The organism is Bacterioplanoides sp. SCSIO 12839 (assembly GCF_024397975.1).
Lineage (GTDB): Bacteria > Pseudomonadota > Gammaproteobacteria > Pseudomonadales > Oceanobacteraceae > Bacterioplanoides.
The window spans coordinates 3,139,356-3,254,698 of the sequence record NZ_CP073745.1 but is presented as its reverse complement, the minus strand read 5'-3'; the positions used below and the strand labels follow the sequence as shown (position 1 = coordinate 3,254,698).

Annotated in this window: 112 protein-coding genes (2 of these 112 cut by a window edge); 55 read left to right on the top strand and 57 right to left on the bottom strand. The window is 48.3% G+C overall.

The window, feature by feature from the left end; all coding sequences use genetic code 11:
• The 4 genes in view from KFF03_RS14795 to KFF03_RS14780 are tightly spaced (each overlapping or abutting the next) and all read left to right on the top strand, a layout consistent with a single transcriptional unit that may run on beyond the window.
• Positions 1 to 504, top strand: the 3' portion of a protein-coding gene (locus KFF03_RS14795; protein ID WP_255857684.1) for an RNA polymerase sigma factor. The gene continues 186 nt to the left of window position 1, outside the view; 504 of the gene's 690 nt are visible here — the last part of the coding sequence; the start codon falls outside the window, past its left edge; the stop codon is at positions 502 to 504.
• Complete coding sequence (locus KFF03_RS14790; RefSeq protein WP_255857683.1) at positions 482 to 1,084, top strand: hypothetical protein; 603 nt, start codon at positions 482 to 484, stop codon at positions 1,082 to 1,084. Before KFF03_RS14795 ends, KFF03_RS14790 begins: the two co-directional genes overlap by 23 nt.
• Positions 1,081 to 2,352 carry a S8 family serine peptidase gene (locus KFF03_RS14785; RefSeq protein WP_255857682.1) on the top strand — a complete coding sequence of 424 codons (1,272 nt, stop codon included), beginning with the start codon at positions 1,081 to 1,083 and terminating at the stop codon, positions 2,350 to 2,352. The genes KFF03_RS14790 and KFF03_RS14785 overlap by 4 nt, the downstream gene beginning before the upstream one ends.
• Positions 2,342 to 3,046 carry a hypothetical protein gene (locus KFF03_RS14780; protein ID WP_255857681.1) on the top strand — a complete coding sequence of 235 codons (705 nt, stop codon included), beginning with the start codon at positions 2,342 to 2,344 and terminating at the stop codon, positions 3,044 to 3,046. Before KFF03_RS14785 ends, KFF03_RS14780 begins: the two co-directional genes overlap by 11 nt.
• 50 nt (positions 3,047 to 3,096) lie before the next feature.
• Here the strand turns inward: KFF03_RS14780 and KFF03_RS14775 are convergent, their stop codons facing one another.
• Complete coding sequence (locus KFF03_RS14775; RefSeq protein ID WP_255857680.1) at positions 3,097 to 3,999, bottom strand: LysR family transcriptional regulator; 903 nt, start codon at positions 3,997 to 3,999, stop codon at positions 3,097 to 3,099.
• Between the two features lie 149 nt (positions 4,000 to 4,148).
• Here KFF03_RS14775 and KFF03_RS14770 point away from each other — a divergent pair, with 149 nt between their 5' ends.
• Together KFF03_RS14770 and fghA are read left to right on the top strand one after the other, a co-directional pair.
• The gene (locus KFF03_RS14770; protein WP_304941507.1) at positions 4,149 to 5,273 is read left to right on the top strand and encodes an S-(hydroxymethyl)glutathione dehydrogenase/class III alcohol dehydrogenase; all 1,125 of its coding nucleotides are present in this window, start codon (positions 4,149 to 4,151) and stop codon (positions 5,271 to 5,273) included.
• A 42-nt stretch (positions 5,274 to 5,315) separates the two neighbouring features.
• Positions 5,316 to 6,182 carry an S-formylglutathione hydrolase gene (fghA, locus tag KFF03_RS14765; RefSeq protein ID WP_255857679.1) on the top strand — a complete coding sequence of 289 codons (867 nt, stop codon included), beginning with the start codon at positions 5,316 to 5,318 and terminating at the stop codon, positions 6,180 to 6,182.
• A gap of 79 nt (positions 6,183 to 6,261) precedes the next feature.
• Here the strand turns inward: fghA and KFF03_RS14760 are convergent, their stop codons facing one another.
• The 4 genes from KFF03_RS14760 to KFF03_RS14745 form a co-directional block, all read right to left on the bottom strand.
• Entirely contained in the window at positions 6,262 to 6,510 is a 249-nt protein-coding gene (locus KFF03_RS14760) for a YdcH family protein (RefSeq protein ID WP_370647414.1), read from the bottom strand.
• A gap of 121 nt (positions 6,511 to 6,631) precedes the next feature.
• Positions 6,632 to 7,066, bottom strand: a complete 435-nt coding sequence (gene trxC / locus KFF03_RS14755) for a thioredoxin TrxC (RefSeq protein WP_255857678.1) — start codon at positions 7,064 to 7,066, stop codon at positions 6,632 to 6,634.
• A gap of 12 nt (positions 7,067 to 7,078) precedes the next feature.
• Positions 7,079 to 8,923 carry a protein-disulfide reductase DsbD gene (gene dsbD / locus KFF03_RS14750; protein ID WP_255857677.1) on the bottom strand — a complete coding sequence of 615 codons (1,845 nt, stop codon included), beginning with the start codon at positions 8,921 to 8,923 and terminating at the stop codon, positions 7,079 to 7,081.
• A gap of 87 nt (positions 8,924 to 9,010) precedes the next feature.
• On the bottom strand, positions 9,011 to 9,979 hold the full coding sequence (locus KFF03_RS14745; RefSeq protein ID WP_255857676.1) for a polyprenyl synthetase family protein: 969 nt from the start codon (positions 9,977 to 9,979) through the stop codon (positions 9,011 to 9,013).
• Between the two features lie 276 nt (positions 9,980 to 10,255).
• On the opposite strand from KFF03_RS14745, the gene rplU reads away from it, so the two are divergent.
• The 12 genes from rplU to ispH all read left to right on the top strand — a co-directional run bounded on the left by rplU (position 10,256) and on the right by ispH (position 23,302).
• Entirely contained in the window at positions 10,256 to 10,567 is a 312-nt protein-coding gene (gene rplU / locus KFF03_RS14740; protein ID WP_068659635.1) for a 50S ribosomal protein L21, read from the top strand.
• Positions 10,568 to 10,663: 96 nt separating this feature from the next.
• A complete protein-coding gene (rpmA, locus tag KFF03_RS14735; protein WP_255857675.1) occupies positions 10,664 to 10,921 on the top strand; it encodes a 50S ribosomal protein L27 in 258 nt (85 codons plus the stop codon).
• A gap of 103 nt (positions 10,922 to 11,024) precedes the next feature.
• Entirely contained in the window at positions 11,025 to 12,233 is a 1,209-nt protein-coding gene (gene cgtA, locus KFF03_RS14730; RefSeq protein ID WP_255857674.1) for an Obg family GTPase CgtA, read from the top strand.
• 36 nt (positions 12,234 to 12,269) lie between these two features.
• Positions 12,270 to 13,406, top strand: coding sequence for a glutamate 5-kinase (proB, locus tag KFF03_RS14725; RefSeq protein ID WP_255857673.1), 1,137 nt, complete (start codon positions 12,270 to 12,272; stop codon positions 13,404 to 13,406).
• A gap of 267 nt (positions 13,407 to 13,673) precedes the next feature.
• Positions 13,674 to 14,513 carry a 3-deoxy-8-phosphooctulonate synthase gene (kdsA, locus tag KFF03_RS14720; RefSeq protein ID WP_255857672.1) on the top strand — a complete coding sequence of 280 codons (840 nt, stop codon included), beginning with the start codon at positions 13,674 to 13,676 and terminating at the stop codon, positions 14,511 to 14,513.
• Between the two features lie 143 nt (positions 14,514 to 14,656).
• Positions 14,657 to 14,923 carry a 30S ribosomal protein S20 gene (gene rpsT / locus KFF03_RS14715; RefSeq protein ID WP_255857671.1) on the top strand — a complete coding sequence of 89 codons (267 nt, stop codon included), beginning with the start codon at positions 14,657 to 14,659 and terminating at the stop codon, positions 14,921 to 14,923.
• Positions 14,924 to 15,133: 210 nt separating this feature from the next.
• The gene (gene murJ / locus KFF03_RS14710; protein ID WP_255857670.1) at positions 15,134 to 16,711 is read left to right on the top strand and encodes a murein biosynthesis integral membrane protein MurJ; all 1,578 of its coding nucleotides are present in this window, start codon (positions 15,134 to 15,136) and stop codon (positions 16,709 to 16,711) included.
• A 211-nt stretch (positions 16,712 to 16,922) separates the two neighbouring features.
• Positions 16,923 to 17,894: a bifunctional riboflavin kinase/FAD synthetase gene (gene ribF / locus KFF03_RS14705; RefSeq protein WP_255857669.1), complete on the top strand. Its 972-nt coding sequence runs from the start codon at positions 16,923 to 16,925 to the stop codon at positions 17,892 to 17,894.
• A gap of 74 nt (positions 17,895 to 17,968) precedes the next feature.
• Positions 17,969 to 20,932, top strand: coding sequence for an isoleucine--tRNA ligase (gene ileS / locus KFF03_RS14700; protein ID WP_255857668.1), 2,964 nt, complete (start codon positions 17,969 to 17,971; stop codon positions 20,930 to 20,932).
• 15 nt (positions 20,933 to 20,947) lie between these two features.
• Complete coding sequence (gene lspA / locus KFF03_RS14695; RefSeq protein WP_255860935.1) at positions 20,948 to 21,448, top strand: signal peptidase II; 501 nt, start codon at positions 20,948 to 20,950, stop codon at positions 21,446 to 21,448.
• A 464-nt stretch (positions 21,449 to 21,912) separates the two neighbouring features.
• Positions 21,913 to 22,353 (top strand): peptidylprolyl isomerase, encoded by a 441-nt coding sequence (locus KFF03_RS14690; RefSeq protein ID WP_255857667.1) that lies wholly within the window; start codon positions 21,913 to 21,915, stop codon positions 22,351 to 22,353.
• Between the two features lies 1 nt (position 22,354).
• A complete protein-coding gene (gene ispH / locus KFF03_RS14685) occupies positions 22,355 to 23,302 on the top strand; it encodes a 4-hydroxy-3-methylbut-2-enyl diphosphate reductase (protein ID WP_255857666.1) in 948 nt (315 codons plus the stop codon).
• Here the strand turns inward: ispH and KFF03_RS14680 are convergent.
• The 10 genes from KFF03_RS14680 to KFF03_RS14630 form a co-directional block, all read right to left on the bottom strand.
• Entirely contained in the window at positions 23,299 to 23,706 is a 408-nt protein-coding gene (locus KFF03_RS14680) for a type IV pilin protein (protein ID WP_255857665.1), read from the bottom strand. The genes ispH and KFF03_RS14680 overlap by 4 nt on opposite strands.
• Positions 23,707 to 23,724: 18 nt before the next feature.
• Positions 23,725 to 24,579 carry a PilW family protein gene (locus KFF03_RS14675; protein ID WP_255857664.1) on the bottom strand — a complete coding sequence of 285 codons (855 nt, stop codon included), beginning with the start codon at positions 24,577 to 24,579 and terminating at the stop codon, positions 23,725 to 23,727.
• Positions 24,576 to 25,154, bottom strand: coding sequence for a type IV pilus modification protein PilV (gene pilV, locus KFF03_RS14670; RefSeq protein ID WP_255857663.1), 579 nt, complete (start codon positions 25,152 to 25,154; stop codon positions 24,576 to 24,578). Before pilV ends, KFF03_RS14675 begins: the two co-directional genes overlap by 4 nt.
• Positions 25,145 to 25,648 (bottom strand): GspH/FimT family pseudopilin, encoded by a 504-nt coding sequence (locus KFF03_RS14665; RefSeq protein ID WP_304941506.1) that lies wholly within the window; start codon positions 25,646 to 25,648, stop codon positions 25,145 to 25,147. The genes pilV and KFF03_RS14665 overlap by 10 nt, the downstream gene beginning before the upstream one ends.
• Positions 25,638 to 29,105, bottom strand: coding sequence for a PilC/PilY family type IV pilus protein (locus KFF03_RS14655; RefSeq protein WP_255857662.1), 3,468 nt, complete (start codon positions 29,103 to 29,105; stop codon positions 25,638 to 25,640). The genes KFF03_RS14665 and KFF03_RS14655 overlap by 11 nt, the downstream gene beginning before the upstream one ends.
• 17 nt (positions 29,106 to 29,122) lie before the next feature.
• Complete coding sequence (locus KFF03_RS14650; protein WP_255857661.1) at positions 29,123 to 29,491, bottom strand: hypothetical protein; 369 nt, start codon at positions 29,489 to 29,491, stop codon at positions 29,123 to 29,125.
• Between the two features lie 15 nt (positions 29,492 to 29,506).
• Positions 29,507 to 30,037, bottom strand: a complete 531-nt coding sequence (locus KFF03_RS14645) for a hypothetical protein (RefSeq protein ID WP_255857660.1) — start codon at positions 30,035 to 30,037, stop codon at positions 29,507 to 29,509.
• A 102-nt stretch (positions 30,038 to 30,139) separates the two neighbouring features.
• Positions 30,140 to 30,691, bottom strand: coding sequence for a GspH/FimT family pseudopilin (locus KFF03_RS14640; RefSeq protein WP_255857659.1), 552 nt, complete (start codon positions 30,689 to 30,691; stop codon positions 30,140 to 30,142).
• 77 nt (positions 30,692 to 30,768) lie between these two features.
• A complete protein-coding gene (locus KFF03_RS14635) occupies positions 30,769 to 32,124 on the bottom strand; it encodes a sigma-54 dependent transcriptional regulator (protein WP_255857658.1) in 1,356 nt (451 codons plus the stop codon).
• A gap of 20 nt (positions 32,125 to 32,144) precedes the next feature.
• A complete protein-coding gene (locus tag KFF03_RS14630) occupies positions 32,145 to 33,680 on the bottom strand; it encodes a PAS domain-containing sensor histidine kinase (RefSeq protein ID WP_255857657.1) in 1,536 nt (511 codons plus the stop codon).
• A 96-nt stretch (positions 33,681 to 33,776) separates the two neighbouring features.
• Here KFF03_RS14630 and KFF03_RS14625 point away from each other — a divergent pair, with 96 nt between their 5' ends.
• Positions 33,777 to 35,411, top strand: a complete 1,635-nt coding sequence (locus tag KFF03_RS14625) for an NAD+ synthase (protein ID WP_255857656.1) — start codon at positions 33,777 to 33,779, stop codon at positions 35,409 to 35,411.
• Positions 35,412 to 35,485: 74 nt separating this feature from the next.
• Here the strand turns inward: KFF03_RS14625 and KFF03_RS14620 are convergent, their stop codons facing one another.
• Together KFF03_RS14620 and KFF03_RS14615 are read right to left on the bottom strand one after the other, a co-directional pair.
• Positions 35,486 to 35,716, bottom strand: coding sequence for a DUF2798 domain-containing protein (locus KFF03_RS14620; protein ID WP_255857655.1), 231 nt, complete (start codon positions 35,714 to 35,716; stop codon positions 35,486 to 35,488).
• Between the two features lie 35 nt (positions 35,717 to 35,751).
• Positions 35,752 to 36,636, bottom strand: coding sequence for an outer membrane protein assembly factor BamD (locus KFF03_RS14615; protein WP_255857654.1), 885 nt, complete (start codon positions 36,634 to 36,636; stop codon positions 35,752 to 35,754).
• Between the two features lie 137 nt (positions 36,637 to 36,773).
• On the opposite strand from KFF03_RS14615, the gene rluD reads away from it, so the two are divergent.
• Both rluD and pgeF read left to right on the top strand, forming a co-directional pair.
• Positions 36,774 to 37,742 carry a 23S rRNA pseudouridine(1911/1915/1917) synthase RluD gene (gene rluD / locus KFF03_RS14610; protein WP_255857653.1) on the top strand — a complete coding sequence of 323 codons (969 nt, stop codon included), beginning with the start codon at positions 36,774 to 36,776 and terminating at the stop codon, positions 37,740 to 37,742.
• Positions 37,729 to 38,475 carry a peptidoglycan editing factor PgeF gene (gene pgeF, locus KFF03_RS14605; protein ID WP_255857652.1) on the top strand — a complete coding sequence of 249 codons (747 nt, stop codon included), beginning with the start codon at positions 37,729 to 37,731 and terminating at the stop codon, positions 38,473 to 38,475. The genes rluD and pgeF overlap by 14 nt, the downstream gene beginning before the upstream one ends.
• A gap of 1 nt (position 38,476) precedes the next feature.
• Here pgeF and KFF03_RS14600 read toward each other — a convergent pair whose 3' ends face one another.
• Positions 38,477 to 38,935: a DUF4124 domain-containing protein gene (locus tag KFF03_RS14600; RefSeq protein ID WP_255857651.1), complete on the bottom strand. Its 459-nt coding sequence runs from the start codon at positions 38,933 to 38,935 to the stop codon at positions 38,477 to 38,479.
• A gap of 370 nt (positions 38,936 to 39,305) precedes the next feature.
• On the opposite strand from KFF03_RS14600, the gene KFF03_RS14595 reads away from it, so the two are divergent.
• Complete coding sequence (locus KFF03_RS14595) at positions 39,306 to 41,030, top strand: acetolactate synthase 3 large subunit (RefSeq protein ID WP_255857650.1); 1,725 nt, start codon at positions 39,306 to 39,308, stop codon at positions 41,028 to 41,030.
• Between the two features lies 1 nt (position 41,031).
• A complete protein-coding gene (ilvN, locus tag KFF03_RS14590) occupies positions 41,032 to 41,523 on the top strand; it encodes an acetolactate synthase small subunit (RefSeq protein WP_255857649.1) in 492 nt (163 codons plus the stop codon).
• A 91-nt stretch (positions 41,524 to 41,614) separates the two neighbouring features.
• Here ilvN and KFF03_RS14585 read toward each other — a convergent pair whose 3' ends face one another.
• A complete protein-coding gene (locus tag KFF03_RS14585) occupies positions 41,615 to 41,851 on the bottom strand; it encodes a hypothetical protein (RefSeq protein WP_255857648.1) in 237 nt (78 codons plus the stop codon).
• A 187-nt stretch (positions 41,852 to 42,038) separates the two neighbouring features.
• Entirely contained in the window at positions 42,039 to 42,680 is a 642-nt protein-coding gene (coq7, locus tag KFF03_RS14580) for a 2-polyprenyl-3-methyl-6-methoxy-1,4-benzoquinone monooxygenase (protein ID WP_255857647.1), read from the bottom strand.
• A 110-nt stretch (positions 42,681 to 42,790) separates the two neighbouring features.
• Between coq7 and KFF03_RS14575 the strand changes: the two genes are divergently transcribed.
• The gene (locus KFF03_RS14575; protein WP_255857646.1) at positions 42,791 to 44,266 is read left to right on the top strand and encodes an AAA family ATPase; all 1,476 of its coding nucleotides are present in this window, start codon (positions 42,791 to 42,793) and stop codon (positions 44,264 to 44,266) included.
• Between the two features lie 21 nt (positions 44,267 to 44,287).
• Here KFF03_RS14575 and KFF03_RS14570 read toward each other — a convergent pair whose 3' ends face one another.
• The 9 genes from KFF03_RS14570 to KFF03_RS14530 all read right to left on the bottom strand — a co-directional run bounded on the left by KFF03_RS14570 (position 44,288) and on the right by KFF03_RS14530 (position 55,923).
• The gene (locus tag KFF03_RS14570; protein ID WP_255857645.1) at positions 44,288 to 46,516 is read right to left on the bottom strand and encodes a 7TM-DISM domain-containing protein; all 2,229 of its coding nucleotides are present in this window, start codon (positions 46,514 to 46,516) and stop codon (positions 44,288 to 44,290) included.
• Positions 46,517 to 46,768: 252 nt separating this feature from the next.
• Positions 46,769 to 48,055, bottom strand: coding sequence for a phosphoribosylamine--glycine ligase (purD, locus tag KFF03_RS14565; protein ID WP_255857644.1), 1,287 nt, complete (start codon positions 48,053 to 48,055; stop codon positions 46,769 to 46,771).
• Between the two features lie 292 nt (positions 48,056 to 48,347).
• The gene (gene purH, locus KFF03_RS14560; RefSeq protein ID WP_255857643.1) at positions 48,348 to 49,979 is read right to left on the bottom strand and encodes a bifunctional phosphoribosylaminoimidazolecarboxamide formyltransferase/IMP cyclohydrolase; all 1,632 of its coding nucleotides are present in this window, start codon (positions 49,977 to 49,979) and stop codon (positions 48,348 to 48,350) included.
• A 70-nt stretch (positions 49,980 to 50,049) separates the two neighbouring features.
• On the bottom strand, positions 50,050 to 50,361 hold the full coding sequence (gene fis / locus KFF03_RS14555; protein ID WP_255857642.1) for a DNA-binding transcriptional regulator Fis: 312 nt from the start codon (positions 50,359 to 50,361) through the stop codon (positions 50,050 to 50,052).
• A complete protein-coding gene (gene dusB / locus KFF03_RS14550; protein WP_255857641.1) occupies positions 50,358 to 51,344 on the bottom strand; it encodes a tRNA dihydrouridine synthase DusB in 987 nt (328 codons plus the stop codon). Before dusB ends, fis begins: the two co-directional genes overlap by 4 nt.
• Positions 51,345 to 51,471: 127 nt before the next feature.
• On the bottom strand, positions 51,472 to 52,782 hold the full coding sequence (locus tag KFF03_RS14545; protein ID WP_255857640.1) for a DUF3426 domain-containing protein: 1,311 nt from the start codon (positions 52,780 to 52,782) through the stop codon (positions 51,472 to 51,474).
• 36 nt (positions 52,783 to 52,818) lie between these two features.
• Entirely contained in the window at positions 52,819 to 53,721 is a 903-nt protein-coding gene (gene prmA, locus KFF03_RS14540; protein WP_255857639.1) for a 50S ribosomal protein L11 methyltransferase, read from the bottom strand.
• A gap of 8 nt (positions 53,722 to 53,729) precedes the next feature.
• Positions 53,730 to 54,185, bottom strand: a complete 456-nt coding sequence (aroQ, locus tag KFF03_RS14535; RefSeq protein WP_255857638.1) for a type II 3-dehydroquinate dehydratase — start codon at positions 54,183 to 54,185, stop codon at positions 53,730 to 53,732.
• Positions 54,186 to 54,306: 121 nt separating this feature from the next.
• Complete coding sequence (locus tag KFF03_RS14530) at positions 54,307 to 55,923, bottom strand: diguanylate cyclase (protein ID WP_255857637.1); 1,617 nt, start codon at positions 55,921 to 55,923, stop codon at positions 54,307 to 54,309.
• Between the two features lie 185 nt (positions 55,924 to 56,108).
• Between KFF03_RS14530 and KFF03_RS14525 the strand changes: the two genes are divergently transcribed.
• The 3 genes from KFF03_RS14525 (at position 56,109) to KFF03_RS14515 (ending at position 59,330) form a co-directional block, all read left to right on the top strand.
• Positions 56,109 to 56,780: a transglutaminase-like cysteine peptidase gene (locus KFF03_RS14525; RefSeq protein ID WP_255857636.1), complete on the top strand. Its 672-nt coding sequence runs from the start codon at positions 56,109 to 56,111 to the stop codon at positions 56,778 to 56,780.
• A 12-nt stretch (positions 56,781 to 56,792) separates the two neighbouring features.
• Complete coding sequence (locus tag KFF03_RS14520; RefSeq protein WP_255857635.1) at positions 56,793 to 58,808, top strand: EAL domain-containing protein; 2,016 nt, start codon at positions 56,793 to 56,795, stop codon at positions 58,806 to 58,808.
• 99 nt (positions 58,809 to 58,907) lie between these two features.
• Positions 58,908 to 59,330: a copper chaperone PCu(A)C gene (locus KFF03_RS14515; protein ID WP_255857634.1), complete on the top strand. Its 423-nt coding sequence runs from the start codon at positions 58,908 to 58,910 to the stop codon at positions 59,328 to 59,330.
• A gap of 76 nt (positions 59,331 to 59,406) precedes the next feature.
• Here KFF03_RS14515 and KFF03_RS14510 read toward each other — a convergent pair whose 3' ends face one another.
• The 10 genes from KFF03_RS14510 to KFF03_RS14460 all read right to left on the bottom strand — a co-directional run bounded on the left by KFF03_RS14510 (position 59,407) and on the right by KFF03_RS14460 (position 69,672).
• On the bottom strand, positions 59,407 to 61,053 hold the full coding sequence (locus KFF03_RS14510; RefSeq protein WP_255857633.1) for an NAD(P)/FAD-dependent oxidoreductase: 1,647 nt from the start codon (positions 61,051 to 61,053) through the stop codon (positions 59,407 to 59,409).
• 92 nt (positions 61,054 to 61,145) lie between these two features.
• Positions 61,146 to 61,334, bottom strand: coding sequence for a DNA gyrase inhibitor YacG (gene yacG / locus KFF03_RS14505; protein ID WP_255857632.1), 189 nt, complete (start codon positions 61,332 to 61,334; stop codon positions 61,146 to 61,148).
• A 25-nt stretch (positions 61,335 to 61,359) separates the two neighbouring features.
• The gene (gene coaE, locus KFF03_RS14500; RefSeq protein ID WP_255857631.1) at positions 61,360 to 61,965 is read right to left on the bottom strand and encodes a dephospho-CoA kinase; all 606 of its coding nucleotides are present in this window, start codon (positions 61,963 to 61,965) and stop codon (positions 61,360 to 61,362) included.
• Between the two features lie 15 nt (positions 61,966 to 61,980).
• A complete protein-coding gene (locus KFF03_RS14495) occupies positions 61,981 to 62,877 on the bottom strand; it encodes an A24 family peptidase (protein WP_255857630.1) in 897 nt (298 codons plus the stop codon).
• Positions 62,878 to 64,104 carry a type II secretion system F family protein gene (locus KFF03_RS14490; RefSeq protein ID WP_255857629.1) on the bottom strand — a complete coding sequence of 409 codons (1,227 nt, stop codon included), beginning with the start codon at positions 64,102 to 64,104 and terminating at the stop codon, positions 62,878 to 62,880.
• 40 nt (positions 64,105 to 64,144) lie between these two features.
• Positions 64,145 to 65,842, bottom strand: a complete 1,698-nt coding sequence (gene pilB, locus KFF03_RS14485; RefSeq protein WP_255857628.1) for a type IV-A pilus assembly ATPase PilB — start codon at positions 65,840 to 65,842, stop codon at positions 64,145 to 64,147.
• A 109-nt stretch (positions 65,843 to 65,951) separates the two neighbouring features.
• Positions 65,952 to 66,410: a prepilin-type N-terminal cleavage/methylation domain-containing protein gene (locus KFF03_RS14480; protein ID WP_304941505.1), complete on the bottom strand. Its 459-nt coding sequence runs from the start codon at positions 66,408 to 66,410 to the stop codon at positions 65,952 to 65,954.
• A 226-nt stretch (positions 66,411 to 66,636) separates the two neighbouring features.
• A complete protein-coding gene (locus KFF03_RS14470) occupies positions 66,637 to 67,302 on the bottom strand; it encodes a hypothetical protein (RefSeq protein WP_255857627.1) in 666 nt (221 codons plus the stop codon).
• Between the two features lie 17 nt (positions 67,303 to 67,319).
• Entirely contained in the window at positions 67,320 to 68,168 is an 849-nt protein-coding gene (gene nadC / locus KFF03_RS14465; RefSeq protein ID WP_255857626.1) for a carboxylating nicotinate-nucleotide diphosphorylase, read from the bottom strand.
• Between the two features lie 136 nt (positions 68,169 to 68,304).
• Positions 68,305 to 69,672 carry a sodium:alanine symporter family protein gene (locus tag KFF03_RS14460; protein WP_255857625.1) on the bottom strand — a complete coding sequence of 456 codons (1,368 nt, stop codon included), beginning with the start codon at positions 69,670 to 69,672 and terminating at the stop codon, positions 68,305 to 68,307.
• Positions 69,673 to 69,876: 204 nt separating this feature from the next.
• Here KFF03_RS14460 and ampD point away from each other — a divergent pair, with 204 nt between their 5' ends.
• Together ampD and ampE are read left to right on the top strand one after the other, a co-directional pair.
• Positions 69,877 to 70,416 carry a 1,6-anhydro-N-acetylmuramyl-L-alanine amidase AmpD gene (gene ampD, locus KFF03_RS14455; protein ID WP_255857624.1) on the top strand — a complete coding sequence of 180 codons (540 nt, stop codon included), beginning with the start codon at positions 69,877 to 69,879 and terminating at the stop codon, positions 70,414 to 70,416.
• Positions 70,413 to 71,288, top strand: a complete 876-nt coding sequence (gene ampE / locus KFF03_RS14450; RefSeq protein WP_255857623.1) for a regulatory signaling modulator protein AmpE — start codon at positions 70,413 to 70,415, stop codon at positions 71,286 to 71,288. The genes ampD and ampE overlap by 4 nt, the downstream gene beginning before the upstream one ends.
• Before the next feature lie 162 nt (positions 71,289 to 71,450).
• Here ampE and KFF03_RS14445 read toward each other — a convergent pair whose 3' ends face one another.
• Together KFF03_RS14445 and KFF03_RS14440 are read right to left on the bottom strand one after the other, a co-directional pair.
• Positions 71,451 to 72,428 (bottom strand): ROK family protein, encoded by a 978-nt coding sequence (locus KFF03_RS14445; RefSeq protein ID WP_255857622.1) that lies wholly within the window; start codon positions 72,426 to 72,428, stop codon positions 71,451 to 71,453.
• A gap of 92 nt (positions 72,429 to 72,520) precedes the next feature.
• Positions 72,521 to 72,853, bottom strand: a complete 333-nt coding sequence (locus KFF03_RS14440; protein WP_255857621.1) for a PilZ domain-containing protein — start codon at positions 72,851 to 72,853, stop codon at positions 72,521 to 72,523.
• Between the two features lie 56 nt (positions 72,854 to 72,909).
• Between KFF03_RS14440 and cobU the strand changes: the two genes are divergently transcribed.
• From cobU to KFF03_RS14420, 4 genes are read left to right on the top strand one after another with little or no spacing between them, the layout of a single operon-like run.
• Positions 72,910 to 73,485, top strand: a complete 576-nt coding sequence (gene cobU, locus KFF03_RS14435) for a bifunctional adenosylcobinamide kinase/adenosylcobinamide-phosphate guanylyltransferase (protein ID WP_255857620.1) — start codon at positions 72,910 to 72,912, stop codon at positions 73,483 to 73,485.
• 44 nt (positions 73,486 to 73,529) lie between these two features.
• Positions 73,530 to 74,615 carry a nicotinate-nucleotide--dimethylbenzimidazole phosphoribosyltransferase gene (gene cobT / locus KFF03_RS14430; RefSeq protein ID WP_255857619.1) on the top strand — a complete coding sequence of 362 codons (1,086 nt, stop codon included), beginning with the start codon at positions 73,530 to 73,532 and terminating at the stop codon, positions 74,613 to 74,615.
• Between the two features lie 10 nt (positions 74,616 to 74,625).
• Positions 74,626 to 75,288 (top strand): histidine phosphatase family protein, encoded by a 663-nt coding sequence (locus KFF03_RS14425; RefSeq protein ID WP_255857618.1) that lies wholly within the window; start codon positions 74,626 to 74,628, stop codon positions 75,286 to 75,288.
• Entirely contained in the window at positions 75,285 to 76,067 is a 783-nt protein-coding gene (locus KFF03_RS14420) for an adenosylcobinamide-GDP ribazoletransferase (RefSeq protein WP_255857617.1), read from the top strand. The genes KFF03_RS14425 and KFF03_RS14420 overlap by 4 nt, the downstream gene beginning before the upstream one ends.
• A 16-nt stretch (positions 76,068 to 76,083) precedes the next feature.
• On the opposite strand, the gene KFF03_RS14415 is transcribed toward KFF03_RS14420, so the two are convergent.
• Together KFF03_RS14415 and KFF03_RS14410 are read right to left on the bottom strand one after the other, a co-directional pair.
• Entirely contained in the window at positions 76,084 to 76,482 is a 399-nt protein-coding gene (locus tag KFF03_RS14415; RefSeq protein ID WP_255857616.1) for a globin, read from the bottom strand.
• 99 nt (positions 76,483 to 76,581) lie between these two features.
• Complete coding sequence (locus tag KFF03_RS14410) at positions 76,582 to 78,099, bottom strand: cobyric acid synthase (protein ID WP_255857615.1); 1,518 nt, start codon at positions 78,097 to 78,099, stop codon at positions 76,582 to 76,584.
• 80 nt (positions 78,100 to 78,179) lie between these two features.
• Here KFF03_RS14410 and cbiB point away from each other — a divergent pair, with 80 nt between their 5' ends.
• The 5 genes from cbiB to KFF03_RS14385 all read left to right on the top strand — a co-directional run bounded on the left by cbiB (position 78,180) and on the right by KFF03_RS14385 (position 82,502).
• Positions 78,180 to 79,193, top strand: coding sequence for an adenosylcobinamide-phosphate synthase CbiB (gene cbiB, locus KFF03_RS14405; RefSeq protein ID WP_255857614.1), 1,014 nt, complete (start codon positions 78,180 to 78,182; stop codon positions 79,191 to 79,193).
• Positions 79,193 to 80,269 carry an aminotransferase class I/II-fold pyridoxal phosphate-dependent enzyme gene (locus KFF03_RS14400; RefSeq protein ID WP_255857613.1) on the top strand — a complete coding sequence of 359 codons (1,077 nt, stop codon included), beginning with the start codon at positions 79,193 to 79,195 and terminating at the stop codon, positions 80,267 to 80,269. The genes cbiB and KFF03_RS14400 overlap by 1 nt, the downstream gene beginning before the upstream one ends.
• A gap of 221 nt (positions 80,270 to 80,490) precedes the next feature.
• Positions 80,491 to 81,387 carry a cobalamin-binding protein gene (locus KFF03_RS14395; RefSeq protein ID WP_255857612.1) on the top strand — a complete coding sequence of 299 codons (897 nt, stop codon included), beginning with the start codon at positions 80,491 to 80,493 and terminating at the stop codon, positions 81,385 to 81,387.
• A 109-nt stretch (positions 81,388 to 81,496) separates the two neighbouring features.
• Positions 81,497 to 82,000, top strand: a complete 504-nt coding sequence (locus KFF03_RS14390; RefSeq protein ID WP_255857611.1) for a response regulator — start codon at positions 81,497 to 81,499, stop codon at positions 81,998 to 82,000.
• A 91-nt stretch (positions 82,001 to 82,091) separates the two neighbouring features.
• Complete coding sequence (locus KFF03_RS14385; protein ID WP_255857610.1) at positions 82,092 to 82,502, top strand: hypothetical protein; 411 nt, start codon at positions 82,092 to 82,094, stop codon at positions 82,500 to 82,502.
• Positions 82,503 to 82,520: 18 nt separating this feature from the next.
• On the opposite strand, the gene KFF03_RS14380 is transcribed toward KFF03_RS14385, so the two are convergent.
• Positions 82,521 to 82,916, bottom strand: a complete 396-nt coding sequence (locus KFF03_RS14380; RefSeq protein WP_255857609.1) for a thiol-disulfide oxidoreductase DCC family protein — start codon at positions 82,914 to 82,916, stop codon at positions 82,521 to 82,523.
• A 221-nt stretch (positions 82,917 to 83,137) separates the two neighbouring features.
• On the opposite strand from KFF03_RS14380, the gene KFF03_RS14375 reads away from it, so the two are divergent.
• The 7 genes from KFF03_RS14375 to KFF03_RS14345 are packed head-to-tail and all read left to right on the top strand — an operon-like array spanning position 83,138 to position 90,847.
• Complete coding sequence (locus tag KFF03_RS14375; protein ID WP_255857608.1) at positions 83,138 to 84,550, top strand: V-type ATP synthase subunit B; 1,413 nt, start codon at positions 83,138 to 83,140, stop codon at positions 84,548 to 84,550.
• Positions 84,550 to 85,191 carry a V-type ATP synthase subunit D gene (locus KFF03_RS14370; RefSeq protein ID WP_255857607.1) on the top strand — a complete coding sequence of 214 codons (642 nt, stop codon included), beginning with the start codon at positions 84,550 to 84,552 and terminating at the stop codon, positions 85,189 to 85,191. Before KFF03_RS14375 ends, KFF03_RS14370 begins: the two co-directional genes overlap by 1 nt.
• A complete protein-coding gene (locus tag KFF03_RS14365) occupies positions 85,188 to 87,029 on the top strand; it encodes a V-type ATP synthase subunit I (protein ID WP_255857606.1) in 1,842 nt (613 codons plus the stop codon). The genes KFF03_RS14370 and KFF03_RS14365 overlap by 4 nt, the downstream gene beginning before the upstream one ends.
• Positions 87,022 to 87,471, top strand: coding sequence for an ATP synthase subunit C (locus tag KFF03_RS14360; RefSeq protein WP_255857605.1), 450 nt, complete (start codon positions 87,022 to 87,024; stop codon positions 87,469 to 87,471). Before KFF03_RS14365 ends, KFF03_RS14360 begins: the two co-directional genes overlap by 8 nt.
• 54 nt (positions 87,472 to 87,525) lie before the next feature.
• A complete protein-coding gene (locus KFF03_RS14355; RefSeq protein ID WP_255857604.1) occupies positions 87,526 to 88,221 on the top strand; it encodes a hypothetical protein in 696 nt (231 codons plus the stop codon).
• Positions 88,221 to 88,991: a hypothetical protein gene (locus KFF03_RS14350; protein ID WP_255857603.1), complete on the top strand. Its 771-nt coding sequence runs from the start codon at positions 88,221 to 88,223 to the stop codon at positions 88,989 to 88,991. Before KFF03_RS14355 ends, KFF03_RS14350 begins: the two co-directional genes overlap by 1 nt.
• Complete coding sequence (locus KFF03_RS14345) at positions 88,991 to 90,847, top strand: V-type ATP synthase subunit A (RefSeq protein ID WP_255857602.1); 1,857 nt, start codon at positions 88,991 to 88,993, stop codon at positions 90,845 to 90,847. The genes KFF03_RS14350 and KFF03_RS14345 overlap by 1 nt, the downstream gene beginning before the upstream one ends.
• A gap of 512 nt (positions 90,848 to 91,359) precedes the next feature.
• On the opposite strand, the gene KFF03_RS14340 is transcribed toward KFF03_RS14345, so the two are convergent.
• The 4 genes from KFF03_RS14340 to KFF03_RS14325 are packed head-to-tail and all read right to left on the bottom strand — an operon-like array spanning position 91,360 to position 93,290.
• Entirely contained in the window at positions 91,360 to 91,617 is a 258-nt protein-coding gene (locus KFF03_RS14340; protein ID WP_255857601.1) for a hypothetical protein, read from the bottom strand.
• A gap of 50 nt (positions 91,618 to 91,667) precedes the next feature.
• The gene (locus KFF03_RS14335) at positions 91,668 to 92,072 is read right to left on the bottom strand and encodes a hypothetical protein (protein WP_255857600.1); all 405 of its coding nucleotides are present in this window, start codon (positions 92,070 to 92,072) and stop codon (positions 91,668 to 91,670) included.
• Positions 92,073 to 92,083: 11 nt separating this feature from the next.
• Positions 92,084 to 92,800: a hypothetical protein gene (locus KFF03_RS14330; RefSeq protein WP_255857599.1), complete on the bottom strand. Its 717-nt coding sequence runs from the start codon at positions 92,798 to 92,800 to the stop codon at positions 92,084 to 92,086.
• The gene (locus KFF03_RS14325) at positions 92,790 to 93,290 is read right to left on the bottom strand and encodes a hypothetical protein (RefSeq protein WP_255857598.1); all 501 of its coding nucleotides are present in this window, start codon (positions 93,288 to 93,290) and stop codon (positions 92,790 to 92,792) included. Before KFF03_RS14325 ends, KFF03_RS14330 begins: the two co-directional genes overlap by 11 nt.
• A gap of 394 nt (positions 93,291 to 93,684) precedes the next feature.
• Here KFF03_RS14325 and KFF03_RS14320 point away from each other — a divergent pair, with 394 nt between their 5' ends.
• Positions 93,685 to 94,059: a carboxymuconolactone decarboxylase family protein gene (locus KFF03_RS14320; protein WP_255857597.1), complete on the top strand. Its 375-nt coding sequence runs from the start codon at positions 93,685 to 93,687 to the stop codon at positions 94,057 to 94,059.
• A gap of 29 nt (positions 94,060 to 94,088) precedes the next feature.
• Here KFF03_RS14320 and KFF03_RS14315 read toward each other — a convergent pair whose 3' ends face one another.
• Positions 94,089 to 95,225 carry an ABC transporter substrate-binding protein gene (locus tag KFF03_RS14315; protein ID WP_255857596.1) on the bottom strand — a complete coding sequence of 379 codons (1,137 nt, stop codon included), beginning with the start codon at positions 95,223 to 95,225 and terminating at the stop codon, positions 94,089 to 94,091.
• 215 nt (positions 95,226 to 95,440) lie between these two features.
• On the opposite strand from KFF03_RS14315, the gene KFF03_RS14310 reads away from it, so the two are divergent.
• Both KFF03_RS14310 and KFF03_RS14305 read left to right on the top strand, forming a co-directional pair.
• Positions 95,441 to 96,187, top strand: a complete 747-nt coding sequence (locus KFF03_RS14310) for a response regulator (RefSeq protein ID WP_255857595.1) — start codon at positions 95,441 to 95,443, stop codon at positions 96,185 to 96,187.
• Positions 96,180 to 98,093 carry a histidine kinase dimerization/phosphoacceptor domain -containing protein gene (locus tag KFF03_RS14305; RefSeq protein WP_255857594.1) on the top strand — a complete coding sequence of 638 codons (1,914 nt, stop codon included), beginning with the start codon at positions 96,180 to 96,182 and terminating at the stop codon, positions 98,091 to 98,093. Before KFF03_RS14310 ends, KFF03_RS14305 begins: the two co-directional genes overlap by 8 nt.
• 39 nt (positions 98,094 to 98,132) lie before the next feature.
• Here the strand turns inward: KFF03_RS14305 and KFF03_RS14300 are convergent, their stop codons facing one another.
• From KFF03_RS14300 to KFF03_RS14290, 3 genes are all read right to left on the bottom strand, one after another.
• Complete coding sequence (locus KFF03_RS14300) at positions 98,133 to 100,490, bottom strand: TonB-dependent receptor (RefSeq protein WP_255857593.1); 2,358 nt, start codon at positions 100,488 to 100,490, stop codon at positions 98,133 to 98,135.
• A 172-nt stretch (positions 100,491 to 100,662) separates the two neighbouring features.
• Positions 100,663 to 100,965, bottom strand: coding sequence for a hypothetical protein (locus tag KFF03_RS14295; protein ID WP_255857592.1), 303 nt, complete (start codon positions 100,963 to 100,965; stop codon positions 100,663 to 100,665).
• A gap of 124 nt (positions 100,966 to 101,089) precedes the next feature.
• Complete coding sequence (locus KFF03_RS14290) at positions 101,090 to 102,583, bottom strand: aldehyde dehydrogenase (protein ID WP_255857591.1); 1,494 nt, start codon at positions 102,581 to 102,583, stop codon at positions 101,090 to 101,092.
• Between the two features lie 79 nt (positions 102,584 to 102,662).
• On the opposite strand from KFF03_RS14290, the gene KFF03_RS14285 reads away from it, so the two are divergent.
• Both KFF03_RS14285 and KFF03_RS14280 read left to right on the top strand, forming a co-directional pair.
• Positions 102,663 to 103,307 (top strand): glutathione S-transferase family protein, encoded by a 645-nt coding sequence (locus KFF03_RS14285; protein WP_255857590.1) that lies wholly within the window; start codon positions 102,663 to 102,665, stop codon positions 103,305 to 103,307.
• Positions 103,308 to 103,418: 111 nt separating this feature from the next.
• Positions 103,419 to 104,738 carry a hypothetical protein gene (locus KFF03_RS14280; RefSeq protein ID WP_255857589.1) on the top strand — a complete coding sequence of 440 codons (1,320 nt, stop codon included), beginning with the start codon at positions 103,419 to 103,421 and terminating at the stop codon, positions 104,736 to 104,738.
• A gap of 12 nt (positions 104,739 to 104,750) precedes the next feature.
• On the opposite strand, the gene KFF03_RS14275 is transcribed toward KFF03_RS14280, so the two are convergent.
• Positions 104,751 to 105,644, bottom strand: a complete 894-nt coding sequence (locus tag KFF03_RS14275) for a LysR family transcriptional regulator (protein ID WP_255857588.1) — start codon at positions 105,642 to 105,644, stop codon at positions 104,751 to 104,753.
• A 97-nt stretch (positions 105,645 to 105,741) separates the two neighbouring features.
• Here KFF03_RS14275 and KFF03_RS14270 point away from each other — a divergent pair, with 97 nt between their 5' ends.
• Positions 105,742 to 107,082, top strand: a complete 1,341-nt coding sequence (locus KFF03_RS14270) for an aldehyde dehydrogenase (RefSeq protein ID WP_255857587.1) — start codon at positions 105,742 to 105,744, stop codon at positions 107,080 to 107,082.
• 24 nt (positions 107,083 to 107,106) lie between these two features.
• Positions 107,107 to 107,874, top strand: coding sequence for an oxidoreductase (locus KFF03_RS14265; RefSeq protein ID WP_255857586.1), 768 nt, complete (start codon positions 107,107 to 107,109; stop codon positions 107,872 to 107,874).
• 37 nt (positions 107,875 to 107,911) lie between these two features.
• Here KFF03_RS14265 and KFF03_RS14260 read toward each other — a convergent pair whose 3' ends face one another.
• From KFF03_RS14260 to KFF03_RS14250, 3 genes are all read right to left on the bottom strand, one after another.
• Entirely contained in the window at positions 107,912 to 109,453 is a 1,542-nt protein-coding gene (locus KFF03_RS14260; protein WP_255857585.1) for an NAD(P)/FAD-dependent oxidoreductase, read from the bottom strand.
• Positions 109,454 to 109,711: 258 nt separating this feature from the next.
• Positions 109,712 to 111,280 carry a hypothetical protein gene (locus KFF03_RS14255; RefSeq protein ID WP_255857584.1) on the bottom strand — a complete coding sequence of 523 codons (1,569 nt, stop codon included), beginning with the start codon at positions 111,278 to 111,280 and terminating at the stop codon, positions 109,712 to 109,714.
• A 182-nt stretch (positions 111,281 to 111,462) separates the two neighbouring features.
• Positions 111,463 to 112,335: a LysR family transcriptional regulator gene (locus KFF03_RS14250; protein WP_255857583.1), complete on the bottom strand. Its 873-nt coding sequence runs from the start codon at positions 112,333 to 112,335 to the stop codon at positions 111,463 to 111,465.
• A gap of 115 nt (positions 112,336 to 112,450) precedes the next feature.
• Here KFF03_RS14250 and maoP point away from each other — a divergent pair, with 115 nt between their 5' ends.
• From maoP to KFF03_RS14235, 3 genes are read left to right on the top strand one after another with little or no spacing between them, the layout of a single operon-like run.
• Positions 112,451 to 112,738: a DUF413 domain-containing protein gene (maoP, locus tag KFF03_RS14245; protein WP_255857582.1), complete on the top strand. Its 288-nt coding sequence runs from the start codon at positions 112,451 to 112,453 to the stop codon at positions 112,736 to 112,738.
• Between the two features lie 22 nt (positions 112,739 to 112,760).
• Positions 112,761 to 113,666, top strand: a complete 906-nt coding sequence (gene rimK, locus KFF03_RS14240) for a 30S ribosomal protein S6--L-glutamate ligase (RefSeq protein ID WP_255857581.1) — start codon at positions 112,761 to 112,763, stop codon at positions 113,664 to 113,666.
• A 2-nt stretch (positions 113,667 to 113,668) separates the two neighbouring features.
• A complete protein-coding gene (locus KFF03_RS14235) occupies positions 113,669 to 114,106 on the top strand; it encodes a RimK/LysX family protein (RefSeq protein WP_255857580.1) in 438 nt (145 codons plus the stop codon).
• Between the two features lie 44 nt (positions 114,107 to 114,150).
• On the opposite strand, the gene katG is transcribed toward KFF03_RS14235, so the two are convergent.
• Positions 114,151 to 115,343, bottom strand: partial view of a catalase/peroxidase HPI gene (gene katG / locus KFF03_RS14230; RefSeq protein WP_255857579.1) — the 3' portion only. The gene runs 1,006 nt beyond the window's last position; the window shows 1,193 of its 2,199 coding nt (coding positions 1,007-2,199); its start codon lies beyond the right edge, outside the window — the gene reads right to left on this strand; its stop codon occupies positions 114,151 to 114,153.

Genomic DNA, 115,343 nt, shown 5'->3' with positions numbered 1-115,343 from the left:
CAACGTTATCAGACCCGGTTATTGCCTTTTTTGCAGCGTATGACGCCGGATCGGTCGCTGACAGAAGAAGTGTATAACGATGTCATGATGACCGTTTGGGATAAAGCCGACTCTTTTCGCGGCCAGTCACGGGTATCCAGCTGGGTGTTTTCGATTGCTTATCGTGCCTGTTTAAGACGTTTAAAACGGCATCAGGTCTATCAGAAATTAAAAGACTTCCTCAGCTTTTCAGCAGAGCAACAAGAAGAGCTGGCGCATAACGAAGCATCACAACTGGAATCCGGAGACTTAGTGGCCAAAGCGTTAAAAACGTTACCCGATAAACAACGTATCGTTGTTGAACTGGCTTATTTTGAAGGCTATTCCGTGGCTGAAATTGCCGAGATTGCCGATTGTCCGGTTAACAGCGTAAAAACCCGTTTATTTCATGCCAGAAAAAAACTGGGGCAGTATTTAACCACACAGCAGGGGGCTTCCGATTATGCCGACACCATCTCCCTATGACATGATCAGTGATTATCTGAACGGCCACTTAAATGCTGAAGATCAGGCCTGGTTTGAAGCTCAGTTACAGCAGGACAAAACGTTAAATACCTTGCTGCTGCAAGAGCAGAAAATGCGCGGTCATGTGCCATCGACAGAACCTTTGGTGCAGCCGGATTTTGCCAGATTTGAGCAGCAGCTGGATAAACGTGAGCGCAGCACCTGGTTAAAACCAGCACTGCCGCTGGTAACGACCTGCTGTTTATTAATGGCTTTTTTTTTGCCGGACTTTTTACACAACACATCGCCTATTTCTTCGGCACCAACTTCTTCAGCGCCGACTTCGAGCGGGGAGTACATTACCCTGTCGCAGCCGCAACAGTACGAGGCTGATACCGTGCGTTTAATTGCGGCCAATCAGGCAGTACTGGAGCAGCTGATTGCTGAATATCAATTGCAGGTGATTAGCGATTATCCGGGGACCTCTGTCGTGGATGTTAGTGCGACACCAATCGCGTTAACGTTGCTGGACCAGGTACAGGCAGACCCGCGTATTATTCAGGCTAAACATTTAGCGCGTCAGCAGCAGGCTAACCCATGAAACCGTTACGGCGTTGGACAACCTACATGATGCTGGCAGGGCTGAGCCTGATGATGAGTGCCTGCAGCAGCATGACGACCACAGAAAAAGCGGCCATTCCGACGGATGTAAAACCACTGCTGGTGGTGATTAAAGATTCGCGTGGAGAACAAAAACGTCATGCCATTCCTGGCCCTGGGTATCAGCCAACCATGGCGTACCAGAATGATCCGGCACTGGCACGCCTGACCGCAAAAATAGCGCGCCATTATCAGCTGACGGTATTTCAGCAATGGCCGATTCGCTCGTTACGACTGCATTGTTTTTTAATTGCACCACCGCAAGCAGCAACGCTGGAAAAATTAGAAAACGATCCAGACGTTTTATGGGTACAACCCTTTAATGAGTACAGCGTACAAAGCAGCAAAAAATACCCACAGTACGATGAAATAAAACGTTACTTTGATCATTCACATCAGGAAGTGGCCGATGTCAGCGTGGCCGTGATTGATACCGGATTGGATCGTGAACACCCGGCATTACAGGGCAGTGAACTGAGTTATTTTGACTTTGTGGGTGAGCGCAGCGATATGCCATCGCATCAGGAAAAACACGGACTGGCGGTCACTGGCCTGATGGCGGCCCAACCTGCTGATCCAACAAATAATCAGTCCGGGGCAGTTACAGGCTTAGTCACTGGGCTGATTTACCAGGCCGACTTTTATCATTTGCGCGGCTGCTGGCAGGTGTCGGGTGGTGGTGGTCGTTGTAATACATTAACGCTGGCATTGGCACTGGATAAAGCGGCGGAATTACAGCCGGATATTCTGAATCTCAGTTTAACCGGCCCGGAAGATCGGGTGCTTACCGCGTTAAGCCAACATTTACAGCAACAGGGCACCCTGATTATCTCAGCGTATGATGAACATCGCGCTGCACAGCAGCGATTCCCTGCTCCCGGAGATGGGGTGCTGTATATTTCGGGTGTTTCAACCAAGCTGTCGGAGTTACCTCAACGGCATCCCAGTATTATCAGAGCGCCTATGTCGGCTCTGAGTCTGGCTCCGGATCAGGGCTACGATGTTATCAGCGGCCATTCCATCGCCACGCCACATATCAGTGCCGTGGCTGCGCGCGTTATGAGCTTGCATCCGGAATTAAATCGTAATCAGGTGGTCAAAAAAATACGGCACTGGTCAGGAAAATATTTTTCTGAGCAAGAGCAACCACCACCGCAGCAGCAACCGCACAAAACATTAACGCATAAAAGGTACAGCGATGAGGAATAGCCATCCTGTCGTTTTATTAGTCATTATTAGCCTGTTTTTATCCAGCCAGTCATCAGCGACTGAGCTGGATTTTAGTCGTTTAAGCCTGGGCGCTCAGTGGCAGAAAAATCGCCTGTATTATGGTCAGACTGAAACCCAGGGTAACCCCTCTCTGAATCTGTATTCACGTTATGAGTTATCGCGTTACGCTTATGTTGGCGGTGATTTTAATGAAGCACAAGCCGATGGTCAGCGGCAGCGCCATCGCAACGTGAATGGCTTTCTGGCGGCGGATTATCCGATTCTGGATGGGCGCCTTTATGTCGGTGGCAGTATTAAACAACGCTGGTTTTTAGGCGCAGGGCAGAATTGGAATTACCATGAATGGGGTGCACAGCTCTGGCACCCAACGGGTGTGGTATTGCGGGCGGAATATGCGCCTGATTTTTACCACCTGAGCACATCGGCACTGTTATTACACACTGGCATCACTCGTGCATTTAACGACCAATGGTACTGGCAGGCACAGGCCAATCGCTTTTCTTCACCAGAATCGGATAAAGCCTTCTTTTATCAGGCCGGAGTGGGGTTTAACCATGGCCGCTGGAATATTGAGGCAGGTTTTTATTATGCCCCGCAGCCCGGTGCGTCTGTACCGGGTGGGCGTATAGAACCGTCGCAAATATTACTGCAAACGAGCTGGGCGGTTTTTTAGGGAATTATAATGTTGGAGATTTTAATCTTAATTCGATATTGATTTTCTTCTCATGGCGATGCAGCCTCCAGCCGCTCTGTCAGGAAATCCAGCAATAAACTGGTTTTGGTGGAAGACCAGCGGCTGGCTGGGTATAAGCCCCAGATACCTTCCTCTTTAGGTTGCAGGTGTTCGAGCAATGTCACCAGTCTGCCAGCGGCAATATGATGGCTGACGTACTCAGCCGGTAATTGCGCAATACCAATGCCTTTTAATACCGAGTCCACTAACGAAATACCGCTGTTGCAGCGCAAACTTCCAGAGACAGTAATGTTTCTTTCCTGAGTGATTGAACCGGTATGTTCGGTAAAGCGCCAATGACTAACGGAGCCAACCAAACAATTGTGGTGTTTTAATTCCGACAGAGTATTCGGCTGGCCCATACGATTGATATAAGCCGGTGAGGCGCATGTATAAATCTGGCGGCTGGATAGTCGCCGTGCTCGCAAGCGGCTGTCTTGTAATTGCCCGAGGCGGATCGCCAAATCAAAGCCAGCGTCGGTGATATCCAGTTTAGTATTCGACAGCTCCACTTCTAACGACATTTGTGGGTACAGCAGCAGGAAGTCGTTGAGTAACGGCATCAATACACGTTCGCCATAGGTAATGGGAGCGGTTAAACGCAGTTTGCCTTTGGGCTGGGTTTGTTGCTCCAACAGCTCGTGTTCGGCCGATTCAAAGCCTTCGAGTAACCGTTGGCAGGTCTGATAGTAGTGCTTACCAGTATCGGTTACCGTGACTTTGCGAGTGGTGCGATGCAGCAACTGAAGCCCGAGCCGTTGCTCTAATGCATTTACCTGGCGGCTGACTTGTGCGGTGGATATCTGCAAACGTTCGGCTGCGGCGGTAAAGCTGCCGGATTCCACCACGGCGACAAATTCGGCAATGCCTGCCCATTGTGGAATTGGTGTCATCAGACATCTCCAGCGTCTTAATTATTACCGTAGTGTAATAGTGATTATCAAATCTGGCTATTATCACTTTGGGGTCGCTAATATAGGATGTTTCTATTGGTACAGAGTTGAACTGTGTGCTTGAGAATACAACGAATAAGGAAAATACGATGAGTGCAGAAACCATTACCTGTAAAGCCGCTGTTGCCTGGGCAGCAGGCGAGCCGCTGAAAATCGAAAATGTGCAAGTGGCTCCGCCAAAAGCTGGCGAAGTGCGTATCAAAATTAAGGCTACTGGTGTGTGTCATACCGATGCCTTTACGTTATCGGGTGAAGACCCTGAAGGGATTTTTCCAGCCATTCTGGGCCATGAAGGCGGCGGTATTGTGGAATCGGTAGGCGAAGGTGTGACCAGTGTTGCCGTGGGCGACCATGTGATTCCGCTGTACACCCCAGAATGTGGCGAGTGTAAGTTCTGTACTTCAGGCAAAACCAACCTGTGTCAGCAAATTCGTGAAACTCAGGGCAAAGGTCTGATGCCGGATGGTACCAGCCGTTTCTCCATCGATGGTGAACCAATTTTCCATTACATGGGTTGCTCGACTTTCTCGGAATACACGGTACTGCCTGAAATTGCGTTAGCCAAAGTTAACCCAGAAGCGCCGTTAGAAGAAGTGTGCTTGCTGGGCTGTGGTGTGACCACGGGTATGGGCGCGGTAATGAATACCGCCAAAGTACAGGAAGGTGACACGGTTGCTATTTTTGGTATGGGCGGCATTGGTTTAAGTGCAGTGATTGGCGCCACCATGGCCAAAGCCTCACGCATCATCGCCATTGATATTAACGAATCCAAATTTGAGCTGGCCAAGAAGCTGGGTGCAACCGATTGTATTAACCCGAAAAACTTCGACAAGCCAATTCAGGAAGTGATTGTTGAAATGACCGACGGCGGGGTGGATTTCTCATTCGAGTGTATCGGCAATGTCAACGTGATGCGTTCTGCGCTGGAATGTTGCCATAAAGGCTGGGGCGAATCAGTAATTATTGGTGTTGCCGGTGCAGGTCAGGAAATTTCAACGCGTCCGTTCCAGTTAGTGACTGGTCGTGTATGGCGCGGTACTGCCTTTGGTGGTGTTAAAGGCCGCAGCGAGCTGCCAGATTATGTTGAAAAATATCTGGCCGGTGAGTTTAAGTTAAACGACTTTATTACTCACACCATGGAGCTGGAAAAAATTAATGAAGCATTTGATCTGATGCATGAAGGGAAGAGCATTCGCTCTGTTATTCACTATTAAAAACTCACGTTTTTAAGATGCTAAATTAAAAAGGGAATAACGATGTCTCTCGAATTAATTGCTCAAAATAAAAGTTTTGGTGGTTGGCATAAACAATATTCGCATGTGGCTGAGACTACCCAGTGCAAAATGCGTTTTGCGATTTTTCTGCCACCACAAGCGGCCACTGATAAAGTGCCAGTGTTGTATTGGTTGTCGGGCTTAACCTGTACCGACGAAAACTTTATGCAAAAAGCCGGTGCGCAAAAAATGGCCGCCGAACTCGGTATTGCGATTGTTGCACCGGATACCAGCCCGCGTGGTGATGAAGGGTGTGATGTTCATGGAAATGCAATTGCTAATGATGAAAATTACGACCTGGGTCAGGGTGCCGGTTTTTATCTGAATGCCACGCAATCGCCCTGGGCGCCGCACTACAATATGTACGATTATATTGTGCAGGAATTGCCAAAGCTGATTGAAGCGAATTTTCCGGTATCGGATAAAAAAGCGATTTCTGGTCATTCCATGGGTGGACATGGTGCGTTAACTATTGGTCTGAAAAACCCGAACAGCTATCGCTCTGTTTCGGCTTTCAGCCCGATTGTGAATCCGCTGGATTGCCCCTGGGGGCAAAAAGCATTCAGTGCCTATTTGGGGAATAACAAAGCAGACTGGCTCGATTATGATGCCTGTGCCTTGATGCAGAAAAGTCAGGAAAATCAGCATCTTGAAATATTAATCGATCAGGGCCTGGGAGATAACTTCCTGGCAGAGCAGCTGAAAACCGACAACCTGAAAAAAGTCGTAGCTGAGGTGGATTATCCGGCAACCATTCGTATGCAGGAAGGTTACGACCATAGCTATTATTTTATTGCGTCCTTTATTGAAGAGCATTTAGCGTTTCATGCGAAACACTTAACGGCCTAAAATTGCGACAGAAATGAAAAGCCTCTGATAATTTCTTATCAGAGGCTTTGTTTGTTACGTTTTCTGCGCACTGGTCTGATCAGGCTTCGGCAACCAGCTGCTTCAGCATGCCGTACAGCTCGTCTTTTAAATGCAGACGACGTAGCTTCAACTCTTCCAGTCGTTCATCCGAAGCGGCTTCGACTTGCTCTTCAATTTTACGAACTTCGCGGTCAACGTCATGGTACTCATCAAACAGACGGGCGAAGTGGCGGTCCTTCATTTTCAGCTCACGAATTTGTGGGCCCATGTCTGGGAATTCGTGATGAAGATCGTGGTGTTCAATCATAATTTGCCTCCTGTAAACAACACATTCAGAGTACCGTGTTGTTTACGAGGCTTATTGATACAAATCAGGTCTGCGCAAAGGTGGCGTGAACTCCCGCCAATATTTGATGCAAATCAAGTCATCAACGGGCTTTAATCAGTGCCTGATTGATCCATTGTTTTAATTGCGGGGCTGGCAGTGCTCCGGCCAGACGGTCTATCTCTTTGCCTTGCTGAAACACAATCAGAGTTGGTATGGAGCGAATACCAAACTGGGCACTGATTTGTTGTGCCTGTTCGGTATTCACTTTGGCAAAGCGGGCACTGAACTTCATATCGCTCGCTACTTCTTTAAAGATAGGTGCCATCATCTGGCAGGGGCCACACCAACTGGCCCAGAAGTCGACCACAACCGGCATGTCGTTTTTCTGCAGGAAACGAGCAAAATCACTGTCTGTTAAGTCCATCGGGAAGCCATTAAATAAATCGTGCTTACAGCGGCCACACTGCCCTTGCTCGTTGGTACGTTCAGCAGGAATGCGATTAACGGCTCCGCATGACGGGCAGGTGGTGTGCATTATCAAACTCTCTTAGCCGGGAAAATGACGGCTGACTTTTTCCACAAAGGCGGCTTTTTTAATTTCACCAATAATGCGGGCATCGACAACTTCACTGCCATCGTTAAAGAACAGCAGTGACGGTGGGCCAAACACATCATGATCCTGCATAAAGGCGACATGATCTTCGCTTGAGTCGGTGACATCCAGTTTGACCCAGTTAATATGGCTGAACTGCTTTTGTACGTCGGTCTGGGAGAAAATTTCGGCATCCATTACTTTGCAGCTGATGCACCAGTCAGCGTATAAGTCGACCATCACCGGACGTGGGCTGTTAGCAATAATGCTTTTCAGCTCAGCGACTGAGGTTGTTTTACGAAAAGCACTTTCAGAGGATGCTGTCGCTGTTTCAGCTGTGTTGGAAGCCGCTTTTACTGCCAAAGGCTTTAAAGGGTCCGACTGGCCTTGCAGAACACCCACAAAAGCAATTGCGCCATACAGGAAGAATACCCAGGCGATACCTTTGACGATGCGTTGTTTGCCAGACGCAGCAGGTTCGAATGCACCTAATACTACGCCGTATACCAGTGCCAGTAACGCCCATAACAACAGCGACACCTGAGCCGGCAGGAAGCGTGATAATAACCAGATGGCAACACCTAACAGCAGGATGCCGAAGAAAGCTTTGATCTGATCCATCCAACCGCCAGCTTTTGGCAGCATTGATGCACCTGTGGTACCGAGCACAATTAACGGTGCGCCCATACCCAATCCAAGAGCCAATAGTGCGCTACCGCCCAACCAGGCATCGCCGGTTGTGCTGAGATAAACCAGGGCACCGGCTAATGGCGCCGATACGCAAGGAGAAACCACCAGTGCGGACAATACACCCATAATAAAGACACTGAACCATTGGCCGCCTTGTTGTTTCTGGTTCAATTCGTTTAAGCGGTTGCGCAGACCAGATGGCAGCTGCAATTCGTATAAGCCGAACATCGCCAGTGCCAGTGCGACGAATAAAACGGAGAAAACGGTAAGCACCCATGGGGTTTGCATCCATGCCTGGATATTGGCCCCTGCGCCTAATAAGCCGACAGTTAAACCGGCCGCCGCATAGGTGAGCGCCATACCTAATACGTATATGCTCGACAGGGCAAAGCCCTTGGCAGGAGAGGTGTTGTTCTGACCCAGCACTACAGTGGTCAGAATTGGCACCATGGGTAACACACATGGGGTGAAGGTCAGGCCAATACCTAATAAAAAGAACAAGCCAACAACAGCGCCCCATGAGCGGTTAGCGAACCAATCATCTTCGCTGGTTGCCGCTGCAGTCTTGCTTTCAGTTGAAGCTTGCGGAGGTGTGGCGACATTGCCTGCGATTGGCTGTGAGTTGGCTGGAACGGGTTGATAGTCCAGTTTCAGTCGTTGTGGTGGATAGCATAAGCCCGCGTCGGCACAACCCTGATGGTTCAGCTTGTAGGCACCTTCTTGCAGGCCTGTTAAATCAAAGCTGACTTCAAGTTCATGATAAAACGCCGTGACTAAGCCAAAGGCTTCGTCCTGCTTTTCTTTACCTTGCTGAGAGTAATAATCCGGGAAGAGTTTATTGTCGCCTTGTTTGATATACAGGCGACTTTTATAAAGATAGTAACCGTCAGCGGTATCAAAACGCACATTCAGGCGATTGCCTTCGGTTTCAGTGGTTAACGGGAATGCCTGGTCAACAGGCAGAAATTGTGGCTCATCGTTGCCAACGATTTCATCGAGAATACTCGCCTGAGCAGGGGTAAGATTTAATAGCAGCAGGAAAAAAGCAGCTATTACCGGATATAAGCTCAGTCTGCGTTGAGGCGCAGCAGGCACAATAATATTCTTCAAAGTAACACGTCCTCATGGTCAGATACGGACGCTGTCAGCCTGCTTATTCTGATTTTAATTAAGCGAGGTCGCCAGCGAGCGGGCTCATCAGGTGTTGCGTTTCACGGCTAACAAAGCGAGCGCCTGTAACGCTGCTTTGGCATCAGAATCCGGTAAAAGTTTCAGATGTTGTTGTGCTCTGTCGGCACATTCATCGGCTTTCTGGCGGGTATAATCCAGCGAGCCATTATCACGAACGATGCGTAATACGTCGTCCATATTGTCGAGGCCACCTTTACGGATTGCCTGACGAATCAGTTTGGCGTCAGCCTCAGGGGCATTGGCCATGGCGTGAATCAGCGGCAGTGTTGGTTTGCCTTCTGCCAGATCATCACCAACATTTTTCCCCAGCGTTTCAGCATCACCTTCATAGTCCAGTACGTCATCAATGAGCTGGAAGGCCATACCAAGTTCTTTGCCATATTCTTTTAATGCAACCGCTGTGTTTTGTTCAAGCTTCAGTAAGCGGGCGGTTGAGTGTGTTGAGGCTTCAAATAACATGGCGGTTTTGCCATGAATCACATCCATATAACGCGCTTCATCAACATCCGGGTTTTTCACGTTGGTCAGCTGCAGTACTTCGCCTTCGGCAATGACGCTGGTGGCGTTGGATAAGATATCCATCACTTCCAGCGACTTCAGTTCTACCATCATCTGGAAGGCACGGCTGTATAAAAAGTCGCCGACCAGAACGCTGGGAGCATTTCCCCATTTTGCATTGGCGGTAGGGTTGCCGCGGCGCATATCCGACGTATCCACTACATCATCGTGCAGCAAGGTGGCGGTGTGAAGGAACTCGATCACAGTCGCCAGTTTTATGGCGTCATCATCGCAGCGGTTGAAGGCTTTTGCTGTCATTAACACCAGTAGTGGGCGGATACGCTTACCGCCACTGGATACAATATAATCGGCAATCTTTTCAACCAGCGGAATGCGTGAGGAAAGTTGCTCATGAATCAGCGAGTCAACGGCCTGGAATTCGTCTTTGATGACGGCGAGGATGTCTTGAATTTGCATGGTGGTGTAAGCCGCGTGCCCTGAACTGCTGAATGGATCGTTAACGTGGCCGCAAATGCTATGTAGCCGGGAGGGGTCTGTCAAGAATTACGACGCTGGTTGGCTTGCTTTCGATTTCAGCCTGGGGTATAGTCTCGCGCCCCGAAATTCTGCTCTCTGCTGATATGGAAACCAGAGTGTTGCCAATAGATGTAGAAAATGACTGACAGGCAGTCTAAGTAAGAAGCGGTGTTTAAGCCGGGTATTTAAATAGCGCAAATTAGCGGAGATCGTACTATGTACGCAGTAGTGGTAACTGGCGGTAAGCAATACCGTGTTGAAGAAGGCCAGACTCTGAAAGTAGAGAAGCTGGAAGTTGAAACTGGTTCAGCAGTTGAACTGGAAAAAGTATTATTGATCGGCAACGGCGACGACGTAAAAATCGGTCAGCCAGTTGTTGAAGGCGCAAAAGTAACTGCTGAAGTCGTTGCTCACGGTCGTCACAAGAAAGTGAAGATCATGAAGTTCAAGCGTCGTAAGCACCACATGAAGCAAATGGGCCACCGTCAGTGGTTCACTGAGCTGAAAATCACCAGCATCGCTGGCTAATAACTGTAGACAATTTAATTTTCCGAGGCCCGGTGTTGATGTGCCACATCGACCGCTTCCGCAGAGTAGCAGCGGCTTCATTGAAGGAGAGATATTATGGCTCACAAAAAGGCTGGTGGTAGTACCCGTAACGGTCGCGATTCCGAAAGTAAACGCTTAGGCGTAAAACTGTTCGGTGGTCAGGCCGCTAAAGCAGGTAACATCTTAGTTCGTCAGCGTGGCACTAAATTCCACGCGGGTGAAAACGTTCGTATCGGTCGTGACCACACTCTGTTCGCAACTGCTGAAGGTTCAGTTAAGTTCGAAGTTAAAGGTCCTAAGAATCGTAAAACTGTTAGCGTTATTCCTGCTTAATTAAGCGTTTAACGACAACAGATAAAATTGCCCTGGCAGCTAATGATTAGTGTCGGGGCATTTTTGTTTATAAAACCCTATCTATCTTCGTTCGAGGTACGTGATGAAATTTGTCGATGAAGCTCCAATTGTCGTTGAGGCAGGCAAAGGCGGTAATGGCTGTATGAGCTTTCGTCGGGAAAAATACATCCCGAAAGGTGGCCCGGACGGTGGTGATGGCGGCGATGGTGGTTCCATTATTCTGGAAGCCGATGATGCCGTTAACACCCTGATTGATTACCGTTATACCCGTCGCTACCGTGCGCCAAATGGCGGCAATGGCACCAGCCGTAACTGTACCGGAGCGAAGGGTGAAGATCTGATTCTGAAGGTGCCTGTCGGTACCACAGCGATTGATGTTGATACCGGCGAAACGCTGGGTGACTTAACCGAAGATGGCGAGCGCCTGATGGTAGCCCGTGGTGGTTACCATGGTTTGGGCAATACCCGTTATAAGTCGTCGACTAATCAGGCCCCACGTCAGACTAAGCCGGGTCAGCCGGGCGAATCCCGTAACCTCAAGTTAGAGCTGAAGGTGCTGGCGGATGTCGGTCTGTTGGGTTTGCCAAATGCCGGTAAGTCAACCTTTATTCGTGCTGTGTCTGCGGCTAAGCCAAAAGTGGCCGACTATCCGTTCACTACTCTGGTGCCAAACCTGGGAGTGGTGAAAATTGAAGATCACCGTTCTTTTGTTGTTGCCGATATTCCGGGTCTGATCGAAGGCGCCTCTGAAGGTGCTGGTTTAGGTACGCGCTTTCTGAAGCACCTGGTACGTACTCAACTGTTATTGCACATTGTTGATATGGCGCCGTTTGATGAGTCTGATCCGGCTGAGCGTGTGATGGCAATCAGTCAGGAGTTGGAGCAATTCTCACCAGGTCTGGCGCACCGTGATCGCTGGTTGGTGTTAAATAAGCTGGATATGGTTGATGCCGATGAGCGTCGGGCGCGTGTTGATGCCGTGCTTGAAAAGCTGGATTGGCAAGGACCAGTATTCGAAATTTCGGCACTGCAGCGTGAAGGCACCTTTAAACTGAGCTGCGCCATTATGGATTATATGGAAGAGCGTCGTCAGCGAGCTCAGGACGATGAAGAGTTTGCCGAGCAATTGTTGGCCGAGCGTGAGATGGTTGAGCAGGAAGCGCGTGAGCACGTTGAGATGCTGGAAGAACGTCGTCGATTAGAGCGTATGGCCCGTAAAGCGATTCAGTCTGAAGACGACGACGATGATGACGACGATTATGATGTTGAAGTGGTTTATACCAACGAATAAGCCTCGAGCCTAAGTTCATAAGTAACGAATAAGTCGATGAGCACTGAACTGACAAATCAACGGAAGAAATTAGCTCAGCAAAAACGCTGGGTGATTAAAATTGGTAGTGCCTTGCTAACGAATGATGGGCAAGGTCTGAATCGTGATGGCATGGCCAGTTGGGTGGAGCAAATTGCCCGCTTGCTGGAGTTGGGCCACGAGGTGGTGCTGGTTTCTTCAGGCTCGGTGGCTGAGGGTATGACGCGCTTGGGGTGGAAGACTCGCCCGGATAATGTACATCAGTTACAGGCGGCTGCTGCGGTTGGGCAGATGGGGTTGGTGCAGGCATATGAAACTTCCTTTGCTCGTTTTGAAAAATCCACCGCACAAATTCTGCTGACTCACGATGATCTCAGTGATCGCACTCGCTACCTGAATGCTCGCAGTACGTTAAAAACCCTGCTTGAGTTGGGTGTGGTTCCCATCGTTAACGAGAACGATACGGTTGTAACCGATGAAATCTGTTTTGGTGATAACGACACGCTAGGTGCGCTGGTTGCCAACTTAGTTGAAGCCGATGTATTAGTGATTCTGACCGATCAGGATGGTTTATTTACGGCTGATCCACGTTCTAATCCCGATGCTGAAATTATTCATCAGGGTCAGGCCTCTGATGAACGTTTTGCTGCAATGGCTGGCGGCGGTGGTGCGTTAGGTCGTGGTGGTATGGTGACCAAAGTGCGCGCCGCAACATTGGCGGCACGTTCTGGTGCGGATACGGTGATTGTTGGTGGTCGTATCGACAATGTTATTTCCCGTCTATACGATGGCGAGTTGCTGGGTAGCTTGTTGTTGGCTGATAAGGAGCCGGTTGCTGCACGTAAGCAGTGGATTGCCGGGCATCTGCAAACTCATGGTGAGTTGGTGTTGGATGCTGGTGCGATCAAGGCACTTCGTGAGCGCGGTCGCAGCTTATTGCCGATTGGGGTAATTGCGGCGAATGGTCGTTTTGAGCGCGGCCAGGTGGTTGCCTGTAAAGATGAGCAGGGCAGGCTGGTTGCGAAAGGGCTGGTTAATTATAGCCGCTCAGAAGCATTAAAAATTTTGAAGACGCCAAGTGTAAAGCTTGAAGAAGCGCTTGGTTTTGTGACAGCACCAGAAATGATTCATCGCGATAATTTAGTGGTTATCTAGCGGCGATAAACAAATAAAGAGATCTACAGGATTGTTTTTCAAAAACAGCAACAGGATGTTGCGTGCCCATCGCAGGCACATGGATGTGCCTTACGATGGGTGTGGCTGAAAAATAATGCTGTGGAATCTCGCAGTTTTAACGTTAAAAATACACTGCAGTTATCACCGTTCAACACGCCGTAAATACATCCCTGTAGGCTCGGCTGCTGCTCCCTGCAGCAGACGGTTGAACAGCAATAACTCCAGTATATTTCTCAGGAGAGCGAAATGATCGAGCAAGTAAATGTTGCTGGTATTGAAGTAAGCAACGACAAACCATTCGTATTGTTTGGTGGTATGAATGTACTGGAAAGCCGTGACCTGGCCATGGCGATTTGTGAGCACTACGTCAAAGTGACTGAAAAGCTCGGCATTCCTTATGTATTTAAGGCGTCTTTCGACAAGGCGAACCGTTCTTCTATTAATTCTTACCGTGGCCCGGGTATGGAGGAAGGTCTGAAGATCTTTGAAGAGATTAAATCGACTTTCAACGTGCCAATCATTACCGACGTTCATGAGCCATTCCAGGCGGCTCCGGTTGCAGAAGTGGTTGATGTGATTCAGCTACCAGCTTTCCTGGCGCGTCAGACCGATCTGGTGGTGGCTATGGCTGAAACCGGTGCTGCGATTAACGTGAAGAAGCCGCAGTTCCTGGCGCCACACGAAATGCGTCATATCATCAAAAAGTTCGCAGAAGCGGGCAATGAAAAAGTGATGTTGTGTGAGCGTGGTTCCAGCTTTGGTTATAACAACCTGGTGGTTGATATGCTGGGCATGGATGATATGAAGAAGCAGGCGCCGGTTATCTTTGATGCCACACACGCGCTGCAACGCCCGGGTGGCCGTGCGGATTCCGCGGATGGCCGTCGTGCTCAGGCATTTGAGCTGGCACGTTCCGGTATGGCATTAGGCTTGGCAGGCTTGTTCCTGGAGGCACATCCAAATCCGGCTGAAGCGAAATGTGACGGTCCTTGTGCGCTGCCGCTTGATAAGCTGGAGCCGTACCTGGCGCAAATGAAAGCCGTTGATGAGCTGGTGAAGTCGTTCGAGCCAGTGATTATCGACTAACTGATTGTGGTTAACTCTTAGTTGAGCATTAGATGTTCACTAAGAGTTGACACCCGAGGGGGATATCAGGATAATTCCGGCCCTCTTATATGGGGCGCCTTGATAGCCCTTTGACTTGAACAACCAATTTTGAGGAGCCGACTGTGGCAAATTCCGCTGGTTCTCGTAAACGCGCCCGTCAGGCTATCAAACGTCGCGCGCGCACTGTTGCACTGCGTTCTATGGTTCGCACTTACATCAAGAAAGTACAAGCTGCTGTTGCTTCTGGCGACTATGAGCAAGCTCAAGCTGCTTTCACTAAGTCTCAGCCTTACATCGACAAGATGGTTAACAAAGGTATCATGCACAAGAATACTGCTGCACGTACCAAGAGCCGTCTGAACGCTAAGGTATTCGCACTGAAAGGCTAATAGCTTATCAGTTCGACGAAAAAACCCGCAGTTGCGGGTTTTTTTATGCCTGTTTGAAAGGTTTGTTGTGGCTTCAGTTCTGGTTGTTTTTCAGTCGCCGCGCCGAAGTGCTATCCCTGGCCCTGCCCCGCTAGCGCGACATCCTGTCGCTGCTTTGAAAAAACCGGAGTCAGAGCCTTAAAAATCAAAGGCCAAAGCAACGGAAGAGTTATGGAAGATAAAACACCGCCAAAAAAGAGTCGGGAGAAGAGCAGTGACGGCAGCCTGCTGAGGTCTTCTTCCATCGTCAGTGTGATGACACTGCTCAGCCGTGTGCTGGGTTTGGTGCGAGACGTGATGGTGGCTCAGTACTTTGGTGCTCGGGCAGATGCCTTCTTTGTTGCATTTAAAATCCCTAACTTTTTCCGTCGCTTATTTGCCGAAGGGGCGTTTTCCGTTGCCTTCGTTCCGGTGTTAACCGAATACAAAACCCAGCGTGGCCTGATTGAAGTAAAGTTGCTGATCGCTCGGGTATCGGGTGTGCTGGGAATGGCTTTATTGGGCATCACGGCGCTGGCATTGCTGGGGGCAGACTATCTTCCCTGGGTCTTTGCTCCGGGCTTTCGTGAAGATCCGGAAAAATTCGCCCTAACCGCAGACCTGCTGCGCATCACCTTTCCGTATTTGCTATTTATCTCACTAACCGCGTTTGCCAGTAGTGTGCTGAATGCTTATGGACGGTTCGCTGTACCGGCTTTTACGCCAGTGCTGTTGAATTTATGTCTGATCTTCTCCGTTGTGGTAATGACGGAGTGGTTTGTTGAACCGCTGTTTGCACTGGCCTGGGGGGTGTTTATGGCTGGAGCGGTTCAGTTGCTGTTCCAGCTCCCCTTTATTGCTCAACTAGGTTTGCTGGTTCGACCGCAGTATCAGCCGAAAGATGAAGGCGTTCGTCGCATTGGTAAGCTGATGATTCCGGCATTGTTTGGCGTATCTGTGAGTCAGATAAACCTGCTGTTAGATACTTTGTTGGCCTCTTTCCTGGAGAGTGGCAGTGTCAGTTGGCTGTATTACTCCGATCGTCTGAACAACCTGCCGTTGGGTATTTTTGCTATTGCCATTGGTGTGGTGATTCTCCCGGCGCTTTCTCAAAAGCATGCCGCTGAGAAGGGGCAAGAGTTTGCCAAAACGCTGGATTGGGCGATCCGTATGGTGTTTTTGCTGGCATTGCCCGCCGCACTGGCGCTGGTAACGCTGGCTACACCGCTGATGGCAACTATTTTCTACCACGGTGAAATCACGGCTTACGATGTTGGCAAGATGACCCTGAGTTTGCAGGCGTACGGTTCTGGCTTGTTGGCCTTTATGATGATTAAGGTGCTGGCGCCGGGTTATTACGCCCGCCAGGATACTAAGACGCCGGTGAAAATTGGCATTCAGGCGATGGCGGTGAATATGGTGCTGAATCTGGCGTTGGTATTCCCGCTGCAGCACGTTGGTCTGGCGTTGGCGACATCGCTGTCGGCGTATTTTAATGCCTATATGTTGTATCGCGGTTTGCGAAAGCAGGGTGTTTATGCCGCTCAGCCGGGTTGGTTATCGTTTGTTGCCAAGGCCGCTATTGCCAATGTGGCGTTGTTTGTTGTGATGTTCTGGCTGATGGGCAACCCTCAGCAATGGCTGGAGTGGAGCACACTGGAACGCAGCGGTTGGATGGCTCTGATTGTGACTGCCGGGGTGTTTGTTTATTTCGCTATTTTGATTGTTGCAGGCCTTCGCCCTCGTCATCTGAAAGGTCAGCTTTTCTAACAAGAGGAAAGCAATCACATAGTATTTTCAGCCGCCGGATCGAACGGCACATCCCTGTGCCGGCGATCCTAACGCGACATCCTGTCGCTGCTATGAAAATCTATCTGACTTCTTTCCTTTAATTGACCAAAATCTGGCCATAAAACTGCTGTCACCTGGGCGGCTGGTTGGCTATAATCCGGCCTTTTCGTTTTTTCGTGGGTTTGCTCAGATGCGTGTTTTACGCGGCCTTCATACCATTACTGCTGATTTCCCCGGTTGTGTTGCTACCATCGGGAACTTTGATGGTGTGCATCTGGGTCATCAGGGCATTCTTAAGTCGTTAAAAGAAGTGGCTGAGCTAAAAGGCGTTCCCACTTTGGTGATGATGTTTGAGCCGCAACCCAAAGAGTTTTTTGCTCCGAATGCCGCGCCTGCACGTTTAGCCAATGTGCGGGAGAAGTTTCAGGATCTGAAAGAATACGGTGTCGACTATGTCTTGTGTCTGCCGTTTAACCAGAATCTGCGCTCGATGTCGGCAGATGACTTTGTGCAGAAAATTCTGGTCGATGCCTTAAAAATACAACACTTGATTGTCGGTGATGACTTCCGCTTTGGTTGTGATCGCAGTGGCGATTACCAGCTTCTGCAGCAAGCGGGCGTCAAGTCAGGCTTCAGCGTTCAGGATACCCCGACGCTGGAGTTGGATGGCGAACGTGTTAGCAGTACTCGCGTACGCTCTGAATTATCCAGTAATAATCTGTCTCGTGTTGCTCGTCTGTTGGGGAAAAGTTATCGCATGAGTGGTCGGGTCGCTTTTGGTCGCCAGTTAGGGCGTACCATTGATACCCCAACGGCGAATGTGATGGTGAAACGTCAGAAGCTACCTTTGAATGGCGTCTACGCTGTGCGTGTATTGCTGGATGATCAGCAAGCGGAGCGTGGTGCAAACGAATATTTTGCCGTGGCTAATGTGGGTGTAAAACCGACCATTTCCGGTACCCCTGAGCCATCGTTAGAAGTGCATCTGTTTGGTTTTAAAGGTGATCTGTATTACCAGCACCTGACGGTGGAGTTTCTACACAAGATCCGCGATGAACAGAAGTTTGATGGCCTGGATGCACTGAAAGATGCCATCGAAAATGATAAACGTGCAGCCAAACAATATTTTGCCGCATTGCCGAATTCGTTCCGCAGTGCCTGAACCTGTTTTAACAACCTATTTTCTGAAGTTGCCGCCATTAGGCGCTTCAATTTATTAAGTGAAGTGACCCTGCTATGAACGACCGCTCCAAAAAAGAGACCGTGGAAAGCCAATACAAGTCAACTTTGAACCTGCCCGATACGGATTTTCCGATGCGTGGTAACCTGGCGAAGCGTGAGCCTGAAATGCTGGCGCGCTGGGAAGAGATTGGCCTGTATCAGAAAATTCGTGAAGCACGTGCAGGTCGCGATAAGTTTATTCTGCATGATGGCCCTCCGTATGCGAACGGTAAGATTCACATTGGTCACGCGGTTAACAAGGTTCTGAAAGACGTCATCATCAAGTCTCAGACCTTAAGCGGTAAAGATGCGCCATACATCCCAGGCTGGGACTGCCATGGTCTGCCAATCGAGCTGAAGGTCGAAGAGAAAGTTGGCAAAGTTGGTGCTGCCAATGCTGATGGAAAAGTTGTCACCGCCAGCGAATTCCGTAGCCACTGTCGTGAATATGCAGCTGAGCAGGTAGACGGCCAGCGTCAGGACTTTAAACGTCTCATGGTCTTAGGTGATTGGGAAAACCCATACCTGACCATGGACTTCAAATTCGAAGCCAACATCATCCGCACTCTGGGTGCCATCATTGATAAAGGCCACCTGCACAAAGGCTTTAAGCCGGTTAACTGGTGTAGCGATTGTGGTTCTGCTTTGGCCGAAGCGGAAGTGGAATACGAAGATAAGCAGTCCATCTCCATTGATGTGAAATTTGCTTTCCCGGATAGCGCGGCGATTTTGTCGGCCTTTGGTGCGGATGCGTCTCACGCTGACAAAACCGTAAGCATTGTGATCTGGACCACCACGCCATGGACCATCCCGGCAAACGAAGCGGTATCGGTTCACCCAACGCTTGAATACTCGCTTGTATTACTGCAAGAAGCGAATGAAATTCTGCTGCTGGCGGCAGACCTGGTCGAAGATGCGATGCAGCGTTATGGCATCGAAGCTTACGAGGTACTGGCAACCGCTAAAGGCGCGGCGTTTGGTCAGTTAGCTGAGCAAGATGCTGCACCATTCAGCGTTAAGCATCCGTTTATGCCAGGTAAAGAAGTGCCTGGTGTTTCAGGTGAAGAGAAAGATGGTTCAGCCGACAAGTTCGTGCCAATCATCACTGGCGATCATGTAACGGCTGATTCTGGTACAGGCTCAGTTCACACCGCACCTATGCACGGTGTTGACGATTACAACGTGGCGAACGCGTTTGGTGTGACCGCTGAGCAAATGCTGGTTGATAACAACGGTAACTTTATTGCGACACCAGCACTGGATGCATTGGAACTGAGTGGTTTAAGTACGGCTGATAAAGGGGTTTTCCGGGTATTAGGTCTGCTGGCAGAAAAAGGTGCGTTGCTGAAAAAAGCCAAGATCACCCATAGTTATCCACACTGCTGGCGTCATAAAACGCCGATCATCTTCCGTGCCACGCCGCAGTGGTTTATCAGCATGAATCAGGCAGGCTTGCTGGATACCGCGATGCATGAGGTGGATAACACCATCGAATGGCGTCCGGGTTGGGGTAAGGCCCGTATCGAAGGCATGATGACCGATCGCCCGGACTGGTGTATCTCGCGTCAGCGTACCTGGGGCGTGCCGATTGCGCTGTTCGTGCATAAAGACACCAGCGAATTACACCCGAACAGCGCTGAGCTGATTGAAAAAGTGGCTCTGAAGGTTGAAGAGAAGGGCATTGATGCCTGGTTCGATCTGGAAGCAGAAGAGTTGTTAGGTGCTGACGCCGCCGACTACGTCAAAGTGACCGATACGTTGGATGTTTGGTTTGACTCCGGTGTGACTCACACTGCGGTATGTAAAGAACGCGATCAGCTGCAATTCCCAGCGGATCTGTATCTGGAAGGCTCCGACCAACACCGTGGCTGGTTCCAAAGCTCATTGTTAACGTCAGTCGCCGCACACGGTCAGGCGCCGTATAAAACGGTTCTGACTCATGGTTTCACCGTGGATGCGAATGGCCGCAAGATGTCTAAGTCGCTGGGCAACACGGTTGAGCCGCAAGCTGTGATGAACAAGCTGGGCGGTGACATCCTGCGCTGGTGGGTAGCGGATACTGACTACAGTGGTGAGATGACGGTTTCGGATGAAATCCTGAAGCGTAACGCCGATGCTTATCGTCGTGTGCGTAACACCTGTCGTTTCCTGCTGGCCAACATTAATGGCTTTAACGCTTCAACTGATATGGTAGATGGCAAAGACCTGCTGCCGCTGGATGCCTGGATGGTGAACTACACCAAGGCATTGCAGGAAAAAGTAATTGCCTACTATCACGATTACGACCTGAAAGGCTTGACCAAAGCACTGATGAACTTCTGTGTGACTGAGCTGGGTGGTTTCTACTTGGATGTGATCAAAGACCGTCAGTACACCTGTAAAGCGGATGGCCTGGCACGTCGTAGTGCTCAGACCGCACTGTTCCACGTACTGGAAGCCATGGCTCGTTGGATTGCGCCAATTTTGTCGTTCACCGCAGAAGAGATCTGGGAATGTCTGGCTGCCGCAGGTTCTGAACGTGAAGAATCGGTAATGCTGAGCGAGTGGTACACCAATTTCCCTGCAACATCTGTGGGTGAATTTGATGACAGCTTCTGGAAAGATATCCTGGCCGCCAAAGCCGCAGTAAACGGTGTGTTAGAAAAAGCACGTGCTGATAAAACCATTGGTGCCAGTTTAAGTGCCGAAGTCGAACTGTTTGCTTCGGAAGGCATCAAAGCGCAACTGGATAAACTGGGTAACGAACTGCGTTTCGTACTGATTACCTCTGGTGCTGTTGTGTCTGATTTTGCTGCGGATGCCGGTGAAGAAACGGAACTGGAAGGGTTGCGCGTTGCTGTAAAAGCTTCTGAAAAAGAGAAGTGTGAGCGCTGCTGGCACCATAGTGATGATGTAGGCAATAACGAACAACATCCAACGTTGTGTGGCCGTTGTGTTGAAAACGTAGAGGGTGACGGCGAAGTTCGTCACTACGCGTAATAGAGGCTACTGATGATGTCTAAACAAGGTTCAGCAATCATCTGGTTATGGTTGGCGGCTCTGGTATTTGTACTGGATATCGCCACCAAGCAAATCGCCGAAGCTTTCCTTAATTACGGCGAGCCTGTGTATTTGTTACCGGTTCTGGATTTCACTCTGTTGTATAACAAGGGTGCAGCATTCAGCTTCCTGGCGAATGAAGGTGGCTGGCAGCGCTGGTTCTTCACCGCGATTTCGCTGGTAGTCAGTATTGTGTTGATTGTTTGGTTGAAGAAATTACCGCGTACTCAGCTCTGGTTGCCAATTGCCCTGGCGCTGATTTTAGGCGGTGCATTGGGCAATTTGTTTGATCGTGTGCTGTTTGGTCATGTGATCGACTTTATTTCTGTGCACTGGGAGAAGTCATATTTCCCGGCCTTTAATATTGCCGATTCAGCCATTACCGTCGGTGCCATTATGATGGCGATTGATATATTTTTAGAAGGCAAGCGGGAAGCTCAGCAGAAAGCTTCCTGATTTTTCGATATCACAGGAAGTAACCGGTGCATAGTTTTTCAGCCGCCGGATCGGACGGCACATCCATGTGCCGGCGATTCTACCGCAACATCATGTTGCTGCTTTGAAAAACCATCCACCGCTTACTTTCTCTAGGGCCTGTTAACACTATTTAGATCTTTGCTGCTGGCAGTCAGTTTGTTCATGAGCAAGGCATGAGGAGCGCCGTTTAACGAGTTAAATAAGCAACGAATAACACAGCTCAGGGAAAAACTGACGCCAGCCCTTCGGGTTATGGCTGAAAATCCTTCACTCTGTGTTGCTCATCATTCATTTAACTCGTTAAACATCATTCTTCGCGCCTTGATTGAAAGATTTTCAGTCATAACAGCGTGATCGAAATAGTGTTAACAGGCCCTGGCAAAAATTCAAAACCGTATTTTTAAACAGCCGATCGCTGTTAAACCTCAAAGGTACCAAAAACTATGTCTGTAGCGACTATTCATAACGGTAGCAAAATCACCATGCACTTCGCGCTGAAATTGGCAGAAGATCAGGTGGTGGATTCCACGTTTGAAAGCGAGCCTGCGACTTTTGTGCTGGGCGATGGAAATTTATTACCCGGTTTTGAAGAATATTTGGTGGGCTTAACCACAGGCGACAAAAAACTGTTTGAAGTGCCACCTGAAAAAGCCTTTGGCCAACCAAATCCGCAAAATCTGCAAGAGATCAAACGCAAAGATTTTCCGGTTGATATGCCGGTTGCACCCGGTTTAATGGTGTCGTTTGCCGATGCTCAGAGTCAGGAGTTACCCGGCGTCATTGATAAAATCGAAGGTGACTGGGTAACGGTTGATTTTAACCACCCGTTAGCCGGTAAAACCCTGATTTTTGAAGTGCAGATTCTGGAAGTGACGGAGGCCTGACGTGCAAATTAAACTCGCTAACCCTCGTGGTTTCTGTGCCGGTGTTGATCGTGCTATCGATATTGTGAATCGTGCGCTGGATTTATTTGAACCACCGATTTATGTTCGCCACGAAGTCGTTCATAACAAATTTGTTGTGAATGGACTCCGTGAGCGCGGTGCTATTTTTGTTGATGAACTGGACGAAGTACCTGACGATAATATTGTGATTTTTTCAGCGCACGGTGTATCTCAGGCGGTGCGTAAAAACGCCGCAGACCGGGGTTTAAAAGTTTTTGATGCTACTTGTCCGCTAGTGACCAAAGTTCATCTGGAAGTTGCCCGTTATAGTGCCGATGGCAGCGAATGTATTCTGATTGGCCATAAGGGTCATCCGGAAGTTGAAGGCACCATGGGGCAGTACGACTACTCCAATGGCGGCAATATTTACTTGGTAGAAGATGAGGCTGATGTAACTGCACTGGAAGTTCACAATCCAGAAAAACTCTATTTCGTTACTCAAACCACCTTATCCATGGATGATACCGCTGTGGTTATTGATGCTTTACGGGCGAAGTTTGAGCATATTGAAGGCCCCCGTAAAGACGATATCTGTTACGCCACCCAAAACCGTCAGGATGCAGTTAAACAACTCGCAGCCGATTGTGATTTATTACTGGTAGTCGGCTCGCCTAACAGTTCCAATTCTAATCGTTTACGTGAACTCGGAGAGCGCATGGGGGCCAAAGCCCACCTGATTGATAGCGCTGATGAAATTTCTGCTGATTGGTTAATGGGTGTCAAGGCCGTTGGCATTACTGCTGGTGCATCAGCACCGGAAGTGCTGGTAAAGCAGGTGGTGGATAAACTGGTGAGCTTAGGTGGCGAAGCCCCGCAAGAGCTGCAGGGCCAGGAAGAAAATGTCGTATTTTCGCTACCGAAAGAGCTACGAATGGTGGATGTGGGTTAATTCCATTTATAAGTAGAGCCGCCTAACTTTCTCTCTTTTTTACCGCGAGAGTCCATAATCAAATTACCATCAAGGGCTTGTGTGTCTTGTGCTGTAGCGACCAATTCAACACATTGGGTTAATGGTGCAGACCCACAGGCTTGTGCGCTGATAACGTAGCGCTCTTGTTCAGTTGTTAATGTTGTTGTTGAATAACCCAAGTCTTTCAGATCAGTTGCGTAAGTAACATTGTCAGCATAATAACGCTCCTGTGCTTCCATAATACGGGCCATTGGTACAATGGCATCTGCTCTGTCTGACCTGCGAACATAATTGCTGTACTGAGGAATAGCAATTGATGCGACAATGCTGATGATTGCGACTGCAACCATTAGTTCAACTAGTGTAAAGCCACGTAACTTCATCAGTTTCTTCTCTTGGGTTTATATATTATCAACAAGGTTGTTCAAGCCATTTAACGATACAGTTGATGTTTGAATATAGCGTGATATCCGATCATTAAATTGATAAGGTTCTGAATCTAATAAAATATAGCCTCTGTTTGCCTGGTCCAATGTTGAATCGTTAAAAGAGCGCGTGAGTATTGAAATCCGGGCTGACCTAACAAAATTTTGCCAGCCAGGGATTGCAACCATTTCGTCAGCACTGACATAACGAACAGTCATGACAGCACCAGTCGACTCATCTTCGCCAAAGACACCATAGAGCACGTGCATTGCTAATATACCACTGGCGATTGTTTGCACTGAAGAAATGTTAATGCCTGTCGCGTCATTATAAGTTGCACACTTCAATACATCGTTATAGCCATCACCATTCTCGATATCACTTTCTACCCAGTACAGGTCAACCAGGTTGGTTCCATCAGCAACTGTCAAAGCTGCACCGGAGCAGTCCTGATTATTTCTTCCTGTACCATCTGAATTATACGTCCATCGAACCGCTAAGCGGTCACCACTGTCATCATCATCAGAATTAAAGGTGCAATCAGCTCCCGGGTCACCCGGAGTAACATTGATAGCACAAGTATCGGCAAAAGGAGAAGTGTTGCTTGCTTCCAGAGAAAAGTTAAAACCTGCCCTACGAGCTTCTGCATGTAAAAAACTTAAGACAAAGCGCCCCGTTTCTTGTGCTTCAGCCAAACCATCAGACGTTGTTGCTGAACGAGTGCTGGTGATCATAATATTCATCACAAAATAAGAGACAACGACACCCAAAGCGCTGGCAATCATTAATTCAACTAGTGAAAAACCACTTTGTTTATTGAAATTGGTCATCGATAAACCACCGTTGTTAACTCCGCCCGGGATGCACTTCCCAGAGCGTCTGTTGCATAAATTGTTTGATCAGCGTTGTTTTTACCACTGGTTCTTGAATCCCAGCTTAAAGTTATCTCAATACGTTGGTCAGCGTTATTATCATTAATAATGAGTTGCGGGTTGGCAATGAAATTTGCGGAAGAAGAGCGAATGGTCCCTGTTGAAGTTGTTGCCGGAGTGCCACAGGCGACTTCCCATAAGTCGGATATCGCCAATTGCTGAGCTGAACAGGTTTGAGCCGTTTGCCGACTGTTGCCATTGTGAAAGGCGACACAAATTCTTGCGGGTGCTGCACAGTCAACGGCTGTATTGTTAGTGTGGTAATTTCCTTCAGGGTTTGCCCGAATACGGTTGATCAAATCCTGCGTGATCCATACAGCCTGAGAACGATTTCCAGTATCTAAAGTCGCACGATTGGCCTGCATTTGGAGAGTTGCTAAACCAACCAAACCAACCACAGTGATAGTAAGAGTGACCATGACTTCAATTAAGCTGAAGCCAGAGGATTTATTTCCTCGATCAATTATGAGCATGTTGATGTCACCACTATTACTTGGCCAATATTATTGATTGAAAGAGTATACTCTCTATTCCCTGTACACCCTGCAACGTCTATTTTGATGCTATCAGATGTTGAAGACCGTCCTCGTCGGTCAAATATAAGCGGATTTGTTAGAGTATAACCTGATGAAATTGTACCAGTCTCTGCAATTGGAGAGTTGGTAGAGCCTCGTGTCAGAATAACAGTTGTATCCTGTAAAATTTCCCAGCCATTATCCCAATTGTTTGCTAATGGCCTCAGTGTGACGTTCTCTGAAGATGAAATTGCTTGATTACGTGCGTAAACAATATCTTGTTGTAGTTCTCTAAGTAATGACGAAGCTTGTTTATTCAGCGTAAATGTCTTCATTGCTGGAACAGCGGTAGACATCAGGATTGCAGCAATAGCAATCACTATCATCAGTTCTATCAGGGTAAAACCCTGATAGAACCTTTTGGGATGTGTGAACATAAAATCAGACTTCATGCCAGTAGTGTTTCTTAATGCCTGCGCAAACACCAGTACCGATGCTTTCGCTACCAATTAATAAGGTTTTTTGCCCTGGGCACTCTGCACCATCACCTTCGGGGCCAGTACCGTTACCACCTGAGCTTGGCGGGAATACCAGAACCGGGTCTGGTGGAATACCGTTTGTTTTTAAGTCTGCTGTTTCGTCAATGGTGAGGTTGTCTAAAGAGAACCCGCCATTGTTTCCGCCGCCGCCACTTCCATCACCGCTTCCATCGCCGCTTCCATCGCTACCATCACCACTTCCACTGCTTGCGGCGGCTAAATTGATGGTATACAGCTTGCCTTGTCCAGCACTACCAGAACAGGACAGGCTCGAAGACGTAGATGTTGTTGGCTTGTACGTGGTGAAGAAAATTTTAAAGTCACTGGTTAATGAGTTACTTAAAACTTTTTCACCGCTGCCAGGAAGGTCGAAGAATAAGCCATTATATTTTTTCTCATCCGGTTCACTATTCCAGCTGCTATAGTCCCCTAAATCAGACTTAGACAGAGTTTTATAGGACGTTAATAGGTTTTTCAGATCAGTTTCGGTTTCAGTTGTCATTTTATCGAAGAGCACATAGTAGTGATCTTCATTCAAAATATTTAATGGGTGAGCGCGATAGCCTGAGCCAATGCCTACAATATAAATTCCTTCTCCTGACTCTGAAGTGACATAAGACACATCCGGGGAGTTGAAGAAACGCGTATTGCCTGCAACTGTACCATCGTTCAGATCCGCCAGAACAGTACCCACCTGATTGCCATCAGAAAGCAAGTCAATTCTCCAGATGCGGCCACCCACGTCTGCAGCGTATAAAATATCAACGTTTTTATCGCCATTATTATCAACAGGAGTAATGTCGCTCACAATTGAGCTGGTCATTTCTGTGAGGCGAAGGTCAGCATTAGCATTTGGAGAAGCTTTCCATAATAGTCGACCAGTGAGTGCATCAACAATAAAGATGGCGTTACCCTGATCATGAGTTATGCGTGTGCTGCTAACAGTATCATTATTATCTTCGTCTCCGTCGTAGCCACCACCAAAGACCAGTACTTTGATCGAATCTTCATTGCTGCTGACACCAATCGCAGCGGGATTCACATTGATTGGTGTCATCTCCGACCATGTCTGTCCCAGTTCTTCAAAGCCCTGAATACCGCCATCAATCTGCCACATGAGTTCAGGTGCATCTCTATCCGATACATCCAGCGCATAATAGCTGCGTCCACCTCGACGCATACCAACATAGATATAAGCCTTATCATTACTATCAATGACAAGACGCGTATCGTTGTCACCAGACTCAACTAACAGAGTCGATATCGGGCCATCTAAGCCGTAAACTTTACCCAGTGTGCTTGTATTGTTTCTGTATTCAAGAATGTTTGGCAACAGTTCTCTCGGAATAAAGGCAAATCGCTCTTTAGGGTCATTGATATTAGAGTCGATGGCATGCAGGTAACCCGAGTTAGTACCGAAGAAAATCGTGCTATCTAAAATACCAGTAGACGCATTGGCACCATAATGAATCACAGCTGGTTTGCTGTGCAAAGGGTCTTCTATTGCTCTTCGGGAGGTTATGCCTCCATTACTATCGAATTCTAATCCTGCACCCCAAAGTACCAGATTGTTGAAATCAACATCACTTATGCTGTCTGCATTGAAGAGTGATTTTGTAAAGTTGCTGTTAATTGTTGGGTTGGAACCACTGCCACTGCTTATGAATTTATCATTGATAGCGCCACTGGAATTGCTTAAATGAGTAATTACATTGCGACTGGCAGTTAAGCGTCGTGCTGCCCCCCCTTTAGAAACAGTTTTTCCATCGGGAGCATCTTCTGCTTCGGTCCAGAAGCTGGTTGCGGTTTCATCAAAAAAACCAGTTGTGCTGTTTACCGCCGGTTCTGTGTCATTGATGCCGTAAATTTTACCGTCACTGCCGAGTCGGTAACGTTTTAAGTTACCTTCCCAACCGATGGAATTACTTGGGGAGAATAGTGTGAAATATAACTCACTGGAATTCTCCAAGCGATTCAAAGCGTTTACTGCGACTGAAGGGGCGGTAAAATTGGCTGATTTAGTTTGGATTTTTGCGAAGGTGTTAACTAATGCTTCACGAAGCTCGTCATAGCCCGTGCCTTTTTCAACACGAATATAGGTTCCCCCACCTGCCGTAGCTGTATTATTAAGTCTGGTATCAATGACATCGCCTTGGCTTACAAATCCACCAATAGTATAGGTGGTTACATTTTGCTTACCTTCATCGCTTGAATTGTCGTCCAGATTAATACGACTATCATCAATGATATCCTGAGTTTGTGCATAAAGCGCCAGCTCCTCCATACAGCTGTCATCTAAAATATTGTTTGTACCATTCGGGTCTGTAGAACAATTTTTAGTAATATAAGATTTGTCAGAATCAATATCCTTAACAAAATTTCTTATTCTGACATCACTATCTGCATCATAAGATGATTCGCCATCAGTAAAAATAATCACATGATTACTTTGGCAGGTATCATTGATTGGTGTTATGTAATTTCCAGAATTGTCATAGGTATCGTGATGACTTAAATAAAAATAATTGTCATTTGAGATCGCCGAGCAGTTGTTAACGGTTTTGATAAATTCTGTTTCTATAGTTTCAAGTTCTGGTTCGAGGCAAACATCTTTGTTTTCCACTTGTGCTGGTCGAATGTAACATCTGTTTGCTCCACCCCACCATGGACGGAAATAAGATATGTAGTCGTCTCGGGTACTACAAGCAGTGCTTGAGAGGCCTGTCACGTAACAACGGCCATAGTAGTCTCGCTGGCCATTACATACTTCAATAACATCATACCTCAAGCAATTTCCTGTTGGTTGAGATAGTGTTTCTTTAACAAGTTTATCTTCTGATTTACACGCAATAGAACCATACTTTTTACCGTATTTTACTGGTTCGCCACTCAGGTAGCGTAATGTTTCATCATAGGTTTCAACCAATGGCGTCCAAGCGTTGGCGGGTAGTTCCTCGATCGCATTAATTAGGGTGTTTTTATGGGTCGCATTGTCAATAGGCCGCAAAGGAATTTGAATAAAACCACCGTGGTCCAGGTTGGTTGTTCTGGTTTTGGATGAATCTGTATAAACTGACCTATTGCTAACGGGGCTCGAAGAGCTTCTGGTGTTATCAAATCTAGATAAACCAATATTTACATTTTCCAAACCAGTCAGGATGGATATGGCTGCTTCTTGTGAAACTTTTATTCTTGATGCTGTATTACCATTCTGATCAACTGCATCATTGCTCCCCATACTGCCTGAAGTATCAAAAATAAACATAACATTGGGATTGCCCACGCCTGTTGTATTACCAGTGTAAATTTCAACATCATCAGCTTTAACAAAAACCGAGAATGAAAGTAAAAATAAAGTTAAATATTTCATTATTAACTCCTGTCGGCCTATGGTTTTGTTAATTGAGTTGATGTTGGCAAAGGTATAATTGGGTCGATTTCGGAGCGAGCACCAAAAACAATGTAAAGCAACTCATTGCTATCGTTACGCATATGAAGAGATAGCCTTGGATAGTTCTTTCGTAAGTAAAATTCGGTTGCAGTTGAAAAGTCTATCTCCCGGTTGCGATCATAAAACTTTGTTTCCGCTGTGACTTGATAACTCTGACTCTCACATTTGGAGCATGTTTTTGCTTTTACAACGGACGATGAGAATATCATTAAATTATGAGGCTCTAGTTTCAGTTCCAATGCTTGGCTGCTAAGGGCTATTGAGCTGAGGAGCAATAGACTGATGGATTTTAAAAAAGTGTTCATGATCAAACTCCGGTGTTATTGCAGTTTAGGGCCTGAGGCATATAAGCCAAATTCCTGCGAAGATGTAATGTTGCCACTTTTATCCGCCCCTTGAGCAGTGAAAGTAAAGTAATATTTGGTTTCACTGTTACCCCCTTCATTCTGTTTGATGTTGAATGGGTTTGGGTCATTAGGGTCGTAGTTGTCATGGGCCGGTATGGTGATTTGTCCTGAAATATTCCCTAATTGATTAGGCTTGTTAGGGACACTCCAGCTATTGGTCGCATAAGGGTCAAAAGTAAGATCAGGATTAGTATTGTTGATAATCGTGGTTAGCATATTTCTTGCCGCTGATATGTTGTCATCATCGTTCATGAGGGCATGGCCTCTGGCAAGGAAGTCATAAGTGGAGTTAAACACCGCCTGGCTTCTTTGCATGCTGCCCACCATTTTCAACTGAATGGTAGAACGTTCCATCGCAACAATGGATGTGATGGTGATGATGGTCAGGATAACCAAGCTGATGATCAGTGCTGAACCATTTGAGTGCTGTGCTGATAGACGCATATTGAACAACCAATTATATCTTTGTTATAGCATCATAAAGAATCGCAGTCAGGCTGCCAGAGCTTGCTGATCAGCGGTGCTTTATTCGGAAGAAATGGTTCTTCAATTGGAAGGGCAGGGAATGGTCTTGCCTCCAGCCGTTTCCGGAATGCCATCCCCATTCTTATCTGTGCCTCGTCTGACCCGCCCAATACGCGAAATAATGAGCACCTCGCTGTCTATATCGGTGCGGCAGTAGCTAAGTGATCCGCTACTGAAGCCTGCAAATCCACGGCTATTGAAGCTTATCACTCGATTGTTAAAAGAGCGTTGAATATCTTCTGTTGAAACAGCTGGTATAGTGCGCAATATTTCTTCATTGATATCAAGTCTGCGGTTGTTATTCAGATCGGTAAATATGCTGAGTTCTTCATTCCAATCTTTTCCGCAGGAAGCATTATCTCCTAGGGGACAAAAACTGGTTCGGGATTCATGCGTAATAGCTCTTATGCGTGTGTAACTGATAGCTTGCTTTAATTGCACAATATGTTGTCGCGATTCAATTTTGCTGGAAAACTTGGCGAGTGAAGGGAGTCCAACTTGAGTAATAATTGCGATCAGTGCTAACACAATCAGTGTTTCAACCAGTGTTAATGCTTTAACAGAGCTTTTCATAACAACCATCCGTGGCTATTTTTTGTTCAATATATCCTTGCGTTTATGATTACGTCACTCAGTGGATGGTGTGAAATTCAGTCAATGGCAAGCTTCTTACAGCGATAACGCAATGCACGGAAGCTAATCCCGAGTTTTTCGGCGGCTGCGGTTTTATTCCAGCGCGTGGCTTCCAGCGCCTGAGTAATCGCCAGGCGCTCGATGTTTTCCAGGTAGGCTTCTAGGTTGTTAGTTTCGATGGTCATTTCACCATCGTCAGAGTGCGATTGAGTCATTGCCTGAGTTTCGTCAGACAGGCTTAAGTCGTCAATGCTGATCAGTTCGCCCTCTGCCATGGTGAAGGCGCGTTGCAGGATATTTTCTAACTCACGGACATTGCCCGGGAAGCTGTATCGCTGCAAAGCATCCGCCGCGCGCGGGGATAAATCGACTTCGGGCATGCCCCATTCCTGAGCGTATTTGCGTATGAAATGACGAGTTAACAGCGGGATATCTTCAGGCCGTTCGGCCAGGCGGGGTACACATACCTGAATCACGTTTAAGCGGAAGTACAGATCTTGCCGGAACGCTTCTTTATCGACAAGAGCCTGAAGGTCTTTGTGGCTGGCAGAGACAATGCGCACATCCACTGGGTCTTCGTGCTCGCTGCCCACCGCGCGCACGGCTTTTTCCTGAATCACGCGCAGTAGTTTGGCTTGCATATCCAGTGGCAGTTCGGCTACTTCATCGAGAAACAAAGTGCCTCCCTGAGCGGCTTTAAAGAAGCCGGCTTTATCACTGCTGGCTCCGGTGAATGAGCCTTTCACATGGCCAAAGAATTCACTTTCCATCAGGTCTTTGGGAATGGCGCCGCAGTTAACTGCAATAAACGGTTGGCTGGCACGCACACTCTGATGATGAATCAACTTGGCGACCAGTTCTTTCCCTGTACCGGATTGGCCGTGGATAAAAACCGGAGCCTGGGTGCGGGCCACTTTACGGATGTTTTCTTTGAGTTGTTCCATCACCGCTGAGCTGCCAAGCAGGCCTTGTGCAGAAGGAACGGCATCAATGTTCGCCGGCACTTTTGTCAAGCGTAGCGCGGCCTGAACCAGTTCTCTTAAACGGACGATATCAATCGGCTTGGCAACCAGGTCGAAGGCCCCGGCTTTTAAGGCATTCACTGCCAAATCCATACTGCCAAAAGCGGTAATCATGGCGATGGGCATATCCGTGTATTTTGCGTGACACAGCTCAATGATTTCGAGCCCATTGCCATCGGGGAGTTTCATGTCGGTAATGCAGAAATGGTATGGCCGTTGTTGCAACAGAGCTAAGGCTTCGCTGACACTGCCAGCCTGGTAGCAATTCATGTCCATACGTTGCAGAGTCAGCGCAATTAAATCGCGGATATCGGGTTCATCGTCGATAATAAGGGCGGTGTATTGGCTCATTCCATTACTCAATTCATATTTCAATCAGTTTTTCGGAGAGTCGGGCTTTGTGCCTGAATCTGAAAACAAGTGTGTTTTTGTTTGCGAATATACTGGATTGTAGCCTGATTGGCTTCACACAACTCGCGACAAAGATACAAACCCAGTCCTGTGCCATCGTGTTCGGTGGTGTGAAATGGCTCAAACAGGTGTACTTGTTGTTCGGGAGCAACACCTGGGCCATTATCGACTACCGCCAGTCGCATTCCCTCGGGTGTCTTGTCGGCAATTAACATCAGGCGTGCATGATCTGGGTTGTGTTTAAGCGCATGTCGTAAGCCATTTGCGCAGAGGTTATGCAGGATCTGTTGCAGGTGATCCGGATCAAATGTGATCAGCCAGTCATCATCGCAGGCCAGCTTGATGCTGAAATGTTTGTCCTGATGTAAACCATTGAAGTGCTCAATAAAGTGCTGCAACCAGGGGCGGAGCGGTAGATCTTCGCGGCATGCCTGAGTTCGGCGGGATAATTGTAAAATATCCTCAATAGTGCGGTTAATACGCATGCAGTGTTGCTCAACAATGTGTGTCAGCTTCTGCTCAGGCGCTTGCAGGTAATCGGTTTCGCCGAGTAATTGAGCAGCCTGGCGCAAAGCGCTGAGCGGGTTGCGGATTTCATGGGCGATGCTGGCCGTGAGTCGTCCTAATGAGGCGAGCTTGATTTGTTGCGCTTCCGCCGCAATGCGGCTGCTGTCTTCCAGGTAGATTAAATAATCACCGGGTTCCGCGCCTTCGATCTCTACACGGCTGAGCATCAGGCCGACTTGTTGATGCTGGATGACTGAACCCGATGACGCTTGTTGTATTGCATCCGGTAAGGCTCTGTCTTCTTGTAATTTAAACCAACGCGCAGCCTGCTGATTAAACAGCAATACCTGATGATTTTTATCACAGGCGATAATGCCATTCGGCAAACCTAATAACGCTTTTTTACTGAAATTTTGCAGGCGCCGGATACGGGTGGCTTGTTCATCCGCCAGTGTGAGGGTGCTTTGCAGTCGTTGTGACAGGGCTTGTGTCAGCGCCGCCAGGGTAAAAAACAGGATTCCTTGAAGGCCTGTGTTCACAATGCTTTGGGTTGCCAGATCCTGCAGTAGAAATTGCTGAGTATAGAATAACGCCAGGCTGCTCCAGGCGGCGACACCAAAGCCGAGCACCCCGGGGGCCAGCAAGTTTGCGATCACCACGGGAATTAAAATCAGGCTCGGGAAGCCCGAGTCGATGCCGCCGCTGGAAAACATCATGGCTGACAGCAGTACAATTTCGAGAAAGATATAACCAATGGCAATTTGTGGATTGGGATTGCGATTGGCGAAGCCAACAAACACCGCGGCGACAATGACGTACAGTGAAACGGTAATCAGTAATGTATGTGGAGCATGGCCACCAATAATGGCATCACTATGATCAAGGCCGTCGACGATGGTCAGAAATAAGGCCAGAAATAACGAATAATGGCTGTAAAGCCGCAGCAGTCGTTGCCCTTTAACCAGAAATTCACTGGGAATAAGTCGCATAGAGTCCTTCTTCTGTTTGCGTCACACCGGGAATTTCCAGACAATACGCGCCCTTGACGATTTTCTCTAGCGAAACACTCAGTAAGAGCAACATCTATGACCGAACCTGTCACCCAAACGCCAATGCGTATTACCCTGAGTCAACTGAATTACAAGGTTGGCGATATTTCAGGTAATGCTGAGCAAATGATCGCCGCTGCAACAGAAGCGGCGCAGCAAGGCAGTGACCTGATTGTTTTCAGTGAGCTTTCGTTAACCGGATACCCGCCTGAAGATTTATTACTGCGCCCGAGCCTGCAGTTGCGGGTTGAAGAGGCACTGGGAAAAATTGCCGATGCTTCAAATCAGATTGCTATTGCACTGGGGTTCCCGTTGCAAGAACAAACACAATTGTTCAATTGCGCCGCCATTTATTATGCCGGCCAATGCCTCGGTCGTTACGCTAAGCAGTGCTTGCCGAATTATCAGGTATTCGATGAGAAGCGTTATTTTTCCGCTGGTGATCAGCCTTGTGTGATCGAACTCAAGGGCCACAAACTCGGACTGACCGTGTGTGAAGATGTATGGCATCCAGGCCCGGCTGAACAAAGTGTTGAGGCTGGTGCCGAACTGATTCTGAACCTGAATGCATCACCGTTCCATGTGGATAAACAACAGCAGCGTATTGAACTGATTCGCCAGCATGTGCAGCAACTGAATGTGCCACTACTTTATGTGAATCAGGTAGGCGGCCAGGATGAGCTGGTCTTTGATGGTCGTTCTTTTGCGATGTCCTCTGCTGGTGAACTTGTCACCCAGTTAACGGCTTATGAAGCCTCGGCTAATTATGTGCTCTGGGATGGTCAGCAACTGTCCGCACTAGCGCCATCTGCAAGCGATGATTCCGGATTAGCCTCTTTGTATCAGGCATTGGTACTGGGCGTACGTGATTACGTGAATAAGAACGGCTTTAAAGGCATTGTGCTGGGATTATCTGGCGGTATCGACTCGGCATTAACGCTGGCGATTGCCGCCGATGCCATCGGCAAAGACCGCGTTAAAGCGATCATGATGCCGTTTGCTTACACCTCGGGTATGAGTAAAGAAGATGCAGCGGAGCAGGCCGAACGCATGGGGGTTGCATACGAGTCCGTTTCGATTGAGCCAATGTATAACGCCTTTATGGAGGCGCTGGCTCCTCAATTTGAAGGGCTGGCCAGAGATACTACCGAAGAGAACCTGCAGGCTCGTTGCCGTGGTGTGCTGCTGATGGCAGTGTCGAATAAAACCGGCTACATGGTGTTGACCACTGGCAACAAAAGTGAAATGGCAGTGGGTTATGCCACGTTGTACGGTGATATGGTCGGCGGCTACAGCGCATTAAAAGATGTGTATAAAACTACTGTGTTTAAGCTGGCGGAATACCGCAATACGTTGGGGTATGTGATTCCGCAGCGAGTGATCGATCGTCCACCATCGGCCGAGCTTGCTCCTGATCAGAAAGATGAAGACAGCCTACCACCGTATGAGGTGCTGGATGCCATTCTTGAGCGTTATATCGAGCAAGACATGAGTGCCGACGCCATTATCGCTGATGGCTTTGCCCGTGAAGATGTTCTGCGTGTATTGCGGCTGGTGGATGTGAACGAATATAAACGTCGTCAGGCGCCGATTGGTGTTCGTATTACCCAGCGTGGTTTTGGCCGTGATCGTCGTTATCCAGTGACCAATGGCTGGAAGGCGGGGGTTTAAGGTTCAGAGATCAATTCCCGGCTGAATATTTTCAGCCGGGAATTGTTTGAGTTAATCGTCCAAACAACCAGGTATCAGGAGGGAGGGTTTGTCAGCTTCTCAGCGACTTTAGTAACCTTATCCTTAAGTGAATACAAAGATACAAAGGCCACGGGCCAGGCGATCACATAACTCGATAGCCAGCGCTGCGGCGTTCCAGCATCCAGGCCGGTATTAATGATTACCACCACCGCAGATACAATCCCCGCCATGGTGCCCGACATCAATAAAGCAAAAACAACTGGCGTATGTTTGGGTTTGAGCATGGAACATCTTACTTCTGAATACCGTTGACAGAAGCTTAGTCAAGCAAACCGAAGCTCACCACATTTAATAACGAACGACGATCCACTTCCGTCAGGCCACTGCTGACAAATTCGCCATCCTTGAGTTGTGGATGCTCCGGGAAATTCAATTCCAGCAAGGCTAGGGCTTTATTGGACTCCAGCGGCAGCTCAAGCAGCTGATATGCCTCGACCTGCAGTGCCAGTGCATCGGCGACAGAAGAGGTTCTCTGGAAGTTCATCACAATTTTCTGCGCACGATTCGCGGCGGCAACGTAGGCATGACGCTTCATATAATATTGAGCAACACCCAGTTCATAGGAGGCCATACGATCATTCAGATAAACCATGCGAGCGCGTGCATCGGCGTTGTAAGGGCTGTCTGGGAAGCGGGTTAATAGTTCAGAGAAATAATTAAAAGCATCCTGCAGAGGCTGTTGATCGCGGCGGGATTGCCCGTCTGACAAATAACGCTCTACAAAGGCAAATCCAAGATCGTAGGTGGCTAAGCCACGCATGTAATAAGCATAATCGACCTGAGAATGTAATGGGTGCAGGCGAATAAAACGTTCCGTTGAAGCCAGTACGCCGTCCATATCACCGGTTTGATACTGAGCATAAATCAGCTCCAGTTGGGCCTGTTCTGCGTATTGACCAAATGGATAACGGGATTCCAACTCACGCAAGCGCTCAACTGCCACCAGATAGTTGTTATTTTCCAGTGCTTCAGACGCCTGTTGATAATACTCACGTTCTGTTTGCTCACTGGTTTTATCGGGCTGGCTGGAGCATGCAGCTAACAGCGACAGGGCACCCAGAAAAATAACGCTCTTCACACAACCACGTGTGGCGTTCCATTGGCCGGACAACAAACCAAACGGCGAAATGGTTGGCAACTTCATGGAGACTGTTCCTGATTATCGATATACTGAAAGAATAAACCCCGTATTAAAGCACAGTCGCCACTCGCCCCCAATAAAAGCCTGTCCTGGGCAGGGTAGAATAGCGTAAAGATGTGCGTCGCACCGAACTGAGTCCTATGTCTAATCAGATACACCAAACTGCCGAAGTCCCACACGAATTGGGTAATAAACGCCTGGATCAGGTTGCTGCCCAACTGTTTCCGGATTTTTCACGTTCGCGCTTGCAACAATGGATTAAAGAGGGACAACTTACCGTTGATGGTGATGTTTGGCGTGGCCGGGATAAGTTGGTGGGTGGTGAAACCCTGACTCTGGAGACCGAGCTGGAAGCTGAAGGTGACTGGCAGCCGGAAGATATTCCGCTGGATATTATCTATGAAGATGACCATATTCTGGTGATCAATAAACCTGCGGGGTTAGTCGTTCACCCGGCTGCAGGCAATCAAACCGGCACTTTATTAAATGCGCTGCTGCATCATGATCCGGAGCTGGCCAATATTCCACGGGCTGGGATTGTGCACCGTCTCGATAAAGACACCACTGGCCTGATGGTGGTGGCAAAAACCCTGAAAGCACAGGGACATTTGGTTGCTCAGTTACAAGACCGCAGCATGGGGCGTGAATATGAAGCGGTGGTACAAGGGGTGATGACCGGTGGTGGCACGGTTGATCAACCGATTGGTCGTCATGGCACACAACGCACCAAGATGGCGGTCAACCCTTTGGGTAAAGATGCCATCACCCACTACCGGGTGCTGCATAAATTCCCTACGCATACCTACATTCGTTGCAAACTGGAAACTGGCCGTACTCACCAGATCCGGGTGCATATGGCACACATTGCACACCCGCTGGTGGGAGACGCGGCCTACGCCGGGCGTACCCGCTTAACCAAAGGCATCACACCTGAGCTGCGTAATACCTTGCAACAGTTCAGGCGTCAGGCCCTGCATGCCCGCCAATTGGGGTTAATCCACCCGGCCAGCGAAGAATATTGTGAATGGGAAGTGGAGTTGCCAGAAGACTTTGAACAGCTACTGGACGTACTGGCCTTTGATGAAGAAGAGCACCATGCCGGATTCTGAGGTTGTGTCAGGCTTTACACCGGACTGGCCCCTTCCTTCTGGAGTTTCTGCGTGGATTACCACACGCAGTGGCGGTTGCTCTGAAATACCTTATTCCAGTAATAATCTGGCGCTTCATGTCGGAGATAATCAGGCCTCTGTTGAACAAAACCGCCAGCAGTTATTGCAGCAACTGCCAGGGGCACAGACGATTCAGTGGCTGAGTCAGACTCACAGTAACCGGGTGATCAAAGCAGATGACGGTGGACAACAAACACCACAACAAGCACCGGATGCTGATGCCTGCTTTACCCATGAGTCCGGTCTTGTTTGTAGTGTAATGACGGCGGATTGTTTACCCGTGTTGATTGCCGCTAAAGACGGTTCTCAGGTGGCCGCGGTACATGCTGGCTGGAGAGGGTTGGCGGCGGGTATTGTTCAGAATACATTAGCGCAGTTCTCATCCGATGTGACGGTATACCTGGGCCCGGCGATTGGCCCGCAGCAATTTGAAGTTGGGCCTGATGTGCGGCAAGCGTTTGATTGGGCCTCGGATGATTGTTTTCAGCCGGGTCGTAGCGATCGGCTGATGGCGAATATTTATCAGCTGGCGCGTGAAACTCTGATGGCAGCTGGTGTGAATGAAATGCACGGTGGTGAGCATTGCACCGTTACCGACGGCGAGCGCTTTTATTCCTATCGGCGTGAGGGTCAGACCGGCCGAATGGCCAGCCTGATCTGGATTAATCGTTAAACTATTTGCAGTATTCTGCTATGGAGTCATCGGCCCTCTTGTTCCAGTTAGCACGTTCTTCGTCTGTGAGTGGTCGGTAAGAACCATCTTTTTGCTTAAAGCGGCGGCTGAAGTTAGCGGATAATTTGGTTTTGGCGTCGCGGGCATTGGCACAATATTCAGCCGCTTTTTCTTTACTGACTTTATTCTTAACCGGCTCCTGTTGCTGTTCTTCTGTTTCAGCCTGGAGTGTTTGCTGTTCATCGCTTTTAACATCCGCTGAAATGGCTGGCTGAGTTTTGACGGGCGGCGTGACTTTATCCACACGAAGATTGTACTGATCCTGATTCAAACCACGTGGCGGTTGAGAACTGAAATGTACCTGGCCATTTTCGTCGGTCCATTTATAGACCTTTCCAGCCTGGCTCCAGGGAGACATCAATGTCCCGGCCAGTAGCAAAATGACAGATAGTGTTCGCATAATAACCTCAGGGGAAAAACAGTTGATAAAGCAAGTTGTTAAAAGCCCTCCCAACGTTATTTAAACCTTATGATTTGTCAAGGTTTTCTGCGGTTTTTGCGGTGGACAATGCTGGCGGTAATGCTAGAATTAGCGCGCTTTTGCTGACGTTGCTGTTACCAACATCCTGAGTAGCACGATGACAGCTTCTGGAGCGGCTATCCTCCGCCCAGTTCAGCCTCGATGTCTTCGACCCGACAGCGAGTTACTGATGAACAATTAAAAGTTGCGCATCCAGCCTGAGCGAGCCTCAGTTGTGTAAGGCTCAATATCGCACAGTTAAAATTTTTACCCACGCTCTTTTTAGAGCTTGTGAATGAGGATAAGTACGGTGGAATTACTTTCCGGCGGAGATATGTTAGTTCGCGCGCTGCATGAGTCAGGCGTTGAATACATTTATGGTTACCCGGGTGGCTCTCTGCTACACGTGTACGATGCAGTCTACAAACAAAGCGCCGTTAAACACGTACTGGTCCGACACGAGCAAGCCGCTGCTCATATGGCTGATGGTTATGCCCGTGCGACCGGCAAACCAGGTGTTGTAATGGTGACTTCGGGTCCTGGCGCAACCAACACCATTACCGGTATTGCAACTGCTTTTACCGATTCGATTCCAATGGTCATCATTTCTGGTCAGGTGATGAGCCATCTGGTGGGCGACGACGCCTTCCAGGAAACTGACATGCTGGGTATTTCCCGCCCGGTGGTTAAACACAGCTTTGCGGTACGTCGTCCGGAAGATATTCCAGAGATTGTTGCCAAAGCGTTCCATATTGCCAGCACTGGTCGCCCTGGCCCGGTTCTGATCGATATTCCGAAAGACATGACCATGCCGAACGAACGGTATGAGTATTCCTATCCGAAGAAGATCAAGCTGCGCTCTTACACGCCGCCACAACGTGGCCATGCGGGTCAGATCAAAAAAGCCGTTGAGTTGCTGGTCAAAGCCAAGCGTCCGGTTATTTACGCTGGTGGTGGTGTGATCATCGATGGCAGCTCCGATAAATTGCGTACTCTGGTTGATCGCCTGAACTTCCCGTGCACCAATACTCTGATGGGCCTGGGTGCTTATCCGGGTACCGGTGAGCGTTTCCTGGGTATGTTGGGTATGCACGGCACGTACGAAGCCAATATGGCGATGCACCATGCGGATGTGATCCTCGCGGTTGGCGCGCGTTTTGACGACCGTGTAACCAATGCAACCAACAAGTTCTGCCCGGAAGCGACCATTGTTCATATCGACATTGATCCGTCTTCCATCTCTAAAACCATCAACGCGCACGTGCCGATTGTTGGTCCGGTTGGCAGTGTACTGGATGAGATGCTGGCGCTGCTGGATGAAAGTGAAGAAACGCCGGACGAGGCGGCACTGGAATCCTGGTGGACACAAGTGAACGAATGGCGTCAGCGTCATGGCATGCGTTATGAGAAAAATGATAACGGCCTGATGAAGCCTCAGGAAGTGATCGAAGCCATGTGGGAAGCTACCAAAGGTGATGCCTATGTGACTTCCGATGTGGGTCAGCACCAGATGTTTGCCGCTCAGTATTACAAGTTTGATAAGCCAAATCGCTGGATTAACTCCGGTGGTCTGGGAACCATGGGTTTTGGTTTCCCGGCGGCAATGGGTGTCAAACTGAACTTCCAGGACGAAATGGTTGTTTGTGTGACGGGCGAAGGCTCCATTCAGATGAACATTCAGGAATTGTCGACCTGTTTACAGTACGGCATTCCGGTGAAAATTCTGTGTCTGAACAACGGCTCTCTGGGCATGGTACGTCAGTGGCAGGATATGAACTACGAAGGTCGTCACTCCCATTCTTACATGGAGTCACTGCCTGACTTTGTGAAGCTGGCTGAGTCTTATGGCCATGTGGGTATTCAGGTGAAAACCCGTGATGAACTGCCACAGGCGCTGGAAGATACATTTGGTAAATACAAAAACCGTCTTGTGTTCCTTGACGTTGCTGTTGATGAAACGGAACACGTTTACCCAATGCAGGTACCAACTGGTTCCATGCGTGATATGTGGCTGACCAAGACGGAGCGTACCTGATATGAGACATATTATTTCTATCCTGCTGGAAAACGAACCTGGTGCTTTGGCACGTGTTGTTGGTTTATTTGCCCAGCGTGGTTACAACATCGAAACCTTAACTGTGGCACCAACGGAGGACGAAACCCTGTCTCGTCTGACCATGACCACTGTGGGTGATGACAGCAAGATTGAGCAAATCACCAAGCAGCTGAATAAGCTGATTGAAGTGGTGAAGCTGGTGGACCTGTCTGAAGGTGCTCATATCGAGCGTGAGCTGATGTTGGTTAAAGTTAAAGCAGTGGGTGCTCAGCGCGCTGAAATTAAGCGTACCGCGGATATCTTCCGTGGTCAGATTGTTGATGTCACTGCGAATGTTTATACCATTCAGCTGACAGGCACCAGTGACAAGCTGGAAGCCTTTATCGAAACACTGGGTGCTGGTTCGGTATTAGAAACGGTTCGTACCGGTGTTTCCGGTATTTCCCGTGGTGAGAAGGTATTGAGCTTGTAATCTTTACCGCTATTTGAAAAGCCCGGTAACTTTTCAAAGCACATCCTGTTGCTGCTTTGAAAAGTTACCGGGCTTTTTTCTTTTCTGAATATCACGATTCATCCCGCTCCAGAAACGCCAGCGACATAAACCCGGCAAATGCTGAAATCAAAACCACGGACGAAGTGGTGCCAATACTGAGCATCAGTAGTCCGGCAATAATCCAGCCATTTTTTACTTGTTCCAGGCGCTTTTGGTAGGCCGGTGTTTGGGTCCAGAGAAACTCCGGGTGATCTTCCGGTAGGTTGTAAAAACGACGTATTCGGCTAATCAGATCGGGTTTATTCACAGCCTGTCCTCTTTCAGGTGTTACCTGATAAAGCTTATAAATAAATCCGCAGGCTTGCTGTACTAACTCTGAATCTGTCTATTCAGAGCTGGCGTTAGAATCGGAAGGTCTGAACTGCTTTAGTGCAGTGTATAAAAAGTGCAGTCCAGAGAAAATGCAGTTAAGAAAAAGTGCAGTCCAGAAAAAACTAAATCCGGTAGGTGGACTTGGTCATCACTTTTGCCATACCCGACATCGCAAAACGAACCGGAAGTGGGAACTGATAACCACCGGCATCCAGCGCGGCGCTGGCATGTCTGGCTTCGTCATCCAGCATCTGCAATAACACTGCTTTGCTTTTATCATCCTGAGTTGGAAGGCTGCTCAAATGCTCTGTCAGGTGTTTGCATACCTGCTGTTCTGTCGCTGCAACAAACCCTAGGCTGACCTTATCACTCACCTTGCCAGCAGCGGCACCAATGCCAAAAGATAAGCCGTAAAACAACGGGTTCAGATAACTGGTATGACCGCCCAGCTCGTTAATACGCTGTTCACACCACACCAGATGATCCACTTCTTCACGGGCGGCTTCTTCCATTGATTCCCGTACTTCGGGCAGCTTCGCCGTCAGTGCCTGACCCTGATACAAGGCCTGGGCGCAGACTTCACCGGTATGGTTAATACGCATTAAGCCTGCGGCGTGCTTTTTATCGTCTTCCGAGAGTTCACTGTAATCACGGGACTGTGCCGGGGAAGGACGCTCTTCATTGGCGGCACCGGGAATCAGGGTGCGCAGAGCCTGGTCGGCATTGTGAATCAGTTTATCGAACAACGAATAATGACGAGTCATAGCAGTTTCTTCTGGAAGTGAGAGGGTAATTTTAAGGCAAATGTGCCATCACTGATACCTTCGCTCAGATATTGATATAGTGTTCTCATCAATATGGAATGGAAACTACCATGCAGGATTTACACGATTTAGGCCTGATGCTGGATCGCAACACCCCTTTGTTACTGATCGAATCCCACGAAGAAGCTCGTGTTCTTGAGTTGTTGACCCGGATCGCAGTGAAACGTGGTCTGGCATTACAGCAGTGGACGGTGAGCGATGGCCTGAGGCGGCTTGGCTTCGGCGAAGAAGTCAGCGGCGACGAGACGTTTCAGCCGGTGGATGCGTTAAAACGCATCAAGGCCCGGGATCAGGGCGGATTGTTTGTACTGTGTGATTTACACCCATATCTCGAAGATCCGCTCACTGTTCGCCTGATCAAAGACATTGCGCTGCAGCATGAGCGTATGGGGAAAACCCTGGTGTTGCTCAGTCACCGGATTGACGCCCCGGCGGAAGTACAGCGTTTATCCATGCGCTTTGATTTACAGCTCCCGGATGAAGGTCAGCTGTTATCTCTGGTGAAAGAGGAGGCGCAGCGTTACGCCAAACACAGTGGTCGTAAGGTTAAAACCGATTCAGCCACCCTGCAGCAAATCGTCAGTAATCTGCGCGGCTTAACCTTCTCAGATGCCCGGAGACTGGTGCGCGGCGCCATCGTTGATGATGGTGCGTTAACTCAGGATGACGTACCAGAAGTCAGCAAAGCCAAAATGGCGCTGCTGGATATGGAGGGAGTGATGAGCTTTGAATACGACACTGCCCGTTTTGGTGATGTGGCTGGCCTGGAAAATATGAAAACCTGGCTCGAAGCTCGGCGCAGTGCTTTTTTGCAGTCGGGTGATTCGATGCGACCACGGGGAATGATGTTATTTGGCGTGCAGGGCAGTGGTAAAAGTCTGGCGGCCAAAGCCGTCGCTGGCTCGTGGGGCGTTCCGTTATTACGGCTGGACTTTGGTGCTCTGTATAACAAATTTTTTGGTGAAACCGAGCGTAACCTGCGTGAATCCCTGAAGTTGGCAGAAACGATGTCACCGTGTGTGGTGTGGATGGATGAAGTTGAAAAGGGCCTGGGTCAGGACAGCAATGATGCTGGAGTCAGCCAGCGATTATTAGGCACCTTGTTAACCTGGATGGCGGAGCATCAGGAGCAGGTGTTTGTGGTGGCCACCGCCAATAACATTCATGCCTTGCCGCCGGAGTTAATGCGTAAGGGCCGGTTAGATGAATTATTCTTTGTTGATCTGCCCGGGGTTAAAGTACGGGAAGCAATTCTGCGTCTACATATGGAAAAACGTGGGTTAGATGCCGAGCGTTTTGATCTGACTCTGCTGGCCCAGGTCAGTGACGGATTTTCCGGTGCGGAGCTGGAGCAGGTGGTGGTATCAGCCTGGCATTCGGTGCGCAGTCTGGGGGATCATGAGGTGATTAATACCGAAATGCTGATGACTGAAATACAGCGCACTCAGCCGTTATCAGTCACTATGGCCGAGCAGTTGAGTGGCTTACGCCAGTGGGCCCAGGGGCGTGCGGTGATGGCGGATTAACCGCCATCCTTATCAATAGATTCAGAGCAGGCCGCTTACGCGTAAGCTGAGCAGCGCCTGGCGCAGCTGTTCCGGATCTGCGGGTTTGGATAACAGGGTTTCAATGCCTGCTTCCAATGCTTCTTCGCGAACATGGCTGATGCTCATGCCGGTCAGCATCAGTCGGGCGGGTTTCTGTTCGATGTCTTTATCACTGGTAATGCGCTCGGAGAGCTGTAAGCCGTTCATCAATGGCATATCGTGATCAATGATGATGTAATCAAACGGCTCTTTGAGGTTGGCCTGATTGCGCATCATGGCCAATGCTTCCTTGCCGCTGTAGGTGCTGTCGGTGCGCATTCCCCAACGTTTGACCTGTTTATCAATCACGTTACGTACAGAAGCGTTGTCATCTACGATCAGAATGCGTTTGCCAATCAGGCTGTCATCCTGTTGTTGCGGCTCCGTGCTCTGGTCGGCTTCCAATGGTAAATAAAGCGCCAGCGACGCTCCGTGTAAGGCAAAACTTTCAATCTCCAGGTTGGCCTTCATGTGCTTCAGTACCCGGCGCAATACCAGCATATTCCAGAGTTTATCGTAATTGCGGGGAATCAGATTCTGTTGATGCTGGAGAATCATCAGCGTTTGTTTCAGTTCATCCGGTCGAGTGATATGGCCGGTGACCCGAAGCTGAATGGCAAGGCCAGCTGCCGAAGGTGTTTGATAAGGCTTACAAATCAGCGCCAGTTCGCCTTGCTCGGTATAAGCCATGAGTTTGCTGATCAAAGTATGTAGCAACGATTGCAGGTGGACTTTATCGCTCAGCACCCGTTGCGGCGTTTGATCGTCAACATCGACCAATAGCTCAATTTGTTTGCGCACGGCTTCCTGCTGAAAGTGCTGAATGGTTTTATTCAGCAACGGAATTATCGGTACTGGCTGATTTTCCAGTTCCAGCTGATTATTTCGGACCTTGCCCAAGTCAGAAACCTGATTGACGACGTGCAACATATCGCGCCCGGCCTGACTGATGGTGTCGAGGAAGTCACGCTGATTGTTGCTGAGTGGTGTATCGGCTAAGAGTTCTCCCATGCCAATAACACCGTTAATTGGTGAGCGCAGTTCATGGCTGATGTGTGACAACATGCGAGAACTGACAACCAGCTCGCGTTCGGGGGTAGTATCGGTTCCGGAGCGGCGTTTGGATGAACAGGCCACAGCCATCAACAAACTACTGATTAAACAGGCTGGTAGTAACACTACGGCCCATTCATAAATAAGCTCCAGTGACAGCAGGTTTTCTACTGTCATCAGCGTCATTAGCATCACCAGGCTATAAGCCAGGGCGCCGTAAGCGATCCAACGCTGTGATTTCGGCTGTTTACTGGTTCCTGAAAACAGCAATACGCAAACCAGAATACTGACGATAAAAAAGCCCATCGACAGAAGCAGTTTAAGGCCGGTATCAATGGTCGCCATAAAGCCAAAGCTGATCAGTAGATAAGCGGCACAAGAGGATAATAAGGCACGTCGAATTGCAGGGTTTGGCCAGCCCAGTGCGTATACCACACCGAGGTAACAGATGACCGCCAGGTTGGCAAAGACGTGGCTGATAGTATCAACATGGTTTTGACTAATATTAAATAAAACGCCAGCCAGGCCGGACCAGGTCGGCAGGTAAATGAATAAACACAGGGTATAGCCGGCGGCGAAAGCCGCAAGGTACAAACGCTGTTGATAATAGGTGGCGGTAAAGTACAGTAAGCTGGCCAGAATAAAACCAATGGTCAGCCCCTGAATAATGAAATCCCATTGTTCATTGAATAAGAAACCATCGAGACTCGCCAGCTTCAGAGTGGTGTTAATACTGGTGCTAGAGCTGATGCGTATCAGGTAGCTTTCGGTGGTATTGGCCGGAATTTCCAACAAAAACGGGTAGGCCTGCAAATACCCTCCCATCTGATTACGATGGTTATAAATTTGTGGCTCACGGCTATTGCTGATGTTGTAGAGCGAGACGCTGCCAAGTGTCGGGTTGGATAAACTTAGTACGGCCTGGCGTGTATCGCTGTAGAGGTTGGTAATACTAATTCGCAACCAATAGGTCGACTCGGTGACGCCAAATTTCAGCTTATTAGAATGGCTGGGAGTAAAACGTAACTGTTGTTCCATATTTAACATGGAATCGATGGTCATCTCTGCACTGGTATCTTCGTACACAGAGACGTATGGGGTTACCACAAAATCAAAAGATTCGTTGGGAATCAACAAGGGATTTGTTGAAGCGAGGGCGTTGTCTACTGAGCACAGCAGAATAAACCACAAGCAGACTTTGCCCAAAAACGCTCTGCCAAAAAACACTCTACCAAAAAACAGAGTGGCGTCGCCTTTAAACAGGCAGGTGATGAGGCAATAAAGGCGGCTGAAGGCGAACAGCTTCATCCATGAATCTCCGGGTCTTCATTGGCGGTAAAAACCAGCAGCCGCTTAGGCTTGCTGGTTTTTATTCAAACGCTGACAGAGTTATGACTTCTGTTCGCGAGCAATCGCACGGTAGCCGATGTCTTTACGGTAGAAGACATCTTTCCAGTCGATCTGTGCAGTCAACTCATACGCTTGTTGTTGAGCTTCACTGACGCTGTTCCCAAGTGCTGTTGCACATAATACACGTCCACCGGCAGTGACAACATTATCGCCGTCCAGTTTTGTACCGGCGTGGAACACTTTGCGGTCAGTGCCATCATTGGTTGGCAGGCTGATTACATCGCCTTTGTTGTATGACGCCGGGTAACCGCCAGCCGCCAGAACTACTCCCATGGAAGCACGAGGGTCCCACTGAGTGGTTTCCTGATCCAGTTTGCCGTCTAATGCGGCTAAGCAGTGAGCCACCATATCCGACTGCATACGCATCATGATGGGTTGAGTTTCAGGGTCACCGAAGCGGCAGTTGTATTCGATTACCTTTGGCGCGCCAGATTCGTTGATCATCAGACCTGCGTACAAGAAGCCAGTGTAGTCGTTACCTTCCGCAGCCATACCGTCAACAGTTGGGCGAATCACTTCGGCCATAATACGGTCGTGAATTTCTGGCGTTACAACCGGAGCAGGGGAGTAAGCACCCATGCCACCCGTATTTGGGCCAGTATCGCCGTCACCCACACGTTTGTGATCTTGGCTGGTAGCCATTGGCAGAATGTTTTTGCCATCCACCATCACGATGAAAGAGGCTTCTTCGCCGGTCAGGAACTCTTCAATCACCACACGACAACCGGCATCACCAAAGGCGTTGCCCGACAGCATGTCTTTGACGGCTTCTTCGGCTTGTTCCAGAGTCTCGGCAACAATCACACCTTTACCCGCAGCCAGACCGTCAGCCTTAACTACGATAGGAGCGCCTTTCTCACGTAGGTAAGCCAGAGCAGGCTCAACTTCGGTGAAGTTCTGGTAGTCCGCGGTTGGGATATTCTGACGAGCGAGGAAGTCTTTGGTGAAGGCTTTAGAACCTTCCAGCTGTGCCGCGCCTTTGCTTGGGCCGAAGGCTTTCAGGCCTGCAGCAGCGAATTGATCTACCAGACCGTCGACTAACGGCGCTTCCGGGCCAACGATGGTCAGGCCAATATCATTGGCTTTGGCGAACGCTTCCAGTTCATCAAATGCCATCACGTCGATGGCGACGTTTTCCATGTTGTCTTCACGTGCCGTACCGGCGTTACCGGGTGCGACGAAGACTTTTTCAACCAGTGGAGATTGCAGTGCTTTCCAGGCCAGTGCGTGTTCGCGGCCGCCAGAGCCGATTATTAGAACTTTCATAATTTTCCTTACGTGGGTCTGAAACGCTCCTGAGCGGTGTTAAAAGCTTCATCAAAATGCTCACTTAGCGCACTAAGCTCCGCTTTTTCTTCAGCTTTTGCCTTGCTCAGAACCCTTTCATCTCCCACTCAAATCTGAGTGAAATTACGGTTTCAAGGTGGGAGAGGTTAACATCAGAGTTATTCAGAGCAGCCTTGGGCAGCAGGGATGCTGCGCGAGAGCTTACAAGGATGTACTTGCAGCGTGTTGCGAGAATAACTCTGGTGTGAACCTCTCAAATACTTATAAAAAATCAGTGACGGAAGTGACGCATACCCGTAAACACCATGGCGATACCCGCTTCATCAGCAGCCGCAATCACTTCTTCATCACGAATCGAGCCACCTGGCTGAATAATCGCTTTAATGCCTGCTTTGGCGGCGTTATCAATACCATCACGGAATGGGAAGAACGCATCCGATGCCATAACTGCACCTTCCACCTGTAAACCCGCGTGCTCTGCTTTAATCGCAGCAATACGTGCTGAGTTTACGCGGCTCATTTGGCCTGCGCCCACACCCACAGTCTGACGGTTTTTGCCGTAAACGATTGCATTAGACTTAACGAACTTAGCCACTTTCCAGCTGAAAATCAGATCGTGTAATTCAGCTTCAGTCGGTGCACGCTTAGTCACGACTTTTAAGTCGTCAGTGCTGATCATGCCGTTGTCGCGGTCCTGAACCAGCAGGCCGCCGTTAACGCGCTTGTAGTCGAATGCTTGTGGGCGCTCAGCTGGCCATTCGCCACATTCCAGCAGACGTACGTTTTTCTTCGCCGCCACAATCTCAATGGCTTCAGCACTTACTTTCGGTGCGATGATCACTTCAACAAACTGACGCTCAACAATCGCGCTGGCTGTTTCTGCATCCAATTCACGGTTAAAGGCGATGATGCCACCAAACGCAGACTCGGTATCGGTTTCGAATGCCAGATCGTAAGCCTTACGGATACCACCTTCGTCTTCCGGTACCACGGCCACACCACATGGGTTAGCGTGCTTAACGATGACACAAGCGGGTTTAACGAACGACTTAACGCACTCCAGTGCGGCATCGGTGTCAGCCACATTGTTGTACGACAGCTCTTTGCCCTGCAGCTGCTTGGCGGTAGCAATCGAGGCTTCAGCAGGCTCAGCTTCAACGTAGAAAGCCGCTTTCTGGTGCGGGTTTTCGCCGTAACGCATATCTTGCGCTTTGATGAACTGGCTGTTGTACGTTTGTGGGAAGTCTTTGCGGTTATCCGTGCTTAACGTCTCTGCTTCCTGGTCGATGGTGCCCAGGTAGTTTGCAATCATGCCGTCATAGCTGGACGTGTGCTCAAACGCTTTTAATGCCAGATTAAAACGGGTTTTGTACTGCAGACCGTTGTGGTTGTTCAGGTCTTCCAGCACTTTGCTGTAGTCGGAAGTGTTCACCACAATGCCAACATAAGCGTGGTTTTTCGCCGCAGAGCGAACCATGGTTGGACCGCCGATATCGATGTTTTCAATCGCCAGTGGCAGGTGGCAGTCTTCTTTAGCAACGGTGGCTGCAAACGGGTACAGGTTAACAACAACCAGATCAATCGGGTTGATGTCGTGTTCAGTCATGACATCGTCATCCTGGCCACGACGACCTAATACACCGCCGTGAATTTTTGGATGCAGGGTTTTCACACGGCCATCCATCATCTCCGGGAAGCCGGTGTAATCAGATACTTCGACGGCAGGAATCTGGTTGTCTAACAGTAGTTTATAGGTACCGCCAGTCGACAGAATTTCCACGCCCGCAGCATGCAGGGCCTGGGCAAATTCAACAATGCCGGTTTTGTCAGAGACGCTGATCAGGGCGCGACGAACTGGGGTGATATCCGCTGGAGTTTCGTTTGCAGGAATGAAGTTGCTCATATAGTCAGGTTTTCTAAGGCTATTTAAAAAGAAAAAGCGGCCAAAGCCGCTTATGAAATCAAAAAATGGGTTACAGCATACCGTACTGTTTTAACTTCTTACGCAGAGTACCGCGGTTTAAGCCAAGCACTATCGAGGCTTTGGTCTGGTTGTCGCGAGTATATTTCATCACGGTTTCCAGTAATGGCGCTTCTACCTCTGACAGTACCATGTCGTAGATATCCACAACCGGCTGACCGTCGAGGTGGTCAAAGTAGTTTTGCAATGCCTTTTCGACACTGTCACGCAGAGTTTGCGACGATTCAGATGGCGTTAACAAGTTGTTTTGTTCGGATGAGTCGGTCACTGGTTCAACCTTCCTTAATAATGCTTCGGTGTTCATGCTGCTTGTCCTTCTCTGTCAAATTCCTTAAAAAATGTTTCAATGGCCTGGCGCTGTTCGGATGTACTTTCCAGGCTATTAAATTGCTTGCGGAAGCCCGTATTACTGGTTTGATGTTGCAGATACCAGCCAACGTGTTTACGGGCAATCCTTACACCAAGGAAGTCGCCGTAAAATTCATGCAGCGCATCCAGGTGGGATAATAAAATCTGTTCTACTTCTTCAATGCCTGCACCAGGCAAGTGCTCTCCGGTAGCCAAGTAATGGCTGACTTCGCGGAAAATCCAGGGTTTCCCCTGAGCTGCACGGCCAATAAGTACGCCATCCGCACCGGTAAATTGCATCACCTCAGCTGCTTTTTCAGCACTGGTGATATCGCCGTTAGCAAACACGGGTAAATCAATGTTGGCTTTGATATCGCGGATGGTGTTGTACTCCACGGTATTTTTATAGCCACAAGCCCGGGTGCGGCCATGCACGGCTAATGACACAATGCCCGCGTCTTGTGCTATTTGGGCAATGGTCACGCCGTTACGATGTTCCGGTGCCCAGCCAGTACGGATTTTCAGGCTGACCGGCACATTCACCGCCGCCACAACGGCTTGTAAGATCTCTTTCACCAGACCTTCATCTTTTAGTAACGCTGAGCCGGCAGCCTTGTTGCAAACTTTTTTGGCCGGACAACCCATGTTGATATCAATAATCTGTGCGCCGTTGGCGACATTAAACACAGCGCTATCGGCCATCGTCTGTGGGTCGCCCCCCACAATCTGAACCGCGATTGGCTCAGGTTCACCGGTATGATCCAGGCGTAACTGAGATTTGCGTGTATGACGCGTCTCAGGGTTGGCAGCCACCATTTCTCCCACCACAAGCCCTGCGCCCAATTGACGGCACAGCTGGCGAAACGGGCGGTCGGTAACACCCGCCATTGGTGCCAGAATTACTGGGTTAGGTAGCGTATATGGGCCAATTGACGGCATGGTTTACTAATTAAAACTGATCAAAAAGTGTGCGACGAAAAAGTCGCGGTATGATACTCATAACCCCCTTATGAATAAAGGGGGAAATAGTCGGGATGTCGCAAAAAAATGTTAATCGTTGATCTTTTTATTGATTCGCGACCAGCTGAATCGCATAGCTGACGGCTTCTGGCCCCGGATCTGCGATTTCCAGTGCAATATGGATCGGAGCGTTGCTGGGCATCTGTTGTTGGCCGGCCAGCTCTCCCGATAAATACTCGGCAGGTTTAAAGCGGCGGCTGGCGACCACATTATTGTTCAGATCACTGAATACCAGCTGTAAATCCGGGAAGGGTTGTTGATAAGTTGCCTGATTCTGTATCAGAGTATCGACGACCAGTGCATTCTGCAGATCCGGATGGCTACGCACCACCAGATGCTGGGTCGTCATTTGTTGCAGGTTTTGAATATGTGGCAGCTGGCACTCCAGGTGAATACAGGCTTGTGCATACCACGGACGCCATTGTGGTGTTCGTGACCACTGGTCAAAGTTAAAATAAAACGTCTGCGCGGCAGCAACCATCAACATTAACAGAGATAACAAAGCCCAGCCCCAGGGGAAGGCACTGCCGTTTTTTTCCTCGCCCAACTGCAGTGGATCATCTTGAAGATTGTTCAGGTCAGTTGGAACACCAATCTCGGTGGCTTCACTGTGCAGGTCATCTTCGCCGAGGTGCAGGTTATCATCATCATCGGTAAAGCCCTGAAAATCATCTTGTTCTGCACCGGCTTTAAACTGGCTGAACTCGTCATCTTCAGTATTGGCTTCTAAGCCAAAGTCACCGTTGTCGCTTAATTCAATGCCGCCGACAGAAATGTCATCGTCATCATCCAATAACGCATCCGCCCAGGCTTCATCCGGGTCTTTACCGGAGCTGAAATCGAGAGAGTTATCAGAGCCATCAACCAACTCTAATCCGGTGGCGCTGGCATCTTTCAAATCGAAGATGGAAGCATCAATTTCAAGATCATTGCGCGGTGCCGGGCGATCCTGGTTTTCAGGCTTGACGATGCCATAGTCCACCATAGGGTCATCGTTGAAGGTGTCCTGAGTACTTTCCTGATCGTCACCGTCCATATCATCGTGAATCAGACCATCATCACTGATCAGTACTTCGTCATCCATATCATCATGGATCAACATATCATCAGCATCGTCATCTTTTTCTGCTTCGGCTGATGGTTGCTGTGATGCCGCTGTCGATGGAACAGAGGTAGCCGTTGACGAAGGATCAGAGGGTTTGGCAGTCAGCTCCTGCTCAGTGACAAAATGGCTGGCCGCTTTAAACACCTGCAAACAGGAACCACACCGTACTGCACCATTGGCAACTTCGAGGTGCTCATCTCGTACCCGAAATGTGGTACGGCAATGGGGGCAGCGTGTAACGTGTGTGGCCATGGTGTTTCCTTTATCTCCCTGTTCTGATCCTTGCATTTATCCCTGAGGCGGACGTTTTGTACCACTTAACAGTACCCAATCGCCCAGCTGTTTGGCGGGTTGCATGTCAAACCACTGACTGTAGCATTTTGACACGTCTTCTGCCTGCTCAGCTAATAAGCCCGACAACGCCAGCTTACCACCCGGGCGGGTCAGTTTTGCAATTTCTGGTGCCAGCGACTGCAATGGTCCGGCCAGAATATTGGCGACCATGATATCACCTTCAACCTGTGGCGCTTTTTCCGGTAGGAAGACATCATACAATTCATCACCGATGTTGTTGCGACCAGCATTGTCGCGAGTAGCGGTGAGTGCTTGCGGATCGATGTCGACCCCTACCATTTCCTTCGCACCCAGCAACAGTGCCGCGATGCCTAAAATACCGCTGCCACAGCCATAATCGACCACCAACTCATCACCTTTCACTTCCTGATCCAGAAACTGCAGGCACAAGTCCGTGGTAGGGTGAGTGCCGGTACCAAATGCCAGACCCGGGTCGAGCATCAGGTTAACGGCCTCAGGCTGAGGAGGTTTTTGCCAGCTGGGGCAAACCCACAGGCGTTTACCAAACTGCATCGGGTGATAATCTTCCATCCAGGCGCGAATCCAGTCTTTATCTTCCAGAATTTCCAACTTGTGTGTTGGTAATTCCTGACCACTGGCGTTGTGATAAAAGGTACGCAGGTTCTTCAGCAGTACTTCACTGTTCTGGTTGGCATCAAATAAACCAATAATCTGAGTTTCATCCCAGATCGGAGTGGTACCCAGCTCGGGTTCGAGAATAGGTTGATCGGCATCATCCTGCAACGTGACCGACAGCGCTCCGTTCGCCATCAGAGTGTCTTCAACACTATTAACTTGATTTCGCTGTGCGTGGACGCGAATCTGAATCCAGGACATGTTGGGCCTTATGATGATTTATCTGAGTTTTTTAATTGTGCGTCAGCCGCTTGCAGCGCCAGGTCATAGCCTTGAACACCTAAGCCACAAATCACGCCCACGGCAATATCGGACAGATAAGAGTGGTGGCGGAAGGTTTCACGGGCATGCACATTAGAAATATGAATTTCAATAAAGGGAATCGCGACGCCGGCTAACGCATCACGGATGGCCACACTGGTGTGAGTAAATGCTGCCGGATTGATGATAATAAAATCGGTGCCGTCTGTGCGGGCAGCATGAATTCGATCAATCAGGGTGTGCTCGGCATTGCTTTGCAGATGATCAAGCTGGTGACCCAATACCTGTGCCTGAGTGAGCAGTGAAGCTTCCACGTCCTTAAGAGTGGTGGCGCCATAGACATCGGGTTCACGGGTGCCGAGCAGATTCAAGTTGGGGCCTTGTAGCACCAGAATATTTGCCATGTGTTCACTCTATAGAGGTAGGATGAAAATCAAAGCGGAATTCTGCCGTAAACCGTCATTGCCGTAAAGCTGGGTCTGTTATGAAGCCGTGGCGCGTCACAAAAAAGCGACTGTACACATGTTAGCTGGCGGCCGAAACCTGGTTACGGCCATTGTGTTTGGCTTGATACAATGCCTGGTCGGCACGTTCCACTAGGTCACTGACACTTTCTCCTTGCCATTGGGCTAAACCGCAGGAGAAGGTGACCTGCAAGGATTTGTTGCCGCCATGAATCAGGTTGGAGAAATTAGCCCGCAGTTTTTCCATCACCATACACGCCTGTTCCTGATTGGCGCCTGGTAACACCACGGCAAACTCTTCACCACCATAGCGGCCAATCGGGTCTGATTTTCTCAGGCTTTGTTTTAGGAATAACGCCAAGTTTTTGATGACAATATCACCGACCGGATGGCCGTGTTGATCATTGATGCTTTTGAAGTGGTCAATATCAATCATGACGAAGCTGATATTGTTATCTTCACTTTTCTGTAGCTGATCCTGCAGGGATTCAAGAATGTGGGTGTGATTCAGCAGTCCGGTGAGGCTGTCGCGGGCGATCAGTTGATGTAATTGTCGTGCCCGGTGCACCCGGGTTTTGATGGTTGATAACAGATGCCGTGGTTCGACCGGCTTGGTCAGAAAATCATCGCCGCCCTCGGCCATGGCATCTAATTGACGCTGACGATCTTCTTCACCGGACAGGTAAATAATGGGCAGGTTGAGGTATTCCCGCTGCTGACGAATCACCTTGGCCAGCTCCATGCCGTTACACCCTGGCATATACATGTCCATTAACACCAGATCGGGATTATTGTCAGATAAAGCGTTAAGCACTTGTAACGGATCATTAACGGTCTCGGCCACCATCCCCGCTTTGTTTAATACCCGGGCACTGTGCATGGCCTGAGCCTTGGAATCATCAACAATCAGAATACGAAAAGGGTCTTCAGGCGTGTTGTCCAGTAAGTCTTCCAGTTCACCAATAACCGATTGAATTTCAACGTCGCGGTATAAGCCGATACCGCCGTTACGCATGGCGCTGAGACGGTGCTCGATGTCGGGTTGTTCATCATGGTAGATAAAGAGAATCGGCAGATTCTGATCTCGCTCAGCCTGAATCTTTTCCGCCAGTAGCAAGCCGTTGCCATTGCCACCAAAGTTAATATCCAGTACCAGAGCCGCCGGGTGGCGTCGCTGTAGTGCCTGAATAAAATCCTGGCTGCTTTTCTGAACTTCACTGCGCAGTCCGAAATATTGCATCTGCTCAGCAAAGGTTAATGCGGTATCGGTATCATCTATGGCGATGTATACCGGCTTTTTGCTGGGGATCAGGTGCTCTGCATGTTCGTCGTCACCGTGGCGCAGAGCCGTTTCGCTGAGTTGACGAACCAGACGATTGAGTTGTTCAAGGTGTTCGCTGTCGGGTGTTTTGCCATGCTTAATGGGCTTGATGGTGGTTAATAAATCACTGGCTAATTTAAAGTGTTTGTCTGCTTCAAAGCGTTTTGCCGATGTCGATAATTTCTCAACGGCCAGAGTGAAGTCTGACATGGCCACCGCTGACCAGTGTGTCTCGGGTAGCTGCCGCCATAAATCAATGACCTGACGCACCTGATTGATCACCCGGTGAGCAAAAAGTTGCTTCATTTGCTGGACTTTATTCAATGGCGTGTTTGAGGTCTGAGCGGCATCTGTCATAAGGGCTTCTTATTAGTAGTGATTTCTTAATAAACACTGAAACTATAAAAAGCGTAGCAGCAATTAGCGGCAGCAGGTCCAAGAAATTGTGCATCAGACAGCAATAAAATCGTGCTGAGTGATGCAGAGCAACTATATTTATTAATAAACATGAAATATCACTCACACTCCTCAGGACTTGCTCATTGCGCTGGCCTTTTGTTTCATCTCGCTCTCTGCTGCTATTCGTCTGGCTGTTGCTGTCCGCCGGCTTAATTGCGGATTGGCAACGCTGGGTGCCGAGTGCATTGATTGAAAAAGCCAAGCAGGAATATGGCAATGCGGCAGCCAGTCGTATCGAAGGCTGGCAACAGATGATGCGTCAGGCATCCGGCAAAGAAGAAACAGAGCAGTTACGCCTCATCAATGATTTTTTTAATCAAAACATTCGCTTTGTGAATGACGATCAGCATTGGGGTGAGGTGGATTATTGGGCGACGCCATATGAGGCCCTGGGTTCTAACGGTGCTGATTGTGAAGATTATGTCATTGCTAAATATTATTCGCTGCGCCAGTTGGGCGTGGATACTCAAAAATTACGCATTACTTATGTAAAAGCATTGCGCTATAACCAGGCTCATATGGTGTTAAGTTATTTCCCTACGCCTGATGCCGTGCCTTTTGTACTCGATAATTTAATCGCCAGCATTCGCCCGGCATCACAGCGGCGCGATTTATCGCCTGTGTACAGCTTTAATGCCGAAGGCATGTGGTTGGAGCGACTAAAGGGTGAGGGTATTCGTATGGGCAATCCCAATAAGCTCGATTTATGGACCAATTTGCGTATCCGCATGAATGAATTAGGGCTGGATTTATAAGGAAGCCATGTCATGACACTGAAACAACAATTTTCTTTGCTAACGGGTTTGCTGGTCGTTGTGCTGTGGGTCGGCAATTTGTTGGTGACGGTAATGAATGGTCGTGACTATTTTCAGCAACAACTGAATGGCCGTGCTTATGATGCGGCGACCTCGTTGGCATTGTCGATGTCGCAGGTCGATAGTCAGGATGAGGTTCAGCTCTCACGCTTAATGGATGCCTTATTTGATCGTGGCTTTTTTGAGTCCATTGAGCTGATTCGTATCAGCGGTGAGCCGTTACACCGTCGTGCTCGACAGGCGTTAACTCAATCGCCCGCTCCGCTGTGGTTCCAGGAATGGGTGGATCTGGAGCTTATTCCGGCTGAAGCCGATGTGACCTCCGGTTGGCAGCGTCTTGGTACCATCAAGGTGACATCGCATACCGACTTTGCTTATCGCGATTTATGGGCCATGGTGCGTGCCGAGCTTATCTGGTTCGGCTGGGTGCTGTTGGTCAGCCTGATTGCCTTGCAGCTGTTGTTGCAGTGGTTGTTTCGTCCGCTGATTAAAGTGGAAGAGCAGGCGCTGGCTATTTGCGATAAAGACTGGCGTGAGCAGGAAGACATCCCCAAACCCCGAGAGCTGCGGCGTATGGTGTTGGCGATGAATAAAATGGTGCGCAAGCTGCGTACGATTTTTGATGAACAATCGGCCATGGCTGAGCAATTACGCGAAGCGTCTTTTCAGGACGAAGTAACCGGGCTGTTGAATCGCCATGGTTTTGACCAGCGATTGAGTCATGTGTTGGAAAGTGAAGAAGAGCACAGCGGTTTATTGCTGCTGTTACAACTTCAGGGGTTTGCCGAGTTTAATCAGCAACATGGCCGACGAGAGGGGGATGAGCGTTTACAGCAGGTGGCAGCAGCCTTGAACCAATGGCATCGCCAGCAACAAGCGGTATTGATTGGGCGGCGTTCCGGTGCGGATATCTCCATCTACTTACCTTGCAGTGATGAACATCAGGCTCAGCAACGTCTGCAGCAAATTTTTTCTGAGTTAGCTTCCGGCGTTCTATCTCAGCGCCAGCAGGGTGCTGGTGATGCGTTAATGTTTCATATCGGGGCCGTTTATTTACAGGGACAAACCGAAGCATTACAGCCCTCTCTGATCAAAGCCGATACGGCTTTGCGACAAGCACAGCGTCAATCGCAGTCTTCGTATCAATTTTATGCCCGCACTGAACACACGCCGTCGCAAACTGCGCCACAGGAGTGGGGAGCGTTTGAATGGCAGAAATTGTTGCAACAGGTGCTGGCTGAGCAACAAATTCAGCTGCAATATTTGCCGGTGATTGCCAGTGGGGATTCGGCGATAAAACAGATTGAAGTGTTCAGCCGTATTCAGTGGCAAGGGGAAAGTCTGTCAGCAGCTCGTTTCTGGCCAATGGTTGAGCAACATCAGCTGGCCGCACAGTTTGATTTGTGCATTGTTGAAAAGGTGCTGATTGCTTTGCGGCACAGCAACAATCACAACCAGCATCAGTCTGATGAGGTTCGTTTGTGTCTGAATATTTCACCGGCTTCGGTGATGGATGATCAGTTTCACGTCTTGTTGCCAGAACTATTACAGCAATATTCTGATGTAGCCGGTTGTTTATCATTAGAAGTTCCAGAGTTTGCCATCACTCATATTGAGTCATCATTACTTAATTTGTTTGCTGCCGTTCAGGTATCGGGAGTGACGCTGGGGGTAGACAAGGTGGGAACCGGCAGCCTGGCTTTTGCTTATTTACAACGATTGCCGCTGGACTATGTTCGTATTGATGGCAGTTTTAATCGTGGACTTCATCAGGCGCAAGATCATCGGTTTTTTATTCAATCGATGGTGCAGATTGCTCACAACCTGGATTTACAGGTATGGGGTGAAGGCCTTGAAGAACAAGCGGACATTGATGTGCTCAAGCAAACGGGTGTTGATGGCATGAGTGGTTTTTATTACAGCCGCCCAATTAGTGATCTGTCTCAGGCACTCAACTGGCAGCTCTGAGTGATAATAACCCTTTATATTTTTACGTGCGGCATTTCGTCACTGGCTGCGATGTTTGTACGATTTAAAATGATGTTACCTGATATGGAGAATATAAATATGTTATCCCGTGTATTCATGATGATCATGGCGTTTTTTTCAGCCACTACTGCTTTTGCTGATTCCGCTATTCAGATTGACGGTGCTTATGTACGAGAGCCGATTCCAGGCCGATATATGAGCGCCGCTTTTATGAACATCAAAAATGACAGTGCTAAAGAAAAGATCCTGGTCAGTGCTAAGGCCGACTGGGCAGGCCTGATTGAAATTCACACGCATATCCATGACAACGGTGTGATGCGCATGCGCCAGATGATGGAGTTAACCATTCCTGCAGGAGAAAGCGTGTCATTACAGCCGGGTGGCTTACACCTGATGTTATTTAAACTGGAGCTGCCACTCAGCGAGAAATTACCACTGACGTTATGTTTTAAAGATGGTTCCTGTGAAACAACCACAGCAGTACTGCGTTCACTGAAGTAGCATGATCTGATCGCTTGTACAGATCAGAAATCAAGCCGCTTTGTTACTGAAGCAACAAAGCGGCTTGAAATGTTATTTAATTCGCGTGACGTAATTCGGAATGGTGGTTTTCCTGATAATCCTTTAACAGTTTCAGTACATCGTTTGCTTTGCGACCTTGCATTGCACAAGTCGTCATCAAGCCTGCCATTAAGGCACCACCGACACCTGCTGTCATCACGTCAGCACCCGTCATATAGAGGTTTTTCACCGGGGTCACGGGATGCAAAAAGGGCTTTTTAAAGCGATCGACAAAATGATCCAGCCCATAAATCTCTCCTTTATTAGCATCCTGAAACCAATCTGTTGACAGTGGCGACGACAGCTCATAGTAGTCCAGAGCATCTCTTAACTGTGGCATACGTTCGAATAACTTTTCCAGCAGCCGCTGGCTGAACTGCTCTTTCAGAGTGTCGTAGTCTTCACCGCGTTGTCCCCAGGTTTTATCTTTCCACTGTTCAAACCATTCGTATTTTGCCATGGTGACAATTTCTACGGTGGATTTACCCGGGTAACGATTTGGCCAGTCCGGGTCTTTAGCTGAAGGGAAGGAAATATACACGATCGGGAAATCCGCTTCAGGGTTATCCAAAAAGCGTTTCAGGTTTTCTTCATGATGGCCATCAGGGTAAATCCATAGATTGGTGGTGTTAATGCCTAATTCTTCAGTGCTGCCGTTAAACCCTGCGTAAATACAGAGGTGTGAGCTTGATAGCTGAACCTGTTGTTGCCAGCGCTCGACACCCAGCTTGGTTTTGGCTGAAGCTGGCAAAAGCTTTTCTGTCGTGTTGTAAAATCCAGCATTACTGACAATGCGTTGAGCATACAGCTCATGGCCATTTTTCAGTTTTACCCCATAGGCTTTGTTGTCTTTTATCAGAACCTCATCGACAGATGCATAGGTGAACACATCGCCGCCGCTGTGTTGGATGGTTGGAATAATGGACCGGGCAATTTCTGATGAGCCTCCAACCGGGTAAGCGCCTCCTGCAAGATAATGCTTGGCAATTAATGCGTGCATAATAAAGGCAGCATCTGCCGGAGCCTGGCCGTAATCTCCCCATTGGCCGGTTAATACCGAAATCAATTGCTGATTTTGGGTCATATTTTCCAGCACTTGTCGGGTGGTCTGGAAAAACTGCTTTGGCACTAATAACGGACGGACAGTATTATAAAGACGAGCCAGCCAAGGGGGCATTGCCTGACCTGCAAAGAAGGTTGGGGTCTTACGGCTCATTTCCCGAATCAGAGCGATGTAATCATCAATAACCTGCTCTTCTCCCGGAAATTTATCTTTCAGGTGGTTGGCGAAGTTGTCACGACCTGCAATAAAGCTGTATTCATCGTCGCCGAGAATAATACGATCGTATTCGGGCTGCATTTCGGCCCACTTTAGTCGGCCCTGGCTGATAACGTCAAAGACTCTTCGTAATGTGGAAGGTTTGTGAACTTCACCAATGTAGTGGACGCCCACATCCCACTCATAGCCATTTCTATGATAAGCGTGAGTGAATCCGCCTGCCGTGTAATGTTGCTCGAGAACAGCTACTTTATAGCCCAGCAATGATAAAAATGCCGCATTAGCCAGGCCTCCGATACCGGAGCCTATAACGATTACATCAAAGTTCTGATCAGTGCGATCGGGACGAAAACGAGTGCCAGTACGGACTTTTACTTTAGCCATGGTGTGTTCCTGAATTATTGTTATTTTATGCAGGCCTGCATCAGCAGGAGACAACCAAGCTAGCGGGTTTGGTGGAGAGATGCAATCCGTGGTTAATGTTTAAAGTCGTTGAGCTGTTCAGACATCAATACTTCATCCGCAGGTTTGCCTGGGATGGCATGGCGCTCGCTGGCCCATTCACCTAAATCAATCAACTTACAACGCTCGCTGCAGAAGGGCCTGTATTTACTTCCAGGTTTCCATTCAACGTCTTTCTGGCAGGTGGGGCACTGTACTTTCATGATGACTTCTTTTTACTTGAACGTTTCAGGCGTTAGCCAGAGTTAGGTAATATTCATGCAGCTGATCCAGCTGATGGTATAAGTGATTCAGATCCTGACTATTATCGGCGATATCGTCAGCCTTCGCACGTTTGTCTTCTCGTGACATCTGAGCGGCGATAATACGACGAATTTGGGTCTCATCATTCTGATCCCGGCTTGCCGCTCGCTGTATTTGTATGGACTCAGGAACGTCAATCAACAAAGTGCGTTGCGTTAGCTGAGCTTGCCCACTTTCAAACAACAGTGGAGACACAAGAAGAGCATAAGGCGATGTCGCTGCAGTGAGCTGTTGAATAATGGCGTCACGAATGCGTGGATGAGTTTGCTGCTCTAGCCAACGGCGCTCACTGGGGTCGGCAAACACTTTTTCCCGCAACCAACCGCGGTTTAAGCTGCCATCAGGCAATAATGCCTCAGAGCCATAACGTTGTTCGATAGCCAATAACGCTGGCTGGCCCGGTTCAACCACCTCTCGGGCAACCACATCAGCATCGACCACACAAATGCCTTTGTTTGCCAGATAATCACTGGCTGCGGTTTTACCACTGCCAATGCCGCCGGTTAAACCAACAATCAACTTGTTTTTCACAAAAGATGCCACGGATTATAAAACGGAATTGAGGTACCAATGAGTGATCTTCTCACCCCATAGCGCCGCGATCCAGCCTGCCATTGCCAGGTAAGGGCCAAAAGGGATCGGCAGGTTTTTATCACGGCCCAGAATCATGATTCCGGCGATACCAACAACAGCACCGACGACGGATGACAGCAGAATAATTAACGGCAGGGCGGTATACCCCAACCAGGCTCCGAGTGCGGCCAATAATTTGAAGTCACCAAACCCCATACCATCTTTACCGGTAACCAGTTTAAATATCCAGAAAACCGACCACAAAGAACCATAGCCTAATACGGCTCCCAGCACGGCACTCTCCAGATCAGTGAATAATCCTTCTGGGGTTAATAATGAGGAATTCAGGATAAGTCCTATCCACATTAAGCCAAGCGTCATCGAATCAGGCAGGATTTGGTGATCAATATCGATCACCGACATGCTGATCAGAAGCCAGGTAAAGATCAGCATGGCTGCCAGCGGCCACCCCCAGGGATAAACTAGCAACAGCATAGCACTCATCAGGGCTGTCACCAGCTCAACAGCCGGGTAGCGAACACCAATACGAGTACCACACCCCGCACATTGGCCTTTTAACAACAGATAACTGATGATAGGAATATTCTGCCAAGCACGCACTGGAGCCTGGCATTTGGGGCAATGAGAATCGGGTTTAATCAGGTTGTAAGGTTTGGATAAGTCTTCCAGCGCCGGATGAGTCGGCATATTCTCATTAAAGTCCTGACACTCTTGCTTCCAACTGCGAAACATCATCACCGGAAAGCGCAGAATCACTACATTCAGGAAGCTGCCAACCAGCAGAGAAAGAACAATTACGGCAATAAAAAGCGCGATAGGTTCTGCTGCTAGTACCTCAAACAAACTCATTTAAACGACATCGCCTATTTGGAAAATTGGCAAATACATAGCAACAATTAATCCACCAATAACTACTCCCAAAAAAGCCATAATCATTGGTTCCATTAATGAGGTAAGCCCTTCAACCGTATCGTCTACTTCCTGCTCAAAATACGAAGCAGCTTTATCGAGCATCGCATCGAGTGCACCTGATTCTTCACCAATACTGGTCATTTGAATGACCATATTAGGAAAAACTTCAGTTGTTTTCATTGCAAAATGCATTTGTTGGCCTGTTGCGACTTCATCACGTATTTTTAGAACAGCATCTTTATAGACAATATTTCCAACAGCCCCAGCTACAGAATCAAGCGCTTCAACTAAAGGAACACCTGCTGCAAAAGTGGTAGATAAAACTCGCGCATACCTTGCTACTGCACTTTTACGTATCAAGTCTCCAAAAAGAGGAAGCTTAAGTATAAATCGTTCAAAATTCTCACGAAAAATTTGTGACCGTTTCATGGCTTGAGTAAAAGCAATGATACTAATAATTACTACTGCAAGAAATTCTAAATAATAAGCTTGAGCTATTTCAGATAGCATTACGACGAACTGTGTTGGAGCCGGAAGTTCTGAACCAAAGTTTTGAAACATTGCATCAAAAGTTGGAACAACCTTAACCAATAAAATTACAGTTACCACTGCTGCTATTGCTAAGGTTATTGCAGGGTACATCGTTGCTTTTTTAATTTTACTTTTCAATGCTTCGGTTTTTTCTTTATATATAGCTACTTTATCCAACATTGTCTCTAATGCACCGGCTTGTTCACCAGCTTCCACTAGGTTACAGGTTAGGTCATCGAAGTACATAGGGTGTTGCTTGAGCGCTGAAGCGAAATCATTACCAGCTGCAACGGCATCACGTAATTCAAGAATCAGTGTTTTCATTGAACTGTTATCGACACCGTCGGCTACAATTTCAAATGACTGTACCAACGGAACGCCAGCTTTAATCATGGTTGCCATTTGGCGAACAAAAAATGTTACATCTGCTGATTTAATCGGCTTCTTACGTTCTCCACCTATACCGAATAAAGGCTCTGCTTTTTTCTTAACCTTTAGTGGAGTCACACCTTGTTTTCGTAATTGAACTTTAACCATTGCAGCATTTTGGCTGGATATTTCGCCTTTGACTGTCTGGCCGCGTTTGTTGGTTCCTTCCCAGACAAAGCTGCTGTTTTTTGCGGGTTTTGCCATAGTTTTTTTCCTAGTTAAGCACAAGTAATGTGCTTAATAATTAATCGGTGGTCACTCGGTTTGCTTCTTCCAAGCTGGTTATGCCTTGTGCAACTTTTATCAATGCTGAAGTACGCAAGTCATTAAACCCTTCTTTTTGGGCTGCATCGGCAATTTCAATGGCATTGCCTCCTTCCATAATAATACGAGATATGGGGTCAGTAACTTTAACTACTTCATATATTCCCACACGGCCTTTAAAACCTTCTTTGCAATGATCGCAGCCTACTGGTTTATAGATTTCTGCTTCTGCCAGAAGTTCGTCAGTAAAACCAGCTTCTTGTAGTACCTCTTTAGGCAGGTCGGCAGGCAATTTACAACTTGAGCATAGCCGTCGTGCCAGGCGCTGGGCAATAATCAGGCTAACAGAGGTGGCAATACTGAAGTTCGGCACGCCCATATTGGCTAAACGCGTCAAGGTTTCTGGGGCGCTGTTGGTATGTAGAGTTGACATCACCATATGGCCAGTTTGCGCTGCTTTAATGGCGATTGAAGCGGTTTCCAGATCCCTGATCTCTCCAACCATGACCACGTCAGGGTCTTGGCGTAAGAATGAGCGTAAAGCCGAAGCGAAGTCTAGACCTACCCTGGCATTCACATTCACCTGGTTAATACCTTCCAGGTTGATTTCTACCGGGTCTTCGGCAGTGGAAATATTGGTGCCTTCCACATTCAGAATATTCAGGCCGGTATATAACGAAACAGTTTTGCCCGAACCTGTTGGCCCTGTAACCAGAATCATACCCTGAGGCTTACCCAACGCCTCCATATAGAGCGCTTTTTGTTCAGGCTCATAACCCAGCATATCAATACCTAACTGAGCGGAGGACGGATCCAAAATCCGAAGAACAATTTTCTCACCAAACAGAGTTGGTAGCGTATTCACCCGGAAGTCGATGGCCTTATTTTTGGATATTTTCATCTTAATCCGGCCGTCCTGCGGGATACGGCGTTCGGAAATATCCATCTTCGACATGACTTTGAGTCGGGCGGCAATTTTACCTGCCAGATTCACCGGAGGGCTGGCAACCTCATGCAATACGCCATCTGTACGATATCGCACTCGATAGCGTTTCTCATAGGGCTCAAAATGTAAGTCGGAAGACCCCATCTTGATAGCATCTAATAGCATTTTATTCACGAATTTTACAATAGGTGCATCGTCACCTGCAGAGTCTTGCTCTGCCTCGCGCCTTTTTGCTTCTGCCTCGGGGTCTTCGAGGTCGACATCTCCTAATTCATCTTCTAGGTCACCAAAGTCATTATCATTGGCACTCAAAAACTTATCCACAGCAATGGATAGTTTGTCCTCTTCAACCAGTACCGGCTCAATATTCATTCCAGTATTAAATTTGATTTCATCAACAGCGATGATGGCCGAAGGATCACTTTGAGCAATAAATAAACGGGTGCCACGGCTAAATAGTGGTAAGACACGATGCTTTTCAATAAGGTTGTGGCTTACGATATCTTGAGGTGCAGACTGAAAATCGAAAGCTGCTAAGTCGAGGAGTGGAAGCCCGAACTCCTCTGATGCAAGAGAAGCAATTGCATGTGACTTAATTTGTCCAGATTTGACTGCTGCAGTAACAAAGCTGATTTTATCTTTCTTGGTGCTTTCTATGATTTGAAGTGCTTGATCTTGGTTAATATAACCCTGTTCAATCAAACGCTTCGGTAAACCTGATATGCCACTCATTACTCTACCAGCTTGGTTTGCTATTGTACCCAAAACATATCAGAGCAAACTGTTTTTCTCCAGACAAAAAAGCCAGCTTTCGCTGGCTTTTTAACGCTTGATTAGCTTATTAGTTCAAGCGTGGCAGGTACTTGTCGTCTACAGTACTTGATGCTTTGTCAATAGCCCAGGTTGTTACACCTTGAGCATTCAAAGTAGGTTCTAATACATACGTTGCACCTTGCAATTCTGTAGGAACAGGTAATGCTGCACCAAAAGTAGCAGTGATTGCTGCTGAACCATCACTTGCCAGTGCTACAGTAGCAATTTTGTCAGTGGCAAAATCACCAGGTGTTGTAGAAATGCCAGTGTAACCGTTCAGAGTTGCGATATCCGCAGGTAAAGATGAATAGCGTGTTGCATATTCACCTACTGACAGCTGCATTGGGCGAACAGCTGAAAGAGAGTTAGTTGAGTCAGTACGCAATGTGTAATCTTGATACTGAGGTACAGCTACAGAAGCAAGGATACCGATGATCGCAATTACGATCATTAATTCAATTAAGCTAAAGCCTTGTTGTTTTTTCATTTCATATCTCCACTCTCAAAAGAGAAGTTGTTTTAGTTATTGTCAGACCTTATTTGGGTGCTGAACAAGTCATTCACTTATGACATAGCGAAGAGTGTGCCAAGCTAAAAGCATGCTGACAAGCCTTAAAATAGGGGTTTTTCAGTGTTTTGCGATTCAGCTCAAGTTTTGATGTGATCGAGTAGGAAACAAAGTGACAAAGATTGTCACTTTGTTTGTGGTGGGCTCAGTTAATACTGGATATTGGCTGTTTTTCAGCCAGTTGCCAATTAAGCAGCTCACCTTGTTCAGATAAGTTGAGTTGATATGGGTTATTTAATCCAACCGGAATTTGATAACCACTTTCATTCTCAAAGTCTACGCCTTTGCGTTTGTTCATAAACTCAGCAAAGCTGGGTGATGGAGTTGACAATAGATCGCTTGCTTCTAAGTTTTCGCTAGACTTGCCGAAGAGTTGGTCACCAGCGTCGATATAGAGAAGAGCAGGATTTTGATTAAGGTAATCTTTTAGCTCAGGTTGGACTTTGTCGTTATATAACACTTCAACCCCCGCGGCCGGAAAAGACAGATATAAAGCCAATGGACGCGTGGTATGAACTGAATACACGCCATAAACCAGTGCTGCTGTTTGTAATAAAGCAATAACCGACAGGTCTGCTTTCAGGCTCTTCTTCTGTGGATTAAATACAATCAGCGTCAGTGCTGGACCAAGCACCAGGTCTACCCCGGCAATCAGTAGAAGAATGGTTTGCCAGTTAGGGTCCGCAATGCGCAGAACACCAGGAAACCAATAAAAGAATATCAACGCGGCCAGAATCAGAAAAATAACCAGGCTGACGCCAAGGTGAACGGCAAAAGCCTGAAAGCGATTTATATTCTTTAATGACAGCATTCGATCACCACTTTTACTCAAACTAAGCGCATCGACAAGTCGATGGCTTTACAGTCTTTGGTTAAGGCACCAATGGAAATGAAGTCGACTCCGGTTTTAGCGTAAGCACGAAGGGTTTCGTCCGTAATGCCTCCAGAAGCTTCGAGTTTGACGCCACCCTGGGTCTTTTGTCGGGTGTGTGCTACGGCGGCTGCCATCTCGGCTGGGGTGAAGTTGTCCAACATAATGATATTAGCACCAGCGTCGATCGCTTGATCCAGCTGCTCGGTTGTTTCTACTTCAACCTCAATTGGCTTGCCAGGGGCGATCTGTTGCGCCTGTTGTACCGCTTGCTGAATGCCACCGCAGGCCATGATGTGGTTTTCTTTGATTAAAAAAGCATCGTACAAACCAATGCGGTGGTTATAACAACCACCAACACTGACGGCGTACTTCTGAGCGATGCGTAAACCCGGGATGGTTTTGCGGGTATCCAGTAGTTTTACCTCGGTGCCAGCCACCATATCCGCATAAGTGCGGCACAGAGTTGCGGTACCCGACAGGCTTTGCAGGAAGTTCAGGGCACAGCGTTCTCCGGTTAATAACGAACGAGCGCTGCCTTTTAATTCAAACAGCGTTTGGTTCGGGCGAACCCATTGGCCGTCGGAAACACGCCAGATAACTTCAACACCAGGATCCAGCTGCTTAAACACTTCATTAACCCAGGCCGAGCCTGCCATGATGGCCCGTTCGCGTGAGATGATCCGTGCATGAGCACGGTTCTCCGCCGGAATCAGTTGAGCAGTAATATCACCACTGCCCACATCCTCTTTTAATGCGGCGGTTACTGCAGAGGTAATATCAGATTGGTGTAGGCTTAAATCCATGGAGTCGCTCTTCAGGTGCAAAATCGGTCAATACATATAAGAAAGGGGCGCATTCTAGCACCCCTTGATTATCTGAACACCCTTTGAAGCAGGCTTCACGGCTCTTCCGATGGAGGAGTTAGTCCTGTTTCTGAAGCTAGCCCTGTTTCTGGAAATAGTCGCGAGTCACCTTAAACACCATTGGCGCCAGCAGTAATAAGCCAACCAAGTTTGGAATGGCCATCAAACCATTGAAGGTATCTGACAGGTTCCAGACGAAGTCCACTTTAGCATTAGCAAAATAAACGATGGCCGCCACAAAAATCAGTCGATAAACGATCAGGGTTTTTTCTTTGAACAGGTACTGCCAGCAGCGCTCACCATAATAAGACCAGCCCAGAATGGTCGTGAAAGCAAACACTGCCAGTGCAATGGTCACAATATAGCTGCCACCTGCAATAGAGCTGTTAAAGGCCTCTGATGTCAGTAAGGCACCGGTCAAACCGGCACCATCAGCGCCAACGGCCGTCCAGGCGCCAGACGTTAGGATAACCAGTGCTGTCATAGTACAAACGATGATGGTATCGATAAAGGTACCCAGCATGGCGATCAAACCCTGTTGCACCGGGTTATTGGTCTTCGCTGCCGCATGGGCGATGGCCGCAGAACCCAGGCCAGCTTCGTTGGAGAACACGCCACGCGCCACACCAAAACGAATCGCTGCAGCAACCGCGGCACCAGCAAAACCACCTGCTGCGGCAATCGGCTCAAATGCGTATTGGAAAATCATCGCAAATGCGTTTGGAATTTCAGCGATGTTAATCATCAGGATGACCAGAGATGCACCAACGTAAAGCACAATCATCGCCGGAACAATTTTACCCGCTACTTCACCAATACGTTTGATGCCGCCAAACACCACAAAACCAACCAGTACGGCAACCAATACACCGGTTAACCAGGTGGGAATGCTGAAACTATTGTTTAATACGGCGGCCATAGAGTTCACCTGAACCGCGTTGCCAATACCAAAGGCGGCAACCGCACCAAAAACAGCAAACAGAACGCCCAGGGTTTTTCCCATTTCTGGAGCGAACTCACCCACACCATTACGCAGGTAATACATTGGCCCACCAACAAAATTGCCGTTGGCGTCTTTTTCACGGTAGGTCACGGCACAAACGGCCTCGGCGTATTTGGTTGCCATACCAAACAGAGCAATTACCCACATATAAAAAATAGCGCCTGGGCCACCCAGAGCAATGGCTGTGGCCACACCAGCGATATTACCGGTACCAACGGTAGCCGACATCGCCGTCATCAGGGCATTAAACGGCTTCACATCACCGTCTTTGCTATCTGGCTGATCAGCGAATAACTGGCGGAAACCATGACCCAGTTTGCGCCATGGCATAAATGCCATGCCTGCTGTTAATAACACCCCGGTGACGCCCAGCATCCCCAACATAGGTGGACCCCAAACAAAGGCATTAATCTGAGAAATCAGATTGTTGAGCGCTTCCATCCACAGCTCCTTAGAATTGTTATTGATATGAAATTGACCCGACACTATATCGGCGCTTGTCTGGGAAGCCAATCAGGGAAACTACGACAAACCTTGATTTGTAGCCATTGACCACAAAGACGTTTGGCCACAAAAAAGACGGCAGCTCACTTCAGTCATACGAATCCCTAGAGTCCGCACTTGTTTTCAGGTTAAATCCCCCTTATGAAAGTTGTTAACGGAATTATTGATCAGGCTCAGTGGCTACCTTCGCCCAACTTTGGTGAGCGCCCTCAGACTGACATCTCATTATTGGTGGTACATAACATCAGCCTGCCGCCGGGCCAGTACGGTGGTGGTTATGTGCAACAGTTTTTTCGGAATGGTTTATCGCCGGATGAACACCCGTATTTTGCTGAAATTGCTAATCTTCAGGTCTCCAGCCATTTATTCATTGAACGCAGCGGCAAGCTGGTTCAGTTTGTGAACCTGAATGATCGAGCATGGCATGCGGGTATTTCAGCGTTTGAAGGTCGGGAAAACTGCAATGATTATTCTATTGGGATTGAGCTGGAAGGTTGCGATCACGAGGCTTACACCGAAGCACAATACCGGGTGTTGGCGGATGTCACCCAAGCGCTGATGCTCGCCTATCCTGATATCACCCCGGAACGCATTGTCGGTCATGAACATATTGCTCCGGGCCGTAAAACCGACCCGGGCCCGGCATTTAACTGGTCAGCCTTTAAAAAGGATATCGCATGAAGTTTCTGATTGTTTTTATTGCGCTGTTTTTACAGAACAACCTGCCCTTACCACAACGCAACACCCGTAGCCGCAGCTTCGCGCGTTGGATGAATTTGTGGTTAAACGGCGCACGTTTTAACCGCTTGCCGCGCCACCTGAAATATATCTGGATGGTGATTATGCCAACCGTGCTGGTGGCTGTGGGCTTTTATTATATAGAGCAGATGGCCTGGGGCTTAATTGCGGTTGTGTTGGAAGTAGCATTGCTGCTGTATGTGTTATCCCACATCAGTTTTGAACGTCACTTTAAATCGTACCTGCAGGATCTGGAGCGAGGCGATACCCAAGGCGCTTACCACTGTGCTGAACGTTTTCTGGCGATTCCTGAAATCGAACTGGCTAATGATGCCGCCACGCTGAATCTACAGGTGATCCGGGTCTTGTTACACCGCTGGTTTGAATACTTTTTCCTTATGGTGTTCTGGTACATGGTGGCCGATGTGGCGGGTGTGCTGTTGGCCTGGTTCAGTGTGCAATACGCCCGCTCCAGTGAGTGTGATGCCAAAGGCTGGCGTTATTTGCATTGGCTGGAGTGGATTCCGGCTCGTTTATTAGGTTTGACATTTGGTCTGGCCGGGAACTTTGTTCGTGCTTTGCCGGTTTGGCAGAGCTTCTTATGGAAAACCCAGGCCAGCAGTGCCGATGTGTTGTATCAGGTTGCCTGTAGCTCGCTGACTCATAATGGCGAGGAGAAACACTGGCACCGGGCGGACGAAAATGCCGAAATGGCCGCGAAAGAGCTGCAGGAATGGCATTCGTTGCATCTGCGCAGTATGTCGATTTGGATGGTGGTAATCGCAGTAGCCGCCATCGGTGGCTGGCTACTGTGACGATGATCTATTTCCCCTGAACTGTGTTGCAGTGTGCTCATGTAGGTGAACTACACATCACACATTGCGCCTTGTTCTTGAGAAAATATTTTCACCGTCTGTAGCTGACGTTATTGATTTACCTGCTTCGCTAACACTTTTATTTATTTCGTCGCTTCTTAGCTATTTGGTCGTCGCTCCCAGCCAGGCGGCTCCACGAACACCGCTGGAGTCGCCATATTGGGCTTTCAGTAAGGGTGTATTCACTGTATCTGAGAACACGTATTCTCCCCACAATTGTGGCACGTGCTGATAAATCGAATCGAGATTGGATACCCCGCCACCCAGCACAATCGCGTGTGGGTCGAGCGTATTAATCACCCCGGCCAACGCTTTGGCTAAGCGGCGATGATAGCGATCAATCACTTGTCGGGCCTGAGTATCACCTTGCTGATAGCTGGCAAACCAATGTTGTGAAGATTGATCAATGCTGGTTTCCTGTTGAGCGATGCGACGCATTCCCGGGCCGGATAACAGAGTTTCGAGGCAACCTTTCTGGCCACAATAACAGTCCATTTGTGGATCTTGCTCATCGCGCCACAGCAACGGATTGTGCCCCCATTCTCCGGCGATGGCATTCGGCCCGCTGACCAATCGACCATTGATTACCCAGCCACCGCCGCACCCCGTGCCAATGATCACCGCAAAAACGGATGCTTTGCCTGCTGCCGCGCCATCGGTGGCTTCCGATAAAGCAAAGCAATCCGCATCATTAGCAATCACAATCGGGTGCCCCAGTGCTTGTTCGATATCTCCCTGCAAGTCATTACCAATCAGGCAGGTGGTATTGGCATTTTTAACCAGGCCCGTTGCCGGGCTGATCGCACCGGGAATACCAATGCCCAAGGTGTACTCCTGAATACTCAGCTGCTGTTGAGCTTGCTGCACCATGGCAACGATATTGTTAATGATGGCTTGATAATGCTCAACAGGCGTGCTGTGTTCGCTATGAGTTGGCGTGTTGGTGCGCTGACGCAATAAGGTTTCACCCTGATGATCCAGAGCTATGATCTCGGTTTTGGTGCCACCCAGGTCGATGCCAAAACGAATGTGATCAGGAGGTGTTCCTAAATCAGAAGGGGAACTTAATGAGGAGGCCATATCTGCGCCTGCATAAACAAGATGAGGCGCATTATAAGGAATAAAAAAACAGCGGAATACTGTTCCAGTGTTGCTCTGTTAGTACAGCTCTGTCAGTGCTGGCTGTAACCCTTCATCATGGTTTTCAGCATATCGGATGCGTCGGTGATCACGCAGCCGTTGCCATACAGGCTAGGCGTCAGTTTATCGCTCCAGATCACCTCTGCGATGCATTGTCCGGTACGGCGGCCATCGATATTCGGCGGAATATCCACCAGATCTAACTCAAAGCGCGTGCCCGGCGCCAGAGCTTCGTAACTGGAAATCTTGATGCCGCTTTCCGAACAATCCACCAATAATCCCAGGTACTCTTTGCTGTCCCGCTCAAACACACTGACGGTGCTTTTCAGAATTGAGCGCGGATGAATTCTCTGCTCTTCGCTCATAAATCCTTCTCCTTTATGGTTAAATCCGTTGCAATGAATCAGGAATTATAGCTCAGATGCAAGCAACCGAATTGATCTTAGGGGGCGCTCGTAGTGGAAAAAGCCGCTACGGCGAGCAACAGATGTTGACGGTGCAGCAAATAACCGGTGCCGAAGTGGTCTACATCGCCACGGCTGAAAATCGTGACGGTGAAATGCAGCAGCGCATTGAGCAGCACCGCCGGGATCGTCCTGCTGACTGGCATACTATTGAAGAGCCGTTGGATCTGGCCGCCTGTCTGCGACAAATTCAGGTGAACTCGCCTTCAGCGGCAGTGATGGTGGATTGTCTGACATTATGGTTAACCAACGGTTTGTTGCATTCAGACCCACAGTTCTGGCCCCGGCAAAAGCAGGACTTTCTGCAACAGCTGGAGCGGATGCAGCAGCCACTGGTGTTGATCAGCAATGAGGTCGGGCTGGGCATTGTGCCGATGGGGGAGCTCAGTCGCCGCTTTGTTGATGAAGCCGGGTGGCTACATCAGGCAATCGCTCGCCGTGTTGCACATGTGACCCTGGTCAGTGCCGGTTTACCGATGCCACTTAAGCGTAATGGACAGCCGGTTTCTCAGGCTGCCAGTCTGATTAACTGATATGATGCGTTGCACACCCACCGCCCATTAATAAGACCTATTTTATGACGAGTTCTCTTTACTGGTGGCAGCAGCCAGCTGCCGATAAACATGACGATATTCGTGAGCAGGCGTTGCTGCATCAAAATCAGTTGACCAAGCCTCCGGGCGCACTGGGCAAGCTGGAGAAGCTGGCAATGGATATGGCCGCGATGCAGGGCCAGGTAAAACCGGAGATTCACAATGCCCACTGTGTTGTGTTTGCCGGAGATCACGGTGTGGTCGCGCAGGGTGTGTCAGCATTTCCGCAGGCCGTTACGGTGGAAATGCTAAAAAACTTTGTTGCCGGTGGCGCCGCAATTTCGGTATTGGCGAACAACAATCAGTTTGAGCTTTCAGTAGTGAACTGTGGCACCGCGAGTGACTGTCTGGATCTGGCAGGTGTGATTCATCAACCCATTGCTGCGGGGACCGCAGACTTTTCTCAATATGCGGCGATGACCGAACCGCAGGCGTTGCAATCCTTACAGCTGGGCTCAGATCAGGTCGACAGAGTGCATCAGGCAGGTTGTGATTTGTTGTTCGCCGGAGATATGGGCATTGGCAATACCTCGGCCGCCAGTGCCATGGCCGCCGTGTTGCTAAAGCTGGATGTTGCCGGTCTGACCGGCCCGGGAACTGGTGTTCATGGTGAGGCACTGGATCATAAAACGGATGTATTAATCACCAGTGTGCAACGTGCTTTGCCTTATATCCACAAGCCTGTGGATGCTTTGATTCAACTGGGTGGTTTTGAACTGGGTGCGATTGCCGGCGCGTATATCCGCGCTGCACAGCTGGGGATCCCGGTGTTGGTCGATGGCTTTATTACCACCAGTGCCGCCTTGTTGGCGGTTCAGTTAAATCCATCCGTTCGTGATTGGATGATCTTCAGTCATGGTTCTGCAGAGCCGGGGCACCTGCAATTGCTGGCCGCTCTGAGTGCCGAGCCAATTCTGGATTTAGGAATGCGTCTGGGAGAGGGCTCCGGTGCTGGAGTCGCCATCAGTGTGTTACGTCAGGCGTTGGCATTGCATGGCCAGATGGCCACCTTTGCTCAGGCCGGTGTCTCCGGCTCTGGCTCTGGCTCTGGCTCTGGTTCTGACGTCTGAGGACATGTGCATGACATCGACTTATATCGATTTAATTCGCCACGGGGAGCCGGTGGGTGGCAATGTCTTCCGTGGCCGTGTTGACCTGGCACTGAGTGAGCTGGGCAAACAACAGTTTCAGGCGCGGGTACAAAAACACGCGCAGAACTGGCAACAAATTATCAGTTCGCCGTTGCAGCGTTGTGCTGACAGTGCCCAGTGGCTGTCCGATCAGCAACAAATTCCTTGTGCAGTGGTGGAATCCTGGCAGGAAATTTTTTACGGCGATTGGGAAAATAAACCCGTCACTGAGGTCTTTCAGGAGCACCCTCAGCTGGCTCAAAAAATGTGGCAGAACCCATTGGAGTTTTGTGCGCCAAACGGTGAAGCCGTCCCCGATTTTCAACAGCGTATTATCGCCGCCTGGAATGCGGTGTTAGAGCAATATCAGGGGCAGCATGTGCTGGTGGTTAATCACGGCGGAGTGATGCGGGTGTTGGCGCAATACCTGCTGAAACTTGACCCACAAGCGATGAACCGTCTGGCGATTCCGTATGCCGGTTTAATACGCTTTAAGATTGATCACACCGAAGAACAAGGCAAAACCAGGCATTGGGTATCGCTGCTGGCCATGGATGGTGAAGACCTGACCGCTGATGATGTTAGTGGCATTCTGGAGAACCAGCCTGCATGAGCAGCTACTACTGGGCTTTCTGGTATGCCGTTGTTTTTCTGACTCGTTTACCCGCTCCGTATCTGAAACGGGTGGATGACGAAGTTGCGCAAAAATCTTTGCTGTTTTACCCGGTCGTGGGTGCTGTTATTGGTGTCCTGTTAATCGCCTTTATTCTGATTTGCTGGTGGTATAACCCACAAGCATCACCGTTATTGGTTGCGGCATTAACAACGGCCATCTGGATTTTGTTATCCGGTGGTTTGCACCTCGATGGGTTGGCCGACAGTGCCGACGCCTGGGTTGGCGGACTGGGCGATAAAGAGCGCACGCTGGAGATTATGAAAGATCCACGTGTTGGCCCAATCGGGGTGCTGGCGGTGATGCTGGTATTACTGGTGCAGTTTGCCGGAGTGCAGGTGTTGTTAGAGAAGGTGTTGTTACAGCAAGCGACATCCGACTGGTTTTATCTGACGGCTTTAATACTGATTCCGGCATTGGCACGTGCCAGTGCATTAGGCTTATTAGCCAGTACGCCGTATGTGCGTGCCAAAGGTCTGGCGACCGCTCTGGTAAGCGGCGCTACCCAGACACGACTGCTGGTGACAGGCGTCATTCTGGCTGTAACGGCGGTGGTGGTGTTTCAGCACAAAGCGATACTGGTGCTGCTGTTATATCTGGCGGTGAATGTTTTTGCGCGGCAAATGATGATCAAGCGGATTGGCGGCTGCAGCGGTGACACCATGGGTGCCACCATTGCGGTTCAGGAAGCCTTATTGCTGGCTGCGCTCACATTGTGAGTGTGGGGCTAGCTCGTTATTTATCGTACATATCCTGAATCATCTCAATGCTGGGGCGTAAAGTTGAGCGCCAGCAAAGTTCCAGCTCGGGTGTGAACTCCGGATCATATACCTTCAGTGTTTCCAGCAGCGCATCCAGCCAGAAGCCATAAAACATCGGGTTAATGTTCATATTTTTTTTACTGTGGCTTTCACCCAGGGCACGAATTTTAGCATCCGACATGCCGCGGGCATGCATGATTAGCCACAGTACGCCGCCGCGCAATAAACCTCGTTGCGCTTCCATGTTGGTATTCACAAACATGGCGCGAATATCCGGGGATTTGCTCATGAAGTTCGAGTAGAACTCTTCAAAGAAAGACGGATTGTTGCAGGCACGTCCATAGCTCTGAAACACTAAATCAGCATCACCCATGCGTTTTACCTTGTTTTACAATTTTCTGCGGGCGCGCAATCTACTGATATTTCTCATAAAATGCAAAAAAAGTATGAATTTGCGGATAATGCATTGAAATTATGGATTTGCTCGAAACTCAGCAAAACTTTTCAGAGCTTCTTCCAGACGACCAAAGTCGAGGGCTGCTTCCGTGCTGTCAGCCAGGCGCTCAATCTGCCGTTCGCGGATCTGATTAAAATCCGATAACGCATTGTCCTCTTTATTTAATCCAGCCCAGTTTAATAATTGTTGCAACGCTTCTGGGGTATCAAATAAGCCGTGCCAGTAGGTGCCTAAAATTTGTTGGTCGTCACTTAGATAACCGCAGGTGCTATTGCCAGAGGTAATTACCTGATGAACGGATTGATCGCTCAGAGAAATGCCGGCATGAATTTCATAGCCCTGAATTGGCACGGCCGGTTGGTTGGGTAGCGCTAATATTCCCTCGACCTGTTTTAACGTTTTTTCGGCATCCAGAGTGGTGGTGATGGGTAAGTACCCTAAGCCGCGTGTTTCTCCGGCCGTACCTTCAACCCCTTGTGGATCAAAAACGCAGGTTCCCAGCATTTGTAATCCGCCACAAATGCCCAATAATTTACCGCCATAACGCAGGTGGCGATTTAAATATTCCTGCCAGTTTCCGGGTTGCTGTAATAACCATTCAAGATCGGCGCGGGTATTTTTAGAGCCGGGCAGAATCACCAGATCGGCTGGTGGCGGTGTTTGGTCCGGGCCTATCAGTTGTAAATCCACATTCGGATGCACCCGTAATGCGTCAAAGTCGGTGTGGTTACTAATGCGCGGATAAACCGGCACCACCACTTTTAATACTTGTTGTGTGTTGCCGGCATTTTCCAGATGTTGATGCAGATTTAATGCGTCTTCACCATCGAGATATAAACCGTGTAAATACGGCAGTACCGCGAGTACCGGTTTACCGGTTTTTTGTTCCAGCCAATCGAGGCCGGATTGCAGCAGTTTAATATCGCCACGAAAGCGATTAATCACAAAACCAACCACACGGTTTTGTTCGGATTCGCTTAAACAATCGAGGGTGCCGACCAGGTGTGCAAAAACACCGCCACGATCAATATCGGCAATCAGAATCACCGGGCAATCCACCGCTTCGGCAAACCCCATGTTGGCAATATCGTTGGCTCTTAAATTCACTTCCGCCGGGCTGCCGGCACCTTCCACCAAAACACTTTGATACTGTTGTTGCAGTCGCTGGTAAGAATCCAGCACTGCATTCATCGCGGTTTTTTTATAGGCGTGATAATCAAGCGCTTGCTGATTGCCAATGGACTTGCCCTGAATAATCACCTGGCTGCCCATATCAGAAGTCGGCTTCAGCAGTACCGGGTTCATATCGGTAGTGGGCTCAACCTGACACGCTAAAGCCTGTAACGCCTGCGCACGGCCAATTTCACCGCCGTCGGCGGTGACGGCACTGTTGAGTGCCATGTTTTGTGGCTTAAACGGAGCCACTGCAATGCCTTTACGAGCAAAAATACGTCCTAATGCACACACTAAGGTACTTTTTCCGGCATCCGAGGTGGTGCCTTGTATCATTAACTGCTGTGGTGCTGAGGTCATAAATCGGGCCTTCTGGTAAACTCCGTGGCCTTTGTCGCTGTGTTTGGCCCGGTATTTATGAATTTTGAGTATTTTACGGCATGACGCTACTTTTAAGTGCATTTTTTGCAGCCATGGCTTTATTACTGGATTATCGCCTGGCTGAACCAAAACGCTTTCATCCGTTAGTCGGGTTTGGTTATTGGGCAGCGTTCTGGCAACGCTATCTGAACCCTCAGGTTTCAACCATTAAAGTGATTCGTGCATGTCAGTCACCCACCGGGCAGATAGTGCTGGGGACGGTGGCGCTGATGATTGTGGTTGTGCCTCTGTTTTCTTTTTTCTTGGTTGGGTTAAAACTGCTGCACAGCTACTCGCATTGGCTGGCGTATACGCTAGAAGCTTTGTTGCTGTATCTGTGTATTGGCGGTCGCAGTTTGCAGCAACATGTTGAAGCGGTTGAGCAAGCGTTGGCTGGAAAAGATTCACGGTTAACAGAGGCAAGGCAGAAACTCAGCTGGATTGTCAGCCGTGAAACCAACTCTTTAAATGCACCACAAATTGCTCAGGCCAGTATTGAAACCACGTTAGAAAACAGCTCGGATGCCATTTTTGCTTCGTTATTCTGGTTTGCCGTGGGTGGAGCGCCGTTGGCGTTGTTACACCGTTGGCTGAATACTCTGGACGCCATGTGGGGCTATAAAAATCCGCAATATCTGTATTTTGGTCGAATAGCGGCCTATCTGGATGACGTGGTTAACTATATTCCGGCCCGGCTTACTGCCTGCTGTTTTTGCTTGTTAAGTCCACGACACTCTGTAAATGGTCGCTCCCGGAACAGTGCCCGTTATTGCTGGAAAACTCAGGCGCAACACTGTGCCAGCCCAAACGGTGGTGTGGTTATGACCGCTGGCGCGGGTGCGATTCAGCGTACTCTGTCAGAAGGCGCTTATTATCATGGCCAATGGCAAAATAAACCGCCGATGGGCGTCGGAGTCCCAGCTGATGTGACGGATATTGCTACTGCCCTCAGCCTGGTGAAAAAGAGTGTGGTTATTTTTATGGCGGCTTGGCTGATGCTGGGGTTATTCTCCGCTTTGATGTGTATGGTTTGATGAAAAATTCGAAGCCGCTTCATGGCGGTAATTTGCAACAAGCGATCAATCAATTTGGTGGTTCATCGGAGCAGTGGCTGGACTTATCGACAGGTATTTCTCCTTATGCCTGGCCGGTAGAGCAGCACCTTTCTCAGGTGCCACACACCTGTTGGCACCATTTGCCAGAGCGTGAACAGTTGCAGCAATCTTCGGCCGTATGGGCTGAGTATTATCGATTTTTAATCGCTGATTTAAAACCGGAGCTGGTGGTTTTATCGGCGGGCAGCCAGGCATTAATTCAGCAACTACCGGATTTCTTTTCGCAGCATGTTTTTGAGCGTGATACTCATCAACTGAGGGTATGGGTGTTAGCCGGGAGTTACGGTGAGCACGCTTATCAATGGCAGCAACCCGGCGCACAGGTAGAAGAAAAAAGCCTGGATGAATTAAACCATGTGCTGCTACGGCTGAAGCATAATGAAGCCGTCGATCTGCCGGATATTTTAATTCTGGTGAACCCGGATAACCCTTCTGGCCAATATTGGAATCATCAACAAATCGCGCTTTGGCAACAGAAACTGAATGATCATAATGGTTGGCTAATATTAGATGCTGCTTTTTCTGACATTTCTGATAATCAACCACTTCACCTTCGCGACAATACACTGGTATTAACCTCGGTTGGTAAGTTTTTTGGATTGGCGGGGTTGCGAGTAGGCGCAGCACTGATCGGTGAAAGATATCGCGATTCCTTGGAACAGCTTTTAGGCCCGTGGCCTGTTTCCGGCTTATCATTATGGCTGGCAAAACAAGCGTTATCTGATAAAAGCTGGCAAGCGGAAAATCGCCAAAAACTGCAGCATGTTCATCAGCTGATGTTAGATGCCTGTGCTGAGCTTCCGGTAGTAGGCAGCAGTGATTTATTTATCACGCTGGAGCATCCTAATGTGGAGCAATGGCAGCAAAAAATGGCGCAGCAAAAAATCTGGACGCGTTGTTTTAAAGAGCAAAAACGCTTGCGCATTGGTATGCCAGAATTTAATCGGTTCGAAAAAATACGAACAGTTTTAAAACAACTGGATGTTACAGAATAGAAACATGTACAGGATTAATCTGATTGGTTTGTTTTTCATAGCAGCAACACAAAAATGCAGGAAAGCATTTTTGCACTACGGAGTAGCCCGTAGGGTGAGGTACATGGACGTGCCAAGTGCTCATGTTGCGTTCGCGCGGCAGGGCCAGGGATGGCCCTTCGGCGCGACGGAGAAAAATAAAGCGATCAGATTGATCTATCAGAAGGTTCAGACAGGTTGTTATGAAATTACCTTATTTATTGCTTTCCGCTTTTCTGCTTATATTGGGGCAGAATTTATATGCCGAATTTACCCTAATTGACGATGCTGGTGTCGAGCACACCTTTGGCAAACCCGTCACCCGAATTGTCAGTTTAATGCCACACGGTACTGAGCTGATGTTTGAAGTCGGTGCCGGTGATTTAATTGTCGGTGCTGTGAAATATTCGGACTACCCGGAAGCGGCAAAAAAAATCCCCCGCATTGGTGGTTACAGTGGTTTAAATATTGAAGCCATTGCCGCGTTACAGCCCGATGTTGTGTTGTCCTGGCCCGATGGCAATACCACCCGTGAGTTGCACCGCCTGCAACAATTGGGGTTTAAGTTGTTTGCTTCAGACCCGGTTACCTACGAAGAAATTGCCGATAATCTGCGCAAGTTTGGCAAAATGACCGGGCTGGAAAGTCAGGGTAATCAGGTGGCCGATTCATTTATGCAGGAAGTCACTCACCTGCGTGACACTTATAGCCATCAAACGCCTGTATCCGTGTTCTACCAGGTCTGGCATGAACCACTGATGACTCAAAACGGACAAACGTTTATCTCCAAGGCAATTGAGTTGTGTGGTGGCAACAACATTTATGCCGAACTGGATATTCGTGCACCACAGATCAGCAAAGAATCGGTATTAATTGCTAACCCTGATGCCATTGTTGCCAGCGGTATGGGAGAGTCACGACCTGAATGGCTGGATGGCTGGAGAGACTATCCTAAGTTGAACGCCGTACAATCCGGCAGCTTATTTCATATTCACCCGGAGTTTTTTCAGCGGCCCACCTCACGTTTTCTGGTTGGTACCCGGCAATTATGTGAGAAGCTGGAAGCCAGCCGCCGTTCCAGTTCGGCAGCCTCTCAATAAATGCTACAAAACCTTGTTGATTAGGCGATGCATGCTAGTCTGAATAGCAGGTTTTAACAGATTTTTTGTTACGGGTCTTATCAACAGCCCGTTATTCAGAGGTGGATTAATGGAGCTAGATATTCCAGCTTCGATAAAGAATAAACGCATCCTGGTTGTGGATGATCAGGGCTCTATTCGTGCCGTTTTCCAATCGTTTCTCAAAGATCTCGGATTCAAGAATGTTTTATGCGCTATTGATGGTGAAGACAGTATCCATTTTTTGGAGAAACATGCGGTAAATCTGGTTATTTGTGACTGGTCAATGCCAAAGCTATCCGGGCTGGAGGTGCTGACCATGGTACGGAAAGCGGAAGAAACCCAGGGTCTGCCTTTTATGATGGTCACGTCGTCATCTGAGGTGGCTAAGGTTCAGCAAGCGGTTGAACTGGGTGTGTCGGATTATCTGATCAAGCCATTTCAGCCCGGGCAGTTATGTCAGAAAGTGATTGATTTGTTATCAGCGTCAGATTACCAGCCAAAACGCTTGCCTCTGCAGGACTTCTCTCAACCGACAAGCTCTGATGAGGACCTGTCTATTGAGCCTGATAATCCTGAATCCCAGGCTGATTGAACAGGATGACTTTTTTGGACTTGTCGCCTGTTGACAGTCTGCCAACGATCATCCAATCTGATTATTCACTCTTATAATCGCGGCCGGATGTATGCAGTTATCATCGGTTCAACATGGCGAATTTACTCTGTCAGTGTCTGGCAATATTTTGCTGGCCAACCTGAGTGGGGCCTGGAATGAAGAAGCTGCTCATGCTTTTTCGAAAGATCTGAAATCCAAGGTTACACCATTGGTTGGGGCTGATTGGGGGCATCTGGTGTATCTGGATGACTGGAGTCTCGGCGTACCGGAAATAAAACCCATTGTCGAAGAATTAGTGGCCTGGTGTTGTGGTAATGGTCTCAAGCGCGCTGCTCATGTTTACTCATCGTCAATGCTCAAAAAGCTTCAGCTGGAAGATTTTGTCGCCGAAACCGGTGACTTTCAGCGTCGTGCTTTTGCCTCTGAAGCTGAGGCTATCGACTGGCTTGCTGCCGAAGGATACGGCTTAACTCATCGCTGATACTCAGATCACTTGTTGTTAACGGTCTGAGTTAATCTCACACGCTTCACAACGCTCCTGGCCGGTTAATAATCGTGAAATGGTATGCCGCCGACGGGCAAAAAATAGATAAGCCTTATCGGCAAACCAGCGAATCAGTGGCCAACGCAGCCAGCCAGTTAAATATCCCTTGCCCACCAATGACCAGGCTGCATGTGTGGTATCTAAACCACGTAGCAAGGTGCCATCGGGTAATTGGCTCAACAGAACGGCGTTGGCTTCTGTTTTACTGATATGTGGATAGCGGGACTCAAAGTCGTGTTGATTAATGTCTTCCAGCTTTAATAATCCAGGTTTATCAAGCTTTCTTAGGTGATTGATTTCTTTGCTGCATAGTGGGCAAAGGCCATCATAAAAAACGATGAGTGCTGGCATATCGTCATCTCCTGGAAACAAGGTGGTCATTTTTACTGACAGAATGACCAATATCACTGGTTGCTTCGGTAACTCCCTCTATTATCTTTGATATCGACACAAAAAGCGTCATAAAAAACGATTTGAATCAAGGATACATCCGCTCTGCCTGACTAGGCTGATGTTTGCCAGATCGGCTTTTCACTAGCTCAGCTTTTTACTGGACCAACAAGGGAATGGTTATGGGGTCACAACAAACGTCTTATCAATCGATTGAAGAAATCGTTGGCGATCTGCTGAAGCTACGAATTCCGGTGCCAGCGGTTGGTGAGCCCCCTTTGGTACGCCTGAACGACCTGGCGTTGGTCTCCGGCCAGAAAGATGACCAGCAAGACAGCCGTCTGGCGCAGGTGATTGATATCAAAGGCAACCGGGTCACCATGCAGGTGCTGGATGGCACCAAAGGTTTGGCAACCGATGCCAGTGTGACTTTTCTCGGCCACCCGATGCAGGTGACCTTCTCCGATAATATTCTCGGCCGGACCTTTAACGGTAAAGGCAAGGTCATCGATAACGGCCCGGAACTCAGCTACGACACACGGGTGCTGATTGGTGGGCCGACTGTGAATCCGATGCGCCGGGTGTTGGCATCACAAATGATCCGCACCAAGGTGCCGATGATTGATGTATTTAACTGCCTGGTTGAAAGCCAGAAAATCCCGATCTTTTCCGTCTCTGGTGAACCCTACAACCGCTTTTTATCCCGTATTGGTATTCAGGCCGATGCCGACATCATTGTTTTTGGTGGTATGGGATTGGTGTTTGATGATTTCTATTTCTTCCGTCAGTCGTTTGAAGATGCCGGAGTGCTGGCACGTACCGTGATGTTTGTGAATCAGGCCTCCGATTCCATTGTCGAGCGTTTATTGGTGCCGGATATGGCATTGGCAGTGGCAGAACGTTTTGCCGTGGAGGAAGGCAAGCGGGTATTGGTGTTATTAACCGATATGACCGCCTATGCCGATGCCCTGAAAGAAGTCGGCATCGCCAATGAACGGGTGCCTTCTAACCGGGGTTATATGGGCGATTTATATTCGCAGCTGGCACGGCGATACGAAAAAGCCTGCGATTATGCCAAAGGTGGCTCGGTAACCATTTTGTCGGTCACCACCATGCCGGGGAATGACGTCAGCCATCCGGTGCCGGATAACACCGGTTATATCACCGAAGGCCAGTTCTACCTGCACAGTGGCGTGTTAGATCCATTCGGTTCTTTATCTCGCCTGAAGCAATTTGTGATTGGTAAACAAACCCGTGAAGATCACAGCCAGGTAATGAATACCATGATCCGCTTTTATTCCGGAGCGGTTGAAGCCGAACAAAAACAGGCCATGGCATTTGAGCTCAGTGATTACGACCAGCAATTGTTGAAATTTGGTGCTTTATTCCGTGAACACTTTATGGAATTGGAAGTGTCAATGGAGTTAGAAGATGCGCTTGATCTGGCCTGGAAAATTATGGCCGACTGTTTTAGTGCCGATCAGCTGTTGATGAAACAGGAATTGGTGAATAAATATTTCCCGCGCATCAATACCACGGGCACGGACGCGGATAACAAAACGACTCCACATAAAGAAGCCGGAGCCATTGTCTGATGGCGCGTTTGTTATTGTCGAAAGCGACGTTAACCGCACAGCGAAAACAGCTGGCCGCTTACCGGCGTTTTTTGCCGTCGCTGGAAATGAAGCGCCAGCAATTAATGGTCACGGTGAAAGACTGTCAGCAAACTCTGCAACAGCAACAACAAATACTGCAGCGTATTCAACAGCGGGTTGCTGAACAGTATCCAATGCTGGCGAACGAACGCATTGAGCTGCAGGATCTGGTCGTGATTCGAGCGGTAAAAAAGCGTCAAACGAATATTGTTGGCGTCTGGATTGAGGAAATTGAACAGATTGAGTTTGATTGTGCACCTATCGCCATAATGACCCGCCCTCACTGGGTTGATGGTATTCAGCGGCTGTTAAAACAAGCGCTGGAAACGGAAATAAAACGTCTGCAACAGCAAAAAATATTAGCGCGCTTAGAGGCTGAACTATTAAAAGTGACTCAGCGAGTCAATCTGTTCGATAAAGTCCTGATACCAGAAGCACTGGCGAATATTCGTAAAATCCAGATTTACCTTGATGATAAAGATCGGGAAGCCGTCATCACCTCCAAAATTGCCAAAGGTAAGCGTGCTGCTCAGTCAACTGCACATGGCGAGAGTCTGACTCTGAGTGAGGCGTCGATATGAGTATTGTACGCCTGAAAAAAGTCACGCTGGTTGGTCGCAATCAGGATAAGCAGAACATCGTTGCTGCCCTGCAGGGGTTTGGTGAATTACATATTATCGATAAAGATAAACCCAACTCGGCACACGATTTGGAATTATCGCCTAAAGCACAAAAAGCCTATCAGGCTATCCACTTTTTGCAGCGAACGTCTAACCCGCGCCGAGCATTAAAACACGCACGTCATTTTGATTTTGACCGGGTGGTAGCCGAAGTCTTAGCCCTGAAAGATCAGATCCGGGATGTGGCTGATCGTTTAGAAGCATTAAACGACCGTATTGTCACAATGAAAGCCTGGGGAGATTTTAACTTCCCGCCTGAAAGTTATGTCGACCACTTCCGCTTCTGGTTTTATCGCTTGCCGGTTAAACATCGTGCTGCATTAGAGCAGTTATCACTGCCGTGGAAAATTGTTGGCAACCAGCATCATGAACTGTATGTGGTGTTGGTGTCAGCAGACGAACCCGATAGTCAGATATTACCGGTTGCCCGAGAGCACCTGGGCAGCTTGCCGCTGAGCACCTTACTTGAGCAGCGCGAGCAAACGGAGTTACGACTGGAAGAATTGCAGGTGCGTCGCCAGCAGTTGTGTCGTTATTTACCCCAATTACAAATGGACCTCGACCAGGCCAATAACCGGGCATTATTCCAATACGTTCTGCAGCAAACGCAAGACATCGACACGGATAATGACCCGGCTTTAACGCTGAATAGCGCTTCACTATTTTTATTAAAAGCCTGGCTGCCGGTTAAAAACCTGATGGCGCTAACCCAGTTGAGTCAGCAGCAAGGGTTTGCTTTTGTGGCCGAAGATCCACAAGCCGACGATTCACCACCAACCTTATTACAACCAGTGAAAGGATTCCGAGCCGGTGCTGATCTGGCTTCGGTATATCAGTTGCCGGATTACCGCAGCTGGGACCCATCGGTGCATTTGTATCTGTCTTTTACGCTGTTCTTTGCCATGATTTTATCGGATGCCGGATATGCCGTGTTATTAGGTGGTTTTCTTGCACTGAGCTGGAAACGCTTGTCGGCTTCGATGGCCAGCTTATTACGCTTTATGTTATCCGGAGCGGCAGTTTGGGGCGTGATGGTGGGCAGCTATTTTGGTTACGAAGCACCGCCCGATAGTTTTCTCGCGCCGTTAAAAATCATCGATCTGAATAATTACGACGCGATGATGACTTTATCTGTATTAATTGGTGTGTGTCATATCGTGATTGCCAACCTGAGTATGGCCTGGAATTACCGCCATGAGCGGCAAAAATATATTCCAGCACTAGGCTGGATTGGTATTTGTTTGGGTGGTTGTGCCATCTGGTTGCAGCCTGCTGTTATTCCAACCGCGGCTGTATACGGTTTATTGGCCGTTAGTGTGATGGGTTTATTAGGATTTTCCAGTGACCGCCCAGTCAATTCCATTCCGTCTGCGCTTTTGCGCCTGACCGATGGTTTATTAAAACTCACCGGGCTCAGTAAATTATTTGGCGATGTGCTCAGTTATATGCGTTTGTTTGCGCTGGGCTTAGCCAGTGCGTCACTGGCATTAACCTTTAATAATCTGGCACACAGTGCCTATCAATCCGACAGTGGTTTAAGTCTGGTGACAGGTACATTAATTTTTCTGGCTGGGCATATCATCAATCTGGCACTGGGCATTATGAGTGGTGTGGTGCACGGCCTGCGGCTGAACTTTATTGAATTTTATAACTGGGGTGAACCGGGAGAGGGTTATGCCTTTTCGCGTTTTTCACTGCAGCAAACCGATGTACGAATGGAGGAATCAACACATGAATGAAATGGTGATTGCACTGGGCTGGTTAGGATTATTTGCTCCGGTTGCATTGGGGGCAATTGGCAGTGTGATGGGGTGTGCTATTGCCGGGCAAGCCGCTATTGGTGCCATGCTGGATACCGAATCTGGTTATGGCCGTTTTATTGGTTTATCGGTATTGCCGTCCTCCTTTGTTATTTACGGTATTGTTTTAATGTTTACCCTGCAACGGGATATTAGTGCCGTAAATGGCGGTGGTTTGATGGGTATTGGTTTGTTGGCCGGGCTGGCGTTGTTATTTACCGGAATCTGGCAGGGGCGGGCGTGTGCGTCGGCCATTAATGCTTCCAAAGAGAAGCCGGAAATTTTTGCCTTATCCATTGCCCCGGCGGCCATTGTTGAAGGTTTTGGTGTGTTTGTCTTTATTTTTGCTCTGGTGTTATCCGGCAGTTTACCGGATGCCTAACGCTAGCCATAACTACAGCCACAACCATAACTACAACGAGCCAGGGAGAATGTTATGAAAAAAAATACACCCGAGCGTATTTCCTCCGGTATTGATGAACTGGTTGATCGTTTAAAAAATGATGGCATTCAGGCCGGGCAACAGCAGGCACTGGATATTGTTGCCGAAGCGGAAAAGCGCGCAGACCTGATGCTAAAACAAGCCAAGGAAAAATCCGCAGCGTTATTAAAAGAAAGCCACGAGCAAATTGAGCGTGAACAACAAGCCGCTCAGGATGCATTACAGCTGGCATTCCGCGATATGGTGCTGGATATGAAAAACGCCATGTTGGAGCGTTTATCTCAGGACTTCTCGCGCGAGATTTCCCAACAAGCGGCATCGGTGCCGTTGTTAGAAAAAATCATTCTCGAAGCGGTACGCCTGATCAGCTCAGATGTGCGCGTTAAAGCGGATAAAGGAGTGACGGAAGCCGAGGTATTAATTCCGCAACAAATGATGCAATTAGACGATATTCGTGCCAACCCGGAGAAAGCCAGCGAAGGGCCATTAACGGATTTAGCTGCACATTTATCCGCACAAATGTTCAGTGAAGGCCTCAGCTTTGCCGCTGGCGAGCAACAAGCGGGTATTGTGATGAAACTCAAAGGGCATGATATGCAGGTGGATATCAGTGATAAAGCCATTGCTGATTTATTGCTGAAATATCTTCAACCGCGTTTTCGCGCCTTGTTAGAAGGTGTGATCCACTGATGGTCAACTTAAGCGGCTATCGTCCTGAGTCTTGTGAACAGGTTGACTGGCACAATCAGGATCAGTACCTGAGTTTGCTGACTGGCTTGCCGTCTCATTTATCGTTATTTTCTGCGAAAAAAACACCGATATCACGGTTAGCACTGGATAAAAAACTCACGGCACTGACGCCTCAACATCGCAGCCTGTTGGAAGATATCGAAGGTATATTGCAGTGGGGGTATTTATCACCTCAAATCAAACACGAATTGCATAATTCGCTGCCAATTTCGGTGATTAAACAGGTACTGAATACCATCAGCGATCCGGCACTGAATCAACTGGTGCGCGATAAACTGGATTTCCGCACGTTAGTTGGTGCGTTACGGCATCGCTATCAGGAACCGTCTTCGCCATTGAGTGGCGACTGGACCGTTAGCCGCTTTAAACAGAGCATCGAAAATAACTGGCAAGAACCGTATTTTCGTTTAGAACACGCTCGGCCCTGGCTGATTGAAGCCAAACAACTGATGGATGACGACGAACCTCTGTTATTAGAAAAACTTTTGTTGCAGGTGGCCTGGCAACATTTATCACGTTCTCATACGGGTTTACCGGTGACTTCCGGTGGCGAAACCTTCAGCTTTTATGCCGTCGTGGTATACGTATTGAAGTGGGACATTATTGAACGCTGGAGTCGTTATAACGCCGAGCAGGCCAGTCGACGTTTTCAGCAATTAATCGATAGTAGCATCAGCGGCTTGCCCGAAGACTTTCATGGAGAATTTTAATGAGCCAATTTAATCAGGATATCAGCGCACGGGTGGTAGCGGTACAGGATGATCTGGTGACCATTGAAAGCATTGATAACGATGGCAAGGTTGCACCACTGATTAAAAATGAAGTGATTTATATTCTGCCGTCACGTCTGGCGCATGATGGTCAGGCTAGTGCTCAGACTTCTTCCATGACTGGTGAAGGACGACAGGAATGGTTAAAAGCCGAAGTATTACGTATTAACGGTAAACAAGCCGATGCTCAGGTGTACGAAAGCACCACGGGTGTGGGCGTGGGTGATGGCGTGGTACAAAGTGGCGAAATGTTATCGGCTGAATTAGGCCCGGGTTTATTAGGCATGGTGTACGACGGCCTGCAAAACCCGCTGGAAGCATTGGCTAATGACTTCGGCACCTTTTTGCCACGCGGCGTTGAGGTTAAGGCGCTGGATCAGGATAAAAAATGGCTATTTAAACCGCTGGCACGTTCGGGTGATACCGTCCGTGCGGCACAAGTGTTAGGCACCGTGGCAGAAGGACGTTTTACCCATAAAATCATGGCACCGCTTGATTTAAACGGTGACTGGAATCTGGACTGGATTCAGCAGGGCAATGTACAGGTACGTGAGTTTATTGCGCAGCTGTCGAACGATCAGGGGATTGAACGCAAGGTGTCGCTGCAACAACGCTGGCCAATTCGTAAACCCATTGCCCGTGCATTAACCGAGCGCGGTGTGGCTCAGCGTGAATATCCGCAACAACCGTTATCCACCACCATGCGCTTAGTGGATACCTTTTTCCCGATTGCCAAAGGCGGAACCGGCTGTATCCCCGGGCCGTTTGGTGCCGGTAAAACCGTACTTCAAGGGTTAATTTCGCGTTATTCCGATGTTGATATTGTGATTGTGGTGGCGTGTGGAGAACGTGCGGGTGAGGTGGTGGAAACCATTCAGGAATTCCCCAATATGCCAGACCCCAAAACCGGCGGCACCCTGATGGATCGCACCATTATTATTTGCAACACCTCGTCAATGCCGGTGGCGGCTCGGGAAGCGTCGATTTATATGGGCATTACCCTAGCCGAGTATTATCAGGCGATGGGGTTTGACGTGTTATTAATTGCCGACTCCACCTCGCGCTGGGCGCAGGCGATGCGCGAAACTTCCGGGCGGTTGGAAGAAATTCCCGGTGAAGAAGCCTTCCCGGCGTATCTCGATTCGTCGATTAAAAATGTGTATGAACGTGCAGGGGTATTACAACGCAAAGATGAAGATAAACCCGGCACGTTTACCATGATCGGCACGGTGTCTCCGGCTGGTGGTAACTTCGAAGAGCCGGTAACTCAGTCTACTTTGGGTACGGTAAAAACCTTTTTAGGTTTATCGGCAGATCGTGCATACAAGCGTTTTTATCCGGCGGTTGATCCATTATTGAGCTGGTCACGTTATCTGCAACAGTTAAAACCCTGGTTTGAGAAAAACCTCGAAATCGGCTGGACCGATCGGGTGATGCAGCTGCGCGAGTTATTAGAGCGTGGTGAAGAAATTAACCGCATGATGCAGGTGACGGGTGAAGAAGGCGTAAGCCGCGATGACTTTATTCTTAGCCAGAAAGCCTCGTTGTTAGATATGGTGTACCTGCAGCAGGATGCCTTTGACGATGTCGATGTGTCAGTGCCGATGGCACGCCAGCAGGCGTTATTGCACTTGTTAGAAAAGGTGATTGCTCACCAGCCTGCTATCGAAAGTAAAGGTGCTTTGCGGGACTTTTATACTCAGCTGACGGGGTTACTGAAGAATCTTAATTATTCGGTGGATAAAAGTCCGGAGTATCAGCGGTTGCTGGCGGAGATTGAAGGGCGGCTGGTATAGAGCCCAGTCTGAAATTTTCTAGTAGCTTGTTATTTTCTTGTTGCATAGTGCTGCCAAATGTAAAACAAGAATATGCCACCAATGCTTGAATAGAAAATTGGTTTGATGACGCTGATGCCAATTGAAAAAATTAATATAGTAGAGGTTACCCCAAAGAAAATAAAATATAGCTTTATATATGGTAACCAGTTTTTGTGAATGCCACTTCGATCAGCGTCGCGATATACGCCAAAGTAAACTGATACAAAGAAAGTGTTTAGCAAAATAGCCCATGCATAGACCCCGCTGCTTGAGGCTAAAAACCTGAATACGGGATCTATTTTCTCTGGGTAGTAAATCATTAAAAAATAGGGAATGGCAGGTATTAGCAGTGTTATGTAAATTTTTATTCGATTCATAGTTTTCCTTTAATACCGTAATATGGACTAGAAAACAGATATATGGCACCTGCCGGTAGTGGTGAGTCCAATCAGCTTTCTGGCGACACTGACTAGCTTTGTTCGTAGCGGATATTAACCTTTTTCTAGTATTAGCCAATATTTATCAGAACCACCAACCAACAATTTTGCAGCTTTAAAGGCAGCTTTTTTACGACCAAGATATACCGCTTGATACACTAGATCACCAATTTCTGTTTTTCTTAAGTGCGGCGGTAGCTTATCGAAAATTTCCATTTTTCCATGTGCATCTTTCATTGCAGCCATCAAAACTGCATCCCGTAGCGCATACCAATCACCACCAGAATATCCAGAGTTATAAAAATCACTCATATTAATGTCTACTAACGTCTCCGCACATGAGCGCGCAAAGCGCGTCGGAATTATGGTGCGGTTTGTTGTGGGTTTTGATTGTAGTATTTCCATTCGCTTTCTTTTATTGCATCCATGCTAATGCTTTTTGATTCACAATATCGTAAGTTATCAACATCTAAATGCAATAAAGTCCAACATCCATCAATATATCTATATCTAACAGAAATAGTAGTTGCTGAAGACCAAGGAAATTCCTCCAAAATCACTTCTTTGAAGTGCATTATCTGGTGATCATTACTTGTATCATATATCGTAATATCAGCAACCAAAATTCCCATTCGAACTTCTTTAATATCATCGTAGATTGCTAAGTAATGATTACCTTCTGAGAGAATTCTCTTCATATATTTACTCATAACGCCTGGCTTTGCGGCGTGCCGAAGCGAAGTGTAGGCACGTCCGGCAACAGCCACTTGTTAGCTGCTTAGTATTGAGAGTAAACATTTAAAATCAGACTCTCGATGTGTGCAGAAACACGGTGCTCACCTAGTTTTAAGCTATTAGGATGGCCACACCCATTTCGAAATGTGAGTGCCGTTTGAAGCTCTTGTTTTACACTTTTACCAATTACAGATGCTGACTCACAAACCTCAAGAAAATCCGCTTCCTTCATTCTCGTGAGATCGTCACTTGTATTAGCGGCCTTCCATTTGGGATTTTTCTTTGCGGCAGCCGAATTGAAAGCTTGCTTGTGGTTATTTAGCACATGATTGTACAGGACTGAAACTGCGCCAACCCAAGATAGTACGACGGCAGCTCGGTAAAGATGCGCTTCAAAGCACTGCACAGCTTCTTCAACAAAAGCCTTAGTTTCATGATTTGTTATGCTATCTAAACTTGTTCTAAGCGAACTTGATAAAACAGCAACTGGCCCACCAATTAGGCTTTTAACATGCGCCTTTCCTTTGGCGGTAAGTTCCCATCCCTCTGGACTTCGAACAACTAGCCCTTTATGACGTGACAATATGGATGAAACGTTAAGTTTTTTTATTGTTGGATACCCGCAATGAACACCAACCAGAGTAATATCTTTAACTGGTTTTGGCGTTGCAATATCAACGGCGAGACAAAGGAGGACTTTGTCTTTTTGGTTTATATCTGGGTCAGATATATGCTCTTTTAATGATTCACTACTGAGCAATTCGGGCACCAATACTCGATTTAGCTGAAGCGCTTAAAGCATATGTATTTTTTGAGGTTTCTAATAGCTTCTGATCTTTAACAAGCTGATTAAGGTATTTGGTTAGGTTATTGACGTGGGTCTTCTTAAAATATGCAGAAGCTGTTTTCATTTCTTCTGTTATTTGAGATCGACTGAAAGTATCCATTCCAAGTGAAAATGTCATTCGTGCGGCTGCAGCCAAAATAAGGTCTGGGCCGGACTTAACACCTAGTTGAGCAGCTATAGATCCAGTAGTCGCTTGTAGGGCACTAGAAGAAGCATCAACAGAGCTATTCTGAACAGGAGCTGCTACCGGCTCCTGTGCGGTCGGAGCTTCGGTTACCCCACTTTCCTTATATAAATCAGAAACAGCAGATAGCAATGCGGGAAGCTCTTCTTTTAAAAATGCCTCGCTACCTTCGTACTCAATCTCGATTGGCCCCATCTTAATCTTAATTTTACTGTCCATTTATTCTCCTTAATACTTGATAGTTTGGTAAAGCAGCTAACAGTTTATTCGTGTTCGCGCCTGATATCTTAGCGAGAACTTTTCGAGCTTAGGGGTGTAACTAATTGATTTCACGTTGAAACCTTCCTTAGCAAGATAATTCCCTTCCAGAAAAGCGTGCGCGCACACTATTTCGGCCACGGTATGCCTACTATCTTGTAAACCACTTCCGTAACCCACTGATTTCACTAATGTTTAAATTATCACCTGCTGAGAAAGCAGGCAAGCACGAAAATAAGGTTTGCTTTCACTCCTTGAAAATTTGAAATCATACTGGTTGCATCCCCAGCCTTTGGAAGAATGCTATTATCCAGCCACCAACACCAAGGCTAAAACAAAGCAACAGAGACACAACATGAGCAAAGAAGATATCGAAAACGGTTTAAAGATTCGCAAGGAAGTAATGGGAGAAGCATTCGTCGACAAAGCCATGGGCAACACCAGCGCGTATATGGAGCCTGCGCAGCAGTGGATCAATGAACACGCCTGGGGTTCGGTATGGCAGCGTGACGGGTTAGATCGTAAAACCCGCTCGTTGGTAACGGTTGGTATGCTGGCGGCGTTAAAAGCATCCACTGAAATCAAAGGCCATATTCAGGGCGCTTTAAACAACGGTGCAACACCCGAAGAAATCCGCGAAGTGTTATTACACTCTGCGGTGTATTGTGGCGCGCCCGCCGCTCAGGAAGCGTTACGGGCGGGCAAAGAGTTGTTAGAAGATAAGTTCTGATCGCTCACTAAACTGAATTATCCGGAGCGTTACAGCTCCGAATAATTCCACTGGGCTTTCTGGATGTCAGCCTGAGTAGAAATCAGCCCTAATTCATTAAACGATTGTTGAACCCGTTTGTTCAGCACATCAGCGTTATGTGGGTAATCGGCGTTCTGCAGGAAATTAATGTTGTCTTCGACGGTAACAAACTGAGCGTCGTAAAACATTTCTTCAATATCCGGAATGGCTTCTTTATCGCCTAATAAAATATCCCCGGCAGCAGATACCAGCTGCATTTTTTCATCGCTGGATAAGTCTTTCATCAGCTTAGGCACTTGTTGCCCGGCGCGGGTCAATGCGCCCACAAACTTTTTCACTTCCTGTGGGTATTGCTCTAAATAGTCAGAGCGAACCATATATACATCAGCAATAATCCGGCGCGCGAACATGGTGGAAATAATCATGCGTGCTCCGGCGATGGAATCTTTTTCGCCGGTACCCACCCGGCGGCCAGAAGTAATTGGATAAGCATCGGGAATAATCATAAAAGCAGCATCAATATCGGGTTCGGTTAATGCCTGTGGCGGTGAATCCGGGTGCTGGGTCAGTTCCGGTAACCATTTCAGGGTGACATCATTGGTGGATAATCCGGCCTGCTCCAGTACGGTAGTCATAAAATCTACGTGTGGGCCATACGCCTGTACCGCAATGGTTTTACCTTTTAAATCTTTCACCTGCATCGCTTTGCCTTTAGCGACCAGTGTATCGCCACCTCTGGACCAGGTGAGCTGATGAATAATGACCGGGCGGGTACGTGGGTCAGCATTAATAATATCCAGCGCCTGGTTACACATTCCAATGGTGCAGCGCAGGTAGGGCGAACGGCCCGACATATAATCTTTTACCTGCTCCTGAAACACATCCTGTTTGACCAGTTTAATATTCAACCCGGCCTGTGCCATTAAGCTGTTTTCCTGGGTAGTCAGGCTATTACCATTGGCAAAGATGGAGACCAGTTCGCCGCCCCAGGTGATGATAGGAACCTGAGTGGGAGAACTACTATCAACTTCTCCAACTGCTGTTTTGATTTGTTGCGCCATGGGCTCCGGGTCGATATAGCCTGGTGCCGCTATCGATGATAATGAATAGGTTGCTAATAACGAAAAACACAGAAATCTCAGCACAGTAATACCCTGAAAATGCAAGAATAAATAAGAGAATCGCCCAACGGCAATGCGGCCGATTTTATCCTTTAAGCATCTGTGCTGAGGTGATTTTTGTGTGCGTTATCTGGCAAAACTTCCTTTAACCTGACCAATGTGGACAATATTATTCAGGTGCCTGAAATATCCTGATCACATACAATGGCGATAAAGTAAGTCATTGCTGGTTGTTGTTTATGCCACATCGAATTCTGATTGTTGAAGATGAACCCATTCTGGCGCTGGATCTGAAAGAATCCTTACAGGAAATGGGGTATGCCATCGTTGGGCTGTGCAGCAGCGCAGAAGAAAGCATTGAGTTGTGTCGGGTATTAAATCCACAGTTAGTGTTGATGGATATCAAGCTGGAGGGTGAAAAAACCGGCACCGACGCGGCTAAGGTGATCAGCCTGGAGTTAGATATTCCGGTTGTTTTTCTAACCTCTTATGTTGACGATCACAGTGTTCGCGAGGCTTTAGCAGCGTCTTCTTATGGTTATTTGAAAAAGCCGTTTCATCAGGAAACGCTGAACGCCACCTTGATGCTGGCACTTAACCAGCATGAACGACAACAGCAGCTCAACCGTGATATCGAAAGCCTGAAACGGCTACCTGAGAGTGAATCGCCAACAGTGTTTCAATTGTCGGCGTCCACTCAATATCAATTATTCAGCGGCGTATTGGTTCGTGATGGTGCCAGCGTCAAGTTGACACCAAAAGAGCAAAAATTCCTTGAGACTCTGGCACTCAATGCAAATACGTTGATCAGCTTTGAGCAGATTTGCCTCTCGGTATGGAACACCAAAGAAATCAAAGTCAGTGCATTGAGAACATTGCTGCATCGCCTGCGTCAGAAAGCTGGGGGAGCAACCGCCATCAAAAACGTGGTGGACAGTGGCTATCAGTTAGTGGTTAACATCGATAGAGCCATTGGTCATGACTGATTCCTTAAGTCGCCAGCTTTTTTTATTCATCAGCGGATTAACCCTGTTATTGCTGATGTTAATTGGCGTTATTCTGGCTCCGGTTTTGGTACAGCAGGTTCGGGAATTAGATCGGCAGCGATATGAAACCCAGTTATCGCATGCGCAACTGATGATGTCGGCAGGGGCGCAATTATCCAAAACGATTGATCGTTTTGTGGTCGAGAGTCATCAGGCAGAGCTGGAACAGCTTTTTGCCCCTATGCGTGAGCATGTGCAGGTCTTGGAACAAAGGCTGCTGGTAGGTGAGCAGACTCGTTCACAAGCCGTGTCTTCAATTGTTGAATTTATTAAGCCGCTGGCACATGAAATGGGAAATCACTTTTGGGTTACTGAAGAAGATGGCAGCTGGATTTATCATCCTCATGGTCAGCCCAGTGAGATATCCGATTATCACCGACAAGAATTTCGTCATTTTATTCAGCAGGTTAAAGCACAGCAAGAAGCCAGCGCTTCAGTTCCTTGGGATGTATATTACCTGATTGATAGCAAGCCACTGATTGCCCGTTATTTTAAAGCACTGAATATCATTGTTGGCATGGATGTGGATGCTACGTTACTACCCAACTCGCCTAAAGACAGTTATTTGAAACTAGAGGGAATGCTTAAGAAGTTACTCGATGGCACGCGTTTTGGTGACCATGGCCAGGCATTTTATTTATTCACTAACTTAAATACGATTTATACGTTAGAAGGCTTTGATTTATCGGCCATTCTCAAATCAGGCAATAACCCAATAACGGGAAATCGATATCTGGATGATTTTAAATTAGCGGCAAAGCAAGGTCGCAGTATCGATATTGTGTGGAACCATGTTGACGATCCGAAGAATTTTATTTATCCGGCTACCGCACATGTTTTTTTCGAGCCTAGTCGTGCGGTGCATCTGGTATCTATTAGTTACGATAACGATCTGAATTATCAAGCCGATCAGGTACTGTCTGAAATTATCATTACCCTTGTTTTTTGCTTGTTTCTCGGCGTTGTAGGTGCGTGGTGGTTGTCGCGCCGGGTTGTAATGCCGATTAAGCAGTTGAGTCGTTATGCTGAGCGTGTTGGTCGGGGTGATTTAAGTTTACGCGTACCTTTTATGCGAGGCGATGAGCTGGGTGTTCTCGCTCGTGAATTTAATAATATGGTTGCTAAACTGGAATCGACCATTGAAGGATTAGATCGCCAGGTTCAGCAACGCACACGGGAGCTTGATCAACAAAATCAACAATTATCCACTGCCGTAAAAGATCAGGAAACATTACTGCGCGAAGTGCATCATCGGGTTAAAAATAATCTGGCTGTTATTATCGGTTTTATCCAATTACAGCAGCGCCGTTATCGTGGCAAGCCAACGGAAGCATTGTTAAAAGATTTACGCAGCCGCATATACACCATTGAGTTAATTCATAATCAGCTATATCGAGCCGATAATCTCAGCCATGTTCAACCGTCTGTGTATTATCAGGCGTTAATTGAAGAAATCTGGCAGCTGTACTCACCAAATGAAAAAATTACTTGGTCGTTGGAGGTGACAATTGAACAGCAATCGTTAGATCAATTGCTGACTTGCGGTCAGCTTCTGAATGAAATGCTGAGTAACAGCCTGAAGTACGCCTTTGTCTTACAAGAGTCGGGGAATATCCGAGTGCAATTTAGCCAGATTTGCCGGATTTCTGAGAACGATATTCAGCAAGAATGGGTGAAGTTTACTTTTGAGGATGACGGCTGCGGTTTAAACCATAACCTGGAAAAAGAAGGGCTGGGGTTTACGCTGATTCATCATCTGGTTCAGAACCAGTTGAAAGGTCATATTCAGCAAAAAGAAACCGATCGTGGTTTATGCTGGGAAATTATTTTCCCCATGAAAAAATAAAAGCAGGACGAACTTATGTTCGCCCTGTGTTGGTAGTGATCAGAAGTTTGCCTGTAATGTCAGGCTGGTCTGGCGGGGTTCGCCCAGGTTCATTTCTGGCCGGGTTTCATTGCGATAACGTTCAATATACTCTTCGTCTAATGCATTGCGAACACTCACAAAAGCTTTGTAGTTTTTATATTCATAACCTAATTGTAGATTAACCAGAGTGCGTGCATCGTTCTCTGGATCTGAATCGGTTGCCGGATCAAAGTCTGACAGAAACACCTCTGGGTCAAGGTAAGCCTGTGAGCTGCTGGCATAGTTTGCATTAACATTGATGAATACACCCGAATCAAAGTCATAATTAACCGCAATATTGGCGGTTTTTTCGGGAGCATCTTCAAAACTTCTACCGGATAAATCCCTTACCTGATCACTGAAGGCGTATAGGAAGGTATCAAACTCACTTTTGGCATAACCAACTCCTGCAGTAATCGTTAATGCTGGGGTTGGGTAATAAAAGACTTCAGTTTCAAACCCACGCACCGTCGATGCCCCTGAATTAACGGTTTCACGATCAAACTGATTGCCCGATAACTGAACTGAGACCTGTTGATCTTCCCAATCCAGATAAAACAGGTTGCTATTCACCACCAGAGATCCATCTAACCAAACCGTGCGTAAAGCCAGCTCGTAGTTATCGGTGTATTCCTGATCGTAGTTATACACATCAGATCGGGCGATATTCACTCCAACACCCCCAGAACGATAGCCTTTCTGGTAGAGTGCGGTGAGCGATGCATTGTTATTAAAGTTATAGGTGGCCCCTAATTTGGGTAACCAGGCATGAAAAGTTTTATCAACAGCAGGTGCATTTTCTGATGCGGCTGCTGCCTGGTCGATGAAGCTCTGATTGATGCCCGCCAATAATGGCACAAGTGCTGGGATAGTCTGAGCGTAGTCGCCAGGATCCGGCAGTTGATCAGCATTGTTGATGGTTACCAGACTGCTGGAGGCGTTTTCCTGTTTCTCTTTGTCATAACGTATGCCAGCAAGTACATCCCAGTGCTCATTAATGGCGTAGGTGATATCCGTAAAGAAGGCCATGGATTCAACTTTTTGACTTAGGTCGGTACTGGTACCCAACAGAACCGGGTTGGCGGGTGCGTAAAGTGCCAGCACCTGATCGGCGAGTGCCTGAGGCAAGCCGATGCCGCCTGATTCGGTTGGAGCAACTAACAGATCAGGAACTCCCAATGCCTCTAAGCTCATAGCTCGACGACCGGATAAGTCTTCAGTGACATCCAGATTTGAATAATATAGCCCTGTAACTCCAGTCAGAGGGCCATAATCGAACGTTAATCGCAGTTCCTGGCTGGTGGTGTCGTGGCCCTGCTTCAAGTGATTGGCTGACAGATCTTCAGCACTGAAATCGGTATCCGAAAGGTAGTTATAATCGGTTTCGTTATAGGTGGTGATGCTGTCGAGTGCCCAGATGCCATTAATGGGATAGCTCATTTCCAGCGTATAAATATCGGTTGTTGTGGTTTCTTCATACGGAGAATTAAAGCTGACATCACGATTGCCTCCGGCCTTTGCGGTATTTGACCAAAGCGCGCCTAATTCATTTTCATTATGCGTGTAGGTGAAAAGTGATGAGAAACCCTCGAGTGCTTTCGGTTCGAACAGAACTTTAGCGCGATAGTTGTCGCTATTGCGGAAATCGGAATGTTCATTACGCGTTATATTGTAATTATAGCCATCAAAATCTTTGGTCTCGGCGGCAATACGTACAGCAAGCTGGTCTTCAATTAATGCACCACCACCGGCAAATGCATACTCTTCCTGACCATTATCCCCCACGACGGCCTGTAATTTTGCTGAAGATTCATAGCTTGGATCATTCGACCGAATGATTACTGCACCGGCCAGCGCATTGCGCCCCTGAATGGTTGATTGAGGACCACGAAATACCTCAACCTGAGAGACATCCCACAGCGAAAATGCATTCTTAGCGATGACCCAGTAAGGCATCGGGGCACCATCAAAATACATGCTGGCTAAAAAGCTGTTGCCACCGCCGGAAACATTAAAGGCATCAATACCACGAATATTAAATCCACCGCTCAATGTGCCATTGGTATTTGGAATGGTATCAAATACATCGGATACATTACCGATGGTGTAGTTTTCAATATCGTCGTTGGTCACAACCGCAACGCTGTTCTTGGTTTGCTGTAATGAGCGATCAAATTTTTGTCCGGTAACAACAATGGTATCCAGCGCAACGGTTTTGTTGTCTTCCTCCGCCTGAACTGCAAATCCGGTGGTCGAGAGGCTCAGAGATAACAGTGCAAAGGAAACAGCACGACTGAGCGGATGCTTATGATTAGGCAGATAAGCGATAGGTCTCATGATTACAAATCCTCAAATGACTGCTGAACGCATGGGTTCGACGCGATAAACATCATTTGACCCACACGCACACTAACGAGGACGGCAATTTATCATAGGTGTGAGAATGCTAGTTATTCTCAATTTAAGGAATTACATTCTTGTAATTTCTGGGCCACGGTTAAGTACCCGCTCAGGATTTATTCCCCCAGATTTTGGCGACGGCATGATCTGATCCCAGTGAGCCAACCACAACAGCCACCAAGCCTACGGCAAAGAAAATAATGGCAGGGAAGAGTCCACCCATAATCCCGGAGTTAATTGCAATCACACATAAGCCAAGGGATAACAGGGTAAATAAGGTGCCCACCACAATCAGAATCAACCGGTGAGAAGGCTTGTAGTTGGCTGGAGTGGTGGCTGGAGTGCCAGAGGTGTTAGCTGTTTCAAACAGATTCAGGATAGGGGAGAAGAGTTTGGTGAAAAACGATTTCATAGGTGCTCATACTTCAGCGAAAAAGAAGCGGTATTGTCGCTGTTTCTGATGGCTTTACCAGCAAGATTCAGCTGCCAACCTGAAATTGGCAGCTTTGTCCGGGTCGGCATGGTGTTAACAGACCCTAGTCCGACAGATCGATCCACACGGTTTTGTATTCCACGTATTTATCCAGCGCATGAACGGATTTGTCGCGGCCAAAACCAGACTGTTTAAAACCGCCCACCGGCGATGAAATATCACCATGATCGTGGCAATTTACCCAGATCACACCGGCTTTAATTTCTTGTGCGGCACGCTCCATGTGTTTCATATTCTGGGTCCAGATTGCACTGCCCAAACCGTAAATGGTGGCGTTGGCGACCTCGATGGCCTGATCAAGATCGTCTACCGGAATCACGGATAATACCGGGCCAAAAATCTCTTCCCGGGCAATACTCATTTGCGCGTTTACTTGATCAAAAATAGTCGGTTGTATAAAGCAGCTGTTGGCTTGATGATCACCACCCAACAATAAAGCCGCACCTTCCTGTTGCCCTTGCTGAATGTATTGCACCACCCGCTGGCTGTGTTGCTGATCCACCAGGCAGGCCATTTGGGTTGCCGGATCCAGTGGATCACCCACGACCAATTGTTCGGTTAAGGCCCGGACCTTTTGCATCAGTTCGGCATGCACCGAGCGTTCAACAATCAGCCGCGACCCGGCATTACAAATTTGTCCTGAGTTACCAAATGCACCCAATACGATGGCTGCAGCGGCTTTATCCAGATCGGCACAATCGGCCAAAACGATATTGGGGGTTTTGCCACCACATTCCAGCGACACACGTTTAAGGTTGGATTGCCCGGCGTATTGCATGTACAAACCGCCAACCCGGGTTGAGCCGGTAAAGGCCAGTGCATCAACGTCTATGTGCAGCCCCAGTGCTTTGCCAGCCTGCTCGCCAGTGCCGGTCAGCACGTTTAAAACCCCGGCCGGGATACCGGCTTCATACGCCAGCTGTGCCAGGCGGATGGTTGCCAACGACGATTGCTCCGCGGGTTTGATAATGACGGAGTTACCCATTGCCAGTGCCGGAGCGGCTTTCCAGCAGGCAATCATCAACGGGTAATTCCACGGCACAACGGCGGCAACCACACCTACGGGTACGCGGTGAATGCGGGTTAGGGCATTGGGCGCGGTCGGAGCGATTTCGTCATATTGTTTGTCAGCTAGTTCGGCAAACCAGCGAATGCAATCAACAGCACCGGGAATGTTCATCTGGCTGCTGTCACTGATGGTCATGCCCATATCCAGGGTTTCCAGCAGCGCCAGTTCGGTTGTGTGCTGCTCCACCAGGTCAGCCCAAGCCAGCATGATGTGTTTGCGCTGCTTAGCGGCTATGCGGCTCCAGACGCCTTGTTCAAAAGCGTCTCGGGAGGATTGTACGGCGATATCAGCGTCTTGCTCATCACAGGCGCTGAGTTGCGTTAAGACCTGACCATCTCGCGGTGACACAACTGCCAGAGTGCCGCCGCTGACGGCTTGGTGAGAGCGGCCGTGGATAAAAGAAGAGTCGGGAAAACTCAGCTGTTGTGAAATTCTTTGCCATTCGCTGAAACTGTCAGGACGATTCATAGTCTACTCTAAGTTATTGAAACCATTGGCGTCCCTGACAACCTGGTGTCAGAGACGCGCGAAAATTATAAGGATCAGTATGGAACTCTTTTCTCTGCCCGTCAGCACATACAGCGCTAAAGTGCGAATTGCGCTGGGGCTGAAAAACATCGCTTGTACCATCTCACCACCACCGGGTGGTTACAGCACCGAGGAATACATGCAGCTGGTGCCACTGGGTACGATTCCCGCATTACGTGTTGATGATCAGTATTTCTCAGAGTCAGATGTCATCATGGAGTTCCTTGAAGACGCTTATCCGGAGGTGTCTTTATTGGGAGACGACAACCTGAAGCGTGCTCAGCATCGTTTTCTGGCGCGTTACCACGATATCTGGCTGGAGCCTCACCTGCGTCGCACCTTTGCTCATGTTGATCCGGCTGGTCGCAATCAGGCGGAGCTGGATGAGCATCTGAATAAATTTGAAGAGCGTTTACAGAAGCTGGAAACCTTATTCACTGCAGCTCCGTTTATGACCGGTGAACATATTGGTTATGCCGACTGCGCTTTCCCGGCGACCATTGAACTGGCGGATATTCTGCTGCCGGTTTTCGGCCGTACCTTAACACTTGGCCCGAACATGGCGCGTTGGCGTGAAGCGGTATTGGCGAACCCAGTGGTCAAAGCCGTGACGGATGAAAGCCGTCAGGCAACGTTAGACTGGATGAATGCCGGGGGTGGTTAAAGCCATTCTGATTTTTTCTTAAACCAACAATTCAGTTAACGTTCAGTTAGCTTTGTTAGGCTCTCCACATAAATTGATAACGACCTTGTGTTTGACGTGTGGAGAACATTAATGAAGCTTTTTAACGTACTACCCATAATGGCCGCGGCCGCATTATTGGCGGCTTGTGGCAGCTCTTCTGGTGGCAGCTCATCCGACTCAGATAACAACACTTCAGGGAATACCGGTACTTCCGGAAACATCAATGCGGTGGCTGCCAATAGTACAAAAACACTGTCGCCAATTTTAAAACAGCTTAATTATTCCGCTACTGCTTTAAATAAAGAAAAATCGTTTGCCGTTGAGATCGGTGAAAATGATGTTTCGATGTTACTGAATCTGAAAGCCAGTGGTGACGATGGCGGTATTCTGGTGAAAGAAATTATCGACCCTGCGGGTGTGACTATTTATCGCGCCGAATTGAAGGGAGAAGATTTTAATGTAACCAGTGATGTGATTAAGTCGGCCATTGCCGGTGAAAACACCATTACGGCATTTTTACCGTCAACGCCAAAAATGACGTTAAATAAAGGCACATATCGTTTTGTTCTGCAGCAGGTTGGCGATGTTAACTTGTCGGATGCTAAGGTTTATGTGAAATCCAATCCGGCGGGTGGCGATATTGACCTGACGGAACTGGCTGTCGATCTGAATATTTTTATTACCGACCCTAACCCGATTTACCGCAGTGCTGCTTTTCAGAACACGCTGAAAAATGACTATAAAGCCAATATTAACACCATGCTTAATCCTCATCGTATGACATTGGATTCTGTGAATGTTTATGTTGCCGATGCAGCACAAACCAATGCTTTTAAGGTAATCGATGATGAGGATGGCGACTCATTTAACAATGCTTGCCGGGCACTCTATAACGTCAGTGACAATGATATGGCATTAAATGCTTTGTTTATTGAAGACTTTAAGGGCGGTAATGCCGGGTCATCTCCATTTGCCGGTGTGATTCTTGATGCCGATGCCGACGAAACTTGTTTTGCCGTTGCCAGAAAAGCATACAGCGTCATCGATGGTCGTAGCAGTAATGCCAGCGAAGAGCTGCAGCAACAAGCCGGTAATATTCTGCATGAAGCCATGCATTTTATGTCGCTGGAGCATACCACTGAAATGAACGGTTTAACCTTTGACACGATTGCCGACACGCCAGAGTGTGACGCCGCGACGTACGACGGTCGTGATAACCCGAACCCGGCGTTTGGTGATGATGGTAAAGGTGATAAAGACGGTGTGGTAGCCGACCATGAATGTGGTCATGCTGGCGGTGCAAGTAATGTCCTGTTCTGGGCCGGACATCCCGACTTTCTGCCTTTCTCAATGACCACCGACCAGGCCTGGGTACTCAAGCGTCACCCATTATTACGGCTGGCAAATTAATCAGTGGCAGGGTTATGTATTAAATAGCCCTGCCAACTTATCCCGTAACCATTGGTGTAACGCATCCTGAGACGAACGCTGATGCCATACGGCAATCACATCAAAACCTGGCATATCACGATCGAGCGAAATTGCCTTTAATTCCGGGTCGGGTAATAACCGAGCCGGAATAAAACCACACAGGTCGGTTTCTGCAATGGCGGCTTTTGCAGCAGTAAAAGTAGGAACGGACAACACCACGTTACGTGGGTGCCCTTGTTTTTCAAACCACTGTTGCGCAGCTCCGGTGAAATCCCCCCGCGATGGCGATACCACTAACTGTGGAATTTTTGCGACCTCAGCCACCGTCATATAAGGCCGGATCAGGCGGTTATGACAAGAGGCAACACAAACATATTGTTCCCGGTAGAGGGTTTGAGCGGGATAGCTTGCTGGCGCAAATAAGGGGTTGGTGATGACCAGATCAACTTCGCCATTTAACAGCTCGGTGCCGAGTTGATCGAGGTTAAGGGTTTTTACTGCCAGTTTCAGTTGGGGGGCTTCTTTACGCAGTTGCTGCAGCAAATAAGGCAGGATGGTTTTTTGTTCCAGATCGGTACAACTGATGGTGAAGGTACTGCTGACCGTGGTCGGATCAAACACCAGAGGCTCAACCAGCTGCTCCAGGGCATTTAAGGCATTGATCACCTTAGGTTGCAGCGCTTCAGCAAACGGCGTGGGGGCAATGCCATTACCCCGGCGGATAAACAGCCGATCGTTAAAGGTAATCCGCAACTTCTTCAGCTGGTCGCTGACTGCCTGCTGGGTAACCCCCAGCTGATCGGCGACGCGTGACACGTTTTGTTCGCGCAGCAGATAGTGAAGGGTGCGGAGCTGGCGGATATCCAGGCGGTTAAAAGCATTCACTTGTATCTCTTACACCTAAAGCTTGTTTCTGTTTGTATGTTATCCCGCGTACTCTGCGCCAATCAATACGTGCATGACCGAACCGAGATGTCTTTTTATGAGTGACTTTTTAATTTCTACCAACCCACTGAATAACGAGGAAGTGGGGCGGGTACCGATTGCGTCCCAACAGGATGTCCTGGCAGTGGTTGATCAGGCCAAACGTGCACAAACAGTATGGGCGCAACACCCTTTGCAACAACGCGTTGAAATGCTCACCAAGGCTTATCAGCAGTTAGAACCACTGCATCCGGAGCTGACCCGTTTAATCAGCCTGGAAATGGGTAAAGATCAACGTCGTGCTCATTATGAAGCCGGTGGTGCAATGGCCAATGCCCCTTATATGGCACGTGAAACGGCTGAGGCTTTTGAGCCAAAACAAATTGCTGTCAGTAGCCAGATTCAATACCAGCCTTTGGGTGTAGTTGGGTTGATCTCGCCGTGGAACTACCCGCTGGCAATGGCGAATAATCTGCTGATTCCAGCCTTAATTGCCGGAAACAGTGTGGTGCTAAAACCGTCGGAAAATACCCCATTGGTTGCCGATGTGTTTGTGAAAGCGTTGCAGCAACAGTTACCCGAAGGTGTGTTGCAGATTATTCATGGTGAAGGTGATGTTGGCCGGATGTTGGTGCAAGCCGATATTAATATGATTGCCTTTACCGGCTCGGTTGCTGCCGGACGGGATATTATGGCGAACGCCGCCGGTGGTTTAAAACGCCTGGTGATGGAGCTGGGCGGTAATGACCCGATGATTGTTATGGCGGGTGCCGATTTACACGCAGCGGCACGTTTTGCGGTTGCCAGTTCATTCGAAAATGCCGGGCAAATGTGTACATCCACCGAACGTATTTATGTGGATCATCGTGTCGCTGATCATTTCCGCGAGCTGGTAGTGCAAATTGCCGGGCAATACCGGGTTGGCGGCTGGAATGAGCCGGGTGTGAATATCGGCCCGTTGGTGAATGCCAAGCAGCACCAGAATGTGTTGGCGCAATTACAGGATGCCAAAAACAAAGGTGCTGAATTTTTATTGGGTGATGCCGATTACCCACTGCCATTTATTCAGCCGACTGTGGTGGATGGCATGACGCCGGATATGCAGCTGGAGCAATTGGAAACCTTTGGACCAGTCGTCGCCATGTCGACCGTCGACTCAATGGACGAAGCCATTCGTCGCGCGAATGATTCGGTTTATGGCTTAGGTGCGGTGGTGTTTGGTGGCTCTGGTGCCGCCGAAGTCGCTGATCAATTACAGGCGGGCATGGTATCAGTTAATGGTGGAGTGGGTGGTCCTGGCGACAGCCCCTGGGTTGGTGCCAAACACAGTGGTTTTGGCTATCACGGTTCCGCCGAAGGGCACCGTCAATTCACACAGATTCGTGTGATGAATTATTAGATGAATGATTAAAGGTAACGCAGAATGAACGAAGATTTTTATGTGGTTGCCCGCGAATCGGGTGCTGAAAATCCCAGTTTGCCAACCTGGGCGAGCCGTGTGGAAAACCCGGTTCGCCTTGATGACGATTACGATGTCAGCCAGATTTCGCGCCGTGAAGTGCCCGATGTACCGGGGGCTTATCAGCTGCTTAATGTGTTGTCGCGCCAGGAAACACAGCGCTTGATTGAAGCGAGCGAAGCGTTGGGATATTTAAAAGATGCCGCGGTATCGTTACCGCGGGAAATTCGCCATAACGATAATGTCACCTGGGTGACGGATGAAACAACAGATACGTTACTCTGGCAACGGGTTGCTCATTTAGCCGAACAAAAACTGGATATTTTTAATGGCAAAAAGCCGTTAGGGATTAATGCCCGTTTCCGTTTTTATCGTTATCAGAGTGGTGATTATTTTCAGTTTCATACCGATGGTGACTGGCCGGGCTCGCGTGTCATTAATAATGAATTAATTACCAATGCCTATCCGGATCGTTATAGTCAGATGACGTTTCTGATATTTCTGAGTGAAGACTTTGAAGGTGGAGCAACCCGCTTTTTAGTGAATGCCGATGATCCCGGCAAGCCAGCGCGTCGTGGTGATAATGTTCAGGAAATGGATGTGCGCACACCGGCAGGCAGCGTATTGTGCTTTCCTCACGGCATGCACCCATTACATTGTGTGCACAGCTCAGAAACGATTCGCAGCGGGGTTAAATATATTATCCGCACGGATATGTTGTTTGAGCTGTAGCGCTGTTGGCACTAGGCCTGTTACAGGCCCTGGCCTTCTAAGCGATAGCCTCTCTGGATTCTTGCTTAGCCGATGTCGTGTCGATGTGTTGCGCGGCATACCCCTCTTTTTTATAAAAGTGCAGGCACTCGTCAGTCACCGGGCCGTGGCGCAGATTTTTTTCATCGACTTTGTAATCCATGGCAACATCCCAAGGGGCTGTCATTCCACGGCGGGGCAACGTATCAATGACGCGCTGCACATAACCGGCACCAAAATCCAATAATGGTCGGGTCGGCATATCCGGGTCGGGTAAGTCCGCCTGGCAAACATCTTGTTGGGTTTCTGTCATGTGTTGCATGATGCGGCACAGATGTTCGCAGATCAGGCCGATTTTTAATGTCCATGATGAGTTGGTGTAACCAATGGCATAGGCAAAGTTTGGTACGCCGCTGAGCATCAGGCTTTTGTAGGCGACGGTATCCCGATATTGAATGGGTTTGTTATCAACGCGATAATCAATGCCACCAAACAGCTGCACATTGAGGCCGGTGGCGGTGATGATAATATCGGCTTCCAGTTCTTTACCGGATTTTAATAACAGGCCTTTTTCGGTAAAGGTGTCGATATGATCCGTCACGATGGACGCATCGCCATTACTCACCGACTCAAATAAATCACCATCGGTGACGGCACACAGTCGTTGATCCCAGGGGTTGTAGGGCGGATTAAAATGGGTATCAACCGGATAGTTTTCTGGTAATAATTTTTTGGTGCCAGCACGAATTAATTTGCGTGCTGCGTTCGGAAAACGCTGGCAAAAACGCCACCACCAACGACTGAGGTTGATGTTTTTACTGCGTATCATTTTGTACGCTAAGGCTTCGGGAAATATCTTTTTGATCAGGTTGGCAATCGGGTCTTCGGTTGGCAGGCTGACAACGTACGTTGGTGTGCGTTGCAGCATGGTGACGTGTTGCGCTTTTTCAGCCATTGCAGGCACTAATGTTACGGCAGTGGCACCACTACCAATTACCACGACTTTTTTACCCTGATAATCCAGATCTTCAGGCCAGTGCTGCGGGTGAATAATCTGGCCTTTAAAATTGTCACGGCCATTAAACTCCGGCATAAAGCCCTGTTCATAGTTGTAATAACCCGCCGCAGAAAATAACCAGCTGGCCGTCATCACATGACGTTTGCCGGTTTCGGTATTCTGAATTTCAACCTTCCAGTGTGCGTCCTGACTCGACCAGTTAGCCGAAATCACTTTGCTGTTAAAGCGGATTTTTTTCTTCAGTTGATTTTCATCGACCGCTTCGCGCAGGTAATCCATGATGGTGCCGGCATCGGCAATGGCCTTAGGGCTTTTCCAGGGCTTGAATTCATAACCAAAGGTGTACAGGTCGGAGTCCGAACGAATCCCCGGATAACGGAATAAATCCCAGGTGCCACCGATGTCCTGGCGAGACTCGAGGATAGTAAACTGTTTGTTCGGCTGATCGCGCTGTAAATAATAAGCCAGCCCAATACCGGAAACGCCAGCGCCAATGATCAGTACGTCGGTGTGTTGTGAGAACTCTGAAGCATGTTCAGTCATACATTATCCTGCTGTTATTCTTATTGGATGAGACTCCTTCTATAACCAGTATTGTGCACCAACCATCCGGGCCTCTGATATGTTCAATCTTGCCATTAATAGAGGCTTGTTTTGATATGCAGATCTTAAGTTAGGCGCAGGTATGCCTGAAGTGTTGTTGGGATGTGTTTTCGGGGCGGGCAATTTACGCCATCAGGCATCTCTATACAGAGGTGCCTGATGGATTCAGAGGTGCCTGTTGGCAGGCTGCTGATCGGTTCAGATACCGACGGAGAATCCTTTCAGCCCATCAATCTGACGCAATGAACCGGCTTCTCCCGGTTTGATTTGATACACCAGGCCGTTCAGGTCCGCTTGCGATGAGCGGGTGGTGATAATCAATTGGCCATCCACCGGAAAACTCTCTGCCCGCACCGATTCTACTCCCGCCGGCAGGCTGCCGTAGATTAATGGCGTCGCCAGATTATTTTCATTCACTTCCGCGACGGTCAGCCCATCATTTTTTAACTGGCTGTACAGTGGTCGATTAAAAAACGGCGAGCTTGAATTGAGAGAGGTGTTCAACCACTCAGCGTCATCGAAGCGTGTGATGGTATTGTTACTGGCAATGTACAACGCATATTCTTCATCATCGGTACTGTCATAACGCAATGAGATCTCAACCAGTGCACCGCGCCCGGTAGACGACATACCAAAACTGCTGCTACTGGTGCCGGTGCGGTCGTAATCTGCCTGAGTTAATAACTGGAAGGTGACACTATCACCACGCTCATCGACCTGTAAAAAACGTTGGATACGATTATTAACATTGTCGTCGGACGCAATAATGGAGGCATTTTCCAGAATGGCGATGCCTACACTGCCCGCTAAATTTAATGTCGAAAATTCCTTCACATCGGAGCGGCCGATATTGTGACGATAATAATCAGAACCCAGGGCTAAATAAGCACGATCTGACGTTGTTTTCACTTCTTTAGGATCGCTGGCTGTGAGGAATTTAAGACCCGGCTGACCATCTGATAAATTGGTCACGCTGGCATCGTAGTATTCGTCGCCGAGGCGAATAATGGTGCGATTTGTGTTGAAAAAATCGGTAACTGAAAAGGTTTCTGTCTCTGGGTTATAACCTGCGCCTGCATCAACCGTAACAAACTGAGAAAACAGATTGTTGTAGTAGCGTAGCACGTTACCTTCTGACGTTTGCTCACGTACCAGATAACCTGCGGTTTGATAGGCTGATGATAAAATGGCCTCAGCGCGAATCGCAGTAAACAAGGCTGTGTTATTGACCCTGACCGGACTGTTGTCGGCCGTCATTGATGCGTCGACATAAAATACCGGATTATCATTGCTTGTTGCACAATCCTGATCATCCCCGGCCATACTGAAGAATAAACGTGGGTTGCTGCCGTTTTCCTGATCTTCCATATCGCAGAATGAGTCTTCGTTCAGATTGCTCAGAGACGAAACCACTTTGGGAACATTATTCTCAGGAGTTAACTGCACTAATTGCCCCTGGTGAAGGGCAAACAGTGCTGCCAGTTCGGTTTCACCACTGCTGTTGAATTTCTGTGGAAAGAATGCAAAAGGGGTGCTCTCAACAACAACTTCACCCTTATGACTTTGAGTGCTGACCGATGCGATGCTGCCATCCAACCCCAGCACGTAGCTGAATTGGTCAACCTGGCTGGAGCCGCCCCCATTTCCAGAACCACCATTTCCAGAACCGCCGTTATCAGCGCCATCATTAGAGCCGCCACCGGAACCACCGCCGCAGGCAGCAAGGAATAATGCCGATGATAGGGCGCACAGGTTAAATAATCGCATATATGAATTACCTACTCTCAGAGATATGAAAGCGACCAGTCAGAGATATGGATCTTCCTGAGCCAGGCTGGTGCTCATGACAAAGTAGGAATCATAGATGAATAATTGTTTTCGACTAATGAATTCTTCGCATGGAGGTCATGCAAAGAATTCATTTTTTTGATGTGTGTTGGCCGAGGTTGTTACGGCGACAGAGACTCAGCAACTTCAGGTTGAACGCCTTTCAGTGCATTAATAACGTCTAAATAACTTTCATGCCGTTGTGGGTTATCCGCCATGCTGGCGTACACCGTGCGATTGATGATCGGGGTATCAATCACTTTGGATAGTTGGTTGGTTTCGAAATAGGGTTGGGCCAAACTTTCAGGGAGATACGCACTGCCGCCATTACTCAGCAGAAAATCCAGTGCAATCCGGCCGGTGTTGGTTTTTAAAATAGCTGACGGTGCATCTTTAAAAGTGCGGGCGTGTTGTACATTAAACATGGTACCCCAGTCGACCAGTACGTAGTTGCCAGCGAATGCCTGATCAATCGTGCAATTCTGGCTAGTGCTGACCATATATAGGGGCAGCTCCAGCAGTTCGACACTTTTTATTTCATCAACCTTAGGTGCATCAAAGGTAATGGCGATATCCAGTGTTCGTTCCAGCAACTGACGGGCAATATTCATTGCCGCATGAGCTTCTGCCCGAATCGCGGTTCCCGGAAAACGGGTAAACAGGTTGCCAAGTTCGGCCTGTAAAAAGGCATCCCAGATATTCGGCGTTGCACCAATGGCGATTTGTTGTTCCTGCTCTTCTGCGATGGCGACTTCTTGTTTGATTCGTTGTGCCAGTGTCAGGCTGGCGTCGGCCAGAGGCAATAACTTCTCTCCAGCAGGGGTCAGGTGGATATTATTGCGTTGGCGGAAGAACAGTTGCACGCTGAGTTGAGATTCCAGCTGACGAACCCTTGAACTGACTGCGGCCTGGGTAAGGTACAGGTTCTCTGCTGCCTTACCAAAATGTCGGGTTTTCGACACTTCCACAAAGGTTTTCAGTAAATCGTGATCCATTCGCTATTCCGTAACAGCTGTTTATCTTAACGATAAATATATATTGATTTACCTACACACTCTACATGCCGATACTCCGCAAAATCGATAATGGACCCGGCGATAGAGGCGGCTAATGGATATTAAAAGCGACAATCTCACACCGTATTACGATGATCTCCACTTTCCGAATGGCTTTGCCAGAAGCGGCCACTTCACAATCAAACAGGCTGAACTACTGAGTCGTTATGGCCGCCGTTTATCGGCGATATGGAGAGGCGAAGCCAGCCCGGAAGGACCGGTTGAAGAGCAATTTAAGTTGTTCTGTGAGGGCCAGAAAAGCGTGGAATCGGAATATGAGAAAGCCTGGCAAAGTTATCTTGAAGCGATCCAACAAATTAATCGTTACATCAAAGCAAGTTGATACCTGAAACCATAGAATTGTTATGAAAATTGGCGTTTTATCCCGTAATGAAAATCTCTATTCAACCCGGCGTATGGTTGAAGAAGCACGAAATCGTGGCCACGAGATTGATGTGATTGATACCTTGCATTGCTACATGGATATTACATCGAGCAATCCGTCGGTGCGCTATCACGGTGAACCGTTACCCAAATTCGATGCGGTGATTCCGCGTATCGGTGCCTCTATTACTTTTTATGGCACAGCGGTAGTACGCCAATTTGAAATGATGGGTACGTTTGCCATCAATGAATCGGTTGCGATCAGCCGCTCCCGCGATAAATTACGTTCATTGCAGCTGTTATCCCGTAAAGGGGTAGGCCTGCCACGTACGGGATTTGCTAATAAACCAGACAACATTAAAGACTTAATTAAAAATGTTGGTGGTGCGCCTTTGGTGGTTAAACTGCTGGAAGGCACTCAGGGGATTGGTGTGGTATTGGCAGAGACGAATAAAGCAGCGGAAAGCATCATCGAGGCTTTTATGGGATTAAAGGCCAATATCCTGGTACAGGAATTTATTAAAGAAGCCGGCGGTGCCGATATTCGTTGCCTGGTGGTTGGCGGTAAGGTGGTTGCTGCCATGAAGCGTCAGGGAGCGGAAGGTGAATTCCGTTCTAATTTGCACCGTGGTGGTACAGCTGAACTGGTGCGGTTAAGTAAGGAAGAGCGTGCAACCGCCGTCAACGCCGCTAAGGTTATGGGACTGAATGTTTGTGGTGTGGATATTTTGCGTTCTAATCATGGGCCGGTGGTCATGGAAGTGAACTCTTCACCTGGCCTGGAAGGTATCGAAGTGGCAACCGGTAAAAATGTAGCCGGGATGATCATCGATTTTATTGAAAAAAATGCTAAGCCCAATAACACCCGAACCAAAGGTAAAGGCTGATCATGGAAGCGTTAGTGAAAGACAAATTGATTATCGGAGCACTGGAAAATTGCAGCCTACCAGACTTGTCGATTAACAAGTTACAGATACGTGTCGATACCGGAGCACAAACTTCGTCCTTACACGTTGATGATATTATTCAGGAAGAGTCTGACGACAAAGTAGGCGTAAGTTTTTCTATTCACCCGGATATTTATGATGTGGAGAAAACGATTCGTTGTTGGGCGCCAATTGTGGATGTTCGCTCGATCAAATCTTCAAATGGCGAGTCAGAAGAACGTTTCGTTATTCGCACCAGAATTGTATTGGGCACGGTTGATAAAAATATCGAAGTCACTTTAACCGACCGTTCTGAAATGAGTTATAGGATGTTATTCGGACGTCAGGGAATGGGGAATGATTTTCTGGTGGATCCGGCGCAAACATTTTTGCACCCATAAATAAGCCCTCAGCTTATATGAGCTGAGGGCTTATTCTGATCCGTTTATTTCAAATCAAACCGATCAGCGTTCATCACTTTGACCCAGGCTTTGACAAAGTCGGCAACAAACTTTTCTTTGTTGTCGTCTTGGGCATACACCTCGGCGTAAGCGCGCAGAATTGAGTTAGATCCAAACACCAGGTCCACCCGGGTGGCGGTCCATTTCGTCGCGCCGGAATCCCGTTCAACAATGTTGTAAGAGTTACGGCCGGTTGGCTCCCAGCGATACGACATATCGGTTAAGTTGACGAAGAAGTCGTTGCTCAGCGCACCAATATTATCGGTGAATACGCCATGCGCACTGCCACCGTGGTTGGTGCCCAGCACGCGCAGGCCACCAATTAATACCGTCATTTCTGGTGCTGATAAGCCCAGTAGCTGAGCGCGATCTAATAACATCTCTTCTGGCATCACGGCGTAGTGCTCTTTTTGCCAGTTACGGAAACCATCGTGTACCGGTTCCAGTGGTGCGAATGATTCGGCATCGGTTTGTGCATCGCTGGCATCACCACGCCCGGCAGCAAACGGTACTTCAACCGTAACGCCGGCGTCTTTTGCCGCTTTTTCAATGGCGGCGCTGCCACCCAGCACAATTAAATCGGCCAGACTCACGTCTTTGCCGCTGCTTACACGAATGCCTTCTAACACAGCGAGCACTTTTTGCAGGCGTTCTGGCTCGTTACCTGCCCAGTCTTTTTGTGGCGCTAAGCGAATGCGTGCACCATTAGCACCGCCACGGAAGTCGGAGCCACGGAAGGTACGGGCGCTGTCCCAGGCTGTTGCGACCAGTTCGGATACCGTCAGATCTGATGCCAGGATTTGTGCTTTTAAGTCATCCACATCGGCGGTGCTTAAATCGGCATTGCCAGCCGGAATTGGGTCTTGCCAGATCAGTTCTTCTGACGGTACATCCGCGCCTAAATAACGCGAAATTGGGCCCATGTCGCGGTGGGTTAATTTAAACCAGGCGCGGGCAAATACGTCTTCGAAATAATCCTGATCATCACGGAAACGCTCTGAAATTTTGCGGTATTCCGGATCCATTTTTAATGCCATATCGGCATCGGTCATCATTGGCATGGTGCGGATGCTGGCGTCTTCAACGTCTGCAGGCATATCGCTTTCTGCAATGTTCACCGGTTGCCACTGGTGTGCTCCGGCTGGGCTTTGGGTTAATTCCCAGTCGTATTTAAACA

Coding starts and splice junctions, on each gene's coding strand:
- KFF03_RS14790 (WP_255857683.1), top strand. CDS start 482: ATGCCGACACCATCTCCCTATGACATGATCAGTGATTATCTGAACGGC.
- KFF03_RS14785 (WP_255857682.1), top strand. CDS start 1,081: ATGAAACCGTTACGGCGTTGGACAACCTACATGATGCTGGCAGGGCTG.
- KFF03_RS14780 (WP_255857681.1), top strand. CDS start 2,342: ATGAGGAATAGCCATCCTGTCGTTTTATTAGTCATTATTAGCCTGTTT.
- KFF03_RS14775 (WP_255857680.1), bottom strand. CDS start 3,999: ATGACACCAATTCCACAATGGGCAGGCATTGCCGAATTTGTCGCCGTG.
- KFF03_RS14770 (WP_304941507.1), top strand. CDS start 4,149: ATGAGTGCAGAAACCATTACCTGTAAAGCCGCTGTTGCCTGGGCAGCA.
- fghA (WP_255857679.1), top strand. CDS start 5,316: ATGTCTCTCGAATTAATTGCTCAAAATAAAAGTTTTGGTGGTTGGCAT.
- KFF03_RS14760 (WP_370647414.1), bottom strand. CDS start 6,510: ATGATTGAACACCACGATCTTCATCACGAATTCCCAGACATGGGCCCA.
- trxC (WP_255857678.1), bottom strand. CDS start 7,066: ATGCACACCACCTGCCCGTCATGCGGAGCCGTTAATCGCATTCCTGCT.
- KFF03_RS14745 (WP_255857676.1), bottom strand. CDS start 9,979: ATGCAAATTCAAGACATCCTCGCCGTCATCAAAGACGAATTCCAGGCC.
- rplU (WP_068659635.1), top strand. CDS start 10,256: ATGTACGCAGTAGTGGTAACTGGCGGTAAGCAATACCGTGTTGAAGAA.
- rpmA (WP_255857675.1), top strand. CDS start 10,664: ATGGCTCACAAAAAGGCTGGTGGTAGTACCCGTAACGGTCGCGATTCC.
- cgtA (WP_255857674.1), top strand. CDS start 11,025: ATGAAATTTGTCGATGAAGCTCCAATTGTCGTTGAGGCAGGCAAAGGC.
- proB (WP_255857673.1), top strand. CDS start 12,270: ATGAGCACTGAACTGACAAATCAACGGAAGAAATTAGCTCAGCAAAAA.
- kdsA (WP_255857672.1), top strand. CDS start 13,674: ATGATCGAGCAAGTAAATGTTGCTGGTATTGAAGTAAGCAACGACAAA.
- murJ (WP_255857670.1), top strand. CDS start 15,134: ATGGAAGATAAAACACCGCCAAAAAAGAGTCGGGAGAAGAGCAGTGAC.
- ribF (WP_255857669.1), top strand. CDS start 16,923: ATGCGTGTTTTACGCGGCCTTCATACCATTACTGCTGATTTCCCCGGT.
- ileS (WP_255857668.1), top strand. CDS start 17,969: ATGAACGACCGCTCCAAAAAAGAGACCGTGGAAAGCCAATACAAGTCA.
- lspA (WP_255860935.1), top strand. CDS start 20,948: ATGTCTAAACAAGGTTCAGCAATCATCTGGTTATGGTTGGCGGCTCTG.
- KFF03_RS14690 (WP_255857667.1), top strand. CDS start 21,913: ATGTCTGTAGCGACTATTCATAACGGTAGCAAAATCACCATGCACTTC.
- KFF03_RS14680 (WP_255857665.1), bottom strand. CDS start 23,706: ATGAAGTTACGTGGCTTTACACTAGTTGAACTAATGGTTGCAGTCGCA.
- KFF03_RS14675 (WP_255857664.1), bottom strand. CDS start 24,579: ATGACCAATTTCAATAAACAAAGTGGTTTTTCACTAGTTGAATTAATG.
- pilV (WP_255857663.1), bottom strand. CDS start 25,154: ATGCTCATAATTGATCGAGGAAATAAATCCTCTGGCTTCAGCTTAATT.
- KFF03_RS14665 (WP_304941506.1), bottom strand. CDS start 25,648: ATGAAGTCTGATTTTATGTTCACACATCCCAAAAGGTTCTATCAGGGT.
- KFF03_RS14655 (WP_255857662.1), bottom strand. CDS start 29,105: ATGAAATATTTAACTTTATTTTTACTTTCATTCTCGGTTTTTGTTAAA.
- KFF03_RS14650 (WP_255857661.1), bottom strand. CDS start 29,491: ATGAACACTTTTTTAAAATCCATCAGTCTATTGCTCCTCAGCTCAATA.
- KFF03_RS14645 (WP_255857660.1), bottom strand. CDS start 30,037: ATGCGTCTATCAGCACAGCACTCAAATGGTTCAGCACTGATCATCAGC.
- KFF03_RS14640 (WP_255857659.1), bottom strand. CDS start 30,691: ATGAAAAGCTCTGTTAAAGCATTAACACTGGTTGAAACACTGATTGTG.
- KFF03_RS14635 (WP_255857658.1), bottom strand. CDS start 32,124: ATGAGCCAATACACCGCCCTTATTATCGACGATGAACCCGATATCCGC.
- KFF03_RS14630 (WP_255857657.1), bottom strand. CDS start 33,680: ATGCGACTTATTCCCAGTGAATTTCTGGTTAAAGGGCAACGACTGCTG.
- KFF03_RS14625 (WP_255857656.1), top strand. CDS start 33,777: ATGACCGAACCTGTCACCCAAACGCCAATGCGTATTACCCTGAGTCAA.
- KFF03_RS14620 (WP_255857655.1), bottom strand. CDS start 35,716: ATGCTCAAACCCAAACATACGCCAGTTGTTTTTGCTTTATTGATGTCG.
- KFF03_RS14615 (WP_255857654.1), bottom strand. CDS start 36,636: ATGAAGTTGCCAACCATTTCGCCGTTTGGTTTGTTGTCCGGCCAATGG.
- rluD (WP_255857653.1), top strand. CDS start 36,774: ATGTCTAATCAGATACACCAAACTGCCGAAGTCCCACACGAATTGGGT.
- pgeF (WP_255857652.1), top strand. CDS start 37,729: ATGCCGGATTCTGAGGTTGTGTCAGGCTTTACACCGGACTGGCCCCTT.
- KFF03_RS14600 (WP_255857651.1), bottom strand. CDS start 38,935: ATGCGAACACTATCTGTCATTTTGCTACTGGCCGGGACATTGATGTCT.
- ilvN (WP_255857649.1), top strand. CDS start 41,032: ATGAGACATATTATTTCTATCCTGCTGGAAAACGAACCTGGTGCTTTG.
- coq7 (WP_255857647.1), bottom strand. CDS start 42,680: ATGACTCGTCATTATTCGTTGTTCGATAAACTGATTCACAATGCCGAC.
- KFF03_RS14575 (WP_255857646.1), top strand. CDS start 42,791: ATGCAGGATTTACACGATTTAGGCCTGATGCTGGATCGCAACACCCCT.
- purD (WP_255857644.1), bottom strand. CDS start 48,055: ATGAAAGTTCTAATAATCGGCTCTGGCGGCCGCGAACACGCACTGGCC.
- purH (WP_255857643.1), bottom strand. CDS start 49,979: ATGAGCAACTTCATTCCTGCAAACGAAACTCCAGCGGATATCACCCCA.
- fis (WP_255857642.1), bottom strand. CDS start 50,361: ATGAACACCGAAGCATTATTAAGGAAGGTTGAACCAGTGACCGACTCA.
- dusB (WP_255857641.1), bottom strand. CDS start 51,344: ATGCCGTCAATTGGCCCATATACGCTACCTAACCCAGTAATTCTGGCA.
- KFF03_RS14545 (WP_255857640.1), bottom strand. CDS start 52,782: ATGGCCACACACGTTACACGCTGCCCCCATTGCCGTACCACATTTCGG.
- prmA (WP_255857639.1), bottom strand. CDS start 53,721: ATGTCCTGGATTCAGATTCGCGTCCACGCACAGCGAAATCAAGTTAAT.
- aroQ (WP_255857638.1), bottom strand. CDS start 54,185: ATGGCAAATATTCTGGTGCTACAAGGCCCCAACTTGAATCTGCTCGGC.
- KFF03_RS14530 (WP_255857637.1), bottom strand. CDS start 55,923: ATGACAGATGCCGCTCAGACCTCAAACACGCCATTGAATAAAGTCCAG.
- KFF03_RS14520 (WP_255857635.1), top strand. CDS start 56,793: ATGACACTGAAACAACAATTTTCTTTGCTAACGGGTTTGCTGGTCGTT.
- KFF03_RS14515 (WP_255857634.1), top strand. CDS start 58,908: ATGTTATCCCGTGTATTCATGATGATCATGGCGTTTTTTTCAGCCACT.
- KFF03_RS14510 (WP_255857633.1), bottom strand. CDS start 61,053: ATGGCTAAAGTAAAAGTCCGTACTGGCACTCGTTTTCGTCCCGATCGC.
- yacG (WP_255857632.1), bottom strand. CDS start 61,334: ATGAAAGTACAGTGCCCCACCTGCCAGAAAGACGTTGAATGGAAACCT.
- KFF03_RS14495 (WP_255857630.1), bottom strand. CDS start 62,877: ATGAGTTTGTTTGAGGTACTAGCAGCAGAACCTATCGCGCTTTTTATT.
- KFF03_RS14490 (WP_255857629.1), bottom strand. CDS start 64,104: ATGGCAAAACCCGCAAAAAACAGCAGCTTTGTCTGGGAAGGAACCAAC.
- pilB (WP_255857628.1), bottom strand. CDS start 65,842: ATGAGTGGCATATCAGGTTTACCGAAGCGTTTGATTGAACAGGGTTAT.
- KFF03_RS14480 (WP_304941505.1), bottom strand. CDS start 66,410: ATGAAAAAACAACAAGGCTTTAGCTTAATTGAATTAATGATCGTAATT.
- KFF03_RS14470 (WP_255857627.1), bottom strand. CDS start 67,302: ATGCTGTCATTAAAGAATATAAATCGCTTTCAGGCTTTTGCCGTTCAC.
- nadC (WP_255857626.1), bottom strand. CDS start 68,168: ATGGATTTAAGCCTACACCAATCTGATATTACCTCTGCAGTAACCGCC.
- KFF03_RS14460 (WP_255857625.1), bottom strand. CDS start 69,672: ATGGAAGCGCTCAACAATCTGATTTCTCAGATTAATGCCTTTGTTTGG.
- ampD (WP_255857624.1), top strand. CDS start 69,877: ATGAAAGTTGTTAACGGAATTATTGATCAGGCTCAGTGGCTACCTTCG.
- ampE (WP_255857623.1), top strand. CDS start 70,413: ATGAAGTTTCTGATTGTTTTTATTGCGCTGTTTTTACAGAACAACCTG.
- KFF03_RS14445 (WP_255857622.1), bottom strand. CDS start 72,428: ATGGCCTCCTCATTAAGTTCCCCTTCTGATTTAGGAACACCTCCTGAT.
- KFF03_RS14440 (WP_255857621.1), bottom strand. CDS start 72,853: ATGAGCGAAGAGCAGAGAATTCATCCGCGCTCAATTCTGAAAAGCACC.
- cobU (WP_255857620.1), top strand. CDS start 72,910: ATGCAAGCAACCGAATTGATCTTAGGGGGCGCTCGTAGTGGAAAAAGC.
- cobT (WP_255857619.1), top strand. CDS start 73,530: ATGACGAGTTCTCTTTACTGGTGGCAGCAGCCAGCTGCCGATAAACAT.
- KFF03_RS14425 (WP_255857618.1), top strand. CDS start 74,626: ATGACATCGACTTATATCGATTTAATTCGCCACGGGGAGCCGGTGGGT.
- KFF03_RS14420 (WP_255857617.1), top strand. CDS start 75,285: ATGAGCAGCTACTACTGGGCTTTCTGGTATGCCGTTGTTTTTCTGACT.
- KFF03_RS14415 (WP_255857616.1), bottom strand. CDS start 76,482: ATGGGTGATGCTGATTTAGTGTTTCAGAGCTATGGACGTGCCTGCAAC.
- KFF03_RS14410 (WP_255857615.1), bottom strand. CDS start 78,099: ATGACCTCAGCACCACAGCAGTTAATGATACAAGGCACCACCTCGGAT.
- cbiB (WP_255857614.1), top strand. CDS start 78,180: ATGACGCTACTTTTAAGTGCATTTTTTGCAGCCATGGCTTTATTACTG.
- KFF03_RS14400 (WP_255857613.1), top strand. CDS start 79,193: ATGAAAAATTCGAAGCCGCTTCATGGCGGTAATTTGCAACAAGCGATC.
- KFF03_RS14395 (WP_255857612.1), top strand. CDS start 80,491: ATGAAATTACCTTATTTATTGCTTTCCGCTTTTCTGCTTATATTGGGG.
- KFF03_RS14390 (WP_255857611.1), top strand. CDS start 81,497: ATGGAGCTAGATATTCCAGCTTCGATAAAGAATAAACGCATCCTGGTT.
- KFF03_RS14385 (WP_255857610.1), top strand. CDS start 82,092: ATGCAGTTATCATCGGTTCAACATGGCGAATTTACTCTGTCAGTGTCT.
- KFF03_RS14380 (WP_255857609.1), bottom strand. CDS start 82,916: ATGCCAGCACTCATCGTTTTTTATGATGGCCTTTGCCCACTATGCAGC.
- KFF03_RS14375 (WP_255857608.1), top strand. CDS start 83,138: ATGGGGTCACAACAAACGTCTTATCAATCGATTGAAGAAATCGTTGGC.
- KFF03_RS14370 (WP_255857607.1), top strand. CDS start 84,550: ATGGCGCGTTTGTTATTGTCGAAAGCGACGTTAACCGCACAGCGAAAA.
- KFF03_RS14365 (WP_255857606.1), top strand. CDS start 85,188: ATGAGTATTGTACGCCTGAAAAAAGTCACGCTGGTTGGTCGCAATCAG.
- KFF03_RS14360 (WP_255857605.1), top strand. CDS start 87,022: ATGAATGAAATGGTGATTGCACTGGGCTGGTTAGGATTATTTGCTCCG.
- KFF03_RS14355 (WP_255857604.1), top strand. CDS start 87,526: ATGAAAAAAAATACACCCGAGCGTATTTCCTCCGGTATTGATGAACTG.
- KFF03_RS14350 (WP_255857603.1), top strand. CDS start 88,221: ATGGTCAACTTAAGCGGCTATCGTCCTGAGTCTTGTGAACAGGTTGAC.
- KFF03_RS14345 (WP_255857602.1), top strand. CDS start 88,991: ATGAGCCAATTTAATCAGGATATCAGCGCACGGGTGGTAGCGGTACAG.
- KFF03_RS14340 (WP_255857601.1), bottom strand. CDS start 91,617: ATGAGTGATTTTTATAACTCTGGATATTCTGGTGGTGATTGGTATGCG.
- KFF03_RS14325 (WP_255857598.1), bottom strand. CDS start 93,290: ATGGACAGTAAAATTAAGATTAAGATGGGGCCAATCGAGATTGAGTAC.
- KFF03_RS14320 (WP_255857597.1), top strand. CDS start 93,685: ATGAGCAAAGAAGATATCGAAAACGGTTTAAAGATTCGCAAGGAAGTA.
- KFF03_RS14310 (WP_255857595.1), top strand. CDS start 95,441: ATGCCACATCGAATTCTGATTGTTGAAGATGAACCCATTCTGGCGCTG.
- KFF03_RS14305 (WP_255857594.1), top strand. CDS start 96,180: ATGACTGATTCCTTAAGTCGCCAGCTTTTTTTATTCATCAGCGGATTA.
- KFF03_RS14300 (WP_255857593.1), bottom strand. CDS start 100,490: ATGAGACCTATCGCTTATCTGCCTAATCATAAGCATCCGCTCAGTCGT.
- KFF03_RS14295 (WP_255857592.1), bottom strand. CDS start 100,965: ATGAAATCGTTTTTCACCAAACTCTTCTCCCCTATCCTGAATCTGTTT.
- KFF03_RS14290 (WP_255857591.1), bottom strand. CDS start 102,583: ATGAATCGTCCTGACAGTTTCAGCGAATGGCAAAGAATTTCACAACAG.
- KFF03_RS14285 (WP_255857590.1), top strand. CDS start 102,663: ATGGAACTCTTTTCTCTGCCCGTCAGCACATACAGCGCTAAAGTGCGA.
- KFF03_RS14280 (WP_255857589.1), top strand. CDS start 103,419: ATGAAGCTTTTTAACGTACTACCCATAATGGCCGCGGCCGCATTATTG.
- KFF03_RS14270 (WP_255857587.1), top strand. CDS start 105,742: ATGAGTGACTTTTTAATTTCTACCAACCCACTGAATAACGAGGAAGTG.
- KFF03_RS14265 (WP_255857586.1), top strand. CDS start 107,107: ATGAACGAAGATTTTTATGTGGTTGCCCGCGAATCGGGTGCTGAAAAT.
- KFF03_RS14260 (WP_255857585.1), bottom strand. CDS start 109,453: ATGACTGAACATGCTTCAGAGTTCTCACAACACACCGACGTACTGATC.
- KFF03_RS14255 (WP_255857584.1), bottom strand. CDS start 111,280: ATGCGATTATTTAACCTGTGCGCCCTATCATCGGCATTATTCCTTGCT.
- KFF03_RS14250 (WP_255857583.1), bottom strand. CDS start 112,335: ATGGATCACGATTTACTGAAAACCTTTGTGGAAGTGTCGAAAACCCGA.
- maoP (WP_255857582.1), top strand. CDS start 112,451: ATGGATATTAAAAGCGACAATCTCACACCGTATTACGATGATCTCCAC.
- rimK (WP_255857581.1), top strand. CDS start 112,761: ATGAAAATTGGCGTTTTATCCCGTAATGAAAATCTCTATTCAACCCGG.
- KFF03_RS14235 (WP_255857580.1), top strand. CDS start 113,669: ATGGAAGCGTTAGTGAAAGACAAATTGATTATCGGAGCACTGGAAAAT.